This window comes from Kitasatospora sp. GAS204B (assembly GCF_029892155.1).
Lineage (GTDB): Bacteria > Actinomycetota > Actinomycetes > Streptomycetales > Streptomycetaceae > Kitasatospora.
Genome location: NZ_JARZAG010000008.1, coordinates 165,609 through 279,586, shown reverse-complemented (window position 1 = coordinate 279,586; position 113,978 = coordinate 165,609). Strand labels below are relative to the sequence as shown.

Genomic DNA, 113,978 nt, shown 5'->3' with positions numbered 1-113,978 from the left:
GGTGCGCGCGATTCACGGAGAACTCCCTAATCATCCCTGAACGGCCATGAATGATGTACGTTTAGGGAGTGAAGGGGAAGGTCATGGGCACTTCGGGCCGGACCTGGACGGAGCGCGAGGGGACGGCGTGGCGCAACAGCTCTACTACTCGGTGGACCAGGTGGCAGACCTGCTGGGCCTGCACGTCAGGACGGTGCGCAGCTATGTCCGCGACGGACGGCTGAAGGCGACCAGGGTCGGCAAGCAGTACCGGATCACCCGTGAGGACCTGGCGGTGTTCACCGGCGCGCCCGCCCCGGCGTCCGTTGGTCGGGTGCGGCACGCCGAGGTGTCCGCCGTCGTGCAGATCGATGCGATCAGCGCCGAGGAGGCCACCCGCCTGGTCAACACGGTGGTGGCCACCGTCCAGGGCCCTCGCAGCGGGGGAGCCGCTGACCACCTGCGGGTGGAGCACGTCTATGACGAGGAGCGGGCCACCCTCAAAGTCATCGTCCTGGGCGGCCTGGAGGCCACGGCGGAGCTGTTGAAGGTCATCGACGCGCTCAGCGAGCAGCCCGCGTGAAGCCCTTTCCGGACTTCTTATCGACCACTGAAGGAGCGCAGTCCCATGCCTGACACGATCCAGCGCATCGCCGACACCGACGTCCTGGTCTGCGCACCGGACGGCCCTTCGCTGCGCGAGGAGCGCGACGCGATCGACCTGATCGGTGAGGCGCACTACCACGGCGCCCACTGGGTCGCGCTCCCGGCCGCCCGGCTCACCGACGACTTCTTCCGGCTGCGGACCCGGCTCGCGGGGGACATCGTCCAGAAGTTCGCCAACTACCGCCTGGGGCTGGCCGTCATCGGCGACATCTCCCGGCACGTCGACGCCGGCACCGCGCTGCGCGACTTCGTCCGGGAGAGCAACCGGGGGACTCAGCTCTGGTTCCTGCCGGACTCCGACGCGCTGCGGACCCGGCTGGCGAACCGCTGACGGTCGGCGGGCGGCTTCAGCTGGTCGCCGCCGGTGCGAAGCAGCCGACCAGCAGGGTCAGGCGGTGGTCGTGGGCGTCCGCGGCCAGGGCCTCGCGCGCGTCGGTTGCCGTTCGCGCTCCGCTCGTTCGCGCTCTCGGCGCGCCTGGTTCGCCATGACCAGAATTCTAGCACCGCTAGAATCCCTTCCGCTGCTCTGCTAACGTTGCTCCTGTCCCTAGCGCTGCTAGCAAGGAGAAGTGACGTGACCGTCACCGCGTACACCTTGGCCGCCGTCCTCGATCTCTTCGTGCTCTTCATCGGGGCTCGTTTCCTGTTCCAGCCCCGCGCCGCCGCCGCCGGATACGGCGTGCCCGCCAAGCCGGACGGCGACCCGGCCTACCTCACGATCAAGGGGGTGCGGGACGGCACCTTCGGCCTCGTCGGCCTGGCTCTGCTGGCCTTCGCGGGCGCCCGTGCCGAGGCCTGGTTCATGCTTGTCGTGGCGCTGGTGCCGCTCGGTGACATGGTGATCGTGCTGCGGCACGGCGGCGCGAAAGCCGTCGCGTTCGGGATCCACTTCGCCACCGCGATCGTCGTTCTGATCAGTGCCGGCCTGCTCTTCGCACTCTGAACCCGCTCGACCCACCCGATCCGTTCTGCAGGGAGCCCGAAATGTCGCTGATCGTGCCCGACTTCACCTCTTCCGTGCTCGTCCGCTCCGCCGACGCCGAAGTGGTCGGCCGCGTCCCCACCACCATCCGGCTGCTGGCCGACAGCAGCATGACCGGCGGGGCGCTGTCCACCCAACGTGTCACGCTGGCTGACGGCGCCGACGGCGCCCGGCCGCACCGCCACGACAAATCCGCCGAGATGTTCTACCTGCTCGACGGCGCCGCCCGATTCCTCTCCGGCGACCAGGTCGTCCACGCCGAGCGCGGCGACCTGGTCATCGTCCCGCCCGGCCTCCCGCACGCCTTCGCCGCGGCGCCCGGATCCGACGCCGACATCCTGATCGTCATCACTCCCGGCGTCGAACGCTTCGAGTACTTCCGCCACTTGCAGCGCATCGCGCTCGGCGAGGTCACGCCCGAGAGCCTGCTGGAAGTGCAGGAGCGGTACGACACCTACTTCCTGCAGAGCGCCGCCTGGCACGACGAACGCCGCTCGGCTTCAGCGGATGGGCGCGGGTGAGCGGCTGATCCCGCCAACCCGCGTGCCCCGACCCGCGAGTGCGGATCGGGGCACGGTGTAACGCGATCTGACGTACCGTCAGTCGATGCGCCGGGCGAGCGGCATCCGGGACCGGGTGGTGGCCGAGGCCACCAGCGCGGCCAGCAGGGGAAGCGCCACCAGGATCAGCAACAGTTGTGACCACGGGGTGATGATCGGCTCGTGCGGGATGTGCAGTGCCATCTCGTGCGCCTTGCGCAGCGCGACGGCAGGGACGTAGCCGCACAGCGTGCCGAGGGCGGCGCCGAGCAGGGCGATGGTGCCGCACTGGAGACCGCTGAGCACCCGGCGGGTGCGAGGCGGCGCGCCGACGGCGGTCAGCGTGGCCTGGTCGGGGCGGGAGTCGGCGGCGGCCAGGCCGGTGGCGATGCCGGCCGCGCCGAGGACCACCAGGGCCGCGAAGCCGCTCAGGGCGAGGGTGGTCAGGTCGCTCTTGGACTGGTAGCCGCGTTCGACGGCGAGTTCGGCGAAGGAGTCCAGGTGGTTGACGGCGGCCGTGGCCTGCTGCTGGAGCCGGGAGGACGGCGGGGCGGCGGGCAGCCAGACCGAGGCGGTGAGCTGGGTGGCCAGGCCCAGGCGCTGGGCCGTGCCGGGGCTGACCAGGCCAATGCCGTAGTGGGCGGCCACCGGGTTGTCGATCAGTACGGCGGGCACGCTGACGTCCTTGTCACCGGGCTGGGACGCCTGACCCGGCTGGGCGGGGCCGCCGCCGCTCTCCCCCTGCGCATGGAAGGTGGCCTTGCCGTCCTTGACGTAGCGCGAGTCGAAGACCACCGCCTGGCCGGCCGCCAGCGCCGCCTCGGCGGCCGGGTCGTGCAGGCCGAACATGTTGTGCAGCACGGTCGGGTCGCCCGCCAGCACCGGGGCGGACCATTGATAGCCGCCGGTGGCGACGGAGTCGACGAAGTTGACGGTGCTGGCGCAGTTGGGGCAGAAGTGGTACTCGAGCTGGTAGACGTCGGCCCGCGCGCCCAGTCCGGGCAGGTCCGCGGTGATCGCGGCCTGCAACTGCGGCAGCGGGCTGGTCGGGATGACGGTCAGGGTGACCGCGCCGGTCGGTGCGGTGGCGCGGTACTCGCTCCTTGACTCGGCGTCACTGCTGGCGGTGTAGACGGTGATCGCGACGGCGCCGGCCACGGCCGCCAGCACGGCGGCGATCGCGGGAGCGGTGCGGCCGCGCTGGCGGGCGGCGTCGCGCAGGGTGAGCCTGGGGGCGAGCGGCAGGTGGCGGGCGAGCCGGCCGAGCAGGCCGACCAGCAGCGGGGTGCAGGCGAGCATGCCGAGTTCGGCGGTGGCCGAGCCGCCGAGGATGGCCAGGGTCTGCGCGTCGTAGCCGCCGGCCACCGGCATCCCGGGCCGGCCGCTGCCGCCCGCGCCGAGCAGTGCCAGCGTGGTGCCGGTCGCCACCAGCACCGCGCCGAACGCCGCCAGCCGCTTGCTCGGTGCCTTCGCCGTGACCCGGCCGGCGAGCGCGGCGACCACGTCCTGGCGGGCCGCCTGGACGGCGGGGAGCACGGCGGCGACCAGCGCCGTGCCGACGCCGACGGCGCCCACCGCGAGCAGGTCGAGCGGATGCACGCCGAAGTGTCCGAAGCGGCTGCCGGCCGCGGACTCGAGCCACGGGCGGAGCACCGCGACCAGGCCGGTGCCGACCAGGACGCCACCGAGCGCGCCGGCCAGCCCGAGCACCACGCCGCCGCCCAGCACCACCGCGCGCACCTGCGCCCGGTCGCCGCCGCCGGCCGCGAGCAGCGCGAGTTGGCGGCGCGAGCGGCGGGCGCCGACCGCGAAGGCGGGGCCGGCCAGCAACGCGGTCTCCAGCAGCGCCATCCCCGCGATGGTGGCCGCGACCACTGTGCCGGAGCCGCCGATGCCGGTGGCCAGCACGAACTTCTGGCTGCGGTAGTACGGAACGGCCGAGCGGGCGGGCGGGTCGAGCGCGACGGTGCGGGCGGTGAGGGTGTAGCCGTAGCGGTTGAACTCCTGGACCTCGGCCCAGCCGAGGTGGGCGCCGGCGGGCAGCCGCACCAGCCAGCTCGGCGGGTTGGCGGCGGCAGCGTCGGCGGTGGCGGGGTCGGCGCCCGCAGCGTCGGTGTTGGCGCCGGCCGCCGGCAGTGGCTTGTTCTGCTCTGCGGCGACCAGCGGTGCGATCAGCTCACCGGGCCGCCCGATCAGCGCCACCTTCGACAGGTCACCCGGGTACTCCGCCACCGCGGTCAGCGTGAACGGCTTGCCCCCGACACCCTTGACCGTGGTGGTGTCCCCGAGCGCCAGGCCGGACTGGTCCAGGAACGCCTGGGTCACGGCCGCCTCGTAAGGGGCGTGCGGGGCACGGCCCTTGACCACGTCGACCTTCCCCCGCCAGAGCGGGTCGCCGAGGTCGGCCTCGGCGGTGGAGGTGAGCAGCAGGCCGGACCGGGAACTCGCGCTCGCCTCCGGGCCCGGGCGGGCGGAGGTCAGCGTGCTGCCCGGCGGCAGCAGGCCGGCGACCAGCGCGGTGGGGTCGGTGGCGGCGCCCTTGACCTGCTCGGGGGAGGGCTTTTGGCCCTCGGGGTCGGCCAGCACGGTGGTCCCGTCGTCGGCGTTCGGCGCCTGCGCGACCGTGCGCCCCGGCGACAGGGCGCCGACCAGCGCGTCCGAGGTGCCCAGCGAGCGCTCGATCCGTTCCTGCGGGGTGAGTTGGGCACTGCGGTAGGCCACGTCCGCGCCGGCCACGCCGAGTACCGGCAGCGCGATCATGCCGACGATCAGGGCGCTGCGGCCCTTGGCCCGCAGGGCGTCGCGGCGGGCGATGCGCAGCGCCACCCGCCAGGAGGTGAGCTTCACGGGGAGACCTCCAGCCGGGTGGCGATGCCGGCCGCGATGGCCGTCAGGGCCTCGGCGCTCTGGCGTCCGGTCTCGTCCACCAGGCGGCCGTCGCGCAGGAAGACGACCCGGTCGGCCCAGGCGGCGTGGCGGGCCTCGTGGGTGACCATCATGACGGCCGCCCCGGTGTCGCAGCGGGCGCGCAGGACGGCCAGCACGGCCTCGCCGGTGGTGGAGTCGAGCGCGCCGGTGGGCTCGTCGGCCAGCACCAGGCGGCGATCGCCGATCAGCGCCCGGGCGATCGCCACCCGCTGCTGCTGGCCGCCCGACATGTCGTCGGGGAAGCGGTCGGCCAGTTCCTCGATGCCCATCTCGGTCAGCGCCGCCAGCGCCTCGCGCCGTGCGGTGCGCGTCGCCACCCCGTCCAACTCCCTTGGCAGCATGATGTTCTCGGCCGCGGTCAGGGCCGGGATCAGGTTGTAGTCCTGGAAGACGTAGCCGATCGCGCGCCGGCGCACCGCGGCCAGCCGCTTGCGCGACAGCTCGCCCAGCGAGCGTCCCTCGACCACCACCCGCCCTCCGCTGGGACTGTCCAGGCCGCCCGCCAGGGTCAGCAGGGTCGACTTTCCGGATCCGGACGGCCCCATCACCGCGACGAACTCGCCCGGACGGACCTGCAGATCCACCCCGCGCAACGCGTGCACCTCGGCGGCGCCCCGGCCGTGGACACGACTGGTCCCGTCCAGGTGCAGCACCGCGTCCTGCGGGCCGGCGGCCGTGCCGGCGACTGTTTCGACGTACGACAAAGTTCCCCCTCGCTCAAGGGCATGACGCCCGTTCGGGCATCTGCATACCTGGTATGTATACCCGGTATGCACGACGGGCTCAAGCGTCGCGACTCAGGCGTCGTGGCTCAGGGGTAGCGACTCAGGCGTCGCGGCTCAGGCCTCGTGGCGCGGGCGCAGGTGGCTCGGGCGTCGCCGCTCATCGAGCGTCGAACCGCTGTCGATGCCGCTCGCGGATGGTGATGCCTGTCCGGCCGACCCGGCCGGGAACTCGCAACGATGGGAACGACATGAACACTCGCGGCATCAAGCGGATCACCGCGCTGGCCTTCGCCGGTGCGGCCCTGGCCGGCGGGCTCGGCCTGGCGGCCGCAGGCAGCGCCTCGGCGACCTCCGGCGGCGGTTGCGGCGGCCCGGCCTGGGAGCAGGGCTGCGTCAGCGCGACCGCCAGCGGGGCCGTCAACTCGGACGCCTACACCAACCTGCAGTCCAACGCCTGTTCGGTCGACGTGATCCTCTGGGACTACACGACCAACACCCACTGGGACAACTGGTTCGCCTGCGGCTCCGGCTACACGCACTACCAGGGCACGCTGCTCCCCAACCCGAGCTCGGGCCACGACTACAAGAGCGAGCTGCGGGTGTACTGGAACAACGGCAGTGGCTACGACTACCAGACCAGCCCGGACCTGATCTACTGACGGTCCGCGGTCACTGACCGCCTGCCGGTCGGCGGCCCCGCCGCACCGACCGGTTGATCCGAACGTGCAACTCCCTTCAGCAGCGCCCGGCCGAGTCTCCCTGACCGGCCGGGCGCTTCAGCCATGAAAGGCGCTACCGCCCATGAACGACCACGTCCGCACGCGCCGCCCGGTGGCCGGCCGACTCGCGGCCGGCTCCGCGCCGGCCCTGCTGCTGCTCGTCGCCGTGCTCGGCGGCATCCTCGGTGGCACCGGCGCGCCCGGTGGCGCGGCCGGGCCCGGGGCCGGCGCCGGTGCCGGCGTCGCTCCGGTCGGCACCGGGCGCCTGCTGGCGGATTCCTGCTACACCGCGCCGGGTCAACTGGAGAGCGAGTACAACGGCACCGGAGCCTCGTGCGGGCCGGGCTGGGCCCAGATCTGACCGCGGTCGGCGTCCGGCGTGCCCGCCGGTGCACCGGCGGGCACGCGGTCCAGCCGAGCTCGCACCTGGTCCGCCTCGGGCAGCCCGAGGCGGACCAGGATCGCGTGGGCCTCGGTCAGCCGTGCGCGGGCCTCGGCCGGCCGTCCGGCCCCGGCCAGCGCCCCGCCGAGCGCCGCCAGCGCGTAGCCGAGGTTCCGTTCGGCGCCCTCGCCGCTGATCGACACCGCCCGCTCGGCCTCGCGGACCGCCTCGTCGTGGCGGCCCAGGACGCTCAGGGTGTCCGCGAGCCGGGAACAGGCCAGCGACTCCCGGTCCAGCCGGCCGGTCGCCGCCGCGAGCGCCACGCACTCGCGCAGTCGGGCCGCCGCCTCGGCGTGCCGGCCGAGTTGGTGCAGGGCCAGCCCCAGCACGTAGAGCGTGTAGGCGGTCCCGTTGGCGTCACCCAGCTCGCGGGCGACCGGAAGCACCCGCTCGCAGGTCAGCGCCGCCACCCCCGCCTGGCCGCAACGGACCCGGGAGAGCGCCGCGTTGACCGTCCCGGCCACCGCGCCCGAGCGCTGCCCGAGCCGCTCGGCCAGCGCCACCACCTCGTCGAAGCAGCCGATCGCCTCCTCGTTGCGGCCCAGCGCCTGGGCGATCAACCCCAGGTCGTTCAGCGCCTGACGCAGCACCAGGGTGTCCCCGCACTCCCGGGCGGCCCGGGTGGCCAGGCCCGCCTCGGTCCCGGCCTGGTCGAGCCGGGTCATGCCGAGCAGCAGGGTGCCGCAGAGGAAGCGGGCCCGCCCCTCCGCGTACCGGTCCCCACCGGTCACGGCGGCGGCCGCCAGGGCCCGGGCGGCGGCCAGCGCGCTCGAGCCGCCGACCGCCCGGGTCAGCGGGCCGAGGCCGATCAGCAGGTCGGCGGCGGCGCGCAGCTCGGCAGGTGATGGACCGTCAGATTGCTGTTCTCCGAGGAGCGTTGCAGCGCCTACCGGTTCCTCGGCCGTCTCGGCCAGCCGACGGGCCAGGTCGATCGCGCCGGCGGCCTCCACATCGGCCCAGCGCCGGGCCTCGGCCAGCCCGTGGAAGGCCGGCCCGGCGGGCCCGGCCGTGCCGTCGTCGGCCGTGCCCAGCTCGGCGCCCAGGCTCTCGGAGACCGGGTCCCCGGGTACGGCCAGCCGGAACGCCGCCCGGCAGCCGATCAGCAGGTGGCCCAGCAGCCGGTGCCGGGCGCCGGCCGACTCGGCCGGGTCGGTGGCGAGCGAGACCCGCCGGGCGAAGACCCGCAGCAGGTCGTGGTAGCGGTAGCGGCCGGCCGACGGGGAGTCCAGCATCGCCGCGTCCACCAGTGACTCCAGCAGTTCCTCGGCCACCCGCTCCGGCAGGTCGAGCAGTGCCGTCGCCGCGCCCAGGCCGATATCCGGTCCCTCGGCCCAGGAAGCCAGCCGGAAGGCCCGTGCCTGCTCGGCGGTGAGCTGCCGGTAGCCGAGTTCGAACACCGCCTCGACGGTCAGGTCCGCCACCCGCAACTCGTCGATCCGGCGCCGCTCGTCGGCCAGCCGCCGGCTGAGGCTGCGCAGCGTCCAGTGCGGCCGGGCGGCCAGCCGGGTGGCCACGATCCGTACCGCCAGCGGCAGATGGCCGCAGGCCCGGACCAGGTCGAGCGCCGCCGCGGGCTCGGCGGACCGCCGGTGCGCGCCGATCACCTGGTCGAGCAGCTCGGTCGCCTCGGCGTCGGTGAACACCGCGACGTCCAGCCGCAGCAGGGCCGGCAGCCGGCCCACCGCCAGCGTGCGGCCGGTGACCAGTGCCGCGCAGTCCGGGGCGCCCGGCAGCAGCGGTTGGAGCTGCGCGCTGTCCCGGGCGTTGTCCAGCACGACCAGCAGCCGCCGCCCGTCCACTGCGGAGCGGAAGAGCGCCGAGCGTTCCGCCTCACTCTCGGGCACCGCCTCGGGTGACACCCCGAGCGCGGCCAGGAAGCCGGCCAGCACGTCGGCCGGGTCGGCGGGGCGGGCATCGGCGCCGCGCAGGTCCGCGTAGAGCGCACCGCCGGGGAACGCCGCCCGGGCGCGGTGGGCCGCGTGCACGGCGAGGGTGGTCTTTCCCACCCCGCCCATGCCGGCCAGCACCACGATCGGGGGCATCCGCCGTTCGGGTGCGGTCAGCGCCCGGCCGATCCGTTCGATCTGGTCGGCGCGGCCGATGAAGTCCGGTGAGCTGGGCGGAAGTTGGGCCGGCGTAGGGAGGCTGGCGGGCGCCGCCGGGTCGGGGCGTGCCGAGTCGGGCCGCACGGCGGGTCGCGGGTCGGCGGGTGGGTCGGCCGGTGAGTCGGCCGGCAGGTCGGCCGGGGCGCCCGTTCGCAGCGTGGCCGACGGCGCCGGGAAGCCGAAGAGCCGGGTCGGCGGCTCCTGTGCACCGGTGAGGATGTGCCGGTGCAGCGCGGTCAGCTCCGGGCCCGGTTCCACCCCCAGCTCCGCCACCAGCTGCTCGCGTACGGCGCGGTAGACCGCGAGCGCGTCCGCCTGCCGGCCGCTGCGGCGCAGCGCCCACATCAGCAGGCCGTGCGGCCGCTCGCGCAACGGGTGCTCGGCGGTGAGCGCGGTCAACTCGGGCAGGCAGGCGCCCGGGTGGCCGAAGACGACCTCCAGGGCCAGCCGCTCCTCCAGCAGCGCGAGCCGCAGCTCGACCAGCCTGTGGCGCTGCCGCTGCGCGTACGGGCCCGGCACGCCGGTGAGCGGCTCGCCCTGCCAGCGGGCGAGCGCCTGGTCCAGCAGCCGGCGGGCCTCGTCCGGTCGACCCGCACCCGTCGCCGTCCGCGCGGCGGCGGCCGACTGCTCGACCAGCCGTACGTCCACGGCTGTCGGCGGCAACAGCAGCCGGTACCCGGCGCCGGCGGAGACCAGCACCGAGGGTTCGGCCGGCCGCAGCTCCAGCGCCCGCCGCAGCCGGTAGACGTAGGTGCGGATGGTGGTCACCGCGGCCGGCGGCGGCTCGCCGCCCCAGAGCGCGTCGATCAGGTCCTCGGCCCCCGCCGCGCCGTTCGGCCGCAACAGCAGCACGGCCAGCACCCCTTGTTGCTGCGGGCTGCCCAGCGCCACCGGCGCCGCGCCACGGCAGGCGCGCAGCGGACCCAGCAGCGAGAACCCGAGTGGCTCGGTCGGCCGGTCTTCCTGCACACGCGTCCCCTTGCGGCGAGAGTACTGGTTCGATACCGAACCTCTGTCGGCAGGGGATGCTAGGGCGGCGCGTTACACGATCGATAAACGGCGAACCGTGACGTGGCCGGAGCCGAGGATCGAGATGCTGTGCCCAGCGTTGGGTGGGCACAGCATCCCCGGTTCGTGCTCAGGCCTTGGTGAAGGACCAGTGCTGGTTGTTGTCGGTGCCGTTGCACTTGGCGAAGAGGGTGTAGTTAGCGCCGGAGGTGTTCCGGGTGAGGCACTTGTCGGGCGACTGCTTCGACTGGATGTAGAAGGAGCCCTGGCCCGCGAAGACGACCTTGAACTGCTGGTTGGAGTTGTCGCCGCAGTTGTCCAGCATGCCGCCTTCCCCGTACTGGTGCGTGCCGATGATCATGCACTGGCCGTCCCGGGTGCTGGTGCTGCCGGTCTGCTTGAGTTGCCACAGGCCGCCGTTCTTGCTGAGGAGCTGCCAGTTCCCCGTGTAGCCGTCGACGGCGTAGACGGCGTTGAAGTCCCCGTGCGTTCCGACCAGGGAGTCGTTCGAGGCAGTGGTCGGTCGGATCGTGAAGGTGGTCTGGTTGCCCCACGTGTCCAGCGCCGGCGGCTTGACCTCGAGGTCGTCGACGTCGTTGGTGCTGACCCAGAAGTTCTTGCTGCAGCTGGCCGCGAAGGGGCCGAGGCACTTCTTGCCCTTCTTGGGCCAGGTGGCCAGTTCGACCCAGGCGCTGCGGCCGGTGACCCGGCCGTCCTCGTCGGTCTCGGTGACGATCTTGTCCTGGGCGCCGTCCGAGCGTGTGACGCAGGTGCCTGCGGGGATGGCGTACTTGGGGTCGTTGCTGGCGGTGTCGGGTTCGCCGGCCTTCAGAGCCGGGTGCAGCTGGACGTCGTCACCCTCGATCCGGAAGGGGCAGTTCGGCTCCGTCTGGCTCGCGGGATACTGCTCGACGACGCCGAACCCGACGCTCGCGGGGATCTTCAGGGCGTGGAAGTAACCGGTCTTGTAGCAGCCGGCGTTGGGCACGGTGTAGCGCTCGGCGATGCTGTTCGCGGTGTCGCCGACGTAGATCTTGTCGCCCTTGTTGCGCCAGCCGTACCGCCAGGGCAGCGTCTGCACCGCCCACACGTCGGACATGACGCCCATCGCGACACGCTGGGTCATGTCGGAGGTCGGGTTGGTGGCGGTGTCCGACTGGCCTTCGGAGACGGTCTTGTCCTCGCCGTAGCTCCCCGTGATGCTGACCTTGATGCTGGAGACCCACTTGAGTCCGCTGTCGACCTCCGTGGTGGCACTCACCGACCAGTGAGTGGTCTTGGACTCGTCCGAACTGACGGTCGTCGACGAGTTCGGCTGCAGCGTTTTGGTCTTGCCGGTCGCTGTGAACTCGTCCCGTGCGCGCCGCCACTTCTTGTGGGTCGACTCGTCGAACGGATTGATGTTCGGACCGTCGATGCCCGTGCAGGCGTTCTTCGCCTTGTTGTTGCGGTAGACCACTCCGTAGACGCCGTGGGACGTCAGATCGTCTTCGTTGGAGCCGTCGAACTCCAGCACACCCCCCGTGCGGGCGCCGGGTACGCCGACCTGGGTCACGACCAGGGGGTCCTGCTTGGCGGCCTGCGCCGCCGGTGCGGACACGGCGCCCAGTCCGCCGGCCAGGGCCAGTGCGGTGCCGGCTGTCAGCCAGGAGTGTCGTGTTCTTTTCACATCAGCCTCGTTCGGGGGTACGGGAGCCCGCGATCCGCAGGGCTCGACGCGCAAGATGCTACTGTTCGTGATCAGTTGATTACTCATCAACAAGTGATGGTTCATCAAATAGCGTGAGGAATCGGGCTGCTGCCGGTTCCGGTTGATAAGGAAACGGATTGACCACACCACCCGCCTCGCGCCGCACCGCCACGGCGCTGGCCGCGCTCCCGTTGCTCACCGCGGTCACCGCGTTCACCGCGTTCACCGCCGTCGTGCCGACGGGCCAGGCCTGGGCAACGGCCAACCGTTCTGCCGGAGTTGTCGTCACCACGGTCAAGGGCGGTGTGTCGGTCGCTTCCATCGAGGTCTTCCCTGACGGCTCGGCCGGGGTCGTCGCCACCAGCAACGGCAGGATCATCGTGGCGAAGTACACGCCCGGCGGGAAGCTCAACGACACCTGGGGAGAGCACGGCATCGCCACCGTGCCGCTGCCCAAGAGCGCCGGTGCGGCCGGCGCCGCAGCGATCGGCATCAGCGGCACCAAGGTCGTCGTGGCCGGCACCGTGGGCGGTGACGTCGTCGTCGCGCGGTTGACCGCCAACGGCCGTCCTGACACCACGTTCAACGGCACCGGGTACCGCATCACCGACCTCGGCGGCACCGACGACGCGGCCACCGGGCTCACGCTCGGCTCTGCCGGCGAGCCCTACCTGCTGGCCAGCACCCAGGGCCACATCGCCGTGGTCAAGTACTGCTCCGGCAACGAATCCACCTGCAAGGCCGGGCAGTTGGACCACCGCTACGGCAAGAACGGGATCGCCCGGATCGACTTCGGCGGCGCCGAGAGCGGCGCGGCCCTGGCGGTCCGCAGCCTGGGCCGGGTCGACGTCGTCGGCACCACGCGCAAGTCCGGCGCGACCGAAGACAAGTTCGCCATGGCAGGCCTCACCCCTGCGGGCCGTCTCGACAACGCGTTCGGCACCGGCGGGAAGGTCGTCACCAGCGACCGGCGAGCCATCCACACCGGGCCCGTCATGGCCCTCGACTCCAGCGAACGCATCCTGGTCGCCGGCACCGTCGACGGCCACTTCGCCGTCGCCCGCTACACCTCCGCCGGAGCCATCGACCGGACCTTCGCCACCACGGGCGTCGCCACCGCCACGACCAAGGGCACCGCGACCACCATCAACGTCTGGAAGAGCGACATCACCGTCGCGGGAACCACCCCCGACGGCAAGGCCACCGCCCTGCGCTACACCGCCGGCGGCACACCGGCCACCCAGTACGGCACCAACGGCGTCGCGCAGGCAGCCCTCGGCGGCGGCAGCGCGGACACCATCGCGGGCGTCGTGCTGGACGGCGCGGGTCGTGCCATCCTCGCCGGCACGACCGACAACAGGATCGCTCTCCTGCGGTACACCACCAGCGGGGCCCTGGATCACAACTACGGCTGACCTGCGGCCCGCACCTCGCCGACCCGTCGTCCTCCATGAGTCGGCCCCGGAGGCTGCTGCCGGGGTCGGCTCAGTGAGCCCCGGTGCTCAGCCGACCGGGCCCGTCATCGCGTGCGGCCCTACCGCCGGTTCGAGCAGCGACAACGTCCGCTGGCGCGCATCGAGGCCGACGCGAACGCCGACCGGCATCGGCAGATTCGGGCCGGCATGCCCGAACTCGACGTTGCCCAGGACCGGGATGTCACGGTCGCCGAGGACGTCGAGGACGATCTCGCGCAGGGACGGGGACGCGCCGGGCTCGAGTCCGCTGATCTCGCGCGGCACGCCCACGACCATGCCGGAGATCCGGTCGAGGATGCCGCAGTGTCGCATCACCTGCAGATAGCTCCACACGTACGAGGCCAGGCCGCCCATCTCCTCCCAGAACAGCACGGCACCGTCGAACCGGTCGAGCGGCAGCGCGAAGGGCGTCGCCTGCGCCAGCGCGATGCGGTTGATCACCCCGCCGATCAGCCGCCCTTCGGCGCGACCAGGACGCCAGCACTCCCACGATGGGCTCGCGGGCAACGCACCGATCGCCTCGGTACCGGTCAGCAACCTGCAGTAGAGCTTCTCGAGCTCCGCCTGGCGCGCCACGGGCGCAGCCTGCCAAGAGCCGCCGAAGCCGGGGACGGCCATGTCGGCTTGGAACCCGACCAGGCCCGTGCGCGCATGGAGCACCAGATGCAGTAGCGAGATGTCGCTGTAACCGAGGATCGGCTTGGGGTCGGCCCTGATCGCGTCGACGTCGATCAGGTCGAGGTAGCCGAGCGCCGTCTGGCCGCCGTCACTCGCGACGATCGCGCGCACCTCGGGATCACGCAGAAGACCGTTGAGCTCCGCAGCGATCTCGACCGGCGTGGCCGCGCTCCACCAACGGCGCCGTCCTGCTTCGAGCAGCGGAGCCCGCCGCACGCGGAACCCCATCCGCTCGAACAGCTCCACCGTCCGCTGGACGTTGGGCTCGTAGGCGGCTGGCAGCGGGCCGGACAGCGCGGCGATGACCACGAGGTCTCCGGGCCGCAGGGCACGCGGTCGAAGCAGTTGAGGTGGTGCCGAACCGGTCATGGCGTCAGTGTCGCGGGTGCCATTGGTAGGGTCACGCGATTTTCGCCGATCGTCTGCCCCGGCGCGCAGGGTTCCCGAGAGCACCTGGGCCGACGACGCACAGGGAGCCACTGCCCGCCCCTGGCCCCGCGGCGAGCACGACGAGCACCACTGACCAGCGATGAGGACGATCGAAGGGCGCAGCCCGGGCCGGCGATCTGGTGCAGCGCAGCTCGAGTGGTCGCGCCTACCCCGGTGATCGAGCGTGACCGGCTGCACGGAGGGAGGCTGGAGGCCGCGCGGGAGTTGCGGCGCTGCGCGGCGGGCCGAGGCCGTCTGCCAGGTGGTCGGTGATCCCCTGGTGCAGGTGCCGCATGTCGGCGAGCAGCGGGTCGAGCACGGTGGCGTCGGATCCTTGCTTCGCTGCGGCGTCCAACTGGCGGCCGAGGGCCTGCAGTTCGGCGAGCGCCGTGGTCTGGTAGGGCGTCATCGGCTCTTCTCCTCGATCAGTGCGGCAGCGGACTGGCGCCCGAGCCGTTGTTCCAGGTCCTCGGCGATCCGGTGGACGAGGCGCATGGTCAGCCCTGCCAGCCGGATCAGTTGTTCGGCTGCGGTCGTTACCCCGTGCTGTTCCAGTTCGGCGGCGGCGGCGATGACTTGTCGCAGGTCCTGCTTCGCGCTGGACGGCTCGAACGGCTGGTGCAGCGTCCAGCCCGGCGCCGGACCCTCGGGTACTGGCGGCTGAGCGATGCTGTCCGCTCGGTATCTGGAGCTGGTGAGTGTCCAGTTGGTGAGCGCCTGCCCGAACTGGTCGAGTGCCAGCGCGAACCGCAGCGTGACCGGGGAGAGCGGCATCGGGTCTTGGGGGTCGCAGGTGCGAACGTCGGCGCGGATGGCGGTCAGGAGGAACCAGAAGCGCGCTTTCTCGGCCGTCAGTTGCTCCCGCACTCGCTGGCGGGCCTGCTCGGCGGACAGCCCGGTGGTGCGGGCCAGGGCGTCTTGCGCGGTGAAGGTGTCCCCCTGGCGGTTGGCCGTGTCGGCCGCGAGGTCGTTGGTGAGGGTGCCGATCGTCGAGAAGCAGCTGAGGAGGGAGTTGACCGGCAGGCTGTTCCAGTCGGGGGTGACGCACTGCAGGGCGAGTTCGGTCCACATCGCGGCGAGCAGCATGCCGCCGTCGATCGGTCGTAGCGTCAGGTACTCCCGTAGCGTCGGTGTGCGGCGCGGGCGGATGTAGCCTTCCAGCTTGTCGGCCGCCGCGTGGATCCACGCGTCCAACTCGGCCGTGTAGCGCGTCCACCAGTCCTCCGGCATCGCCGCCCGGGTCCGCTGGACCAGCTCGGCGAGGGCCCGCGCGGTGGGGTGATCGGCGGGCTCGGTGGGCTCCCCGTCCAGGACATCGAGCAGCCGGTCGACGAGCACTTCGACCGCCGTCGGCTCCGCGTCGCGCAACTCCGTATCGAGCACGTCATCGAGCCGCCACACCAACAGGCCCCAGCACGCGGCCAGTTCCAGCGGCTCGCCGGTCGAGCCCCGCCACCCGGCCAGGAACAGCTTCACGTAGCCGTGATCCAGGTAGCTCATCGGGTCATGGTGCAGAGTGTGCCGCTCCAGGAAGGCATGGGCAGTGCGGTGAAGGCCCGGGTGCCGGGTGTCGGTCTCGATCACGCCGCTACCCCCGCATGCCCCGAGCGGTGCTTGCACTGGCACGGGGTGCAGCGGCGCACGCGCTCGTCTCGCACCACGCCGGCCGCCACCCGGGTCGTCCGCGATTCGCCGAGGTGCGGGGCCGACTCGGCACCGCAGCCGACACAGCCCGAGCGCTGCTGATCATCAGTCAGGACTCCGTCCACAAGCGGCAGCCCGATAGCGGGCTGCGGCAGGGGCTCTGCAAGATCTGCCATGCCCAGAGCGTCGGGCATTTCCACATCGGCGCCAATGGCAGCCTGGTCGTGAAAGCGGCTGTTGTTCATAAGCTGCTCGTGAAGACTCGCCTGCTGTTCATATGCGTCTGTCCAAACCGGCGACGCCTGGCATCCAGTCGGGTCTACCGTGGTCCCATGTCCCGGATCAATCACAGGCTGGTTGTAGCGCACCTGCGACAGCAGGCGGCAGCTGAGGACTGGTCAGCGTGGCGCCTCGCCGCGAGGATCGCACACGAGTGCCAGGTGAGTCTCCTGCAGGCTCAGAGACTGGCTCGGGGTTGGACGTTACGCCAGGCAACCTCGGCGTACGTCGTGGCCGGGGGTCGACTGACAATGCAGCAGCTCTCCGTGTGGGAAGTCGGCCGGGGCCGACCAGGTGATGTGAATCTGGACGGCCTATGTCGTCTGTACGAGACGCGTCCAGACCGGCTCGGTTACGGCCGGGACTACACCCCAGCAGGGCACCAGGGCGACGGAGAGACACCTTCTGCGGTCCCCAGGCGGTCCTCCACTGGTGACGTTCCGAAGGAGATTTCCGATCGGCGCGCAATACTGCGTGGTCTGTTCGCATCGGCGGGAGTTTCGCTTACCGGAACTGCGCTGGATGCCCTCGGCGACGTGCGCAGGTCGCTGACGGATACCCTCGGTGAGAGCCTCAGTGAGACGATGATGGAGCAGTGGGAGCGCTCAGCGGCCGAGCATGGGCATTCGTACCAGATGAGCCCACCGAACCAGCTCCTCGCCGAGAGCGTGCTTGATTTCGTTGAGATCCAGCACCACCTCGCCCGGCGCCAGTCCACCGAGTATCGCCGACGGCTCTGCCACGTAACTGCACAGCTGGCAGGCACCGCGGGTATGGCGCTTGTCGCGCTCGGCGAGCACCGCGAGGCTCGCGCGTGGTTCCGCACTGCACAGTTGGCCGCCGAGGAGACCGGCGACCGCGCTTTGAGAGCGTGGCTCCTCGCTCGGGAAGCTGTGATCCCGTTCTACTTCGGCTCACCACAGGCCGCTGCTGAACTCGCTGAACGGGCCCGGCTGGTGGCCGGGAGCAGTGCGTGCGCCACTGCCGCGTGGGCCCCGGCTCTTGAGGCGCGCTCGCTCGCACGTGTCGGCCGTACTGACGATGCCCGCCAGGCGATGCACATCGCAGAACGCGCGTTCGCCCGCCTGAGTGATGATCAAAAAGCCGACACGGCCTACGGATACACCGAGCGCCAGCTCCGCTGGCACATCGGCAGCATGCACACGGTGCTCGGCGACACCCGGCGCGCCCAGCACGCGCTGGACCAGGCACTGACGATGTACGCCCCGGTCGAGCACCTCGACCGGGCGCTCATCGCGCTTGATCAAGCAGCGGGGCTCATCCGCGTGGGAGAGGTGGCCACGGCTGCGCAGGTGGGCGTTCACACACTGGAATCCCTCCCGACCGCTCACCGAACCGGCATCGTGATCTCCCGCGCACGCGAGGTCGCAGCAGCGATTCCCGCTCGCGCGGCCCGCATGCCACTGGTTGGCGAACTGCGCGATGCAATCACCAACGCAGCCGTGCCCGCACACGCTGGTTAGGGGCGCCGGGCCAGGAGCTGCAGCAGACCGGTAACGGCGACCCCAGCCACGATGTCCCGCTGGTCGATCATGTTCTGGATCCTGTTGAGCGGAATCCACTCGATCCGGTCGGCCTCGTGCGTGTCGACGGGTGGCGCAACGAACACGGCATCACGGGCCAGGAAGACGTGGTGCTCGGCGTTCGACATGCCGCCGACCGGCTGGTTGTATGCCAGCGGCTCGACCGACGCGACGCGCCATCCTGTTTCCTCCTCGACCTCACGGGCGGCGGCGGCCGCCAGCGTCTCGCCGTCCTCGACGATGCCGGAGGGGATCTCCCAGTTCCATGTGTCGGTGGCGAAGCGGTGGCGCCACATCATGAGCACTTCGCCGCGGTTGTTGAGGACCACGGTGGCGGCGACCGGGGCCCACTTCACCAAGTGGTGCTCGTACCGGGGCTGACCCGGAGGCTCGACATCGACCAGGTCCAGCTCAACCCAGGGGCTGGTGTAGACGGTGCGGCTACCGTAAACGGTCCACTTGCTCAACGTACGCCTCTCGCTTGCAGGGCTGACAGCGCGATCTTGCCATGCTCGACTGCCGCCTCTGCGGGGATAGAGGCCGAGCTGTCTCACGGCGCGGCCGACGAGAGGCCGGGCGGCCATGAACGACAAGCCCGCCCTCTCCTATGGCGTGCAGGACAGGAATGGCGGGAATCTTGAGACCTCGTTCGATCTGGCCCAGGTAGTCGGGGGTGATGCCGACGAGGCCGGCGATGACATCCTGTCGTCGGTTGCCGCGGGTTTGACGGTAGTGCCGGCTTGTAGAGCACGCGCCACTCCTCGTCCGCCCGGACGGAACCCTCCCACCAGTACACAGACTTGATCGGACCGTCGATCTGGGCGCAGGCCGCGACCCGCGCGCTCACACCGGCGCGGGCAAGTTCCTCGGCGCGCGCCGCGCTGTCGGTGGTGGTCAGGACAGTGATGTAGCCGGCCATGATGCTCCCTTTGGGGTGACGTCGTTTGAGAGCGTACCCAGCGGGCAATGAGCAGCCTCGGTGAGCAGTTCCACCGATGCCCGGGGACCTGCGCGACGCCATCGCGGAATCCACTGCGCGAGGCCGACGCCGGCGCGTATCGAGTCGTGATCGATTGGTGGTCCTGGTGAGGACCTTGATCCAGATCACTCTCCCGCAGATGGAGGCCGGCGGGGCTGCTGTCTGGGGTTTCGTCGTATCGGGTGGCGATGCCCAGCGGGACTGGTCTCGGTGTCCTGCCCGTTCCGTTCCTCGGGGCTGTCCCCCCTTGGCCCCGGCTCCCGTGGTGGACCCGCTGGGGTACTGCGGGAGGGTCCCGCTTGGCGATCGTCCCGGTGGGTACTGCCTCACGTGCCGATTCCGACGGCTGCTCTGTCTATCGGTTGTTGATCGGTCGTCTACCGGCAACTGACCTACTGAGAGCAAGCGTTCCAGTCGCGGCCTTGGAGGACCATCGTGCTCAGACGGGTAGTTCGAGTAATAGTCGGTGTGGCGGCCTTGATGCTCGGCATCGCGGCCACGCCGACCTACGCGGGTTCAGCCCCGCACACCGCGGTGGAAGCCGCAGGCCAGGCAACCCCCGAGGCTTGCGGCGGCAGCGCATTGAGCTGCTTCTGACAGGCCGCGGTTCCGGTTTCGAGATCCGGTATTGCCAGGGCAGGGATGGATGACCGAGATCGTGACCCGTCGGCTTCGGCTACGGCGGTTCAGCCGTGACGATGCGCCGGCCCTGGCCCGGTACCGCTCCGACCCCTGTGTCGCCCGTTACCAGTCCTGGTGCTCGCCGATCGATCAAGCGGAGGCAGAGGCGATCGTTGCCGGCTACCTCACGGAGAATCCCGACGTGCCCGGCGTCTTCCAGTACGCGATCGAGCTGTACCGGCGGCCCGGCCTGATCGGTGATCTCGCTGTCGCGACGGAGAGCGGCCGTGGTCAGGCAACGGTGGGCATCACGCTGGCCCCCGACACGCATCACCGGGGCTACGCGACCGAAGCGATGACCGCTGTGGCGGACCGCCTCTTCGCCAGGGGCGTGAAACGGATCGCGGCCACCTGTGACGCCCGCAACACGGCGTCCGCGAAGCTCCTCCGACGAGTGGGCTTCGAACAGCAGGGTCGGGAGAACCAGTACGTGGAGCAGCGTGGCATCCGCGCCGATTTTCTGCTGTTCAGGATGTCGAGTGAGCAACTGCGCCGCCCCCACCCCTCATGAACCTGCCGGGAACCAACCGGGTTTCAGCGGCAATCACCAAGCGCACTCACGCGCATTCAACATAGGAGGACACCATGGTGGATCCAGGTCGCGTATCACCCCGTATCGCGCCGGTCGACAAGACCGAGGTCAGCACCGACTCTGTGGACACACCGAGTCAGCCGAATGAGCTGGACGGTTCGGAGGACTCCACGGAGTCCCGCGCTCAGGGCTGGCCGGGCGATGCCAATGCCTGAGGTGATCCAGGTTTAGCGAGCTCGTCCCGCCGGTTCCCCATGGCCGGCGGGACGTTTTCGTTCCAGAAGAAACCCTCGACTGCGCGGGCGACCTCTACCTCAGCGGACTGGCCATCTGATCAACACCCCTCCACGAACGCTACGGGAGCCGACTCCGCTCCGAACCCGGCACGAGGGGGAGGCGCGCCAGGTGGTACGGAGCAAGCGCGGCTGGACTCCCCGCTTGGGGCGCCCGGGTAGATCAACGAGCGTGACCACTTGGCTCCAACAAGCGTGTCACGTAGTCCGGGAACCGCCAGCTCAGAGGGTGGTCAGAAGTGGGTGGCGATGGCGAAGGCCTGTCGGAGTTGTGTCATGTCGTGACGGTCGCGATCCGCCGGTTCGTAGCCCTGGTGGAAGTAGACCTGCTGTTCGGGTGACAGGCAGCCAACGACGGTCCCCCGGATCTTTCCCGTGACAAGGCACGAGGCGGGATAGGTGAATGGGTGCTCGGCGTCGGTAGAGGCCTGGACCGCGGACCCGTCGGCGGCGAAGACCAGCGGGTGCAGATCGATCTCTCGACCGCTTGGGTCGGTGACCACGAACCGCACCGGCCGCCAATCGAGGGTCTCGGCGAAGCCGGCTTCCGCGAGCGCCGCCATCACCGCTGGCTCCTGGTCCTTCCGGTGCATCAGGTCCAGGTCACGGTGCTGGCGAGTCTGCTCACCAATGAGGGCATCGACGCCCCAGCCACCACCGATCCAGATGTCCACCTCCGCCCGCCGCAGCATGGCGAGGATGGCCAGTACGTCGTCTGCTGTCATCACCCGCGGACGCTAACGCCGATCGCCTGGGCGGGCGAGCGGATTTGCTGCCGCCAGCACCGCCGCTCCAGCCCCACCCGGGCAGACGATCAAGACCACAGACTCCCGCCCACGACCAGCGCGAGCACCTCGGAGAGCTGCCACGCCAGCACCCCCGACCAGCACGTTCGAGGATGGCGAAGCCTCCCTGAACTCGGATCACCGGGCCGGCCGGATGAGGATGCCCGCGACGCGGACCCCGCCTACCGCAGGCCGTCGAGGAACCCGATGACACGCCGGGTGAGCAACTCGGCCGCAGCCTGGTCGTACGACGGCAGCGAGGAGTCTGCGAACAGGTGCTGCTTGCCGGGGTAGAGGAACAGTTCGGCGCGCTCAGTGGCGGCGGTCAGCTCCTTGGCGGCGTCGAGGTCGCCCTCGTCGGCGAAGAACGGGTCACCGTCCATCCCGTGCACCTGCACCGGGACGTCGGCCGGCCAGGCCTCGCCGAACTCGGACACCGGGAGGCAGGAGTGGAACAGCAGAGCACCCTTGGTGCCGGCGCGGGTCTGGGCCAGGCGCTGGGCCGGCATGACGCCGAGGGAGAAGCCCGCATAGACCACCTCGCTGCTGAGCGACGCGGCAGCGGCGAGGCCGCGCTCCATGATGGTGCCGAACCCGGTCCGGCTCGCGTAGCCGATGCCCTGCTCCAGGGTGTCGAAGGTGTGCCCCTCATAGAGGTCCGGGACGTGGACGGTGTGGCCTGCCCGGCGGAGCTCGGCCGCGAAGGCCTCGACTCCGGGGGTCAGCCCCTGAGCGTGGTGGAACAGCACAACCTCGGCCATGGCCTGCCCGCTTTCGACTTCGCTGAACGATCCAAATTTCTCGAACAATCGACGATGCTAGTCTCATTCGACCATGTCGAGCAACACTCCGGACTACGACCTCGATGAGACGATCGAGCTCACCAGCGCCGAACAGGTGCGGGCCATCAGTGACCCGCTGCGCACCACCATCCTCGGCCTGCTGCACGAGCGCGCCGCGACCGTCACCGAGCTCGCCGCCGCGGTCAAGCGGCCGAAGAGCACCGTCGCGCATCACGTCGGGGTCCTGGCCAAGGCCGGTCTGCTGCGCGTGGTGCGGACCCGCCGGGTCCGGGCGATCGAGGAGCGCTACTACGGCCGCACCGCGCGGATGTTCTTCGTCGGCCTCGGCCGGCAGACGACCGGCGGCGCGCTGCCGCCGGACTTCAACGATTTCGAGGTGGCGGCGAAGGAATCGGCTGCGGCGTACGAGCTCGGGCAGCTGCGTCAGTTCATCCGGCGGGCCCGGATCTCCGAGGAGCAGGCGGCCGAGTTCTGGGAGCGCATCGAGCAGGTGATCCACGAGTTCGACAAGCTGCCGCGTTCCGGCGAGACGGTCCACGGGTTCGCCGTCGGCGTGTATCCGATCCCCGACTACCCGACCCTGCCGCCGAGCCCGGAAGCCGGAGAACAGGGCTGACGTGTCGGCTCGTCCGCTCCAGCTCGCCCCGGTCCGCGCACCCTTCCCCGCCGGTCGACGCGGCATGGCGTCTCCGGCAGTTGGTGCATCAGCGCGGTTCGCGAGAGATCGACGCGGCACGGGCCGCTGATGTGATCCGTCCGGCAGCCCGCTCACCGGTTCGGGAACGCCGGGGACCGGCCGCACAGGCGGCCGGTCAGCCCGAGGTCACCAGGGTGACCGGCGGGCTCCCGGCGGAGTCGGCGACGCCGCGGGCGAGAACGGCGCTGAGGCTGATGAGCATGCCCTTCTTGCCGTTGACGGTGTCACGGACGAGGTAGGCGCGTTCGCCGAGGTAGGCGAACGTGGTCTTGTCGAAGATCCACTCGTGGCGTAGGCCCAGGTTGTCGGCCCGGGGGTCAGCGGGAGGCGGTGCCCGACCCGAGCACCTCGCCCGCATCCACCCCCCAGTGCGCAGTGTGCAGGCCGGCGGCGTGCGCGGGCGCGATGTCGTCGGGCGAACGCGGTGGACACGTGACGCCGGCGCCGCAGGATGACAGGCCGTCAACCGGCGTTACCCGCCTCCTGCTACGCCGTTGAACAGATCATGAACGCTCGACGCATGACGACTGCCCTTGGTGCCCTGGTTGCCTCCGCCCTCCTGTCGGTGGCTGTACCCGCCTCCAGCCATGCCGCCACGGCTGGCTCGTCCCCGGTGGTCACGACCGGTGCTCGGGCACTGGCGGAGAACCGGAACCCGAAGACGATCAAGCCGGCCGCCTACAACCAGGCTCGGAGCATCCTGGCCAACGCCGGAAGCCAGACCGCGGCCAAGTCGCACCCTGTCCACGGGAAGGCCGACGTGCCGGTCGGCTACGGAACCAGTCTGCTCGCCGCGGCGCGCGACGAGTTCCGGCAGACCGACCGGAACCTTCCGCCGAAGGACAAGAAGTCCGACATGTCGACTCCGCACTACAACGCCATCCACGACGCGGCGAAGGTGATGGGCATCGACCGGTGGTGACCCCGTAGGCATCAGCCCGCGAAGGGGCTCGCCGCAGCGGGCCCCTTCGCAGGCTCAGCCGGATCGCCCGGGTCAGCGGTTCTTGAACTCCTCGATGGCCGCCCGGGAAGCCTCCCGCATCGCCTCGCCTCCGATGTGTCCTGAGTCTTCGAAGATGCGCAGCCGCGCGTCCGGCCACACCTTCGCCAGCTCCCATGCCGTCTCCACCGGGCTGCCCATGTCGTGCCGGCCGTGGACCAGCACCGCCGGGATTCCGGCCAGCTTGTGGGCGTTGCGCAGTAGTTGGTCCTCCTCCAGCCAGGCACCGTTGCTGAAGAAGTGGGCGCAGATCCGGACGAACGCGATCTGCGCGTCGACGTCGCGATCGCTGTACATGCCGGGCGAGCCATTGGGCTCGTTCGAGATGACCGTGTCCTCCCAGGCGAGCCAGTCGGCGGCGGCCTTCGCCCGGACGGCCCGGTCGGGGTTCTCCATCAGCCGTGCGTAGGCCGCGAGCAGGTCGCCGTCCCGTTCGTCCTCGGGGACGCCGTCGCGGAACCGGTCCCAGGCTTCGGGGTAGAACCGCCCGGCTCCCCGGTAGAGCCAGTAGGTCTCGGCGGGGCGGGTCATCGTCACCGCCTGGATGGCGATCTCGCTGACCCGCTCGGGGTGCTGCTGCGCATAGGCCAGGATGAGCGTCGAGCCCCAGGAGGCGCCGTCCAGCAACCACCGCTCGATGCCGAGGTGTTCGCGCAGCTGCTCCATGTCGTCGATCAGGTGCTGCGTGGTGTTCAGACTCATGTCCGCCGCCGGATCGCTGGCGTGCGGGGTGCTGCGACCGCAGTTGCGCTGGTCGAAGCGGATGACGCGGTAGCGCTCGGGGTCCCAGGCCCTGGTCGGCCGCTGCGGGGCGCCCGCCCCCGGGCCGCCGTGGACGTAGAGGGCGGGCTTGCCTCCGGGGTTGCCGAGCTGTTCGTAGTAGACGCGGTTGCCGTCTCCGGTGTCGATAAATCCATGGTCGTATGGACTGGTGGGAGGGTAGAGATCAACCATAACCGTCGATCCTAGGGCGAGATCGTGGTCGAGTCCCCTGATTTTCTCCCAACCTGACGCCTGGACAAGGGCGTTGAGCCTCAACCGCGCACCAGTCGAAGGGTCACCAGCTGGAACGGGCGTAGCGTCAACTCCACCGCGCCTTCGGCGAGTTCTAGATCCCCCTCGCCGAGCGGGCGTTCCAGCAGATCGCAGGCCCGCACGGCGGAGAGCGGGAACGAGGCGCGCAGCGCGGTCCAGGCCCGGCCGCCGTGCGCCTCGTAGAGCCGCACCACCACGTCGCCGCTCGCGTCGTCGGCCAGCTTGACGGCGCTGACCACCACCGCGTCGTTGTCCACGCCGACCAGCGGCGCGACCTCGGCGTCGCCCGGCAGCCGCCGCTCCGGCAGGTTGATGGCGTACCCCTCCCGCACCGCGTCGCCGATCGTCGCGCCCGGCACCAGGGCGTGCCGGAACCGGTGCAGGCCCTGGTCGGTCTGCGGGTCGGGGAAGCGCGGGGCGCGCAGCAGCGAGACGCGGACCGTGGTGGTGGTGCCGTGGTCCGCCGCGCGCACGGTGCGGGTCACGTCGTGGCCGTAGGTGGAGGCGGTGACCAGCGCCACGCCCCAGCCGGGCTCGGCGAAGTGGGTGAAGCGGTGGTTGCAGGCCTCGAACTTGGCCGCCTCCCAGCTGGTGTTGGTGTGGGTGGCGCGGTACTGGTGGCCGAACTGGGTCTCGGCGGCGTACCGCTCGGTGTGCAGGTCGAGCGGGAAGGCGGCCTTGAGGAACTTCTCCGTCTCGTGCCAGTCCACTTCGGTGTCCAGGTCGAGCCGCTTGGCGCCGGCGGTCAGGGTCAGGGTCTGGGTCACCCGCGAGTCGCCGAACGAGCGGGTCACCCGCACCGCCACCGCCTGCGGCTTGTCGGCGGCGATCGCCAGCTCGTCCAGGTCGGTCAGGTCGGTGACGGTGTTGCGGTAGAACTGGTCGACGTCCCAGGCGTCCCACATGTTCGGGAAGTCCGGGTGCAGTTGCAGCAGGTTGGCGGCGGCGCCGGGGGCGATCGTCTCGCGTCGCCCGGCCAGGTCGTAGGCCGAGACGACCAGCCCGCGCCCGTCCACCTCGACCCGCAGCAGCCCGTTCGACAGCACGAACCCGCCCGCCGGCCGCGCGTGCAGCGAGCAGTCACCCGCGGAGTCGACCACCTCCCGGGCACCGCCGGCCGCGATGCCCGAACGCTCGTGCGGTGTCGCGTTGAAGACGACCTCATGACCTGATACACCGTCACCGGCCAGCGCCCGCTGGGCGACCGTGATGATCCCGGTCAGCTCCTCGGCCACCGCCGCGTAGGTCTGCTCGGCCTCCCGGTGCACCCAGGCGATCGAGGAGCCGGGCAGGATGTCGTGGAACTGGTGCAGCAGCACGGTCTTCCAGATCCGGTCCAACTCCTGGTACGGGTAGGCGAATCCGCACCGCACGGCGGCGGTGGCGGCCCACAGCTCGGCCTCCCGCAGCAGGTTCTCGCTGGCCCGGTTGCCCTGCTTGGTCTTCGCCTGGCTGGTCAGCGTGGCGCGGTGCAGCTCCAGGTAGAGCTCGCCGACCCAGACCGGCGGTTCGGGGTACTCGGCCTGTGCCTTGGCGAAGAACTCGGCCGGCTTCTCCCACCGGACGGTGGCCGAGCCCTCCAGGTCCCGCAGCCGGGCCGCCTTGGCGATCATCTCGCGGGTGGTGCCGCCACCGCCGTCGCCCCAGCCGGTCGGCGCCAGCGAGCGGGTGGCTCGGCCCTTGTCCTTGAAGTTGCGGGCGGCGTGCGCGATCTCGCTGCCCTTCATCGAGCAGTTGTAGGTGTCGATCGGCGGGAAGTGGGTGTAGATCCGGCTCCCGTCGATGCCCTCCCACCAGAAGGTGTGGTGCGGGAAGGAGTTGACCTGGCTCCAGGAGATCTTCTGGGTCAGCAGCCACTTCGAGCCGGCCGCCTTGATGATCTGCGGCAGCCCGCCGGTGAAGCCGAAGGTGTCGGGGAGCCAGGCCTCCTCGTTCTCGACGCCGAACTCCTCCAGGAAGAACCGCTTGCCGTGGACGAACTGACGAGCCATCGCCTCCGAGCCCGGCATGTTGGTGTCCGACTCCACCCACATCCCGCCGGCCGGCACGAACCGTCCCTCGGCCACTGCCTGCTTGACCTTCGCGTAGACCTCGGGCCGGTGCTCCTTGATCCAGGCGTACTGCTGGGCCTGGGACATGGTGTAGACGAAGTCCGGCTCGTCCGTGAGCAGCGCGGTCATGTTGGCGGTGGTCCGCGCCACCTTGCGGACCGTCTCGCGCAGCGGCCAGAGCCAGGCCGAGTCGATGTGCGCGTGGCCGACCGCGCTGATCCGGTGCGCGGACGGCACGGCGGGTGCGGCGAGCACCTCGGCGAGCTGCGAACGGGCCGCCGCAGCAGTCGCGTTGACGTCCTGAAGGTCGATGGCGTCCAGCGCGCGTTCGACGGCCCGCAGCAGCTCCCAGCGCCGGGCGCCGTCCACCGGCAGCTCGGCCATCAGCTCGCCCAGCACCTCCAGATCGAGTGCCAGCTGCCAGACGGTCTCGTCGAAGACCACCAACTCCAGCCGGGCCAGCCGGTACTGCGGCTCGCTGCCGGCGGTGGCCTTGTCTCCCAGGCCGGTGGGCAGGAACGGGTGGTAGTCCAGGACCACCGGGTTGGCCGCCGCCTCGACGTGCAACAGCACCGCCTCACCACCCACGGCGGGCGCGGCGACCCGCACCCACTGGTTGTTCGGGTTCAGCCCCTTCACCGGCGTGCCGTCCGGCCGGTAGACCAGGCCCTCGCACTGGAAGCCGGGCATGTTCTTGTCGAAACCCAGGTCGATGATCGCCTCCACGGTGCGCCCGGCCCAGGCGGTCGGCACCGTGCCCGTGACGGTCAGCCAGCTGGTGCTCCAGGGCGCGCCCCAGCGCTCGCCGGCCGCGATCGGGGTGCGCGGCGCGGCCAGACCCTCGGCGACCGGGACCGGCTCGTCGGGCGCGGTCCAGATGCCGACCTCGAGCGGGACGGACTCCGGATGGACCGCGGGGCGGATGCGCTCGTCGAGCACGCGCTTGAGACGGGACTCGACCAGGCTGCGGTCGTCGTGCATGAGGGCTCCCAGGGAAAGGTCGGCTGACGGTGGGTCAGGAGCGGCCGAGGTCCTCGACCGTGACGATTTCGGTGATACCCCGCGCGGCCAGGTGCACGGGGTCCGCCACGCGCTCGGCCAGCAGCGTGGTGGGCCGGGCGCCGTCGGCGGTCAGCCGCATGAAGGCCTCGAAGAAGGCGCCGCCCGGGGCGCAGGTGGACCGCTTGGGCGCCTCGTCCGGCAGCTCGAGGACCAGCGCGGTGCTCCGGGGTGGCGGCGCGCACCAGCCGGCCCGGGCCTCGGCCACCGCCGCGGCCAGCTCCCGACCGGCGGGTTTGGTCTGCTGATCGGTGGTCAGCAGACCAAGGCTGTACTCCAGTTCGGGGAAGTCGGCGAGCGAGCGGTCCACATCGTGCGAGCACCACCAGGTGACGCCCCACAGGTCCGGGCAGTCCAGCGCGGCCGCCACCGTGGTCCGGGTGAACTCGCCGGCCCGTTCGGCGGCGATGTGCGGGGCGGGGGCGCCGACCTCCTGCAGCCAGACCGGGCGGTGCGGGTCGTCGGCCCAGGCCTTGGCGAGCTCGACCAGGTAGGCGGCGTGCTGCCCGGTCGCCACCGAGTCCGCGCCGTAGCGCTGGGCGGTGCCGTTGAACACCCAGGAGTGCACGGCGGTGGCGGCGCCGATCCGGGCCGCCTGGGCCGGGGTGAACGGATGGTCGTCCTGGTACCAGGCCGCGTCGTACTCGGCGTGCAGGTGCAGCCGGCCCGGGGCGCCCTGCTCGCAGGCGGCCAGCAGCCGGCGCAGCCAGGCGGCGGCCTGGTCGGGGGTGATCCGGTCCGGATCGGGGTGCGGGTCGCCGGCGAACTGGTTGATCTCGTTGCCGATGGTCAGCCCGATGAAGTTGTCCCGCTCGGCCAGCGCCGTGGCCAGCGTGCCCAGGTAGGCCGCCTGTCCCTCGACCACCTCGGGGTCGGTGAAGAGGCTGCGCCGGTGCCAGGTGGCCGTCCACGAGGGCAGGAAGTCGAAGCTGGACAGGTGTCCCTGCAGTCCGTCCACCGCGACGGACAGGCCGCGCTCACCGGCCGCGTCCACCAGGGAGACCAACTGCTCGACGGCGCGCGGGCGGATCAGCGTGCGGTTGGGCTGGAAGAGCGGCCAGAGCGGGAAGACCCGCAGGTGGTCCAGGCCGAGGGCGGCGATCGCGTCCAGATCGGCCCGCACCGCGTCCAGGTCGAAGTCCAGCCAGTGGTGGAACCACCCGCGCGAGGGCGTGTAGTTGACGCCGAACCGGGGTCCGGTCAGCTCGTCGGTCATCAAAGACTCCGGTCGTCGTCGGCCAACAGGCCAGCCTTGCACCGCCACGTCAGCCCTTCACCGCGCCCTCGCCGACGCCGCGGAAGAAGAACCGTTGCAGCGTCACGAAGAGCACCAGGACGGGCAGCAGGGCGATCATCGCGCCGGCCGCGATCGCGCGCGGGTCGGCCACCAGGGCGCCCTGCAGATAGGAGAGTCCGACGGTGAGGGTCAGCTTGTCGGGGCTCTGCAGCACCAGCAGCGGCCACAGGAAGTCGTCCCAGGCGCCGATGAAGGTGAGGATCACGATCACGCTCAGCGTGCCCTTGACGCCGGGCAGGGCGATGTGGCGCAGCCGCTGCCAGACGGTGGCGCCGTCGATCACCGCCGCCTCCTCCAGCTCGGCGGGGATGGACCGGAAGGCGTTGCGCATCAGCAGCACGTTCAACGCGCCGATCATCGCGGGCAGCGCCACGCCGAGCAGCGAGTCGCCGAAGCCGAGCCTGGTCACCGTCTGGTACTGCGAGATGATCGTCACCTCGCCGGGCAGCACCAGGGTGGAGAGGAACAGGCCCAGCAGCAGGCGCCGGCCGCGGAACGGCAGCCGGGCCAGCGCGTAGCCGGCGGCGGTGGCGCCCAGCACGTTGCCGGCCACGTCCAGCACCGCGACGATCACCGAGTTCAGCGCGAAGTGGCCCACCGGGATCAGCCGCGCCACGTGCCCGTAGTTGCCGAAGGTCGGGTGTTGCGGCAGCAGCCGGGGGGTGGCGGTGTAGACGTCCTCGTAGGCGCTCTTCAGCGAGGTGGAGAACTCCCAGAGCATCGGCCCGACCGTGATCGCCAGGATCACCAGCAGGGTCAGGTAGCGGGCGGCCAGGCCCAGCGGGGTCACCGCGTCGAACACCGGCGAGCGCCGGCGACCGCGCCCGGATCGCCCGCGCCCGGATCGCCCGCGCGGCGGCGCGCTCGGGCCGGCCTCGGCGCGGTGTTCGGAGACGGTGGTCATCAGTCGGTCCTCCGGTTCCAGCGGGCGAGCAGCAGCAACGGGCCGACGGTCAGCACGAAGAGCAGCACGCTGAGCGCCGAGGCGTAGCCGATCCGGCCGTCGCTGCCCGAGGCGGCCTGCTGGATCAGCATCACCAACGACACGTCCTGGCCGCCGACACCGCCGGTGCGCCCGCCCAGCACGTACAGCTCGGTGAAGACGCGCATCGCGTTGACCGCGATCAGCACCGAGACCAGCGCCATGGTGCCGCGCACGCCCGGTACGGTCACCGAGCAGAACCGCCGCACGGTGCCCGCGCCGTCCACCGCCGCCGCCTCGTGCAGCTCGCGGCGCACGTTCCCGAGCGCCGACAGGTAGAGCACCATGTAGTACCCCAGGCCCTTCCAGACGGTGAGCGCGATGGCGCTGGAGAGCAGCAGCCAGCGGTCGGTGAGGAAGGGCAGGGTGTGGTGGATCAGGCCCGCCTGCCTGCCCAGCCCGTTGACCAGCCCGCGGTCGTCCAGCAGCCACTGCCAGATCAGCGCGACCACCACGGCGGAGGCGATCACCGGGAAGTAGAAGACGGTCCGGAAGAAGCCCATGAACGGCAGGGTGCGCTGGACCAGCAGGGCCAGCAGCAGCGGCAGGAAGGTCAGCAGCGGGACGCAGACCACCATGAAGATCACGGTGTTCAGGATCGCGTCGCGCAGCTGCGGGTCCTGCCACATCAGCACGTAGTTGCGCACTCCGATGAACTGCCCGCCGCTGAGCGTGTGCACGTTGGTGAAGGAGAGCACCCCCGTGTTGAGCGCGGGCCAGAGGCTGAAGACGGCCAGCCAGATCAGTGCCGGGGCGGTCAACAGCCAAGGGGTGTACCAGCGGTGGGCCTTCATCGAGTCCTCCCTTCGGCGCCCGCGTGGGTCACTGGTCCAGCAGCTGGTCGGCCCGGTTCACGGCGTTGTCCAGCGCCTGCTTCGCCGACTCCTTGCCGGTCATCGCCAGCGCGATCTGCTGGTTGAGCACGGTGTTCATGGCGTCGGTCCAGACCGGCGGGGTGAAGTTCACCGCCTTCTGCATGTCCTGGTACGCGAAGACCGAGGCGTCGCCCTGGGCGGTGCCGTCGCTCTTGCTGTACGCCGGGTTGTTCGCGGACGCGGCGCTGCCGGGCAGGTAACCCGGGGCCAGCTTCACGAAGTTGACCTGGTTGGTGTCGTCGGTGACGAACTCGGCGAAGGCCAGCGCGAGCGGCAGGTTCTTGCTCTTGGCGGCGACCGAGACGCCCTGGACGTAGAGCGGGGCGGTGTCCAGCGCGGGGGAGGGGACGATCAGCGGGGTCAGGCTGGGGTTGGTCTGCTGGGTGCTCTGGATGTAGTTGCCGCCGCCGGTGGTCCAGGCGACCTCCTGCTTGTTGAAGAGCGCCGAGTTGCCCTCGTAGGTGCTGGTCAGCACGTCGGAGGGCAGGTAGCCGGCCGCGTAGGCGGCGGTGTACTTGTCCAGCATGGCGGCTGCGCCCGGGGTGTTGAAGGCGAACTTCTTGCCGTCCGAAGTCATCAGTGCGGTACCGGAATTGACGATGTCGGAGAGTCCGGGCGGGCGGCTCATCAGGTAGTCCTTGCCGCCCGACCGGTCGTGCATGACCTTGGCCTGGGCGAGCAGGTCGTCGAAGGTCTTCGGCAGGTGGGCGGGATCGAGGCCGTCGCGCTGGAGCATCGCCTTGTTCCAGAGGCTGATGTCGGTCCCGAGGTACCAGGGCAGGCCGTAGCTGTCGGCGCCGAGGTCGGCGTAGCCGTAGGCGGCCACGCCGCTGTGCACGTAGTCCTGGGCGAGGGTGGGCACGTTCTTGGTCAGGTCGAGCAGCCCGCCGACCTTGGCGACCGAATGGGCGATGTCCGGCGGCAGGTTGACCACGTCGGGCAGGCTGCCGCTGGTGACCTGGCTGGTCACCTTGTCGGTGTAGCCGTCGCCCGGCTGGTCGATCCAGTTGATCGTGGTGCCCGGGTGCCGGGTCTCGAAGTCCTGGACCAGGCCGGTGAAGTAGGGCGTGAACTTGTCGTTCTTCAGCGACCAGGTCTGGAAGGTGATGGTGCCCTTGAGCGGGGCGTCGGCGGCCACGCTCTGCTTGGCCGCATCGGAGCTGGTGCCGCCGACGCCGCAGCCGCTGAGCGCCACCGTGGTGATCGCCGCGATGGCCGCGACGGCCGCGGGGGTGAAGCCTGCCCGGACTCTTGGCATGGAGCTCTCCTGGGTTCTGCCCGGCCGGTGGGGGAGTCGGCGGGTCGCGGGAACGGGATGAGGGAGCGAATCGAGGGAGTTCCGCGGAAGTTCTGAAGCGGTTTACTAAACCGGTCCAGTAGCTTTTGTGGACTATGCTCCGGCGCAGCAACGGTGTCAAGAGAGGAAACACGACACGTGGGCAGACCGACCATCGCCGACATCGCCCGAGCGGCGGGGGTGTCCAAGGGTGCGGTGTCCTTCGCACTCAACGGGCGTCCCGGGGTCAGCGAGCAGACCCGCAGCCGGATCCTGCGGGTGGCAGAGGAGATGAACTGGCGCCCGCACAGCGCGGCCCGGGCGCTGGGCGGGTCCCGGGTCGGCGCGGTCGGGCTGGTGCTGGCCCGCCCGGCGCGCACGGTGGGGGTGGAGCCGTTCTTCGCGCAGCTGCTCTCGGGGCTGCAGGCGGAGTTCTCGGCGCGCTCCACCGCGCTGCAGCTGCTGGTGGTCGAGGACACCGTCGCCGAGATCGAGATCTACCGGCGCTGGGTCTCGGAGCACCGGGTGGACGGCTTCGTCCTGGTCGACCTCCAGGTGCGCGACCCGCGGATCGAGGTGCTCGAAGAACTCGGCACGCCGACCGTGGTGCTGGGCGGGCCGGGGCGGCACGGCAGCCTGCCCAGCGTCTGGGCGGACGACCGGGAGGCGATGCTGTCGATCGTCGAGTACCTGGCGGCGCTCGGCCATCGCCGGATCGCCCACCTGGCCGGACTGCCGGCCTTCCAGCACACCCAGCGCCGGATCCGCGCGCTGCGGGACGCGGCCAGGCGGCTCGGCCTGAGCGAGACGCTCTCCTTGCCGACGGACTTCAGCGACGCGCAGGGGGCCGCCGCCACCCGGACGCTGCTGGCCCGGCGGGAGCGGCCGACCGCGATCATCTACGACAGCGACGTGATGGCGGTGGCCGGCCTCGGGGTGGCCGGCGAGATGGGGGTGGCGGTGCCCGGCGAGCTGTCCATCGTCTCCTTCGATGATTCGCTGCTGGCCCGGATCGTCCACCCGCCGCTCACCGCGCTCTCCCGGGACACCTTCGCGCTCGGCGAGCAGGTGGCCCGCACGCTGCTCGCGGTGCTGGACGACCCGGCCGCGGCGGTCGACCTCAAGACGCCGACGCCGCGCCTGACGGTCCGGGAGAGCACGGCGGGGCCGCGCGGGTAGGCCGCCGTCGGCGGGTATCTGACGGACAGTCAGATGATGGGACCATTGACGCGCAAGCTAAATCGATTTAGCGTCCGGGGCGAAGCGGCCGCTTTCCGTGTCCACCCGCCCATTCGCCCCCATCCGGAGGTATCCATGACGGGTCGCCTCGCCCGTGCCTGCACGGCCCTGCTGGCCACCGGCGCCCTCGCGCTGTCGGCCGGCACCGCCAGCGCGCACGCGCACGCGCACACCGCCCCCGCCCACCATGTGGTCGCGTACTACCAGACCCAGTACGACAACGGTGCGTACGTCTCACCGCTGCCGCTGAAGAACACCGCCACCGACATCGAGGTGGCTGCCTTCCACCTCAACGCCGGCAGCGGCATCACCCTCAACGACGACCCGCCGTCGGCTGCCAAGTACACCCAGATGTGGCGCGAGCTGGCCACCCTCCAGAAGGCCGGCACCAAGGTCGAGGCGATGCTCGGCGGCGCCGCCCAGGGCAGTTACGCCGACCTGCACAACGCCTTCACCACCTACTACCCGCAGCTGCGCGACACGCTGCGCGCCCACCACCTGAACGGCGTCGACCTCGACATCGAGGAGAGCTTCTCGCTCGCCGACACGGAGCACCTGATCAAGCAGCTGCGCACCGACTTCGGCAGCGGCTTCGTGATCACCCTGGCGCCGGTCGCCACCGACCTGTCGGGCGGCTCCAGCTTCTCCGGCGGCTTCGACTACCGCCAGCTGGAGCAAGCCGTGGGGAGCAGGATCTCCTGGTACAACACCCAGTTCTACTGCGGCTGGGGCGACCTGAGCAACACCTCCGCCTACGACGCGGTGGTCCGCAACGGCTTCGCCCCGTCGCGGGTGGTGGCCGGCACCGTGACCAACGCCGCCAACTGCGACGGCTACGTCGACCCCGCCACGCTGGGCGGCACGCTGCACTCGCTGGTCGGCGAGTACCCGGGTTTCGCGGGGGTCGCGGGTTGGGAGTACTTCAACGCCGTGCCCGTGAACGGGACCGGCCCGGCCTCCTGGTACGCCGCGGCCAAGCAGGCCACGGGCTGACCTGGGCCGGACCGTCCGCCCGCCTGTTCGCCTGCCCGGCCGCCTGCTCGCCCGTTCGTCTGACGCCCAGAGAGGATCGACCCGTGCCGGTCACCATCACCGCCGTCGAATGCACCGACCTGTTCGTCGGCACCGCCGAGGCGCCCCGCCAGGTGCTGCGGGTGGCCGTCGACGGACCGCCCACCCCGATCACCGTGCGGGGACCGGGCGTGCGCGGCGAGGCGACCGGCACGGGTCTGGTCGAGGTCCCGCTGGAGCTGGCGCCGGACGCCGCCGTGGGCACCGAGCTCCCGGTCACCGTCACCGCCGGCGAGGCCGTCGCCGAGGCGGTGGTCACCGTCGCCGAGCCCGGCTGGACCATGTTCCTGGTCTCGCACTTCCACTACGACCCGGTCTGGTGGAACACCCAGGCCGCCTACACCTCCCCCTGGGAGCTGCTGGCCGGTGACGCCACCACCCGGCCGCTGTGGGAGCGCAACGGCTTCGCGCTGGTCGACGCGCACCTCGAACTCGCCCTGCGCGACCCGGTGTACAAGTTCGTGCTGGCAGAAGTCGACTACCTCAAGCCCTACTTCGACCAGCACCCGGAGCGCCGCGCGGAGCTGCGCCGGCTGCTGGAGCGCGGCCAGGTCGAGCTGGTCGGCGGCACCTACAACGAGCCGAACACCAACCTGACCGGTGCCGAGACCACCATCCGCAACCTGGTGCTCGGCATCGGCTACCAGCGCGACATCCTGGGCGGCGACCCGCAGACCGCCTGGCAGCTGGACGTCTTCGGGCATGACCCGCAGTTCCCCGGCTACCTGGCCGACGCCGGACTGACCGGCAGCGCCTGGGCCCGCGGTCCGTTCCACCAGTGGGGCCCGATCCAGAAGAACTTCAGGACGGCCAAGGACGACGCCACCGTCATGCAGTTCCCCAGCGAGTTCGAGTGGCTCGCGCCGTCCGGCCACGGCGTGCTCACCCACTACATGCCGCACCACTACTCGGCCGGCTGGTGGATGGACTCCGCCGCCGACCTGGCCGCCGCCGAGGCCGCCGTGTACGAGTTGTACCGCAAGCTGAAGCCGGTCGGCGCGACCCGGAACCTGCTGCTGCCGGTCGGCACCGACTACACCCCGCCGAACAAGTGGGTCACCGAGATCCACCGCTCCTGGGCCGCCAAGTACCTCTGGCCGCGCTTCGTCTGCGCGATCCCGCGCGACTTCCTGACCGCCGTCCGGGCCGAACTCGCCGCCAGCGGGCGCCGGCCGAGCCCGCAGACCCGCGACATGAATCCGGTCTACACCGGCAAGGACGTCTCCTACATCGACACCAAGCAGGCCCAACGTGCCTGCGAGGTAGCCGCGTTGGACGCCGAGAAGCTCGCCACCCTGGCCGCGCTGCAGGGGCTGGGCCGCTACCCGCAGGCGGCGCTCGACAAGGTCTGGCGCCACCTCGCCTACGGCGCTCACCACGACGCGATCACCGGCTCGGAGTCCGACCAGGTCTACCTCGACCTGCTCGGCGGCTGGCGCGAGGCGCACGACCTGGCCGCCGAGGTGCGGGACACCGCGCTGGACGCGCTGGTCGGACAGATCGACACCGGCGGCGCGGGGCCGGCCGTGGGGTCGGCGGAGGCGGAGGCGGTGGCCGTGGTGGTGGCCAACACTCTCTCCTTCGACCGCTCGGGCACCGTCTCGGTGCGCCTGCCGCAGGGCCGCACCGACGCCCGGGTGGTGGACGACACCGGCGCGCCGGTCGCCTGCGCGGTCGACCGCGGCACCCTGTACTTCCACGCCGACGGCGTCCCCGCGCTGGGCTGGCGCACCTGGCGCGTCCTTGACGGGGCATCAGATCCCCTGTGGCGCCCGGTCGAAGGCCTGACGGCGGAGAATCAGCGGTACCGGGTCACCGCCGACCCGCAGCGCGGCGGCGCGCTGAGCAGCGTCCACGACCGGCTGCACGGACGGGAGTTGATCCAGCCCAGCCAGGTCGGCAACGAGCTGCGGATGTACGAGGAGTACCCGCAGCATCCCGACTTCGGCGAGGGCCCCTGGCACCTGCTGCCCAAGGGGCCGGTGATCGGCGCTGCGCAGAGCGTCGGTACGGTGCAGCGCGAAGTCGGGCCGCTGGGCGAGCGGTTGGTGGTCACCGGCACGGTCGACGGCCTGCGCTACGAGCAGAGCGTCACGCTCTGGCACGGCGTCGACCGGGTCGACTGCCGTACCCGGGTGCTCGACCACCGCGCCGCCGACCGGCTGCTGCGGCTGCGCTTCCCGCTCGACCTGCCCGGCACGCTGCCGGTCAGCGAGGTGGCCGAGGCCGTGGTCGGCCGCGGCTTCGCGCTGCCCGAGGTGGACGTGGCCGAGGCGCCGTGGACCCTGGACAACCCGGCCAACACCTGGTTCGGCCTGAGCGCCACCGCCCGGATCACGCTCACCGACCCGGCAGGGCTCCCGCTCGGCGAGCGCGCCCTGGGTGTCGCCGAGGTGGTGGTCCCCGCCGAGGAGGCCGCCGCCGAGGCCCGCGAGCTGGTGGTGGCACTGGCCCGGGCCGGCGTCACCGCGACCACCGCGAGCGCCGACCGGTCCCGGTACGGCTGGCTCGACGTGGACTCCAACCTGCCGGACTTCCGGATCGTGGTCGGCGGCCCCGAGCGCAACGCGGCCGCCCGGGAGCTGCTGGAGCGGGCCGGCGGCGAGTACGCGGCGGTGCTGGCGGCGCACGGGCGGGTCTGGGTGCCGGCCGGGAAGGCGCTGACCGAGGTCTGGCAGCCGGGCGCCGACCTGCGCGACCTGCGCGCGCTGCCGGCCCTGGTGGTCGCCGACCCGGCCGCGCTGGCCGAGGACCTGGGCGACGCCTTGATCGGCGCCAGCTGCCCCGGTCAACTCCCCGCCGCCGAACGCCTCACCGACCACACCGCCGCGCTGCTCACCTACGGCCTGCCCGGCTTCGCCGTCGACCCCACCGGCGCGCTGCACCTCTCACTGCTGCGCTCCTGCACCGGGTGGCCCTCCGGCGTCTGGATCGACCCGCCGCGGCGCACCGCGGTGGACGGCTCCTCCTTCCAACTCCAGCACTGGACACACGACTTCCACTACGCCCTGGTCTCCGGCGAGGGTGACTGGCGGGCCCTGACGCTGCCCGCGCAGGGGCAGGAGTTCAACCACCCGCTGCTCACCCGGCTGGCGCCCGCGCACGGCGGACCGCTGCCGGCCACCCACTGCTGGCTGCGGGTGGAGCCGGCGCGCGAGGTGCGGCTGAGCGCGCTCAAGCCGACCGGGAACCCGATCGCCGCCGGATCGGCGGCCGAGCTGGACCCGGCCGCCGGGGTCACCCTGCGGCTGGTCGAGTCCACCGGGCTCGGGCGCACGGCGCGGCTGAGCGGGGCGCTGACGCTGGACGGCGTGCACCGGGCGGATCTGCTGGAGCGGCCGCAGGAACCGCTGGAGCGGCTCGACCTGACGGGAGCTCAGGTGCTCACGCTGACCGCGCGACCCGGCGCTTCGGCCTCCTCGGGTGGCCGCCCGCTCGGCCCGGTCGCCGAACTCGCCCAACCCGTGCACGCCCGCTACTGGTTGCACAACCGCGGCCCGGCGCCGCTGGGCTACCTGCCCGTCTCGGTCGGCGTCAGCCCGGGACTGCTGACGGCGCACGGGGGCGGGAGTACGGGCGCGGGCGGGGGCGCAGGGGAGGGCGAGGGCGAGGGCGCGGCGCTCGAACTCTCCGTCGTCCTCGCCTCGCAGCTGCGGGACGCGGCGGTCGAGGGCACCGTCGAGCTGATCGCCCCGGACGGCTGGCAGGTGAGCCCGCGCCGCCGCCCCTACCGGCTCGACCCCGCCGGGCAGGTGCGCTTTTCGGCCACCGTGACGCCGCCTGCTGACGCATTGTCAGGACTGTACTTCGTCGCCGTCCGCACCGAGTACGGCGGGCAGCAGATCGAGGACGTGACCACCGTCGCGGTCGGCGAGCTGCCCGACCTGCTGCCGGCCCCCGGAGAGTTGCCCGACGGCTGGGGACAGGCCCAGGGCACCAAGGCGGCGACCGGGCGGGACACCGGCCTGTCGGTCGAGGTCGGCGCGGAGTCGGTGCGAGTGGCGCCCGGCGGCCGCGGCCTGCTGGAGGTGGTGCTGACCAACCGCACCCGCGGTGAGATCCGCGGCGAGTTGCAGGCCGTGTCGCCCTGGGGCAGCTGGCCGGCCCTCGGCGCCCCGGTGCGCGGCTTCGCGCTGGCCCCGGGGGAGCGGCGCGCCGTCGGCTTCGAGGTCGCGCCGCCCCTGGACACCGACCCGGGCGCGTACTGGGCGGTCTGCAAGGTGATGTGGTTCGGGCGCTGCCAGTACGCGCCCACCGTCGAGCTGGTGGTGGCCCCGTGAGCACCGACGCCGCTCCCGCCCTGCTCGGCTATCTGGACGGCCGCCCGCTGCCGCGCACCGAACTCGACTGCAGGCTGGCCGCGTTGCGCGGCGGTCCGCGGTCCTCGGCACTGCCCGCTGCAGGCAGCGCCGAGGACCGCCAGCTGACCCGGTGGGTCGCCCAGGTGCTGCTGACCGAGGAGTTGTGCCGGGCGGAGGCGACGGCGCGCCGACTGGACTGCACCACCGCACCGTTGGCCCGCCTCGATCAGCGGGCGGCGGTCGAGCTCGGTTCGATCGCGGCAGCCGCCTTCGAAGGCAGTGCGGCCGTCCGCGCCGTGTTCGCGGCGGTGACCGACGGGGTCGAGGCCGGCGAGGACGAACGCGCCGCCTACCGGGCTGCTGTCGCCTCGGCGGCCGGGCCCGCCGGTGCCGCCGCCGTTCGCTGGCAACTCTCGAGCCCGGACGGTGAGTTCGAGGCCGACCCGGCCACCCTCCCGACCGCCCTGGCCGCCGCCCTGCGCGCGGCGCCGCCCGGCGAGCCGGTGACGGTCGGCGGCTGGACGGCGGCGCTGACCGGCGAGGTCACGCCGGAGCGCGATGTTGGCAGCGCCGACGTCGCGGGCCGGCTGCGCGCCTGTGCGCAGCGCATCGCCTTCGTCCGCTGGCTCGACCGGGCCCGAGCCGAGCGCCTGACTCTGGTCCCGGGCCTGGAGCACCCGGGCGACCCGGCGCAGCCGGACAACCACCATCGCCACTGAGGCCACCGGGACTGCTGAGAGGTCCGCCCAGCCCAGAAGTTGGCCGGAAATCAGCCCAACCACTGAGGGCCGCAACCTTGTTGCGGTCCTCAGTGGCGCCCATCCTGAAGTCGCTTGGCAGGGTCATCGCAATCCCGTCGACGCCTCAGGAGTCCCCCACATGAGAACCAAGTCCGTGCTCTCGCGCGCCTCGATCGCGCTCGCCGGCGGCCTGGCCGCCGTCGGCCTGCTCGCCCCCATCGCCTCGGCCGCCGACAACCCGGTCGCGTTCGCCTGCCAGGCGACGCCGCCGATCGGCTCCGCGCAGACCTTCAGCCTGGGTGCCGGCGTCAACGCCACGGCGCCGTCCAGCGTGGCGGCGGGCAGCCAGTTCACCGTCACCCTGGCGCCCGACGCGCTCACCGTCCCCACCACGGTGAGCGGTTACAGCATCCAGTCGATCAGCAACATCCAGCTGACCATCCCGGTGCCCGCGGGTGCCACGTTGGTCGGCGAGTCGCTGGCCGGCGGGTCCGGCATCCCGGACGGCAGCGGGAGCGTCGCCGTCAGCGGCTCCAACCTGGTGATCACCGTGAACGCCTCGGTGGCGGGCGGCGGCACCTTCACGCTGCCCGCGCTCAGCCTGACCCTGCAGGCCGGAGCCTCCGGCAGCACCATCACGACCTCGGTGGCCGGCACCAGTTACGCCGACCCGGGCCTGACCTTCGACGCCACCGTCCCGGTCGCGTTCTTCACCGTCAACGTGCCCACCACCTGCTACCCGGCCACGGCCCAGACGCTCAGCACGACAACGGTCAGCTGATCGGCGGCGGTTGAGTACGGCTACTCAGGCCCTGCGCCCCGGGATCCGGCAGGATGGCGAGCATCGCCCACCTGCCACCACCAGGCCAGAAGGACCGTGCCATGCTCAGCCGCCTCGCCACCACCCTCGTCCCCCTCTTCGGCGCGCTGACCATCAGCTCGGAGACCGGCGCCGAACCCGCCCCCGGCAGCATCATCGCCGCCAACCACACCTCGCTCGCCGACCCGGCGATCGTGCTGGCCGCCCTCCACCGGCTCGGCGCCCGCCCGGTCGTGCTGGCCACCGCCGGCCTCTGGCGGATACCGGGCCTGGGCCGCGCGCTCACCCGCGAGGGACACATCCCCGTCCACCGCGGCACCGAGCACGCGGCCCAGGCGCTGGACGGTGCCACCGCCGCACTCGCCGACGGCCGCTGCGTGCTGATCTACGGCGAGGGCGGCCTGCCCCGCCGCCGCGACTCCGGGGAGGCGGCCCCCGGCACCTTCCGCAGCGGCCTGGCCCGGCTCGCCCTCGCCACCGGCGCCCCCGTGGTCCCGCTCGGCCAGGCGGGCGCCCGCCGGCTCAGCTCCGGCAGCGCCACCAAGCAACTCGCGGGCGTGCTCACCGCCCCGCTGCGCCGCCCCGGCTACCACGTCCACCTGGGCGCCCCCGTGCGGGCGGTGGGCGGCATCCCCGAGAGCGGCGCGGTGCTGCGCGAGGCGGTGACGGGGGCCTGGCAGGAGGCGGCGGATCGGCTGCTGCGGCAGTGAAGGTGCGCCACCGTCATTCAGAAGCCCGGCTCGCTGGTCCAGGAGCCCGGCCTGCTGGTCACCCTGGGGAGCGCGACAGTGCGTGGGCCAGCCCCTGGGACAGCTCGACGGGGTGGGGCGTGGCGTCGAAGTCGGCCACCCAGATGACCCGGCTGCCGGCCGCGAGTTCGAGCAGGATGGTGTAGGCGATGCGGAAGGGCAGTTCCAGCGGATCCTGGTCGCGGAAGGCGAAGAACTGCTCGGCCGGCCAGTAGTCGAGCGCGACCTCCTCCCCTGCCACCCGGACGGTGAGGTCGTGGACGTCGACCTCACCGGCCGGACCGGACACCCTCGAGCCGGGCCAGTGACCGGCGACGGTCCGGCTGAGCTGCTCCGGGCCGAACGTCCAGGCGGCGCCGCTCTCCTGGTCGGGCATGATGTAGTACGTGCCGGTCACGGCGGGGGTCTCCTGAAGATCGGAACCAGGGTTCGGGACGGGGCTGGAGGCGGGACGGGGCCGAGGCGGGACGGGACGGAGCCGGTCGACAAGACGCGGCCCTAGCGGCGCTTGCGCTTCTTCTTGCTCCGATTGTCGGCGCTCGGCCTGGCCCCGCTCGGCCCGCCGGGCGCCTTCGGGTTCGCCGCGGCCTCGCGCAGGCCGACCCGGCGGGTCTGCCAGACGGTCAGCTCCCAGAGGCCGATCGCGACGCCGACGCTCGCGATGCCGACGGGGAGGGAGCTGAAGTCGGTGTCGACGGGCTGCGGGTCCAGCCAGCCGCTCGGGTCCACCAGCAGGTCCTCGGTGGTGCCCGCGTCCTGTGTGCCGTTGCAGCCCATGCCGATGATCTCGGCGTGGGCCAGCGGCTTGCCGTCGGTGCGCTTCAGCTTGCAGTGGTAGATCGGGCCGGTCTTGCCCCTGGTGTGGTACACCGAGGTGATCAGCACCTCGGTGCGTTCCCCGTGGCTCTGCATCAGCCAGGCCTGGAAGACCAGCCCGGAGCCGAACGTGACGGCCAGACCGATGAGCAGCCCGGCGAAGAACACCCACCCCTTCGTCGCGTTCGCCATCAGTACCGCGATCGCGAGGACCACGGTCAGCGCACCGAGGAACAGCGCCGCGATGAACCAGTCCGGGCTGGTGCCGAGCACCCCGATCCCCACCATCAGCAGGGGAGCGAGCGCGGCTATCCGGGCGAGCCGCCGCACCACGTGCGGGGGCCAGGCTACGTTTTTCTGAGACACGGCCGTCAGTCTGGCGAACGCGGGCCGCACGCGGAAGGGCGGGGTCCGGATCAGCCGTGCGAGGCCTGCTCGAACCGGCGCAGCCCGAGCCGCCGGCGTGGGCGATCCGCAGGACTCAGCGCGCCAGGTATCCGCCGTCCACCGGGAGTACCGTGCCGGTGATGAACGAGGCGGCGTCCGAGGCCAGGAACGCGATCGCCCTGGCCACCTCCGCCGGCTCCCCGAGTCGCCCGATGGGGTGCGCCCGGGCCATCTCGTCGAGGTACTCCGGTCCACCGGGTTCGTTCTGGAGCGCCTGGACCCGTTCGGTGGTGATGGTGCCCGGCGCCACCGCGTTGACCCGGATGCCGCGGTGCGCCCACTCGACCGCCAGGTGCATCGTCAACCCGGAGGCGACGAACTTGGCCGGACCGTACGCGGCTTGGCGAGCCTGGCCGGCCAGACCGGAGACGGACGAGACGCAGACGATCGCCCCGCCGTGCGGCAGCATCGCCTCGATCGCGTACTTGCAGGTCAGGAACATGCCCTTGCCGTCGACCGCCATCACCCTGTCCCACTCCTCGGGGCTGGTCTCCAGCACGTCGGAGAGCGGCAGCACCCCGGCGTTGGCCACCGCGACGTCCAGCTCTCCGTAACGCCTGACGGCCTCCTCCACCATCCGCTGAACGTCCTGAGGAACCGTCACATCGCCGACCACAGCGGCGACTTCTCCCTCACCGAGCAAGCGATCGGTCAGTCGGAACAGCCCGTCCGCGTTGACGTCGGCAGCCACCACCCGGGCCCCGAGCCGCGCCAGCAGCTCGACCGTCGCCCGCCCGATCCCGCTCGCCGCACCGGTCACCAGGCAGGACCTGCCCGCCAGATCCACCAGAGGCTCCGTCATGTCGTCTGCTCCCTTCGCCGATTCCGTCCGAGAACCACCCCGCCGCACACCGACCTGAACGAGGCGCCGACACTGGTGGTCACGCGTGCACCCCAGACACCCGCTCGCGCAGCGGTGTGGACCGCGTGCTCGCGGCTCGGCACGCGGCCCATCATGCGGACGGGCATTGACGCTCGGTAGGCGGTGCGGCTAGCTTCCCCGGCATGCGGCAGCACTCCATCTTCCTGACGACCCGAGGTCACATCGACCTGCTTCGGGTCTGTTCCGCTGCCTGTCGCTCCTGTTGAGCGTCCTCACCTCGCGACAGTCCCGCTGCGCCTGACCGGCTGACGTCATCCGCCGGTAGCGCTGCGCGTCGCGACCTCCGCTGGCCTGCCAGCAGGCTTCCCGCATCCGCAACTCGCCATGACTGGCGATGAGTTGTGCGTGCCTCCGGACATCTTCCGCCCTCCGCCCGTTCGGGCTGCCAGAAGGATCACCATGCGAACGAACACCCTGACCCGCCGTGCCCTCGCCCTGGCCGCGACCACGGCGATCGTCGGCACCCTCGCCACGACCGGCGCCTCGGCGGCGCCGACGGCCGGCCTGCCGCTCCCGTTGCCGCCGCTGACCGTGCTGACCGACCGGACCACCGACACCGGCGGCGATCTCTTCCTCGCACCCTCCTCCCAGTCGAGCCGGTACGCCAGCGGCGTGGAGATCCTGAGCCCGAACGGCAAGAACGTCCTCTGGTCGCACCCGCTGCCCGCCGGCCAGTCGGCCGCCGACTTCCGCAAGCAGACGTACCACGGCAAGCCGGTGCTGACCTGGTGGCAGGGCAGCGGCCTCGGCGGGCTCTCGGACGGCGTCGACGTCATCTACAACGACCGCTACCAGAAGATCGGCGAGGTCAAGGCCGGGAACGGCTACGCCGCCGACGGCCACGAGTTCCTGATCACCCCGCAGAACACGGCGCTGGTCATCTCCTACACCGAGGCCACCGCCGACCTCACCGCCATCGGCGGCCCGGCCGACCAGAAGGTGATCGACGGGATCGTGCAGGAGGTCGACATCCGCACCGGAAAGGTGCTGTTCCAGTGGAACAGCGCTGATCACGTGCCGTACGCAGAGAGCGAGCAGCCGCTGCCGGCCTCGGCGAGCACGCCGTGGGACTGGTTCCACCTCAACGCCGTCAAGCTGGACGGCAACGGGAGCCTGCTGGTCGACGCGCGCAACACCTGGACCACGTACGAGGTTTCGCGGCACACCGGGCAGATCCGCTGGCAACTCGGCGGCAAGGAAAGCTCGTTCAAGGTCGCGGCGGCGCCCGGCCAGGTGCTGAACAGTGCCGGGCAGCTCTTCTCCTGGCAGCACGACCCGCAGCCGCTGGGGAACGGGCTCTACACCCTCTTCGACAACGAGTCCGCGGGCGTGGCGAACACCGGGAGCGGAGCGATCAGCGAGCTGCCGTACAGCCGGGTGGTCACCGTGCGCCTCGACTTCCGTACGCACCAGGCGACTCTGGTCCGCTCCGTCGACCAGCCGGCGGGGCTCAGCGCCTCCTCGCAGGGCAACGCGCAGCCGCTGCGCGACGGTGGCCAGGTGGTCGGCTGGGGATCGCTGCCCTACATCTCGGAGTTCGACCGGTCCGGTGAGCTGGTCTTCAATGCCGAGTTCCCCGCGGGCGTGAACACCTATCGGGCGTACCGGTTCGCCTGGACGTAGTCCCGGCCCTCGCCCGGCCGATAAATCAGTTGCGCGCCGACCGGCAGCCGATAGCATTCTGGCGTTCCTGCAACAGGTGAGAGGGGAGGTGCCTTTCGATGACTGCCGCCGTGACGCGGCGCGCCTTCGCCTGCGCGCCCTACGCCCCCTCTCACCACCTGCCTACCGGCTGACGACACGTGCGCTGACGCACCCTCCGGTGGGCCCATCCGCAGGAGATCACCGCAGTGCGTGACAGCTTCGCCGATCAAGAGTCCTTCACCCGCATCCGTTCCAAGGGCGGCAAGGGCGCCGGCCGCCGCAATCCGGACCATGACTTCGAGGCCTACGAGCCGTACTTCGAGGCCTACCAGGGCGCCCCGGACGACCAGGACGATCAGCAGGACCATCCCACCGACTCCCACGCCCCCGACGGCCCGCCGACGGGCGACCGCTGGTCCACCTGGGACCAGTCCACCCCGACCGAGAAGGGGCCCGAGCCGCGCCCCGACTGGGTGGTGACCGAACTGGCGGCCGTCGACACCGAGTTCGGCATCGTCAAGACCGGCAAGGAGGCCGACGTCTTCCTGCTGGAGCGCGCCGTGCCGGAGACCGGACGCCGCACCCTGATGGCCGCCAAGCGGTACCGCGACGGCCAGCACCGGATGTTCCACCGGGACTCCGGCTACCTGGAGGGCCGCGCCCACAAGGAGTCCCGGGTCAGCCGTGCGATGGCCAAGCGGTCCGACTTCGGCAAGCAGGCCATCGCCGGTCAGTGGGCCGCCGCCGAGTTCACCGCGCTCTCCCGGCTCTGGTCGGCGGGCGTGGCCGTGCCCTACCCCGTGCAGATCCTCGGCACCGAGATCCTGATGGAGTTCATCGGTGACCCGACCGGCGCCGCCGCCCCGCGCCTGGCCCAACTACGTGCCGAGGAGAGCGATGTGGACGATCTCTGGGACCAGCTCGGCGCCAGCCTGGCGGTGCTCGCCCGGGACGGCTACGCGCACGGCGACCTGTCCGCCTACAACATCCTGGTGCACCAGGGCCGCCTGGTGATCATCGACGTCCCGCAGATCGTCGACGTCATCGCCAACCCGCGCGGCCGCTCCTTCCTGGAGCGCGACGTGCGCAACGTGGGTGCCTGGTTCGTCTCCCGGGGGCTGGCGGAGCACCGGGTCGACGAGCTGGCAAGGGAGTTGGCGTTCGAGGCGCGGCTCGACTGACGTCGTGTCAACGTCCTTGATCAGTAGTCCCATGGACCTGTGGCGCCCGGCGACCGGCCGGGCGCCGCAGGTCCTGCGGTGAGCCGCTCGGCCGGTCAGGAGAGCGTGGTCCACGCCTGCCCGGCGGCGCTGGCGTTGGGGGAGTTGGTCACCACGGTGGCGCCGGCCGTGGTGCCGGAGGTGTCCAGGGTCAGGCCGTTGCCGACGTTGGTGATGGTCAGCGCGCCGGTGCTGGTGTTCTGCTGCGCCCGCCATTCCTGCCAGGGGTTGCCGGGGGAGTAGTTGAGCAGGTAGGCGCTGTTGCCCGCGCCGGTGCCGGCGGCGAGGACGGTGTGGACCTGGGTGCCGGTGGCGCAGTTGTCGCTGATCCGAACCGTGCCGTCGGGGTTGGTGGTGAAGGTCCACTGCTCGGAGGTATGGGTGCTCCACCAGGTGTTGATGTCGGCGCTGCCGCCCACGGCGGAGCTGCAGGTGCCGGCGACCTCCAGGGCCTGGCCGCCGGTGCCGGCGGGGCTGATCGCGTGGTATTTGCCGTCACCGACGATCGCGGCGGGGGCGGTGGTCGGCAGCGGGGTCAGGCGGTAGTACGCGACGGCGTGCGGGGCGAGGACGTTGCCGATGGTGCTGGTGCTGGTGAAGTCGCCGGTGGCGCCGGTCCACAGCTCCTGGTAGGAGTAGCCGGCGCCGGTCAGGCCGAGCGCGCTGAGGCTGGTGGAGACGGTCTGGCTGTTGTTCGGATCCTGGTTGACCAGCAGCACGGCGGTGTCGCCGTTGGCCAGTTGGCGCTTCAGGACGACCGGGGCGGTCGAGGAGGTGGGCGGGCTGCCGACCAGGGTGGCGGGCTTGGCGAGGCTGTCCTGGTCGATGGCGATCATGCCGGGGTTCTTCAGGATCGCCAGCGAGTCGGCGTTGATGCCGGTGGACCAGGTGTTGCCGCTCTGGTCGGTGTGCTGGGACTGCGCGGCGGTGCGCAGATCGGCGCCGGAGATCAGCGGGGCCGCCATCATCGAGAGGATCGAGGTCTCGGTGCGCGACTCGTCGTCGGTGAACGGCTTGTGGCAGGTGCAGGTGTCGTCGACGCCGTAGTCGCCGTAGACGTCGTTCCAGCCGGTGAACATCATGTCCATGTCGTTCCAGCTGCCCGGACGGACGTTGCCCGGGTACTGCAGCGCGGTCTGCAACTGGCCCTGGTAGAGCACGCCGTTCAGCTCGCTGTCGCGGTCGCCGCCGATCCGGCAGAGGTTGGCGACCTGTCCGCACCAGACACCGGTGGGCGAGTAGCCGGGGGCGTCGTACTGCGGGGTGCCGGCGGCCAGGATGACCGGGTCGGTGCGCGCCGGGTCGTTGGCGTTCAGCAGGTAGGGCAGGCCGGAGTGGACGGGCTGCGCGGAGACGCTCAGGGTGACCTTCGGCCTGCCCTGGGCGGCGGAGGCCGAGTCCAGCGCCTTCTGGAAGGTCTGCACCCGGGCGTACATGGACTCGGTGAGTTCCTTGCCCTCGCCCTGGGTGCCGTAGTTGTGGCCGTCCGGACCGGTGATCGGCGGGCCGTAGGGACAGTCGTCGTACTTGACGTAGTCGACGCCCCAGGAGACGAAGTCGGTGGCGTCGGTGCTCTCGTGGCCCAGGCTCCCGGGGTGGCCCTGGCAGGTGGTGTAGGTGTCGGTGGCGTACAGGCCGAACTTCATGCCCTTGCTGTGCGCGTACCAGGCGACGTACTGGATCCCGTTCAGGGTCTGCCCGTTGACCACCTGTGATGGGAAGTTGTTCGGGTCGGGGACCAGGTCGCCCGAGGTCGGGTCGTTGCCGGTGCCGTCGGTGCCGAGCACGGGGTTGCCGTTGTTGTCGTACAACTGCATGGCGCCGTAGGAGTTCTTCACCAGGTCAGTGCTCTGGTTGCTGCGGTGGGAGAGCGACCAGCCGTCGTCGATGGTGACGGTGTTGTAGCCGGCCGTCACCAGGCCGTTGGCCGACATGAAGTCGATGGTGTCGAGCACCGACTGCTCGTTGACGCCGGTGCCCAGGCTGTTCCAGGCGTTCCAGCCCATCGGCGGCGTGAGGGCATTGCCGTTGCCGAGCGCGGCGGCCGGGGGTGCGGTGGTGAGGGCCAGGGCGCCGAGGCCGGGGGTGGCGAGGGCCAGCGTCAGCAGCAGGCTGGGCAGGCGGGTGGTGCGTCGTGGTCTTACGCGCATGGGTGCGGCTCCAGAAGGGCGCGTGGAAGTGGGGGAGGCGGGGGACGCGGGGGAGCGAACAGAAAAGCACAAGCGCCTCGGCGGATGCCGAGGCGCGGGCCCACCGTGGCGGCAGCGGTGACGAGCTGGGGAGGCTATCGCTGCCGTCTGTGGGAGTGTAATTGCACATACGACATGTCAACAGTCCTCGTGCGTGAGTTTGTTGACATGTGATCGATTGCGTGCGGTGGGTGAGTGGGTGGCCGATCTGTCAGACCTTCAGCCCGTTGCGGGTGACGTACCAGAAGTGGAAGCCGAACAGCCCGCCCAGGACCACCAGCCACTGCAGCGAGTTGACCAGTGGCACCGCCCCGATCGGCAGGGTGCAGGCGAACAGCACCCGGATCCCGGCGTCCAGCAGGAAGCCGGCGCCCCAGACCGCCGTGAGCAGTCGGATCTGGTGCCGGAACGTCGGCTCGGTGTCCCAGCGGTCCAGCCACGCCTGGGCGCCCGCCTCACCGATCTTCGCAGCGACGATGGAGCGTGCGGCGGTGAGCATGAACGGCCGCCGGGTCGCCAGGGTGCCCAGCACCCAGAGGCCGATCACCCCGAAGAACCAGCTGTCCCGGATCAGCAGCACCCGCGGGCTGCCGGTGACCAGCGACATCAGCGCGCCGGCCGTGAGCAGCACCAGGGTGAAGACCGGCATCACCTCGACCCGGCCGCGCCTGACCATCCCGTACACCAGCCAGGGCGCCACCAGCAGACCGCTGATCACCAGGGCCGCCCACTGGCTCATGCCCAGGCCGGCCAGCAGGTAGTAACCGCCAAGCGGTAGCGCCAGTTCGAAGGCCAGCGACTGGATCAGCTGCCGGCGGCCGGCGGCGGCCCGGGCCTTGACCCAGGCGGTGTCGGGCGCCTGCGCGGTCGCCGCCGCGGTCGCGGTCGCGGTCGTCGTCGTTGTCGCGGGCGTAGGTGCTGCCGCGGCCGTCGGTGCCGGGTGCTCGACGAGGTTCCCCATGACTGTCTCTCCCCCTGCTGATTGATCGGTGTGTGCTGTCGCCCCGGGCGCCGGGTCGGTGTCGTCCATCACGGCTCCCGCCGGGTCGCCCGGTCGAAGAGGTCCGCCAACTCGGTTGCCAGCCGGGCCACATCGAGATCCGGTTCGGTGTGCCAGCGGGTCACCACGGCGTCGATGGCGCCGCGCACCGCGGTGATCATCACCCAGGTGTCGAACTCGCGGAACTCGCCGAGCGCCTGCGCCTGTGCCATCCGCTGCTGCAGGACGTCCATCACCGAGCGCATCGACTCGTGGTACCCGGCCCAGGACGGGTCGTCCCCGCGCATGTTGGGCAGCACCTCCAGCAGGGCTGCCAGGTGCTTGGGGTAGACGGCGAGCAGTTCGATGTTGGACTCGATGTACGCCCGCAGCCGGCCGCGAAATCCCTCGGCCTGCTCGATCCGGGGCAGCATGTAGGCCTGCGACACCCGCATCACCTCGCCGGCGACCTCGCGCATCAGGTCGTCCTTGCCCGCGAAGTGGTACGAGATCATCCCGGTGCTGCTCAGCCCCGCCTGCTTCGCGATCTTGGCGAACGAGGTCTTCGCGTACCCCACCTCCGCGAGCGCCTCGATCGCACCCTGCACGATCTGGGCCCGCCGCGCGGACTCGGTGAAGGTTCGGCCCATCTCTGCCCCGCTCCTAGCTTGCTCAAGCTGTTTCTTGCTTGCCTGAGCAAAACTGTAGGCGGACCTGCTCAAGCAAGCAAGGCCTTGGAGAGCCGTGATCGGCGGAAGACGACTCAGCCCGGATCGGCGGGCGATCCGGGCTGACTGGTCTTTAGTTGGGCGGCTACGCCTCGGCGAAGCCGGCGGGCTCGGGCCCGGTCCAGCCGCAGGTGCCCACGCACGCCTCGTTGCCCTCGGGGTCGGCGAGCACCCAGAAGGACGGCGCGGACTCGGCGGAGACCAGGCGGCCACCGGCGGCGATGGCGGCCGCGATCCGTGCCTCGGCCTGGTCCTGCGGCAGCCAGACGTCGACGTGGAGCCGGTTGCGCTGCGGGCGTGGCTCGTCCATCTGCTGGAAGTACCACGGCCCGTTGCGCCACCGCGGGTCGACCAGGTCCTCGGGGCTGCTGCCGCGGAACTCGTAGCCGAGCAGGGCACGCCAGAACGGCACCACGTCCTCGAGGACCAGCGCGTCGACGGTCACCTGGACGCACTGCAGCGCCGACGGGTCGGCGGCCAGCCCCAACGCGCGCGCCGCCGCCGAGATCTGCCGGGCCAGCTCGACCTCCCGGGTGCCGAGCCCGTAGTGCTCGGGCGTGCAGGTGACCAGCCGCACCGTCACGCCCTCGAACCGCAGGTCGACGTCGGGGTGACGCTCCGCCAGCCCGGCCAGCTCGCTGATCGCCTGCACCAGCCGGGCGCCGGCCGCGAACGAACCGGTGCGGAAGTACGCGCACGCCCCGTCGCCCAGCACGCGCCAGTCCTCGACGCCGGGGGTCAGCTGGAACCGGCGCGGGGTGATGCGCTCGATGCTCTGTTCAAGTTCGGTCATCCGCTCACCGTAGCGAACGGCGCCGACAGTCGCTCCGGCGGAGGCTGACCCGGTCCACGCACGGGAGTTGGGTGCCTCAGGCCCGGCGGGCGTCGGTGATCTGGGTGGGCTCGGTGCCCAGCCACCAGGTGGGGTTGGCGGTGCCGTCGGTGGTGCGGCCGTCGCTGTGGACGTAGTGGCGCACGTCGCGGCCCGGCTCGGCGAGCTCGCCGTTCAGGGCGCGCTCGACCCACTCGGCGCCGAACCGGAAGACCTCGGCGGCGGCGCCGCCCAGCGGGTGGAACTCGTTCTCGTAGACGCGCATCTCCTTGGGGGCGCGGACTCGCTCGTAGTTGGCCATGGCCTGCTCCAGCACGGTGAGTTCGTCGAACTCGCCGATGCCGTAGAGGACCGGGCAGGTGATCTCCTGGACCAGGTCGCCCAGCGGCATGCGGGCGACCAGCTCGCGGTCGAAGGCGTCCTCGTCGGTGTAGCCGGCCATGAACATGTAGTTGTTCTTGAAGGTGGGCTGGGCGCGCTCGAAGATGGTGGTGAAGTCGCCGGTGACGGCCTCGAAGGCGGCCAGTGCGGCCAGGCGGGGGTCGGTGGCGGCGGCGCGCGAGCCCCAGTAGCCGCTCATCGAGATGCCGAACATGCCGATCCGCTCTGCGTCGACCTCCGGCAGCGAGGCCAGGTGGTCGATGTAACGGCTGATCGCGCGCTCGTAGTTGGTGAGGTCGACGGTGAGCCCGTTCGCCCGGCTCTCGCCCTGGCCCGGGCCCTCGATGGACAGGGCCACGATGCCGCGCGAGGTGTAGTAGCGCTCGGCCGCGTAGATGTAGTCCTCCTTGATCATGTCCATCCCGGGGCCGAGGATCACCGCGGGGGCGTTGCCGACCTGGCCGGCCGGCAGGTGCAGCAGGGCGAAGATCTGCTGGCCCTCGAAGTCGAGGACGACCCGGCGCACCCGGCCCTCGCGCAGCGCGCCCAGCCGCTCCACGCAGTGGTTGGCGTGCTCGCGGAAGGCGAGCTTGCGGGGGTCGGTGGCGTCGAAGATCGAGTACTGGGCGCGGCCCCACATCACGGAGGCCCGCACGTACAGGTCGGCGGCGGTCTGCGCGAAGCCGCCGCGCTCGTGGTGGGCGGCGCGCTCCTCGGCCTGTCCGGCCACGGTGGCCCACGCCTTGGGCAGCATCACGCCGCTCTGCACCAGGTCGAAGACCTTGTCGAAGTCGGTGTGGTCGTGGCCCAGCTGCTCCAGGGTGCCCTTGGCCTGGGGGTGCAGGGCGTCGAAGCCGCCCTGGGCGAGTGCGATGTCCAGGGCCCAGCTCTGGCCGGTCGAACGGATGGTCATGGGGTGGTCCTTCCTGGTTGCCTAAGTACTTAGTGAGTAAGTACTTAGCTATTAAGTACTCAAGCTAGATTCCTTGTCAAACGGCACCTGTCGACCTGGGAGTCCTCGCCATGACCGAACCCGCACCGAGCTCCGCCCGGGAGCAGGCCCTCGACCAGCTCGCCCGCGCCGCCTACCGTCTCAGCGCCGCCGACTCCCGCCTGCGCGGCCGGGCCACCCGCACCGTCGGCGCACTCTCCCTCACCCACGCCCGCGCCCTGCGGGTCCTCGCCGACCAGGGCCCGCTGACGATCAGTCAACTCGCCGCCGGCACCGAGACCACGGGCGCCGCCGCCACTCAGCTGGTCAACGGGCTCGTCGCGGCCGGGTACGTGACGCGCGAGCGCCCGCCGGAGGACAAGCGCTCGGTCCTGGTCAGCCTGACCGAGACCGGCCGCCGCCGGCATGAGGAGCGGCAGACGGCCCTGGCCACGGCGCTACAGGGGGCGCTGGCGCACCACGGGGTGGCGGAGTTGGCGGCGGCGAGCGATGTGCTGGGGCGGCTGGCGGACATCTACGACGAGCTGTGACGGGGGCGGGTGAACCTCCTTGGAACAGCTGTGCCGTGGCGTTCCCAGCTGCGGGCCCGACCACACGCTCAACCCCCGAAGGAATTCGAAACGCGACCCCTGAGTCGCGCACTGTCTCGGCCCGGGGGCGTCCCGAACGTCTTGCGGTATTCGCGACTGAACTGGGACGGGCTCTCGTAGCCGACGAGATAGCCGATTTCTGCGACGTCCGCCGGTCGGGTCATGAGGAGGGCGCGCGCCTCCTGGAGGCGAATCTGCTTCTGGAACTGGATCGGCGTCATCGATGTCGCGGAGCGGAAGTGGCGGTGGAAGGACGAGGCGCTCATGCCGGACAGGTCGGCGAGGTCCGCGATGAGCAGGGGCTCGTTGTAGTGCTGACGGATCCAGCGGATCGTGCGGGAGATGTGCGCGAGGCTGCCGTCGGCGAGACCGATCTGACGGACGAGGGCGCCCTGATCGCCGGTGATGAGACGCCAGAGGATCTCCCTCTCGAATCCGGGTGCGAGCACGCGGAGGTCGTCGGGGCGGTCGACGAGGCGAAGCAGTCGAACGATCGGATCGAGCAGCTCAGGGGTCGCCGCGCTGACTGCGAGGCCGGTGAAGGCGGGCGGTTTCGCGCTGTTGGTCATCTCAAGCAGCAACGGCGCGATCGCCGTTGGTTTCAGCGCCATGCTGAAACAGACGAACGGCTCGTCCGAGCTGGCCTTGAGGGCCTGGCCGGTCACCGGGAGGTCGACGGACACGACGAGATACTGGCCGGCACGGTAGTCGTATGGCGTGCCGTTCAGCACCGTGCGCTTGACGCCCTGACCGATGATCGCAAGGGACGGCTCCGACATCACGGCGACCGGGAGCGTCGCTTCGTCTACGCAGGTGATGGAAACGCCGTCCAGGATCTGCTTCTTCTGCTGTCCGCCGGCGCCGGCGTGCCGCACGATCAGCATCTGAAGCTCGTTGAGGGGGTCCATGTCCTGAGCCAAGCATTCGGCTGGTGAGAGCGCCAGGCTGCCCGGCTTGATCCGGGCAATGTTGACAGGATCGTGCAGGCCGGCGGCAGGATCTGTCTATCGGTCGTGCGGTCCGGCGTGGTGCCATTGAGGGGTGACCGTACGACCGAAGCATCCGGAAGGCACAGAATAGAATGAAGCGCAGGACTCTCGGGGCAACCGGAATTTCCGTAAGCGAGTTCGCGCTCGGCGCCATGATGTTCGGAAGCCTGGGCAATCCGGATCACGGGGACTCGATCCGTGTCATCCACAGCGCGCTCGATGCCGGGATGAATTTCATCGACACGGCCGACGTCTACTCCAAGGGCGAGTCCGAGGAGATCGTCGGCAAGGCCCTCAAGGCCCGCCGGGATGATGTCGTCATTGCGACCAAGTTCGGGCGGCCGATGGAGGAGGACCCGAACCAGCGGGGTGGCTCGCGAAGGTGGATCGTGCGCGAAGTTGAAAACAGCCTTCGCCGACTCGACACTGATTACATCGACCTTTATCAGATCCACCGTCCCGACTACGAGACGGAGATCGGCGAGACGGTCTCAGCGTTGTCCGACCTGGTCCGCGTTGGCAAGATCCGTGCATTCGGCTCGTCCATGTTCCCGGCGGAGATGATCGTCGAGGCACAGTGGGCGGCGGAACGCCAGGGTTCCTACCGATTCCTGACCGAGCAGCCGATGTACTCCGTCTTCACGCGCAAGCCCGAGGCTGCGGTACTCCCGACGGCGCAGCGCTACGGGCTTGGCGTGCTCACCTTCAGCCCCCTGAACGGCGGCTGGCTCTCCGGGCGGCCGGACCTCGCATCGAGCCATCGGGCCGTGCTGACGTCCTCGGCTTTGCCGTCGCACTACGACGCGTCGACTCCGACCGGCACGTTGAAGGCCGCCGCACTCGCCAAGCTCGCCGTACTCGCTCGCGAGGCGGGGATGACGCTGCCGCAGCTCGCGGTCGCTTTCGTCCGTGCGCATCCGGCCGTCACCTCCGTGTTGATCGGGCCGCGCACGCAGGAACAGCTCGACGGGCTTCTGTCCGGTGTCGATATCGAGCTGTCGAACGAAATCCTCGACCGCATCGACGAGATCGTCCCACCGGGAGTCGACCTCGACCCTGCGGACAACTATGCGGCAGAACCGCTCGCGATCGAGAAGGCGAGGCTTCGCCGTCGGTGATGGATCGGTGGCCGGCTCGGCGGTTCGCCTGTCGGATCGCCCAGCCGGTCACGGGCCGAGCGTAGCGGCTGACAGTCCGTCAGCTCCGTTGCTCCAGGGCCTTCAGCATGCCACGCTCCGCCTGGTCGCCCGCACTTCCCGGGTCGCCGTGAAGCGGCAGACCTCAGGCCTCCCGGGCCACCGCCGTGTGCGACATGTCCGCGTAGCGGTCGCCCGCCACCCGGCCGGCGATCGGCTCCAACAGGGCCAGTTCTTCGGCGGTCAGCGTGATCCGGGTGGCCGCGGCGTTCTCCAGCAGGCGGCTGCGCTTGCGGGTCCCGGGGATCGGTACCACGGTCAGGCCGTGCGCCTGTGCCCGCTGCTGCACCCAGGCCAGGGCGATCTGCGCCGTGCTGGCGCCGTGGTCGGCCGCGATCGTGCGCAGGGGTGCCAGGAGAGCGGCGTTCGCCTCGGCGTTGTCGCCGGAGAAGCGCGGCAGCAACTGCCGGAAGTCGCTGCCGGAGAGCTCCTTGCTCGCGTCGGTGAAGGCACCGGTCAGAAAGCCCCTGCCGAGCGGCGAGTACGGCACGAAGGCGACCCCGAGCGCGGCGGCCGCGCCCACCGCGCTTTGCTCGACGTCCCGGCTGAAGACCGACCACTCCGACTGCACGGCGGTGATCGGGTGCACGGCGTGCGCCTCGTGCAGCTCGGCGCCGGTGACCTCGCTCAGGCCGAGGCGCTTGACCTTGCCCTCCCGCACCAGTTCGGCCATGGCGCCGACGGACTCGGCGAGCGGGACGGCGGCGTCGCGGCGGTGCATGTAGTAGAGGTCGATGGCCTCGACGTTCAGGCGTCGCAGGCTCCCCTCGGCCGCCTTCCTGATATAGGCGGGATCGTTGCTGATGCCCCGGTAACTCGACTCACCGGCGCGGAACTCGAAGCCGAACTTGGTGGCCAGGGTGATCTCGTCGCGGTGCGCTGCGACGAACGGCGCGAGGAACTCCTCGTTCGCACCGAAGCCGTACATGTCGGCGGTGTCGATGAGGGTGACACCTGCCTCCAGGGTCGCCTCCAGGGTGTCGCGGGCCGCCGCGCCGTCCGTCTCTCCGTAGGCGGCGCTGATGCCCATGGCGCCGAAGCCCTGGACACCGACGAGGGGGCCGCCGGTGCCCAGCTCGACCTTGCGGATCTGTTCGACGGCGTTGCTCATGGCGTTGCTCATGGTGGCGTTCAGGCCCTTTCCGGCGCCAGGCGGGCGCTCGCATAGAAGGCGATCTTGTAGTCGAGTGCGGCAAGGGTGTTCTGTAGCTCCGCGACGCGCGCGACGACCTCGCGCCGGGTCTGCTCCAGCACCTCCTGCCGTTCGTCGAAGGTGTCTTCGCCCTGGCGTACCAGCTCCGCGAAGCGAACCATGGCGGCGACCGGCATCCCGGTCAGCCGCAGTGTGCCCACGAAGGCGAGCCAGTCCAGGTCCCTGTTGTCGAAGAGGCGCTGGCCGGCGTGCGACCGCTGCACGTGCGGCATCAGACCGATCTGCTCGTACCAGCGCAGGGTGTGCGCGCTGAGCCCGGTGAACGCCGCGACCTCGCTGATCGTGTAGCGGTCCTGGCCGTCGGGTCGCGGATGAGCCGGCCCCGCGGACACACAGGCGCCCACGGGTGGGGACTTCACGGGGGTGCTGTCGATCACCGTCATGTGGACCACGCTAGAACCTTCGAGTGCGCTCGAAGCAACTGCGTCTGGGGCCCACGCGGTGGCACTACCGCCCGACGGCGTGCAGGATGCGGTCGCCACCAGGTCCGGTCGGTCGGTCTGCAACGCCTGGCCGGCGCCGGGCACGATCTCCACCCGGGCCGACGGACGGCCATCCTGCCGGGTGCGGTGGCGAGCGATGGAGAATCTGAGCGACGAGGACCAGCGCGGCCTGACCGCGCTGTTCTGGTCCGACGTCAACCCGCACGGTACCTTCCGCCTGGACATGGACATGGACATGGACAAGCGGCTCGCGCTGGGGCTGACCGCTGCCGTGCCCCGTCCCCGCACTCCGGTGGACACCGCCGACCGATCGAGTACGGGGACATGATGAAGGGCCTCGCTGAGGTGCTGTCCTGGCCGAAGGACGGCCGGTGCGGTCAGACGCCGCCGGTGTCGGTCGGTGTCGCCCCGCCGAGCATGGCGAGGGTCAGCACGTTGCCGGAGATGCCCCAGCCGCCGTCGGCGACCTCCTCGACCAGAACCATGGTGGTGTTGCGGGCGCGCTCGCCGTAGATCTCGACATACAGCTCGGTGGTGCGGGTGACGATCTCCTCCTTCTGCTTCGGGGTGAGGGTCTTCTCGGGGACCTTGAAGTTCGCGAAAGGCATGGCTGGTTGTTCCTTCTCTCAGTGGGGCGTTACAGCGGTCGGGCCGCGGCCTTGCCGTTGCTCTGCCGCGTCCTCCACGATCGGCCCGTCCCCCATCCCCAGCCAGGGCTGCGTCTACCCAGGGGATGCCACCCCCTGGCTGCGCTCCGGCATACGAGCGACCATGGAGGGGTGAACCTTCCAGAACTCGGTGCCTTCCTCAGGACACGCCGCGACCGCATCCGCCCCGCCGAGATCGGTCTCCCGCAAGGCCCGCGCCGGCGCGTCCCCGGGCTGCGCCGCGAGGAAGTCGCGCAGCTGGCAGGGCTGTCAGCCGACTACTACACCGAGCTGGAACGCGGCAGCGCGAAGAACGGCGTGCAGCCCTCGACCCAGACCCTCGCCGCCCTCGCCCGAGCCCTGCGCCTGAACGGCGACGAGCGCGACCACCTGTTTCACCTGGCCGAGCGGCCGGTCCCCCCGTCGGCACACGGACCATCGGCACACGTGCAGCCCGCGCTCCTCGGACTCCTGGACCGGCTGTCCAACACCCCCGCGCGCGTCATCACCGACCTGCACGAAACCCTGGTGGAAAACGACCTGGCCCTGACCCTGCTCGGCAAGTCCCCGGCACAGCGGGGCCCGGCGGCGAGCCTCGTGTACCGCTGGTTCACCGACCCGCAGGCGCGCGAGATCTACCCGCCCGAGGACCACCCGCACCACTCCCGGGTGTTCGTGGCCGACCTCCAAGCAGCGGCCGCCCGGCGAGGCCGGGACGCGGAGGTCACGAAGATGGTCGCCGTGCTACGCCGCCGCAGCGAGGAGTTCGCAGCCCTCTGGGACACCCACGACGTCGCGGTGCGCCGCATGGACCACAAGAGGATCGTCCACCCCATGCTCGGCGTCATCGAACTCGACTGCTACAACCTCCTCAGCGAGGACGGACGGCAACGCCTGCTGTGGTTCACCGCCCCACCCGGAAGCCCGGGAGCAGAGCAGCTGGAACTCCTGTCTGTCATAGGGACCCAGGAGCTGAGCGGCACGGCGGGCCTGGCACCGGACAGGTTGTCCGCGGCGGCCACGGCAGCGAACGCATGATCACCCCGCTACTTTGCGGCTGGAGTCTGAACTAGGGCGCCGGGGCCCGGCTGTGGCGTCCGGACAGGTTCCGCCGGCGGTGCGCCGTAGACGGGCCGTCCTTGCAGGATGCGCTGGACCAGGAAGCCGGCGCCCACGGTGACCAGGCCGCCGACCGCGTCCAGGACGTAGTGGTTGGCCGTCGCGATGATGACCGTGAAGGTCGCCACCGGGTACAGGATGCCCAGGATCTTCACCCACTTGCGTTTGGCCAGGTGGGCGATCGCCAGGGCACACCAGACCGCCCAGCCGATGTGGAGGGACGGCATCGCGGCGAACTCGTTCGTCATCGAGCCGGACAGGCCCGCCACTCCGCTGCACGTCTGCTCGCCCCAGGTGTGGTGGACGCAGAACGTGTCGATGAACCGGGTCGGGTCGAGCAAGCGCGGCGGGGCGACGGCATAGAGGTAGAAGCCGATCAGGGCCACGCCGTTGATCGCGAACATCACGGTGCGGATCGCGCGGTAGCGGTCAGGGAACTTGACGTAGACCCAGATGAAGACGGCTATCGTCACGATGAAGTGGAGCGTCGCGTAGTAGTAGTTCATCCCCACGATCAGCCAGTCGATCCTGGCGATCGTGTGGTTGAGCCAATGCTCGATGTCGAGGTGGAGCGCGTGCTCCAGGCTGAGGATGTCCCGGCCCCGGTGGTACGGAGCCTCGCGGCCGGTGCGCGCCGCGTTCTGCGTCACGCGGTAGCAGTAGTAGCCGATGCTGATGAGCGCGATCTCGATCCACATGGTGGGGCGGTTCACCGGTCGCAGCCGGGCCGGCAGGATCGGGCCGATCTTCGAGAACCCGCGATTCGCGCGCGTCCCGGCGTCGGTCGCTGCGCCGTTCGTCCCGTTCTCGGTGCCAGTGCCGCGTCTTGTGGACTCGGATTGTTGGTCGAGCAGTCGTGTCGGCGTCATGAAATCATCCCCATGGCCGGCCAGTCTGCCAGGCCGCCGTGGCCACGCTCGCACGGTCCCGGTGTGGGGGCCCGTCAATGAGGAGTTGACGCGACGCGCACCACTGCGGGATACCTGGACCGGCTGAACCGATCCGGCGAACGGCGGCGAAGGCGCCGCCACGCGAGCGGTGGTGGCGCCTCGTCGGTGCGTGCCGGTGATCAGGTCAGCGGGATCTCGTCCTTGTGCTCGTGCAGCCACTCCTTCAGCGGCTTGAGCCGCGGGTTGATCTCCCGTGCGAGGTCGAGGTTCCGGACGGTGGTGAAGTACGCGTCGGCCTCCGCGTAGAACTGGTACATGTTGGCGACCTCGTCGGCGCCGGGCGCCCCGGACGCGCGGACCTCGTCGTGGCTGAGGGGCCGGTAGGCGACGGGCTCGCCGAGCGCCTCCGTGAACAGTTCGGCGAGCTCGGCGCCGGTGGCGTGCGTGCCGGCGAGACCGACGGTACGGCTGATGTACGTGGGGCCGGCGCGGAAGATGCCGTACGCGGTCCGGCCGATGTCCTCCGCGGCCACGAGCGCCATGACGCTGTCGCCCATCGGGTTGGTCAGGACGAGCTCGCCGTTCTCGTCGCGGTGCGGGCCCTGCCCGACCAGGAGCGACTCGTAGTAGAAGGTCGTCAGCAGGAACGTGGTGGGGATGCCGAGTTGGGTGAAGTAGGCGTTCGCCTCGCCCTTGGCGTCGAAGTGCGGCACCTTGTAGACGTCCAGCAGGGTCGGCAGCCGGCTGCCGAGGTGCTCGAAGTGCGGCCGGGTGTCCTCCAGCGTGGACCAGACGACGTGCTTGAGACCTGCCGCCTTCGCGGCGCGGGCAGCGGTCGCGGCCTGGTCCAGTTCCATCTGCGCCCGGGTCCGGGCGGCTTCCTCCTCCGGGGTCCGCTGCGCCCAGAAGTTCGTGACGACGAAGGCGCCGTACGCGCCGTCGAACGCCGCGCGCAGGCCCGCCTCGTCGTCCAGATCGGCCTCGACGACCTCGGCCCCCCGCGCGGCCAGCTCCTTCGTCTTCGGCGAGCCGGCGCTGCGGGTCAGCACGCGCAGCGCGAACGGCCCGTCCGGGTCGTCGAGAATGGCCCGTGCCAGGCCGCCGCCCTGCGATCCGGTCGCGCCGACGACTGCGATGATCTTCTTCTCGGCCATCAGTTGTCCCTCTTCCCTGAGGAGTTGACGAGTCGAACACGTCCTCAATGAGATTGGACCCCAGGGGCACTCGCGTGCCTCACCACGTCGTGGGTACCCATGGCAGGGGATGGCGGGAACCGGTGCGGGGGAGGACGATCGTGACCATGAGTGAGCAGCGGAACACCGCCCTCGGGGACTTCCTGCGCTCCCGCCGGGCGGCCCTGTCGCCGGTGGACGTCGGCGTCCCGACCTACGGCACGCCGCGCCGGGTGCCCGGCCTGCGGCGCGAGGAGGTCGCGCAACTCGCCGGGATGAGCGTGAACTACTACACCCGGATCGAGCAGGGCGAGAGCCATCAGCTGTCCGACTCGGTGATGGAGGCGATCGCGAGCGCGCTGCGCCTGGACGAAGGCGAGCGGCTGCACCTGCTGCGTCTGGCGTGGCCCGCGCAGGTCGCGCGGCGGGATGCCGGGCCGGAGCGGGTGCGGGACTCGGTGCTCGCGCTGGCCGGGAGCAACACCGAGCAGGCCGTCCTCGTCGTCGGCCGCCGGATGGACCTGCTCGGCGGCAACCGGCTGGGGTTCGCGCTGCACGGCCTGAGCCCGGAGCAGCGGCCGAACATGGCGAAGCAGATGTTCCTCGAACGGACGATGCGCGACCTGATCGTCGGCTGGGAGCGGGAGGCGCGCAACACGGCGGCCTACCTGCGGATGGCCACGGGCGACCAGCCCGACGACCCGCTGCTCGCCGAACTGATCGGGGAACTGAGCATCAAGAGCCCGGAGTTCGCCCGGATCTGGGCCACTCACCCGGTGGCCGAGTGTCTGCACTCGGTGCGCCAGTACGACCACCCGCTGGTCGGACGCCTGACGCTGAACGAGGAGTCGCTGCGCCTGCCCGACGACCCCGGCCAGCGGATGCTCTTCCTCGGCGCCGCCCCCGACTCCGACTCCGCCGAGCGGCTGCGGCTGCTGGACTCGCTGGTGTCGTGACGGCTGCCTGAACGGTGCCGGGACGGTGCCGGGCTGGGGCCCGCCCAGGACAGAAGATCACGACGACATGGGAGCGATCCGACATGACGAAGATACAGAGCGGCCGCGTCGCGCTGGTCACCGGTGGCTCGCGCGGGGTCGGGGCCGCGACAGTGCGCCGCCTCGCCCAGGACGGCGCCGACGTCGCCTTCAGCTACGTCAGTTCCGAGCACGAGGCCGGGAAGCTCGCCAAGGAGGCGAGCGCGTCGGGGGTGCGGGTCGAGGCAGTGCGCGCCGACGCGGCCAGTGCCGAGGAGATGACGCGCCTGGTCCAGGACACCGTCGCGGGGTTCGGACGGCTGGACATCCTGGTGCACAACGCGGGGCTGTTCCTCACCGGCCCGCTCGCCGACCCGGACCGGGACGAGGAGGCCATGGCCCGCCAGTTCCGGATCAACCTCCACGGCGTGGTGGCCGCGACCCGCGCGGCCGCCCCGCATCTGCCGGAAGGCGGTCGGATCGTCCTGATCAGCTCGGGCGGGGCGGACCGCAGCGCGGGCCTCCTGGCCGGCGACTACGCCGCCACCAAGGCCGGGATGGAAGCCTACGGCCGGGCCTGGGCACACGAGTTCGGGCCGCGCGGGATCACCGTGAACAGCCTGCGGTTGGGCGCGATCGACACCGACATGCTGGACCGCGCCGCCGGAGCGGCCCTCCTGCCGTCGATCGCGATGCGCCGCCTGGGCCGCCCGGAGGACGTCGCCGACGCCGTGGCCTACCTCGCCGGCCCCGGCGCGAGCTACGTCACCGGCGCGACCCTGCGCGTGGACGGCGGCCTGCACGCCTAGCGGGCCTGGCCGGCGGATCTTTTCCGTTCGCATGCAACTGGCATCTCGTCGGAGCGCGTCCCGATGTGTGGCGACGTCAGAAGTCGTTGCCTGCCATGGCCATACGAGGTCGAACCGTGTGGCCGAGAGGATCAGGAGCCGTTCCATGTCGGACGAGATCACGGTGCACCCCGTCGCCTGGCCGCCTGCCCCGATCAGGACCGAGCGGCTCGTGCTCCGCGAGTCCGAGGCTCGGGACCGCGCGGCGATCATCGAGCTGTTCGCCTCGCCGGAGGTGAACGCCTACCTGGGCGGCCCGCAGGCGCGTGATGAGCTCGAGCGCGCGTTGCCCGAGACGCCCGAGAAGCGCCCCGGCCTCTTCGTGGTCGAGCTGGACGGAGCGATGATCGGCACCGTCGAGCTCAAGCAGCCTGACGCGGAGCAGCGGAGTCAGGTCAGTCGGGATGCGGGGGAGGCCGAGCTCGGCTACCTGTTCCTGCCACAGGCGTGGGGACGCGGGTACGCCGCCGAGGCGTGCGCGGCGGTGCTCGGCTGGTTCGCCGACGCGCGACCCGGCGAGCCGGTGGTGCTCGCCACCCAGACCGCCAACGACCGTGGGATGCGCCTCGCGGCGAAGCTGGGGTTCACCGAGGTGAAGCTGTTCGAGGCGTGGGGCGCCGAGCAGTGGATGGGCGTGTGGTCCTCGGAGGCCTCCGCTCGGTCGTCGGCCGCGCTCTAGCGGAGAGCCCCGAGCCGCGCAAGCCCGGAGACCCCGACCGGCGGCTTCCGGTCGGGGCCCCCGGGCATCACCCATGCGTCGCGGGGATGGTAGGCGATCGAAGGAACTCCGCTCTCGACGGCCTGCCTTCCGGATGCCCTGGTCTAGCCGGCGGACTCCAGGATCCAGGTCCGCTCGAAGCAGTAGCCGAGGAAGGCGGGAGAGTTGGGGTTGTCGACGGTCACACAGCCGTCGCGGTCGGCATTGCGGATGGTAGTGGGGATTCTGGGACCGGGGGCCTGGATCACCCAGCGCTGGTAGGGGAGTCGATCACAGGCGCCCACGACCACATCGGGCGGGAAGCTGGCGAGACAGCGGCTCGAGTTGCCGGGCTTGGCGATCTGGACGGTACCGTCGCCCCGGTTGGTCACCTTCCACGGGGTGCAGTCCCCGAGCGCGGCCGGGGTGATCGCATCGTCGTCGGCGGGGGCCAGGCACCTGCCGGTGTTGAGGTCGCGGATGAGGTAGCTGCCGTTGTCGACGGCTTGGGCGGGCGAGGTCAGTGCCACGACCGCAACAGCGGACCCGGCAAGGCACAGCAGAGAACGGACACGCTTCACAGCGGACTCCAGTTTCTGGGGGACAGGGGTGACCGGGCCGTACCGGCCCGACGGACAGGACGATCACACGCCCAGGACACCCGGTTTGCTGTGCCCCGCCATAACCGCCAGTGCTTCACCCGGACGGGTGCGGGGTTCAACCGGCCCAACCGGTCGCCGGTCCTCATATCGGCCTGGTCCCCTCTCGTGGCAGCTTCGTCCGCTCACGACCGAATCATCAGGTCGCCCGTGACGTCGTCCCGGCAGATGGCCGACGACCCGTCAGCCGGGATGCTGGGGTGGATCCCGAGGGCCTCGTGGTCGCGGCGTGCGACGAGTGCTGTGCCCAGGCACTCCCAGCACTTTCCGTTGGCCGGGCTTGACGGTTGGTGTCAGGGACATTGCCAGCTCATGTCATGGAGTTCATCCTTTTGACAGGCCATGGACAACCCCCACCCGTCCACGGCCCCTACGCTCGTGCCCCGCACCTCCTCCGTGAGCCGGCCAACCGGGCCGGGCTCGTGCTGTTCCGGAATTCCTGGAGTCCCCATGCGTTCGAGGTCGCGTCTCGCCGGACTGTGCGCCGCCGCTCTGACGGCTGCCGTCTCGCTCTCCGCCGCCCTCTCCACCGGCAGCTCCGCCGTCGCCGCCCCGGCAGCGGCCGGTACCGTCCCCACCCCCGCGCACGTGGTGGTCGTGGTGGAGGAGAACCACTCCTACGACGACATCATCGGCGACACCGCCGATGCCCCCTACATCAACTCGCTGGCCGGTCAGGGCGCCCTGATGACCTCCTCGTTCGGCGTCTCGCACCCCAGCGAGCCGAACTACATGGCGCTCTTCGGCGGCAGCACCTTCGGCCTCAGCTCCGACGCCTGCCCGGTCAAGGAGGGCAACGCGGACAACCTGGGCTCCGAACTGCTGGCCGCCGGCCAGACCTTCACGGGCTACTCGGAGGACCTGCCCTCGGTCGGCTCCACCAAGTGCACCTCGGGCGGTTACGCCCGCAAGCACGCGCCGTGGGCCAACTTCGGCAACATCCCCACCGCCGACCAGCAGCCGTTCTCCGCCTTCCCGAGCGACTACAGCACGTTGCCCACCGTGTCGTTCGTGATCCCGAACCTGAACGACGACATGCACGACGGCAGCATCGCGCAGGGCGACAGCTGGCTGCAGAGCAACCTGTCGAGCTACGCGACTTGGGCGCAACAGAACAACAGCCTGCTGATCGTCACCTGGGACGAGGACGACTACACCGAGAGCAACCAGATTCCCACCATCGTGGTCGGCGCGGGCGTCACGCCGGGCCAGTACAGCGAGACCATCAACCACTACAACCTGCTCGCCACCCTGGAGCAGATGTACGGGCTGAACAAGGTCGGCAGCAGCGCCACCGCCGCGCCGATCACCGACATCTGGAGCTGACGACCCGTCAGAATCCGCACCAGCAGGAAACTCTCGCAGCCCCGGTCGCGCGCACCCGCGCGTGCGCGCGACCGGGAGGCAGTCGATCCGACCGGAAGGAGCGCTCCCGCCATGCCGCAGCCCGCCGGCCAGCAGCCCGCCGTGCAGCAGTCCGCCGTCCCGCCGGAGCCGAGACCGCGCGCGGGAGCCGTTCGTCGACGGCCGCTGCGCACCGCTTCGGTCGGCCTGCTGGTCCTGGCCGCCGCCGCCCTGATCGGCTCCGCGCCGTCCGCCGGTGCCCCGGCGGCCCCGCCCGGCGGCACGCTGCGGATCGACACCGCCGGCTGCGGCAGGCCTCCCGGTCAACTGCCGGCGGGGCGCGTCTCGTTCACCGTCGCCAACGCCTCCAACGTGTACGCGACGGTCTACCTCACCTCCGCCGACGCGGGCCTGGCCTACGCCGAGATCCCCTGGCTCGGCCCGGGCAAGACGCTGCCGCTGGCCACCACGCTGACCGGTGGCCGGTACGCCATCCGGTGCGTCTTCTCCAGCGGTCCGGTGCGGACCACGACCCCGATCCAGGTCAACGGCACGGCGAGCGGCGCGGTGGCCGGCTATCTGCCGATGAACGACAAGGAGTTGACCGCGCCGGTCAACGCCTACCGCTCCTACGTCGAGGCGGCGCTGCCGAAACTCCTGGCCGCCGCCCAGGCCCTGGACGCCGACCTGGCCCACGGTGACCTCGCGGCGGCGCGCACCGACTGGCTCGCCGCACACCTGGACTACGAGCGGCTCGGCGCCGCCTACCACTCCTTCGGCGACTACGACGACTCGCTCAACGGTCTGGCCAACGGCCTGCCGCAGGGGGTCGACATGCCGAGTTGGACCGGCTTCTTCGCCCTGGAGCGGGGCCTGTGGCACGGCCGCAGTGCCGATCAACTACGGCCGCTCAGCCAGCAGTTGGTGAGCGATGCCAGTAGTCTGATCGACGACTTCCCCAGCGAGGACACCGATCCGGGTGACCTGCCGCTGCGCGCCCACGAGATCCTGGAAAACGCGCTGCAGTCGCAGCTGACCGGCATCGCCGACTACGGCAGCGGCACCACCCTGGCCACGCTGGACGCCAACATCCAGGGCACCGAGGAGGTGCTCAGCGTGCTCGCTCCGGTGATCCAGCCGCGCGACCCGAGTCTGCTGGCGCAGCTGACCAGGGAACTCCCGGCTTTCGACGCCGAGGTGACGGCCGCCAGGGCCGCGAACGGCTCCTGGACGCCCGTCACCGCCCTCACTGCCGCTCAACGTCTGCACCTGGACGGCGATCTCGGCGCACTCCTCGAACAACTGGCCGTCCTGCCGAACCTGCTGACCCCGAGGAACCACGCATGATCCGGCCTGACACCAACCCCGCTCCCGACGCCGGCCAGTGCCCCATGACGGCGGCCGCCCCCGCGCTGCGCCGCCGCGCCTTCCTGCGCGGCGCCACCGTCGGCGCCGCGCTCGGCGCGGGCGCGCTGGCCGGCGCCTACGCGGCCAGCGCCGACGACACGACCGCCACCGCGCCCGGGCCGTCGGGCCGGGCCATCGCCTTCCACGGGCCGCACCAGGCGGGCATCACCACCCCGCCGCAGGCTGCGGCCAGTTTCGTCTCGTGCACCGTGATCGCGCCCGACCGGGCCGGGCTGCAGCAGTTGCTGCGCACCCTGACCGAGCGGATCCGCACGCTGACCGCGGGCGGCCCGGTCCCCGCCACCGACCTCGCCTCGCCGCCCACCGACAGCGCCACGCTGGGCCCGGTGCTGCCCCGCGACGGCCTGACCATCACGGTCGGCGTCGGCGCCTCGCTCTTCGACGCCCGCTACGGGCTGGCCGACCGCAAGCCCGCCCAGCTGGTGGAGATGCCGGCCTTCCCCGACGACAACCTGCTCGGCTCCAAGGAGTTGCACGGCGACCTGTCACTGCAGATCTGCGCCGACTCGCGGGACACCGTGATGCACGCGCTGCGCGACCTCACCCGGCACACCCGCGGCCTGCTGCAGCCGAGTTGGAAGGTCGACGGGTTCCACGCCGCCCCGCGCCCGAGCGGCACGCCGCGCAACCAGCTGGGGTTCAAGGACGGCATCGCCAACCCCGACACCACCGACCCGAAGGTCACCGATGCCGTGCTGTGGACCCATGGCGGTGCGAACGGCGAGCCGGCCTGGGTCGAGGGCGGCTCCTACCAGGTGATCCGGATCATCCGGATGCTGGTCGAGTTCTGGGACCGGGTCTCGCTGCACGAGCAGGAGACGATGATCGGGCGCCGCCGCGACTCCGGGGCGCCGCTGGACGGCACGGCCGAGTCCGACCCGCCGAACTACCAGGCGGATCCGCAGGGTCTGATCATCCCGATGACCGCGCACATCCGGCTGGCCAACCCGCGCACCGCCGCCACCGCCGACCAGCTGATCCTGCGCCGCGGCTACAACTACGAGCGGGGGCTGGACCTGGACGGCAACCTGGACGTCGGGCTGGTCTTCTGCTGCTACCAGCAGGACGTGGCCAGGCAGTTCCAGGCCGTGCAGCAGCGGCTGGCCGGGGAGCCGCTGGTCGACTACATCTCGCCGACCGGCGGCGGCTACTTCTTCGCGCTGCCGGGCGTCAAGGGCCCGGACGACCAGTTCGGCGCGGGCCTGCTCACCTGACGCGCAGCACGAGTTGACGCCGCGTCACACCATGGGTACGCAAAGTTTCGGTGCGGACAAGGTGTGTCGAAAATCTAGCGAAGATTTTGACTGTACGTCATCATGAGCGAGTCGCCGTTCTCCACGGCGGCTCGCTGCGGGCGTTCGCCGCGTCCGCTCTGAAGAACCGTGCAACGGACGGGTCGTGGCTCCTGCCAGCCCGTCCGCCTTTCGACCCCCATGCGACAGCACGGAAGGAATCCCCACAGGATGTCACGCTTCATCGGTGCCCTCTCCTCACGTCCCGCCAAGGCCGCGGCCGTCGCCGCGGTCTCCTCGTTCGCCCTGGTCGGCGGGGTGTTCGCGGGCAGCGGGCTGGCCCAGGCGCAGACCGCCCCGGCGGTGGCCTCGCACGCCTACCGTCACGGCGCGGTGCCCAAGCTCGACCCCGCCACCGGCCACGCGGTCACGGCACCGGACGCCGCCGCCACCAACGCCAACAACCTCAACTACGGTGGCGCGATCGACGGCATCGGTGTCACCACCGGTGCCCCCAAGGTCTACGTGATCTACTGGGGCTCCCAGTGGGGCAAGGCCTCGACGGACAGCCACGGCCTGGTGCACCTGGCCGGTGACAAGTCCGGGATGGCGCCCGACCAGCAGGGCTTCTTCAAGGGCCTGGGCAGCAGCACCGACGCCTGGTCCGGCGTCATGACCCAGTACTGCCAGGGCATCGCGACCGGCGCCCAGAGCTGCCCGGCGGGGGCCGCGCACGTGGGTCACCCGGGCAGCACGGGCGCGCTGGCCGGCGTCTGGGAGGACACCAGCGCGGTTCCGAGCGCCGCCAACGGCCACCAGATCGCCCTGGAGGCGATCAAGGCCGCCAAGCACTTCGGCAACACCACCGCCGCCAAGAACCGCAACGTCCAGTACGTGATCACCTTCCCGTCCGGCACCAACCCGGACAACTACCAGTCCCAGGGCTTCTGCGCCTGGCACGACTACAACGGCGACACCACCCTCTCCGGCGGCGCCGCCACCTCGCCCTACGGTGACATCGCGTTCACCAACATGCCCTACCTCCCGGACGCGGGCCAGAGCTGCGGCCAGGGCTTCGTCAACTCGCCCGGGGCGCTGGACGGTGTGACCATCGTCGGCGGCCACGAGTACGCCGAGACCATCACCGACCAGAACCCGGCGGGCGGTTGGACCGACTCGTCGGGCGCCGAGAACGGCGACAAGTGCGCCTGGATCTCCTCCGGCCAGGGCGCCTCGCAGAACATCACCCTGAGCACCGGCAAGTTCGCGGTCCAGTCGACCTGGGGCAACGACGGCAACGGTGGCGCGGGTGGCTGCGAGGTCTCGCACGCGACCGTGAAGTGACCGGCTGAGCGATACGCCGACCGGCCCGTCCCGCAGTCCGCTGCGGGGCGGGCCGGTTCACGTCGAATCGGCGCTTCCCACCAGGCCGTTGCGGGCAGGGCCGGGCAGGGCCGGACCAGGCCAGGCCGGGCCGATTCGCTACGCGCCGGCCAGGGCCTCGGGTACCTGTGGCTGCACCAGGTGGGTCGAGATGCGCAGGTCACCGCGGCGCACTTCGAGCACCTGGCGGTAGGGCAGCACCGACCAGCCGTCGTCCGCCGGCTGTGGGCCGATCCCGCTGGAGGCGACCACCACCCGGTCGGCCCGCGCCTGGTAGCGCAGCCGGAAGAAGTCGGGACCGCGCCGGCGGCTCACCTCCGACTCCGGGTTCTCGTCGGCGTACGCGTACAGCGCCCGCTCGGTGAGCAACAGGCAGTTGAGGCTGGCGAACCGGGCCCGCTCGCGGATCTCGGCGGCGGCCCGGGCCAGCGCGTCGACCGGGTCCTCGGTGCGCAGCCGGGCGAGGACCCGCAGGAAGTAGCGCTCGGAGTCGGTGTCGCCGTGCGCGCCGGCCAGCAGTTCGGGGTCGATCAGCTCGTCGACGGCGTCGACCGGCGTGAAGTAGCCGTTGTGGGCGAAGGCGATCGTGCCGGCGCTGAACGGGTGGGTGTTGCGGGCCTCGGTGGGCAGGCCGGGGCTGGCCATCCGGATGTGCAGCAGCGCGGCGTCGGTGACCGACTCGGCCAGTGTCCTGGGGAACGCCTCGCTGGCGTGCGCGGGCAACACCTCCTTGGCGACCGCCAGTTCACCGTCGGCCCGCCAGGCCGCGACACCCCAGCCGTCGCGGTGTTCGCGCGACAGCCCGGTGAACGATTCGGTCAGATCGGTCAGCGAGTCGGCCAACCGCATCGGGGCACGGGTGACCACGCCGAGCAGGCGGCACATGCCGGATCCTTTCAGCTGCCATGGAAAATAGGAGAGTTGACCGGTCAGCTCGGCCGGCGACGGTCCAGCGCGGTGGCCACCCGGGACAGTCCGGCGTTGATCAGCACGTAGCAGGTGGCGCCGATCAGGTAGCTGGAGAGCACGGTGTGGTAGTACTCGCCCAACACCTGGGTCTGGTGCAGCAGTTCCACATAGCTGACCACGTAGCCCAGCGAGGAGTCCTTGAGCAGTCGCACCAACTGGCTCACCAGCGCGGGCAGCAGCTTGCGCACCGCCTGCGGGACCACCACCAGGCGCATCGCCTGCCAGTACGTCATGCCCAGGCTGTACGCCGCCTCGGTCTGTCCGCGCGGCTCGGCCAGCACCCCGGCCCGGAAGATCTCCGCGACCACCGGGACGTTGCTCAGCACGATCGGCAGCACCAGCTGCCAGAAGACCGGGAAGGTCACCCCGGCTCTGGGCAGCGCGAACAGGAAGACGTAGAGCAACAGGAGCAGCGGAACGGCCCGGAACAGCTCCACGTAGCCACGGGCCAGCGCGCGCGGCACCCTGGCCCGGCTGAGCCGCACCAGCGCCACCGGCGCGGCCAGCGGGAAGGCGATCGCCGCCGCGACGACGGTCACCAGCAGCGTCTTGCCGATGCCGTCCAGCAGGAATCTGATGATCGGCCACTGCCCGTACATCGACCACTGGTCGGCCGACAGCTGCCCGTGCACCGCGAACTGACGGATCATCAGTCCGAGCAGGCCGGCGATCACCAGCAGCGAGAGGCCGGTCGCGATCCTGATCCGGCGCCGGGCGCGGGGGCCCGGCTCGTCGAAGAGCAGACGGGTCTCCTCGTTCACTCCTGTACCTCGCTCATCGGTGGATCGCCACCCTCTTCTCGATCCGCCCGGCGACCAGCCCGGAGGTCAGCGTGATCAGCACGTAGACCACCGTGGTCGCGGCGAAGCCGGTCAGCGGCTGGTCGTACTTGAGCGTGGTGAACTGGGCCTGCCCGGTCATCTCGGCCACGCCGACCGCGGCGGCCAGCGAGGTGCTCAGGGCGAGGCCGATGAAGACGCCGGCCAGCGGCTGCACCATCGAGCGCAGCGCCTGCGGCAGGATGATGTGGCGGATGCTCTGACCGGCCGTCAGGCCGAGCGCGCGGGCCGCCTCGGCCTGGCCGAACGGCACCGTCCGGATGCCCGCGCGCAGCACCTCGCAGACGAAGGCCGCCCAGTACAGCGCCATCGTCAGGGTGACGGTGGCGAAGAGCGAGAAGAGCAGGCCGACATCCGGCAGGCCGAAGACGAACAGCACCAGCAGCACCAGCAGCGGGACGTTGCGGAAGACCGTGACGTACCCGGTGCCCAGCACCCGCAGCGGCGGCACCGGGCTGATCCGGCAGACGGCCAGCAGCACGCCCAGCACCAGCGCGCCCGCGAAGGCCAGCCCGGTCATGGCCAGCGTCAGCACCAGGCCGTGGCCGAGTGGGCCGAGGACCTCACGTATACCCTCTGGCACGGCCGTCAGCTGCCCTGCACGGAGCCGATCGCCGGCGGGGTCGGCGCGTCACCGCTGAGCACGCTGCCGATCGTCGCCTGCCACAGCTTGGCCCACTCGCCGTCGGCCTGGATCTGCTTCAGCCACTCGTCCACGAAGGTCTTCATCTCGGGGGAGTTGAGCGGCAGGCCGATCCCGTACGGCTCGGTGGTGAACGGCTGGCCGACCACCTTGACCTGCGGGTCCCGGTACTGGTCGCCGAGCAGCAGCGCCTGGTCCAGCACGTAGGCATCGGCCCGGCCCTGCTCGACCGCCTGCTGGCACTCGGCGTTGGTCTGGAAGAGGATCACGTGGGCCGTCGGGGCGTACTGCTTCAGGTCGTTGGCCGCGGTCGAACTGGACTCGGTGCAGACCGTCTTGCCGGCCAGGTCGGCCACCTTGGTGATGGCGGTGTTCCCCTTGGCGACCAGGATCGCGTCACCGGAGGAGTAGTAGGGGCCGGCGAAGGCCACCTTCTGCGCGCGGGCCGGGGTGATCGTGTAGGTCGCGAAGACGCTGTCGACGGTGCCGTTCTGCAGCAGCGTCTCGCGGGTGTCGGCGGTGACCAGCACCAGGTTCTCGTTCGGCTTGCCGGTGATGTACTTGGCGAGCATCTGGGCCAGTCCGGCGTCGAAGCCGGTGAGCTTGCTGGTGACCGGGTCCTTCAGCGAGAAGAGCGCCGAGGTGTCGGTGCCACCGACGTTGAGCGTGCCGCGGGCCTTGATCTTCGCCATCAGGCTGCCGTCCGGTATCGCCGAGGCGGGGGCCACCGGAGCGCCGTCGATCACCTGCTGGAAGGTCGGCGCGGCGGCGCCGCCGGAGCTCTTCGGCGCGGGCAGCGAGCCGCCCGAACTGCCGCACGCCGCGAGGGACACGGCGAGGGCGGCGGTGAGTGCGGCGGTGACCAGGGGAGTGCGTGACCTGGCGTGCACGGACGGGGTCCCTTCGTTAGTGACCGTTGGGTTGATGACCGTTGGTGACCGGTGCTGAGCGTCAGTGGCTGAGGATCTTGGAGAGGAAGTCGCGGGCCCGCTCGGTGCGCGGCGCCTCGAAGAACTCCTGCGGCGTGCCGGTCTCCAGGATCCGGCCCTGGTCCAGGAAGACGATCCGGTCGGCGGCCCGGCGGGCGAAGCCCATCTCATGGGTGACCACGAGCATGGTCATCCCCTCGGCGGCCAGCTCGACCATGACGTCGAGCACCTCTTTGATCATCTCCGGGTCGAGTGCCGAGGTCGGCTCGTCGAAGAGCAGCAGCCGCGGGTCCATCGCCAGTGCCCGGGCGATCGCCACCCGTTGTTGCTGCCCGCCGGAGAGCTGGGCCGGGTAGGCGTCGGCTTTGTCCGCCAGCCCGACCCGGGCGAGCAGCTCGCGGGCGCGCTCGGTGGCCTGCTGCCGGGGCACGCCGGCCACCCGGACCGGCGCGAGGGTGAGGTTCTCCAGCACCTTCAGGTGGCCGAACAGGTTGAAGGACTGGAAGACCATCCCCACCTGGGCGCGCAGCTTGGCCAGTTCACGTCCCTCGGCGGGCAGCGGGACACCGTCGACGGTGATCGTGCCGGAGTCGATCGTCTCCAGCCGGTTCACGCAGCGGCAGATCGTCGACTTCCCGGAGCCGGAGGCGCCGAGCAGCACCACGACCTCGCCGCTGTGCACCTCGAGATCGATGTCGTGCAGCACCTGCTGGTCGCCGAAGGACTTGTTGACCTTGTCGAGGCGGACCAGCGCCGACTTGCCGGACTGGCTCATCGCGGACCGTCACCTCCTAGCTGCTCACTGTGGTTCGGACAGCATGGCGGCGGTGAAACTCATATGTCCAGTAGAGGTTTTGAGGTAAGGCGATAAACAACCTTTATCTTTGACCAGTGTTCGATCTGCGCCAACTCCAGATGCTCGCCGAGGTCGCCCGCACCGGGACCTACACGGCGGCCGCCGACGCTCTCGGCTACAGCCAGCCCGCGGTCAGCTACCAGATGCGGATGCTGGAGCGGACCGTCGGCGCCGCGCTGGTCACCAGGAGCGGCCGCGGCATCCGGCTCACCGAGGTCGGACAGACCCTGGCCCGGCACGCCGAGACGGTGCTCGCCGCGCTGCGCACCGCACAGGACGAGGTCGCCACCCTCACCTCGAGCGGCGGCGGCCAGGTCCGGCTGGCCGCGATGCAGAGCGGCTGCGTCGCGCTGGTCCCGGCGGCCCTGGGCGCGCTGCGGCGCAGCCACCCCGAGCTGGAGGTGGTGGTGACCCAGACCGAGTGCCCCGTCTCGCACGGCCTGGTCCTGGGCGGCGAGGTGGAACTGGCGATGATGTGCGACCTGGAACTCGACCAGCTGGACGGGCAGAGCGTGTCGCCCGATCCGCGCCTGCTGCGCCTGCCGCTGCTCTCCGACCGCCGCTGCGTCCTGCTGCCCGCCGACCATCCGCTGGCCGCCGCGCCGACCGTGGCGCTGGACGAACTCGCGGGCGAGCGCTGGGTGCTGGAGAGCGGCCGGGAGCGCTTCCTGGCCGCCTGCCAGGAGGCCGGCTTCACGCCGAAGGTCGCCGCCACCTCCGACGACCAGTTGACCATCCACTGCCTGGTGGCCAACCGGATCGGGGTGGCGATCATGAACGAGCTCGGCGTCGGCGCCCACAGCGACCCGCGCGTGGTGGCCCGCCCGCTGCGCGACTGGCCGTCCCGCCGGATCTTCGCGCTGCTCTGGCCGGACATGGCCCGGGTCGCCCCGGTGGCGGCGCTGCTCGACTCGCTGCGCGCGGCGGCCCAGGCGCATCAGCGGCGGTCGGTGGCGGGCGGTGTGCGCGTGGGAGTCTGAGGCCCGGCGTCCGTGAGGGCGCGGGCGGACGTTGCCCTGCTTAGGGTGGAGATGTCCGACCCGGCCTGGCAGGGGACTGGTGGTGGGCAAGGTGATCCGCAGCGTCCACCTGGAGTCGCAGTGGCGCAAGGAGGCGCTGCGCACGAACCTGTGGGTGGTGCCGACGCTGGAAGTGCTGCTCGCCGTCGCGCTCTTCCTCGGCACCTGGGAAGTGGACCGCGCCGCATACCGCGGTGCGATCACCCTGCCGACCTGGGTGATCAGCGGCACCGCCGACGCCGCCCGGCAGATCCTCGCCGCCATCGCGGCGGCCCTGATCACCGTCGTCGGCGTGGTCTTCTCGATCATGATCGTGACCCTGACGCTGGCCTCCACCCAGTTCGGGCCACGGATGCTGCGCAACTTCATCCGCGACCTCACCACCCAGCTGACCCTGGGCACCTTCGTCGCGACCTTCGTCTTCGCGATGCTCTCGCTGATCTCCATCGGCCCCGCCTCGCACGGCGACTTCGTGCCACACCTGTCGATCACGGTCTGCATGGTGTTGGTCCTGCTGGACCTCGCGGTGCTGATCCACTTCATCCACCACATCGCCACCTCGATCCAACTGCCGCACGTGATCGCCTCCATCGCCGCCGAACTCTCCACCGCCATCGAGGTCGGCGCGGGTGAGCCGGAGTGGGCGGGCGGGGTGAAGCACGGGCCGTCGGTCGCCGAGTTGAACGCCCGCCTGGACGCCACCGGCGCCACCGTGCCCGCACCGGCCAGCGGCTACCTGCAGTTCGTCCGGCACCGCACGCTGGTGCGGATCGCCAGCGAGCTCGACGCGGTGATCCGGCTGGACCACCGCCCGGGTCACTTCCTGGTGCAGGGCCACCAACTGGCCACCGTCTGGCCGCCCGAGGCCGCCCCCGAGGTGGCCCGCAGCTTCGCCCGGGCCCACATCACCGGCCCGTCGCGCACCCTGGCGCAGGACATCGCCTTCGCCGTCGACCAGCTGGTGGAGATCGCGATTCGCGCCCTGTCCACCGCGGTCAACGACACCTTCACCGCCCTGACCTGCATCGACTGGCTGGGCGAGGGACTGTGCCGGATCGCCGCCGGCTGGCAACCCAACCCCGTGCACCGCGACTCCGACGGCCGCATCCGGGTGATCGCCGTCCCGGTCAGCTACGACCGGCTGGTGCAGCGCGCTTTCGAGAAGATCCGCCAGGCGGCCCACGGCATGCCCGCCGTGCTGATCCGCCAGCTCGACGCGCTCACCGAGATCATGGTGGAGGCCGGCAGCGAGGAGCAGTGCAAGGTGCTGCTGGACCAGGCCGACATGATCGACCGGCTCGCCGCCGAGACGGTCCCCGAGCCGGCCGACCGCGAGGACGTGCACCGCCGCTACCTGGCAGTGCTCGAGGCGCACGCGAACCGGCCCGGTCCGGCGGTGTGAGGAGCCGGCCGACGGTGCCCGGCCCGGGTTCGGTCGAGCGCCCGCACCAGCCTGTCATACGAGTGCCGATGCCTCGCCAGGTGTTCGGCGTCGTCGGACGCGTCGTCGCTCAGCCAGTTCGGGATCCGTTTCGACGTGTGACCCAGCTAACATATGACACGACACATATGTCGCGTAATATGTTCTCATGAACACTGTGAACGCTGCGAACACCGCAGAGAAGAACCCGACCCTCGTCTTCATCCCCTGCCTCTCCGGCGCCCCGTGGAGTGTCGAACAGCTCGCCCCCTACGGCGAGGCGCCCAAGCGCACGCTGCGCCTGCCCGAAGGCATCAATGACATCGAGCGCTACGCCGACCACGTCGAAAACGCGATCGCGGATCTCGACGACTACGTGCTGGTCGGCGACTCGTTCGGCGCGAACATCGCGCTCGCCCTCGCCACCCGCCGCCCGCAGGGCCTGCGCGCCCTGGTCCTGTCCGGCGGATTCGCGGCCAACCCGATCGACTCGAAGCCGTTGAAGGCGCTGGCGCAGGTGATGGGCAAGGCGCCCGGCCCGCTCTACCGGCAGCTGACGCTGCGAGCCCACGCCCACCGCCTCGCCTCCCCGTTCGACGGTGAGGGCCAAGTGCCCTGGAGCGAGGCGCGCAGCCGCGAACTGTTCCTCGCCAGCACCCCGGCTGCCTCCTACGGTGCGCGCGTGTCAGCGATCTTCACGGCCGACTACGTTGACGTGCTCGGCCAGGTCCAGGTCCCGACCCTGATCCTGACCCCCTCGCACGACGTGCTGATCGGCGAGAACGCCTCCAGGATCATGCTCGCGGGCATCCCCGACGCCCGAGAGGTCGTGCTGCCGCGCACCGGGCACATGTTCCGCTTCTCCCACCCAGCCACCTACGCCGCCGCGGTCAAGAACTTCATCGCCGCCCTGCCGACCACCCGACAGGGCGCCGATGCGTAAGGCCGAACACCTGCGGTTCGCGATCCTGGCAGCCCAACGCGAAGGCAACCGGCTGCTGACCCAGGCCCTCAAACCCCTCGGCATCACCCCGTCGCAGGCCGAGGTGCTGCGCCTGCTCCAGCAGCACGGCACCTTGAGCCTCAACGGGCTCGGACAGCTCCTGGTGTGCGAGAGCGGCACCAACCCCAGCCGGCTGGTCGAACGCGCCGTCGCGGCCGGGCTGGTCGAGCGCCGCACCGACGCCGAAGACCGCCGCTACCTCCAACTCAGCCTCACCCCTGAGGGTGAACGCCTGGCCACCGCGGTCGCCGGGATCGAAGAGGCCATCTACACCTCGATCGACACCGCCTCCGACGGCCTGGAGACCGACGCGCTGCTCGACTTCCTCCACAAGCTCATCGACACCCTGCCCGCGGGCGAGGCCCTCAACAAACGCCTCAGCCTCGACTAGGGCCTGTACGGCGGATCTTTCCGGGCCCGCGACGCCGGGCATCCCGGCTGGACGCACGCCCGAATGGCCCAAGTACGTCCAGTACGAGGACGACTCGGGCGCACGCCCAGCCGGGCGCCCAACGCCGCGGGCTCATCCGAAAAGATCCGCCGTACAGGCCCTAGGGAGCATCTGTCGTCCAGTCAGGAGGGCGCGCACCGGCGGAACGTTCCAGGTGGGAAACCGGAGGCTGAATTCGGAGGATCATCGTCCGAATACACTGCTCGCCATGCCCTGGATCGACGCCCTCCGCGACACCGCGCGCACCGGGCTGCACTTGGACCGGACCCTGACCAACCCCAAGCGGGCAGCGCGCGGCGCACTCGCGGTGGCGCTGGTGCTCTTCCCGACCCTCGCGCTGGGCGGACCACGGCTGGCCACCTCGGCCGCGATGGGCGCGTTCATCGCCGGCACCGCCACCTTCCAGCGCAGCTTCCGGCCGCGCCCCTCGCTCGCCGTGGCGGCCGGGATCGGCCTGGGCATCAGCACCTTCACCGGCTACCTGTCCGTCTCGGTGCCCGGACTCTTCCCGGTGGTGCTGGCCGCCTGGGCGCTGCTCGCGGGCCTCGCCTGGTCGGTCGGACCCACCGGTGGCGTGGTCGCGGCCACCACGGTCTCGGTGATGCTGGTGGTGGTCCAACTGCCGGTCAGCGTGCCGACCGCGCTCGGCCACGCGCTGCTCTGCGCGCTCGGCGGCGTGGTGCAGGCGGCGGTGATCACGCTCTGGCCGATCGACAGTTGGCGGGCCCAGCGCGACGCGCTCGCCGACGCGTACCGCTCGCTGGCCGACTACGCGCGCCAGTTGCGCGAGGACCCGACCACCCCCGTCGACCCGGCGGCGCTGATCACCGCCCGCAGCGCCTCCGAGCTGACCCCGTGGCAGGACCGCCACCGCCCGCCCGAGTTGCGCGGCCTGCGGGGCCTGGCCGAGTCGATGCGTCCGGCGCTGACCGCGCTCGCCGACCCGCGCGGCGGGGCCCCGGAGAGCGGCGCCGAACGCGCCCGGGTCTGCGAGCTGCTGGCCGCCGCGGCCGAGACGCTCGACGCGCTCGCCCTGGCGATCCGCACCGGCGAACCGCTCGACCTGCCGCGAGCCGCGACGGCGCTGGTCTCGCAGCAGCATGGCGTCCCGCCGCTCCCGGGCCCCGCGCGGGCCGCCGCGCGGCAAGTGGCCGCGCTGCTCGGCCGGGCCGTCGACACCCTCGACCACGGCGCCCACGACGGCCACGACACCGTCGCCGCCCCGACATCCGTCGCCGGCGGCGCGCTGCTGCGCCCCTCCCTGTTCGGCATGGTGCCGCTGGTGCTGCGCGCCGTCCGACGCCAGCTCGACCCCGGATCGCCGGTGCTGCGGCACGCGGTGCGGCTGGCGACAGTGGTCACGGTGGCCCACCTGGTCGCCGAAATGGCCGGCCTGCACCGCGCCTACTGGGCGCCGCTGACCGCCGCGATGGTGATCCGCCCCGACTTCGGCCAGACCTTCAGCCGCGGCGTCGCCCGGCTGGCGGGGACCGCGGTCGGCGTCGCGGTCAGCACGGTCCTCGTCGAACTGCTGCACCCGGGCCCCTGGTGGTCGGCCGCCCTCGCGGTGCTCTGCATCGGCGGCGCCTACCTGACCAACCGGACCGGCTACGCGCTGATGACCGCCTGCGTCTCCGCCTACGTGGTGCTGCTGCTCGGCCTGCAGGGCGGCCGACCGCTCACCATCGCCGGCGAGCGGATCGGCCTCACCCTGCTCGGTGGCGCGGTCGCCCTGTTGATCTTCGCGTTCTTCCCCAGCTGGGCCTCGGCCCGGCTCGCCGACCGCCTCGCCGACTGGATCACCGCCAGCGGGCGCTACTGCGCCACCGTGCTGACCGTCTTCGGCGACCCGCCCGCGCACTCGCGTCAGGAGGTCCGCGCCGCCCTGCTGGACGCCCGTGCCGCCCGGGCCGAACTCGTCCAGGCCGTCGAGCGCGCCGAGGCCGAACCCGTCCGGGACGTGCTCTGCCACGCGCTGCCCGCCAACCAGTTGGAGAAGGCCCGCGCGGCGGTCGGCCTGGTCGCCCGCACCGGCCTGCTGCTGGAGGCCCACCTACCGGCGCCGGACGCCCGCCCTGTCCCCGGCGCCGAGCGGTTCGCCGCGGCCCTGGTGGACGCCACGGCGGTGGCCGCCACCGCTGTGGCGGCCGGGCACCCGGTGGACTTCAGCCGGCTGCGGGAGGCGCAGCGGGCCTGGGAAGAGGAACTGCGCGCGGCGGCCACGCCCGACACCGGGGCCCCGGACCACCTCGACCACCACGACCGGCTTGACCTGCTGTGCGCCGCTTCCCGGCTGCTCGCCCAGGCGGTCGGCGACCTGGAACGCGCGATGCACCGGGGCAAGACGGCTCCGCGTCCGAGGGCCGCAGCCGCGACGGGAGCCTTGGAGCCCGCTCGCGCCGGTGCGGCAGGCGGCGAGGCACCGAGCGGCTAACGGCAATGCCCCGGCTCCCGGCGCGCCGCGACGCCCCGGCGACCGGTGACTGCGCAGGATGGCGACCGTAGCCGGAACGAGGGGGGCTGAGAGGAGCGCCCCGTCCGATGAGCTGGTGCGATGTGCCGACCCCTGCCGCCCGCTGCTCCGGCGCCGCCGCGTGACGGGCCGGTGCGGGATTCCCGGGCTGGGGGCCGCGCTCTGTCACGGTCCGTGGCTGGCCGGGGCCACCGCGCTGGCGGTGACGCCAGGCGCGCTGTGGGCGCTGGCGCTGCTGCTGGAGCGACGGCGACCGCGGCCGAAGGAAGAGTTCCTGGCGATCACCCTGGGCGACCCGCTGCTCGCCGTCGCCGTGGGGCTCGGGGCCGGCCGGCTGCACGGCGCGCCGCCGACCGGGCCGGCCGCGGCGCCGTATGCGGCCGTCTTCGCGGCCGGCTGCCTCGGCTACGGGCTGTTGCAGTGGCGGGCGGAGCTGCGCAGCGGGTTCTTCACGCGCGAGCAGGCGCTCGCCCCGACCAAGATCTGGCACCAGCTGGTGGTCTACCCGGCGCTCGGCGGCTGGCTCTGGACCGGGGTGCTCGGCGCGCTGACCACTCCGGCCCGCGGGCCCGCCGACCATGCCGTCGACGCCCTGATGGTGCTCTGCGTGCTCAGCTGGGCGGCCAGCAACTGCTACGACCGCCGCCGCCCCAAGCTCGGCCACCCGCCGTACGACTGGCGGCGGCTGCGCCCGCACCGCCGCCCTTGGCCGACCGCCTCCACCACGCTGCGCGCCTACCAGCAGCAGTCGAATGGCCGTACCGCCGTCAAGGTGTCGTGAAGGAAGGCGGGTTACGCGTAGCCCGCGCGTCAAGAGGGGGTGCGGCGACCGTCTGTCCGGGCTCCACTTGAGGCGGGCCAAGATCTCCGCTGGGCCCGTGCCGCGAGTGGAAGGAAGCGTCCGCATGCTCAAAACCCAGGTCGCCACCAGCCGGTCCGCCACCGCCTCGCCCACGGGCACGTCCACCGCCTCGCCCGCCGGCACCGTCACGGCCACCCGCGTGGCGCAGCCGTCGCCCGAGCCGCAGTCGCAGCCGCTCGGCAGCCCCTGGCCCGCCTCCGCCCGCCCGGGCCCCGGCGGCGAGGTGCTGGTGGGCGGTGTCGGTCTGGACGAGGCCGCCGACCGCTTCGGCACCCCGCTCTACGTCCTCGACGAGGGCGAGGTCCGGGCGCGTGCCCGGGCCTACCGCGAGGCCTTGCCGCACGCCGAAGTCCTGTATGCGGCAAAGGCGTTCCTGTGCAGCGCGATGGCCGACTGGGTGGCCGAGGAGGGCCTGGGCCTGGACGTCTGCTCGGCGGGCGAGTTGCGGCTGGCCACCGCCGCCGGCTTTCCGCCCCAGCGGATCCTGCTGCACGGCAACGCCAAGACCCCCGAGGAACTGCGGCTGGCCCGACGGCTGCGGGTGGGGCGGATCGTGATCGACGGCCTGGCCGAGATCCCCCGGCTGGCCGCGCTGGCGATCGCCGACATTCCGCAGCGGGTGCTGATCCGGGTGGTGCCCGGGGTCGCCGCCGGGCACCACAGCTCGGTGCGCACGGGGATCGACGGGCAGAAGTTCGGCTTCCGGATCGCCGGCGGCGACGCGGCCGAGGCGATCAGCCGCACCCTGGGCCAGGGCAGCCTCCAACTGGTCGGGCTGCACTGCCACTTGGGATCACAGATCACCGAGATCGAGCCCTATCTGGCGGCGCTGGACCGGCTGGTGGAGCTGCTGGCCGAGGTCCGCGACCGGCATGGCGTCGAACTGCCCGAACTCGACCTCGGCGGTGGCCACGGCGTCCGCTACCTGCCGCAGGACCGCGAGTTGGACCCGGCCGAGTTCGCCGCCGCGGTGAGCGAGCGCCTCGCCACCCGGTGCGTCGAGCACGGTCTGGCCGTGCCGCGGCTGCTGATCGAGCCGGGCCGGGCGATCGCCGCCCCGGCCGGGGTGGCGCTCTACCGGGTGCTGTCGGTCAAGCACACCGCCGACGGTCGCACCTTCGCCGCCGTCGACGGGGGCATGAGCGACAACCCGCGTCCGGCGCTCTACGGGTCGGCGTACGACGTCCGGCTGGTCGGCCGTTCCTCGGACGCGCCGCCCGCCGTGGTCGACGTGGTCGGCCGCCACTGCGAGGCGGGCGACGTCCTGGTCCGCGACGCGCGGCTCCCGGCCGACCTGCACCCCGGCGATCTGCTGGCCGTCCCCGCCGCCGGTGCCTACCAGCTCTCCATGGCCTCCGGCTACAACATGGTCGGCCGCCCCGCCGTCGTCGCCGTCCGCGACGGCCTCGCCCGCCTGCTGATCCGCCGGGAGACGGTCGAGGACTTCCGCGCACGGGAGGTGGGTCGCTGACCGAGGCCGTCCGCTTCGGCCGCCGGCGCACGAGGCCGCTGAGGTTCTCGTGCCGTCACAGCGACGGCAGCTCCTCTCGTGCCGTCACCGCGACGGCACCTCCTCGACCAGTCGCAACTGCGCCGGCTGCTCCTGGTGTTGGTGGAGCCGCTCGCCCTCGATGTCCAGGTCCGGCAGCAGGCGGGCCAGCCAGCGGGGCAGCCACCAGGCGGCGTGCTTGGTGAGCGCGAGGACCGCGGGGACGAAGGTCATCCGGATCACGAACGCGTCCAGCAGCACACCGACCGCCAGAGCGAAGGCGATCTGCTTGAGGATCTGGCTCTCGGTGCCGAGGAAGGCGGCGAACACCGCGATCATGATCAACGCCGCCGAGGTGACCACCCGGGCGCTGTGCCGGCCGCCGCTGTGCACGGCGTCGAGCGGCCGGCGGGTGCGGACGTAGGCCTCGCGCTTGCGGGAGACCAGGAAGACCTCGTAGTCCATGGCGAGTCCGAAGAGCACGGCCAGCAGGATGATCGGCAGGAAGCTGCTCACCGGCCCGGCCCGGTCGACGCCGATCAGGTGCGCCAGGTGGCCGTTCTGGAAAACGCTCACCACGGTCCCCAGGGTCGCGGCGACGGACAGCAGGAAGCCGACCGCGGCCTTGAGCGGGACCACGAGCGAGCGGAAGACCAGCAGCAGCAGGAGCAGCGACAGGCCCACCACGACGGCGGCGAACGGGATCATCGCGCTGTTGAGTTTCGCCGACACGTCGATCCCCACCGCTGTGCTGCCGGTGACGCCGATGGTCGCTCCGGTCTGCTGCCGCAGCGCGTCCGCGTCCCCACGAATAGCGCTCACCAGCGTCCTGGTCGTCTGGTCGCTGGGCGCGCTGGCGGGGATCACCTGGATCAGCGTGGTGTGGGTCGCCGGGTTGGCCACCGGGTGGCTGACGGCCGTGACGTCGGGCAACGCGCGGATGGTGGCCGCGATCCGGTCGGCCGCCGCGGTCGGGTCGGCGCTCTGCGCGGTGTCGGCCAGGACCAGCAGCGGGCCGTTGAAGCCGGGGCCGAACTCCTTGCTGACCTGGTCGTAGGCGACCCGCTGCGAGGTGGCGGCCGGCGCGGTGCTGTTGTCCGGCAGGGCCAGGCGCATGCTGTGCGCGGGCCAGGCGAGCGCGCCGACGGCGACCAGCACCGCGAGCACGGTGAGCAGCGGGCGGCGGGTGACCAGCCGGAACCAGCGCTCCCCGGCGTTCGCGGCGGTGCTCTTGGCGGCGGCGTCGCCGGCACCCCCCACCGCCAACTCGCGTCGCAGCGCCCGGGAGCCGGGCTTGGGCCGCAGCCGCGCGCCGGCGAAGCCGAGCAGCGCGGGCAGCAGCGTGGTCGCGACGAGCACCGCGATCAGTACGGCGCCGGCGGCGCTCAGGCCCATCACGGTCAGGAACGGGATCCCGACCACGGACAGCCCCGCCATCGCGATCACCACCGTCAGCCCGGCGAACACCACGGCGCTGCCGGCCGTGCCGACCGCGAGCGCGGCCGACTCCTCGGGTTCCAACCCCTGGGCGAGCCCGGCCCGGTGGCGGCTGACGATGAAGAGCGCGTAGTCGATGCCGACCGCCAGGCCGATCATCAGGGCCAGGCTCTGCGCGGTCGACGAGATCGCCGTCACCCCGGTGAGCGAGAGCACCCCGGCGATCGCGGCGACCACCCCGGCGATCGCGCTGAGCAGCGGCAGGCCGGCCGCCAGCAGCGAGCCGAAGGTCAGCGCCAGGATGACGACCGCGACGCCGACTCCGATCACGTCCTCGGCACCGGGCTTCGAGGCGCCGGCGCCGAACGCGGCGCCGCCGACCTGCACGTCCATCCCGGGCAGTTGCTGCCCGCCGACGCTGACGGCCGTCTTCAGCGCGTCCAACGAGCCGGGCTGGAGCGCGCTCTGCACCACCTCGTACTGCACCTGCGCGATGGCGGTGCTGCCGTCGGCCGACACGGTCTGTGCGGTGACCGGGTCGATCACCTTGGCCACCTGCGGCGCGGACTTGGCCTGGGCCAGCGCGGCACGGATCGCGGCCAGGTCGCCGGGGTCGGTCACCTTCTGTCCGGCGGGGGCGGTGAAGACGACCTGGGCGCTGGTGCCGGAGGAGGAGGGGAAGTCGGTCTTCATCCGGTCCAGCGCCACCTGCGATTCCGAGCCCGGTATCGAGAAGGTGTCATCCAGCTTGCCGGGGCCGCCGAACGCGACCATGCAGCCGACGACCGCGGCGATGACCGCGAGCCAGAGCGCCAGGACGCGCCGTCGGTGCCGGAAGGCGAAGCGCCCCAGGCGGTGGAGAAGGGTGGGCATGACGGACTCCGAGTCTGACGATCCTGCGCGGGAAAACTGGCAGTTCTGCCACGTTAGCAAATATGGCAGAACTGCCAAATTTCCCGGAGTGGGCTCAGGCGGGCCGGGCGGGTGTTCGGGAGCGCGGCGCCGAGCTGAGATGATCCAGGGGTGAACGACGCAGGACCGGGACGCCGGGAAGAGAACAAGCGGCGCACTCACCACGCCCTGGTGCGGGAGGCGACCCGCCTCTTCCGCGAGCAGGGCTACGAGGCGACCACGGTGCGGGACATCGCCCGGGCGGCGGGGGTGGGGGAGCGCACCTTCTTCCGTTACTTCCCGTCGAAGGAGAGCCTGATCCTGCAGCAGGTCCGGGACCTCATCCCGAAGCTGGTGGCGGAGATCCGGATCCGCCCGGCGGCCGAGCCGCCGCTGGCGGCGCTGCGCGAGGCGATCCTGGAGCTGGCCCGGCGCTACGACGCCCTCCCGGCGATCCTGCTCGTCGGGCCCTACCCGCTGACCGCCGACCCGACCAGTCGCGGGGACAGGTTGCTGCTGCTCGATCTGGAGGAGGCGATCTCCGCCGCCTTCCTGGATCGGCTGGCCCTGGCGCAGTCCGACCCGGACACCGGGGCGGTGCTGCGCGCCGCCGTGCTGGCGCGCGCGGGGGTGGGCGTGCTGCGCGTCGTGCGGCTCACCTACCACGAGATGTCGGACGCGCAGCGCGAGGGCCTCAACCTCGCCGACCTGCTCCACCGGGCCTTCGCCGCGCTGGCGCCGGACGTGCGTTAGGGCTCAGGGGCTCAGGGGCTCAGGGGCTCAGGGGCTCAGGGGCTCAGGACCTCAGGGCCTCGGGGTCTCAGGGTCGCGGCGCCGTGAGCGCCGTCAACAGCGGTGCCAGGAAGCGGCGTTCGAGCTGCCCGGGCGGCAACTGGTCGGGCTCGACGTAGCTCTGGGCCAGGCCGCCCTCGCGGATCGCGATCAGCAGGCGGGCGAGTTCGTCGGCGTCCACGGTGAGCGTGCGGCCGGCGCGGGCGAGGTGGTCGGTCAGGCCGCGGGCGAGTTCCGCACGCAGGCGGGCGTCGTGCTGGGCGAGGACCCAGGCGGCCTGGCGGTCGCGGATCGCGTGCAGGGTGAACTCGGTGGTGACGAGGTACCAGTCGCGTTCGGCCGGCTCGATGTCGGAGAGCAGGTCCACCAGGCCCTGCAGCGTGAGGTGCTCGGCGTCGATCGAGTCCACCAGGGTGGCGATCCGGGCGATGACCCGCTCGCTGTGCGCGTCGAAGAGCGCGAGGAAGAGCTCCTCCTTGCTGCTGAAGTTCGAGTAGAAGGCGCCGCGGGTGTAGCCGGCGCGCTCGCAGATCTGCTCGATCGAGGTCGCGTGGAAACCGCTTTCCGCGAAGGTCGCGAGCGCCGCGTCCAGCAGCGCCGCGCGGGTGAGGGGGCGGCGCTTGGTCACACCCTTGGGCATCGGGCACTCTCCCTGGATCGGCCGCTGCGGCGAGATCGGATGCATTGGCGTATCGGATACACGAGTGTATCTTCTGGCTGTCCGCACTGTCGCCGACGTCCTGGAGCCCGCTGTGCGCAACTCCGTCAGCAGCACCGTCAGCAGCACCGACAACAACACCCTCACCGCCTCGCCGGCTGCTCCGCTGCCCGCCGCGCTGGCCGGCGTGGTCGGTCCGGTCCCGGCGGGCGTCACCCTGCCGATGCCGCCCAGCTTCGAGACGGTCGAGGCCGAGCGTCAGTACCGCAGGGAGCAACTGGCGGCCGGGTTCCGGCTGTTCGGCCGTTTCGGGTTCTCCGAGGGGGTGGCGGGCCACATCACCGTGCGCGACCCGGAGAACCCGCAGTGGTTCTGGGTGAACCCGTTCGGGATGAGCTTCAACCAGATCAAGGCCTCCGATCTGATCCTGGTCGACCACGAGGGCACGCTGCTGCACGGCAACCGGCCGGTGAACCGGGCGGCCTTCGTGATCCACTCCCAGGTGCACGCCGCCCGCCCGGACGCGATCGCCGCCGCGCACTCGCACTCGCTCTACGGGAAGGCGTTCTCCAGCCTCGGCGTCCGGCTGGACCCGATCACCCAGGACGCCTGCGCCTTCTTCGAGGACCACGGCCTCTACAGCGACTACCGCGGCGTGGTCAACGAGACCGAGGAGGGGCGCCGGATAGCGGCGGCGCTCGGCGACTTCAAGGCGGTGATCCTGCAGAACCACGGCCTGCTGACGGTCGGTCACTCGGTGGCCGAGGCGGTCTGGTGGTTCATCACCATGGAGCGCTCCTGTCAGGCGCAGCTGCTGGCGATGGCCGCCGGCACCCCCAAGCTGATCGACCGGGAGACCGCGCTGATCACCCGGGGACAGCTCGGCTCGCACCTGGCCGGCTGGTTCCAGGCCCGCCCGCTGTGGGACCAGATCACGGCCTCGGACCCCGACCTCTTCGACTGAGGAGCACCTGTGCCCACCGACCCCGCCGCCCTCACCGCCCCGCCGCCGCGGATCGCCGTACTCGGCGCCGGTAGCATCGGCTGCCACCTGGGCGGCCGGCTCGCCGCCGTTCCCGGGGTCGCCGAGGTCACCCTGATCGGCCGCCCGAGCGCGATGGCGGCCATCGAGCGCGACGGGCTGACGCTGACCGGGCCGGGCCCCGACGCCGCCCGGCCCGCGATCCGCACCCTGCGGCCGGCCACCGGCGCGAGCGCGGCGGCCGGTGCCGACTACGTCCTGGTGACCGTCAAATCCGCCGACACCGCCGGTGCCGCCCGCGAGCTCGCAGCGCACCTCGCCCCGCACACCGTGGTGATCAGCTTCCAGAACGGGCTGCACAACCCCGAACTGCTCAGCGCCGAACTCCCCGATCACCCGGTGCTGGCCGGCATGGTCCCCTACAACGTGGTGCGCACCGGCAGCGCCGCCTTCCACCAGGGCACCGCAGGCCAGTTGATGCTCGCGGACACCCCGCACAGCGCCGCCTTCGCGGCGGCGGCCCGCTTCGCCGGACTCCCGCTGGCGCTGCGTCAGGACATGCCCGCCGTCCAGGCGGCCAAGCTGCTGATGAACCTGAACAACGCCGTGAACGCGCTTTCCGGCCTGCCGCTGCGCGAGCAGTTGGGCCAGCGCGCCTACCGGGCCTGCCTGGCGCGCTGCCAGCGGGAAGCGCTTACCGCGTTCCGGGCCGAGGGCATCACCCCCGCCCGCCTCGGGCCGGTTCCCCCCACCTGGACACCCCGGGTACTCCGGCTGCCCGACACGCTCTTCCAGCGGCTGGCCGGCGCTACCCTGCGGATCGACGCCCAGGCCCGCTCCTCGATGTGGGAGGACCTCCAACGGGGGCGCCCCACCGAAGTCGACACGCTACAGGGCGAGATCACCGCCCTCGCCACCCGCCACGGGCTCACCGCTCCCGCCAACGCCCGCCTGATCGCCCTGGTCCACGAGGCCGAGGCAGCCGGGGCCGGCGCCGCGAAGGCATGGGGCGGCCCGGAGTTGCTCGCCCAACTGGACTGACCACGCCGGACCCGGGCGTCGCGCAGACAGGCGAGCCTACGACGGACAAGCTCCGCAGACAGCACTGAACCCCCGCGCGGCCCGTAGCGCTGCACAGGGGGTTCCGGTGCGGGAGCCGTCAGACAGTGCCGAAGTCGCCGTCCTTGACCCCTGCCACGAACGCGGCGAACGCGCCAGGAGGGAAGACCAGGGAGCCGCCCTCGGGGTCCTTGGAGTCCCGGACGGGGATCACGCCAGGAATATTGGGGGCTACCTCAATGCAGTTTCCGCCGTTGCTGCTGTAGCTGGACTTGAACCATGCGGGGTCGATCACTGGAGTTCCTTTCGTACCTGCTGGATCACGGCCACTGACGCAGTCTGCGACAGCGCTTCAGCCTGTAGCTGATGGTAGGCCGTCAGCACCGGCACCACGGCGTCACTCCCTCGCTCAAGATGACCCTGTAGGGCGGACTCCGCGTAGGCCACCAGCGATCGGTCAGGCAGGGTGAGGATGTTCACCGGCAGATCGAATGAGCGGCGTTCTTCTATGTCGTACGGGGCCACCTGGAGGACCGTATGCGGCAGTTCGGCGAAGGCGATCAGCTGATCCAGCTGGGCAGCCATCACCGCCGGGCCGCCGACCGGCCGTCGGATGCAGCTTTCATCCAGCACCGCGTGAATCAGCGGGGCCGGGTGCCGCACAAGGCGCGCCTGTCGCTCCGCAATGAACGTCAGACGTTCGTCGGCCTGTTCCTGGGTGATGTTGCCCCGGCGAACAGCTCCCATGGTCACCGCCGCCGCGTACTCCGGCGTCTGCAACAGCCCAGGGATGATGCCGAGTTCGAAGAGCCGAATCTCCACCGCCCGCGCCTCGTGGGCCACGTAGTCCGGGAAGCCTTCGAGGAGCGAGGTTCTTCTGATGTCCCGGAACATGTCCAGAAACAAGGTCCCCGTACCGAACACAACGTCAGCTCTCCTGGCCAAACGAAGTGTTGGGGGCTTCCGCCCGGTTTCTACGGCTGACACATGCGTCCCCGAGTACTCCAGCCGTTCACCCAGCTCGTCCTGGGTCCAGCCGTTCTCCTCGCGTGAGGTGCGCAGTTGCGCGCCGAAGGCCGCGCGCGGGGATGAGTGGGGATCCAACTCCAGACGGTTCAAGATCCAGTCTTCCTTCCGATCTGACACGTTGAAGACGTTCTGAGCGTAGAGGACAGTGAGTCGTCCTGGTAGTGGATTCACTACGGAGAGGAGTCGTTTGATGTCTACGAACAGAGAGCCCTCACGGCCCTTGTACGTACCCCGCAAAGGTGAGCTGGTCCGGGACGAGCAGCACCAGTGCGACGGGGTGTTCATGGGGCGCAACGGCCAGAATCTCGTCAGCCTTCGACCGGAAGCCGGCGGCATCGAGTGGGACACTCCCGCGAGTGCCATCCAACCCCTGCCGGGTGAACCGAAGTTGATCCCGGTCATCCGAGCCGGCACACCTCGGGATGCCACTCAGGTGCGACTGTCGGGCGAGCGCGCCTGATGAGCACCAGCCCCGAGCCTGCCGAGTCGGTTGCCCTGCCGCCGCGCCACATGTGGCGATTCGGGTGGTGCGTCTGCTGCGACCGGCAGACCTGGGTCGCCCCCGGTCCCCACATTTCCCTTGGTAACGCCCAGTTGGTCATATTGCCGTACTGCCAAGAGGGCTACGAGCGAGCATCGCGCTACGTCCACCGTGTGAGGATGCGCGCGACACCGCCCCCTGGCCAGGGGGCCGAGTGAACCCCCGCTCGCCTGCCCCAATCACGTCGGAGCAGCCCTTCGACCGTCTCGAAGCGCTGGCCGAGCTGCGGCGCCTCGGAGAGACTCTCGATGGTCAGGCCAAGTCGGGGGTGCCCGAGGCGGAGCTGGACTCGACGCTCCGATTGATGCGTGGTGTGCACTCGCGCATCACCGACGAGTTGGCGAGGGGGTTTGCAACTCGGTCCTAGCCCGCGGCGAGCAGCCGGCGGGCCAGGGTGCGCAGTTCATCGTCCGGGTGGCTGTCTCCGGAGTGCGGCGAATCGGTGAGCAGGCGGCGCGGGGAGGAGGCGAAGGTCTCCAGGGTGGGGCGGAGTTCGTCGGGGAGGCGGCCGATCGTGGCGAGCGTGTCCAGGGCCTTCAGGCCGACCCGGGTCGGGCCGACCAGTTCGGTGAGGATCGGGAGGGCGCGGTCGGGCGAGCCGGTGATCCACAGGTGGGCCTCGGCGGCGGACATCCGGATCCACTCGTACTCGGCGGTCAGGAACGGTTCGACCAGCGGGAGCAGCGGGGCGGCGGCGCTGCCCAGCGGCTCCAGGCGGGACATGAACCAGTGCACCTCGCCCTGGCCCGTGAGCAGTTGCTCGAAGGTGCCGACGGCCAGGTCGGCGTCGCCGGTCACGCGGTAGTGGGCCACGGCCGCCGCGGACCGCAGCGAGGTGTCGGAGCTCCCGGCGGCCTCCCGCAGCAGCTCGACGACCTCCGCCGTGGCCGGCCCGTTCGCGCCGAGCTGTTCGGCGGCGACGATGGCGGCGCGCCGGGTGCGCAGGCAGTCGACGAGTTCGGGCTGCGCCTGCCGGGCGGCGGCACCCAGCGGTGCCAGCGCCAGCACCAGGGCGATCCCCTCGTTGCCGGCGGCGCCGGCGGCGAGCTGACGCCGGATCACGGGTGTCAACTGCTCGGCCGCCGTCGGGAAGTGGCGCGCCGCCGCCGCGAGCAGCCGCGCGCTGGGCCGCCGCACCACCAGCTCCACGGCCCGCGGGTCGCGGGAGCGCACCAGGGCGTGCAGGGCCCGCTCCGCGACCTCGTCGTCCGCACCGGTCGCGTACCCGTGCAGCACGTCCCGCAGGTCGCCGCTCGGCTCGGGCACCAGCTCGACCCAGTGGCCGACCGCGAGCAGCGGACCGGTCAGCGCATCGGCGTCCGGCTGCTGGGGCAGGGCGGTCAGCAGCAGGTCCAGCACCTGCGGTTCCCGGTCCCGCCAGGTATCGGCGATCTGCCGGGCCAGCCAGGAGCCGCGCGCGTCGAGGTCGCCCGCCGCGATCCAGCCGGCGGCCACGGCCAGGCCCGCGTCGGGGTCCTCGCTGAGCAGCTGGGCCAGCCGCTCCTCCTGGGTGCTGCCGCCCCACGGGAGCGCATCGGCCCTCGGCGCGGGTACGGCGCCGTCGGCGGCGAGGACGGCGACCAGCTCGGCCGGGTACGGCGGCTCGCAGCGTTCGGCCGTGAGCAGGGCTGCCGCCAGCCGGATCTCGGGCAGCGGGCCGTCCAACCCCGCGACCTCGCGCCCGAACCGGCCCAACGCCACCATCGCGTCGGCCCGCACCGCCGGCACGGGGTCGCCGTCGTACAGCCCCGCGACGCGCGCCTCGGCCTCCTCCCGCGGCCCGGCCGGCAGCACCTCGGCCAGGGCCGCCGCCACCCGCAGGGCCGCCCGGCGCACGGTGCCGTCGGCGTCCGCCAGGCAGGGCAGCAGGTCCGGCAGCACCCGGCCCAGCTCGGCGCAGACCGCGGCGACGGAACTCCCCGCCCAGTGCGGCGAGTCGACGTCCTCGGGTTCGTGGGCGGCGAGCGTGGCGAGCAGCATCAGCAGCTCGGCGCGCCTGCCCGGGACGTGCACGGCGGCGTGCGCGAGGAACGGCACGGCGGGAGCGGAGGCCTGATACACCGTGCCCTGGTGGTGGATGTTGCCGTACAGCTCGTAGATCGCCTCCTCGACCTCCTCCTGGTCCTCCTCGTACAGCGCCCTGATCAGCACGGGCACGTCCTCGGCGGAACCGTAGGCATGGGTCAGGTCGTGCCACTGGACGCGGTCCAGCTCGGCCGGAGATCTCATCGGTCGGGCGCTCCTCAGCTGATCAGGTGGTCCGACCCTATCGACCTCCGCCGACACCCCGTCAGCAGGCGTCGGCGTACTTCTGGTGGCCCGCCGTAGTCGATGGCGGCAGGGACGCCGGATTGCCCTGGACCAGGCAGTCCACTTCAAGGGCACGGCGCGTTCGACCGTTCGGGGCCCTGGAAAATCAGGGCGGATGAGCGCGGGAGCGCCGGTGCCGATTGTTCGGCCGGCGCTCCCGCGGTACCCGGTCGTTCTGCTGGCATGAGCTGAACTGGCATGCCCAGCAGAACTACTGATGCTGCGTCAGCCGAGTGCGGCGATCGTCGGCACGAACTTGGCCACGTCCACCGTGCCCCAGCCGGTCGCCATGTCGTAGCCCGGGGTGACGGGCCAGCCGGGGACGTTGTTGTAGGTGTTGGAGCCGCCCACGACGTCGTTGATCCCGGTCCACTTGGCGCCGGCCTGCTGCGCCGCACCCAGCGCGTAGAGGCCGTAGTTCAGGTTCCCGAGGCGGTGCCCGGCGACCTGGTCGGCCAGTGCCACCACGCCGGAGAAGACCGGGCTGGCCACGCTGGTGCCGCCCCACAGCTCCCAGCCGTCGTCCTGCGGCCCGAAGCTGTTGTAGGTCCAGACGCCGGTGTTCGGGTCGCCGACCATGCTGATGTCCGGCACGCCACGGGAGTTGCCCACGGTGCTCTGCACGCCGAGCTGGAACAGCGGGCGGCTGAAGACCTTGGACTTGCCGCCCCCGGAGGCGCCGCCGCCGGTCGACGGGTCGTCCCAGACGGAGTCCGGGCTCAGCCGGTTGCCGTTGTCGTCCAGCTTCACCGTGGTGCCGCCGACGCCGGTCACCAGCGGGTCGGAGGGCGGCCAGGAGGTCACCGGGTACGGGTAGAGGGTGCTGCCGTCCGACTCGGCGTCGGTGACGCCGTTGTCGCCCGAGGAGGCGAGCACGGTGACGCCGTGCGCGGCCGCGTCCTTGTAGGCGTAGCGCAGGTTGAGCAGGCTGGAGTAGTCGCCCTGGTCGAAGCCCGGGAAGGTGTTCTCGGTGGCGCCGAAGCTCTGCGTGATGACGTCACCGACGCCCTGCTTGATCAGCGAGTCCTCGGCGGCCATCATCTCGGGGAACCCGGTGGTCCCCTCCTGCTCCGAGACGCCGGTCTCGACCAGCACGATCTTCGCGCCGGGGGCCATGGCGTGCGCCATGTCGACGTCGATCGTGGTCTCCTCGGCCCAGCCGGTCATGTCCGAGTTGCCCGGGTCGAAGGGCGGCACGGTGCCCCACTTCACGACCTGGACGTTGGTGCTGGGGATGCCGTACTGGGCGCTGTAGACGTCCAGGTCGTGCTGGATGGTCGGCGATCCGAAGGAGTCGACGATCACGATGGTGCGGCCGGCCCCGTTGATCCCCCGGTCGAGGAGCGGGTGCTCGTCGTAGCCCTGCTCGAGCTGGGTGGCTCCGTAGCAGGAGGCCTGGAACTGGGCCTGGCACTGGCTGGGCGTGAGGGGAGTGGGGAACTGGCCGGACACCATCCGATGTCCGATCGCGGCCGGTATCGGCGCCGGTGCGGCCGATGCGCTCAGTGCGGCGGTGGCCGGCACGGCGCCGGTGAGGGCGGTCGTGGCGAACATGGCGAGGGTGCCGACAGCCGCTGCGGTGGCACGGCTGAGGGTGGTACGTCGCATGGGTGTCCCTGAGGGGTGGTAGGTCCCGTCGACGACGGCGTGGGCGACATCGCACTCCTGTCCGGGTGGGTCTGTCCGCAGCTTGTGTGATCCATGGGGAAGTCTTTGACATGTCTGTACCTGCGTCAGCTCCGTCAGGCCCACGGGTACGGGTGAGCAGGTCGTTGCCGAGCTGGGGATTTCCGAGCTGGGGCCTGCCGAGCTGGGGCCTGTCGGCACTCTCGCGAGGCTGCTGCCCGTCGATGGCAGATCGTGGCCGGTTGATAACTCCCAGTGGCTGAAAGCTGATCCACTTCGCCGAGAGGGGGTCCAGCGGTCAAGAATTGGTAATGATTATCACCTCATAGGCGCCTGGCCTGGATGTGAAAACCATTTCTAACTAGGCTCTACCGTGTCCAGTACAACCGGATCCCGCAGCTCGGGACCCGAAGGCCCCCGGGAGAGTCCGTCCATGCCCCACGCCAGGTCCGGCGTCGGTCCCCGTCGCATCACCGCCGCTGCCCTCGGTGTCGTCGCTGTCGCCGTACTCGCCGGCACCAGCGCGTGCTCGACGGCCCCGAAGACCAGCACCTCGGCGGGCGAGGGTTCGAAGACGATCCAGGTGGTGGCCGCGGAGAACTTCTGGGGCAGCATCGCCACCCAGCTCGGCGGCAGCCACGTCAAGGTGCAGAGCATCATCACCAACCCGAACACCGACCCGCACTCCTACGAGCCCACCACGGGCGACGGCCGGGCGGTGGCGTCGGCGGACTACGTGATCACCAACGGCATCGGCTACGACGCCTGGTCGGACAAGCTGCTCGCCGCCAACCCGTCCTCCGGCCGCACCGCCCTCAAGGTCGGCGACCTGCTGGGCAAGAAGGCGGGCGACAACCCGCACCAGTGGTACTCGGCGGACAGCGTCCACCAGGTGATCGACCGGATCACCGCCGACTACAAGAAGATCGACCCGGCCGACGCGGCCTACTTCGACGCCCAGAAGCAGACCTTCCTGACCCAGACGCTCGCCCCGTACGACCAGCTGGAAAACGCTGTCAAGGCGACGTACGCGGGCACCCCGATCGGCGCCTCGGAGTCCATCGTGACGCCGCTGGCCGAGTCGCTCGGCCTGAAGCTGATCACCCCCGAGAGCTTCCTGGACGCGATGAGCGAGGGCAACGACCCGACCGCCGCCGACAAGGCGACCATCGACAAGCAGATCTCCGGCAAGCAGATCAAGATCTACGTCTTCAACACCCAGAACTCCGACCCCGACGTGATGGCCCAGGTGAACGCGGCCAAGGCGCAGGGCATCCCGGTCGCCCAGGTCACCGAGACCCTGGCGCCCGCCGGAACCGCTTTCCAGGACTGGCAGGTACAGGAACTGCAAGGCATCGAGGACGCGTTGAAGCAGGCGGTCGGCAAATGAGCATCCAGCACGACGAGATGGCCACCCAGGAGACGAGCAAGCGCGCGAGCGGCGGGCGGGTGCCCGCTCAGCAGCAGCGGTCGGCGGTGGCCGCCGAGCCCGTCCTGTCGCTGCGCGGCGCGGCCGTCCGGGTCGGCGGGCGGACCCTCTGGTCGGGGGTCGATCTGACCGTCGGCGCAGGGGAGTTCACCGCTGTCCTGGGCCCCAACGGGGTCGGCAAGTCCACCCTGGTGAAGGTGCTGCTCGGGGTGCTGCCGCCCGCCGCCGGCGAGGTGACGGTGCTCGGCGGCGCGCCAGGTGCGCACAGCGCGGGCGTCGGCTACCTGCCGCAGCGCCGCAACTTCGATGCCAGCGTGCGGATCCGCGGGATCGACGTGGTGCGCCTGGGCCTGGACGGGGACAAGTGGGGGATCCCGATTCCGGGCCTGGGCCGCGCCGAACGCCGTGCGGCGCGTGAACGCGTCGCCGAGGTCATCGAGTTGGTGGGTGCCTCCGAGTACGCGCACCGGCCGATCGGGCAGTGTTCCGGCGGTGAGCAGCAGCGGCTGCTGATCGCCCAGGCGCTGGTCCGCCGTCCGTCCGTGCTGCTGCTCGACGAGCCGTTGGACAGCCTGGACCTGCCCAACCAGAGCGCGATCGCGGCGCTGCTCGGCCGGATCTGCCACCAGGAGGGGGTGTCGGTGGTGATGGTCGCGCACGACGTGAACCCGATCCTGCACCACCTCGACCGGGTGGTCTACCTCGCCGAGGGCGGCGCGATGGCCGGCACGCCGACCGAGGTGATCACCTCCGAGACGCTGACCCGCCTCTACCGCACGCCGGTCGAGGTGCTGCGCACCAGCGACGGCCGCCTGGTGGTGGTCGGCCAGCCGGAAGCCCCGGCCCGGCACGTCGACCGGCACGCGGCCACCGTCGCCGCGAGCGCTGGCGGCGTCACCGCTGGTGCCGCAGCCGGAGGTGATGATCGTGCAGCTGGCTGACGTGGCGTCACCGGTGTTCTCCTGGAACCTGGTTGCCGATTTCCAGGACATGTGGTCCTACGCCTTCATGGTGAACGCTTTCCGAGCCGGCCTGGTCGTCTCGGTGGTCTGCGCGGTGGTGGGCTGGTTCATGGTGCTGCGCCGCCAGACCTTTGCCGGGCACACCCTGTCGGTGGCCGCCTTCCCGGGCGCCTCGCTGGCGGTCCTGGCGGGCTTCAGTACCTCGCTCGGCTACTTCGGCTTCTGCATCGCGGCGGCCCTGGTGATCGCGGCGCTCGGCCGCAAGGGCCAGGGGAGCGGCGCGGAGGAGTCCGCGGTCACCGGGACCGTCCAAGCCTTCGCGCTGGCCTGCGGGTTCCTCTTCATCAGCCTCTACAAGGGCCTGCTGGAAGGGCCGACCGCGCTGCTCTTCGGCAGCTTCCTGGGCATCACCACCAGCCAGGTGACGGTGCTGGCGGTGGTCGGCGCCGTGGTGCTGGCCGTGCTCGCCGTGATCGGCCGACCGCTGCTCTTCGCCTCGGTCGACCCGCAGGTGGCGGCCGGGCGCGGTGTGCCGGTGCGGCTGCTCGGCACCCTCTTCCTGGTGCTGCTGGGCGCGGCGACCGCCGAGGCCAGCCAGATCACCGGCACCCTGCTGGTCTTCGCGCTGATGGTGATCCCGGCGGCCACCGCCGGACAGTTGACCGCCCGGCCCGGGCTGAGCCTGCTGCTCTCGGTGCTGCTCGGCCTCGGCGTCTGCTGGGCGGGCCTGATCGCCGCGTACTACCAGCCCTACCCGCTGGGCTTCTTCGTGACCACCTTCGCCTTCGCCGGCTACGTGCTGGCGCTGCTGCTGCGGCTGGGCCGCGAAGCCTGGGGCCGCGCCCACGAGGGCGGCCAGGGGCGCGGCCATGGCGGCCATGGCGGCCATGGTCACGGCCCGGCGGCGCTCGGCGCAGGGGGTGCGGCATGACCTCGGTGCTCTCCCAGGCGTTCTTCCAGCACGCGCTGCTGGCCGGCACGTTCATCGCGCTGGCCTGCGGCCTGGTCGGCTACTTCCTGGTGCTGCGGGCCCAGTTGTTCACCGGTGACGCGCTCAGCCACGTCGCGTTCACCGGCGCGATGGCGGCCCTGGCCGGCGGCTACGACCTGCGCCTGGGCCTGTTCGCCGCGACCATCGGCGTCGGCCTGCTGCTCGGCGGCCTCGGCCGGCGCGGCCGGCCCGACGACGTGGTGATCGGCAACGTCTTCGCCTGGATCCTCGGGCTCGGCGCGTTCTTCCTGACCGTCTACACCACCTCGCGCAGCGGCTCGGGCAACGGCGGCGCGGGCACCAGCGTGCTCTTCGGCTCGATCTTCGGGCTGAGCAGCTCGCAGACCACGCTGGCCGTCGTCATCGCGGGCGCGATCTGCCTGCTCACCCTGCTGATCGGCCGGCCGCTGCTCTTCGCCACGGTGGACGAGGCGGTCGCGGCGGCGCGCGGAGTGCCGGTGCGCCTGCTCGGCTTCGGCTTCCTGGTGCTGGTCGGCGCCTGCGCGGCGGAGGCGACCCAGGCGGTCGGCTCGCTGCTGCTGCTCGGCCTGCTGGCGGCCCCCGCAGGCGCGGCGATCCGGCTGACGGACCGTCCGTTCCACGCGCTGGCGCTCTCCGCCGGCCTCGCGGTCGGCGAGATGTGGGGCGGCCTGCTGCTCAGTGCCGAGCTGCCGAAGCTGCCGCCGAGCTTCACGATCATGGCCACGGCGAGCGCGGTGTACGCGGCGACGTTCCTGGTCAAGCCCGGGCGGGGGCGGCGTCCGGCCACGCGGCGGGTGGGCGCGGCGGCCTGACGCGCGCGGTAGCTGGGAACGGAGGGCGGCGTGCTGGTGGCCGCCCTCCGTCGCTGTCTGCGGCAGGTGTCCTGCGGCCCGGCGCGGCGGGCCACCGCGTCCGATCGGGGGACGAAGTGTCAAGGTGACGTCAAGGACGGGGCCGCGCGCGTAATCCGCGCGTCAAGGCCGGGTGCGATGCGGAGGTGACGGGGCTCCACTGGAGCTGCGCCCGGGATCACCCAGGATCCCGGCGCGAACGGCCCCGGAAGGAAGCGAACCCATGACTGCAACGCAGGCCCCCAGCTCCGTCCCGCTACCGGTCGAGCCCTCCGAGCTGCCGCTGCCCCGCTCGATGGCGGACGCGGTGCTGCGCGGGCTGCTGTCGGGGACGGCCTTCGCCGTGGACCGGACGTCGGCGGCGAGCGCGACGGGCGAGCCGAGCCGGCCGAGCGGACGGTACGGGCTGAGCGGGTCGAGCGGGTCGACCGAGCCGAGCGAGTCGGGTGAGCCGGCTGAGGCCGAGCCGCTCGCCCGGGTGGCGGACCGGGAGCGCACGGCCCCCGCGCACTGCCGCTTCGGGATGCAGTACCTCGACTGAGCAGTGCATCACCTTCGGAGGAACGCCGTGACCACCGCACACCGCCTGCCCGCGTCGCCTGCGCTGCCCGTACCGTCCACGCCGCTCGTGTCGCCCGGTCGGCCTGAGCCGTCCGGTGCTCCCGAGGACCTCGCCGTCCGCCACGTCCCGGTCCGTATCGTCGGTGGCACCCAGCTGCTGCGGCTCTTCCGGCAGCGCGACGGCAGCCGGTGCGCCGTCGCCTTCAGCTCCCTCGCGGCCCTGCGCGCCCTGCTGGGCCCCGAGCAGGCGTCGGCCGAGCTGACCGAGCCGGCGCTGCGCGAGCTGACCGAGCCGCTGGGCGTGTACGACCTCGTCCTGGACCCCAGGCTGGTCGCCCCGCCCGCCCCGCCCGCCCCGCCGGCGCCGTCCGTCCCGTTCGTCCGGCCGAGCGGTCATCGAGCGGCCTGAGGTCGGATCAGCCCTCGCCCGCACCGAAGCGCGCCCGGAAGGCCGCCCGGTTCACCGACTCCGGCGAGCGGTCCCAGATCGCGAACACCACCTTGCCGAACGCCGCGCCGTGGCAGGAAAGCGCTTGCTCGAAGGCCTCGGCCACCACGTCCGGGTCGTTGCGGAACACCCCGCAACCCCACGCCCCGAGCACCAACTCCCGGACGCCGTACAGCGCGGCGACCGCACCGCAGTGCTGTCCTCGTCCTCCCGGCCGGCCCGGACGGCGGCGTCGGCGGGGGCGAGGATCGCGGCGAACTCTGCGGGTATGCGGGAGCCGGTCCACCCAGAAGTCAAAGAGACCCTTGACATCTCCATATCCCAAAGTAGTCTTTGGGATATGCGAATCAGCGACCCCACGGCGATCCGGGCCTTGGCCCACCCGCTCCGCCTCGACCTGATGGAGCTGCTGGCCGCGACCGGGCCGGCGACGGCGGCGCAGTGCGGACGTGTCCTCGGTGTGCCGCAGGCGAACTGCTCGTTCCATCTCCGTCAGCTCGCCAAGTACGGCTACGTGGAGGACGCCGGTCCGGGACGCGACCGTCGCGAGCGGCAGTGGCGGGTGGCCGAGTCGCAGCCGACCGTGCGGATCGCCTCAGGCGGTGACGCGGTCGTCACGCGGCAGCTCGAACGTCTGGTGGTGGAACGGGAGATGCAGGCGATCCTCGACCACCTGGCTCACAAGGACCGCCCCGCACAAGGCGATCAGCCCCCACAGGGCGATGAGCACGGCACCCCGAAGGCAGCCATCACCGCCGCGATCGCCGTGCTGTCCGCCGACGAGGCCGCAGAGCTCCAAGAGCAGTGGCTGGCGCTGCTCCAGCCCTACCTCGCCAGGAGCGCGGCGGACGGTCGGCAGCTGCGACCCGGACGGCAGCGCGTCCGGTACTTCATGGCGGCGACGCCGCTACCAGACTTCGAAGCGGGGGAGAACGAGAATGACTCCGATGACTGACAGCCTGATCGACTTCGTGAGCGCGGCGCCCACCGCCGGCTCGCTGGAGGTCAGTTGGATCCACGGTGTGCCCGGCAAGCGCTCGGACGGCGAGCCGAAGATCCAGGTGCACCACTACGACGAGCACACCGTCATCCTGCGCCAGAGCAAGTCGGTCAACTACGAGGCGCCGTTCATCTTCCTGCTCTTCGGCAACGACCGGGCCCTGCTGCTGGACACCGGCGCGACGGCCGACCCCGACCACTTCCCCTTGCGCACGACGGTCGACCGGCTGATCGGCGAGTGGCTCGACCAGCACCCTGGCGAGCAGGGCGAACGCCGCGCGCGGTACGAGCTGGTGATCGCGCACACGCACGGGCACGGCGACCACGTGGCCGCGGACGCCCAGTTCGCCGACCGTCCCGCGACCACTGTGGTCGCCCGGGAGGCCGACGCCGTCCGTTCCTTCTTCGGGTTGGGCGCTGGATTCGGGTCCGGCTCGGTCTCCGGCTCGAGCGACTCCCAGCCGCTCGAAAACGTCACCTTCGACCTCGGCGGCCGAGTCCTGGAGGTCCTCGCCTCTCCGGGGCACCACCAAGCGGCGATCACCATCTACGACCCGTGGACCGCGGTCCTGCTCACCGGTGACACCGTGCTGCCGGGCCGCCTCTACGTGGCCGACTCCGCCGCGTTCCTGGCGACCATGGAGCGGCTGGTCGACTTCGCGGGCACCCGACCGATCACCCATGTGTTGGGCTGCCACGTCGAGATGACCACCCGTCCGGGCGTCGACTACCCGATCGGCGCCGCGTACCAGCCCGATGAGCGGGCACTCCAGATGAGCGTGGCGCAGCTGGTGGCGATCCGCGACGCGGCCGTCGCCGTCGCCGGTCGGCGGGGTGTGCACCGCTTCGACGACTTCCTGATCTACAACGAGCCGCGCAAGGTCGACATGGTCAAGCTGATCGCCCGTGGCCTGACGCACAAGCTGGTGACCCGACTCAAGAAGGCGTAGCGAGAAGTGCGGCCCCGCCGTCAGTCCTGGTGCGGCACCTGCGGCACCCGCCGGACGTGCGGGATGTGTGGCAGCTGCGGCATCGGGTCCAGCAGGGCGGCCACGTCGGGGTCGAGCAGCTGGTAGCGGACCACCCGGCCGTCCTTCGCCGCCGTCACGGTGCCCGAGGCGCGCAGCAGGCGCAGCGTCTGGGAGACGGCGGTCTCGCTGATGCCGGTGGCGAGGGCGAGGTCGGTGACGGCGATCGGGCCGGCGCGGTGGATGGCCAGCAGCAGGGCCAGGCGGCTCGGTTCGGCGAGCAGCGAGAAGCGGGCGGCCCAGGCGCGGACGCTCTCCGGCGCGCCGATGCCGGCGATGGCGTCGCAGACGGTGTGCTCGTCGATCGCGCGCCGGTGTGCGCGGTCCTCCGGTACCAGGTGCATGGGAGTCATCTTCGCCACCGTGCGCCGGTGATGTCCACCACAGCTGAACACCTGCGGAAGTATGCAGGCTTGTGGCCGAGCGGGCCGGGCCCTAGGTTGTTCACCGCCGTGGTGTTCGGGAAGACCGGTGCACTGTGCCTTGTCACAGGAGTCCGGAGCGGCCCTCGCCACTGTTATCGGGAAGTTCTCGCACCACTCTCGCCCGCGACGGCGGGAGGTCACTGGATGCCTTGGCGTCTGGGAAGGCCGGGTGCGGGGACGTTCGACTCTCCGCGCCCTTCGGGAGGTCGGTACCCCAAAGCCAGGAGACCGGCCACGGCACCGCACGACGAACTGTCCACGAGGTGCTGGAGAGGCTGCCCTGAGATGACCATGCCCGAAACCGCTTCCGCGAGCGCGTCCGCCCTGTCCGCGGGCGCCGCAACCCCCTCCCTCAGCTGGGAGAGACGGGACTGGATCCGTACCGGCGGCCTGCTGGCGGTGATCCTGGCCATGCACGTGGTCGCCTTCTTCGTCCTGATCACGATGGTCGCCCCGCACCGCTACACCGTCGGCAACCAGGTCTTCGGTCTGGGCCTGGGCGTCACGGCCTACACCTTGGGCATGCGCCACGCCTTCGACGCCGACCACATAGCGGCGATCGACAACACCACGCGCAAGTTGATGGCCGACGGCAAGCGGCCGATCTCGGTCGGCTTCTGGTTCGCGCTCGGCCACTCCACCATCGTGGTGGTGCTGGCGGGCCTGGTCGCGGCCGGTGCCCAGGTGGTCGGCACCCTGACCGACGACAACTCGGGTGCCCACAAGATGCTCGGCCTGGTCTCCACCAGCGTCTCGGGCGGGTTCCTCTACCTGATCGCGGCGCTCAACCTGGTCTCGCTGGCCGGGATCCACCGGGTGTTCAAGGCGATGCGGGCGGGCCAGTTCGACGAGCACGAGCTGGAGAAGCACCTGGACAACCGCGGCTTCATGAACCGCATCCTGGGCCGGCTGACCAAGTCGATCACCCGCCCCGGCCAGATGTACCCGATCGGGCTGCTGTTCGGCATCGGGTTCGACACCGCGACCGAGGTCACGCTGATGGTGATGGCCGGCTCCGGCGCGGCCGCCGGCCTGCCCTGGTACGCGATCCTCTGCCTGCCGTTGCTCTTCGCCTCCGGCATGAGCCTGTTCGACACCCTCGACGGCACCTTCATGAACTTCGCCTACCACTGGGCGTTCTCCAACCCGACCCGCAAGGTCTACTACAACCTCACCATCACGGGGCTGTCGATCGCCGTCGCCTTCCTGATCGGCACCATCGAGCTGGTCGGCGTGCTGCACGACCAACTCGGCCTGACCGACCCGGTCACCGGCTGGGTCTCCGGCGTCGACCTGAACAACGTCGGCTTCGTCATCGTCGGACTCTTCGTGGTGGTCTGGGCCGGCGCGCTGACGTACTGGCGGCTGGCGAAGGTCGAGCAGCGCTGGCCGGGTGCCGAACGGAGCTGAACCGGCAGTAGCTGGACCGACTCTGACGATCCGTCAGGTCCGAGGGTGGCACGGCGCGCGGCGGGTCTGTCAGTCCGGGATCGGGAGCCGCAGGCGCAGGCGGCAGATGACCGCGTCGGTGTGCTGGCGGATCGCGCGGTCGAGGAGGACGCCGCGCTGGTTCTGCAGCAGCCGCTGCCAGGGGTGCGGCAGGTGCAGCTCGGGGATCAGCACCACCAGCCGGTCGTGCTCGTCGGCCGCCGCCAGCTCGCGCAGGTGGTCCACGATCGGCCGGGCCAACGAGCGCGAGCGGCTGGCCAGCACGGTCAGTGGCACCCGCGGGTGCCACTGGTTCCAGGCCTCCAGGAGCTGCTCCGCGCTCGGCCCGTCCTCGTCCTCGGGGTGCACCACGGTCACCGCGCGCACCTCGTCGCCCAGCGACAGCGCGATGCCGAGCGCCTCCTGGGTCAGCCGGTTGACCGCGCCGACCGGCACGATCACCAGCGAGCGCAGCTGCTGCGGCGGTTCGGGCACCTCACCGACGTGCAGGGCCAGGCCGATCCGCGCGTAGCTGCGGTGGATCGACTCGAAGAGCGTGACCAGCACGGCCACCGCCAGGAAGACCAGCCAGCCGCCCTTGTCGAACTTGGCGATCAGCTCGATCACGGTCGCCGCCGCCGTGAGCACCGCGCCGATCCCGTTGAGCAGTGCCCGGCCGTGCCAGCCGGGACCGCGCTCCAGGCGCCAGTGCCGCACCATGCCGATCTGGGAGATGGTGAAGCCGATGAAGACGCCGATCGCGAAGACCGGGACCAGCGCCTGGGTGTTGCCCTGTGCGCCGATCAGCAGCACCAGCGCCGCGCCCGCCAGCACCAGCACCCCGTGCCGGTAGACCTGCCGGTCGGCGCGCAGTGCGAAGACGTGCGGCACGTGGTGGTCGCGGGCCAGCAGCGAGGTGAGCACCGGCATCCCGCCGAACGAGGTGTTCGCCGCCAGGGCCAGCAGGGCGGTGGTGCTGAACTGGACGACGTAGAAAGCCACGTTGTGGCCGAGCGCGGCTTCGGTGAGCTGGGCGAGCAAGGTCTTGGTCGGGTTCGGCGCGACCTGGAAGTGACGGATCAGCAGCGAGAGGCCGATCAGCATGCTGCCGAGCAGCCCGCCGAGTGCGATCTCGGTGCGCTGCGCGCGCTGCACCCGGGGCTTGCGGAAGGTCGGCACGGCGTTGGCGATCGCCTCCACCCCGGTCAGCGCCGCGCAGCCGGAGGCGAAGGCCTTGAGCAGCAGCAGGACGCCGACGCTCTCGGTGGCCGCCGCCGCGTGGGTGGGCTCGGTCACCGGGTTGGTACGCAGCAGGCCGACCAGGATCACCGTGAAGATCGCCACCACGAAGACCACCGTCGGCAGGATCAGGATCTTGGCCGACTCGGCGACGCCGTACAGGTTGACCGCGGTGATCACGGCCAGCACCACCACGCAGAGCACCACCCGGTCGGCGTAGAGGGAGGGGAACGCGGACGTCAGCGCGGCCACGCCGGCCGAGACCGAGACCGCGACGTTCAGTACGTAGTCGATGATCAGCGAGGCGGCGGCGACCAGGCTGACCCGCCGGCCCAAGTGTGCCTTGGCCACCGCGTAGGCGCCGCCGCCGTTCGGGAAGGCGGCGATCACCTGGCGGTAGGAGAAGGTCAGCGCGGCCAGCAGCACGACAATCGCCAGGGTCACCGGCAGGGTGTAGTTCAGCCCCTGGCTGCCGGCCACGGCCAGCACGAGCACGATCGCCTCGGGCCCGTACGCGACGGAGGCCAGCGCGTCGAGGGAGAGCGCGGCCAGGCCCTGCGGAACCGTCAGCCGATCGCGTTCGCTGCTCGCCTCGGGCATCTCCACCACCTCGTGTCGTCACTGCGTCCAGGGTGACGCTAGTGGCGGGGTGCTGAGCGAGGCCGATCTGACGCGCGGTCAGTGGGCCGGTCGGGGGCTCGCGTGACGGTGCGCCCGCCGATCGGCACCCACGGCCGTGCTCAGTACCACTGCGCTCGGCGCCTCGGCTCGCAGCACGCCGGCGATCAGCACCCCTGGATCTGCCTCGCGGAGACCCTGGCACTGAGCCGTCCGCCACCCGATGATGGGGGAATGACCACTCATCAGGTTCCCTCGGCGGCCTCGACGCTGCCGTCAGCGGTGGACGAGCGGGCCCTGCTCGCGCTCGCCGCCGGCCACCACACCCGCACCATCCGGCCGTTCGCCACTCGGGAGGCCGGCGGCCACCTGCTGAAGGTGTACGCGATCGAGGCACCGGGGCGCGCCCTGACCGAGCTCGACCTGGCGCCGTTGGTGGACCTCGCCGCCGGGCACCTGGCGGGCGGCGCGGCCCGGGGCTCGCTGGGGCTCGCCGTGCTGATCGCGCACGCGGGCGCGGACGGCGACTACATCCTGGTGCACAGCTGGATCGAGGGGCACATGTCCGACCTGGCGATCTTCATCGGTCCGGCCGGGAAGCCCGAGCAACTCCGGCCCGGGCGAGCTGGGTTGGCGCCGTGCGTCTGGGAGGCCGCAGTACTGGCGCACGAGCGGGAGGCGTTCGTCCGGCAGGTGCTGGACGGCACCGGGACAGCGGCGGAGCGGCTGACGGTGTGGGGTGCGGACCTGCTGGCGGGGGAGTCGCGCTGACTTCCGCTCGCCGGCGCTGACTTGCGGCCCCGTGGCGCCGACAGCACGCCCGCGATGCCGACTTGCGACCGCGCGGCGGCGGTGGACGGGTGCCGCGTCGGTCGCCTAGCGTTCGATCATGACAGAGCGACGTGCGATCCTCAGCGGTTCCACCTTCGAGGAGCAGATCGGCTATGCCCGGGCCGTGGTCGACGGCGACTGGGTGCATGTGTCGGGTACCACCGGCTTCGACTACACGACGATGACCATCTCGGACGACGTGGTGGAGCAGGCCGAGCAGTGCCTGCGCAACATCGGGGCCGCACTGGAGGAGGCCGGATGCGGCTTCGCCGATGTGGTGCGGGTGCGCTACCTGCTGCCTGAGCGCGCGGACTTCGAGCCGTGCTGGCCGGTGCTGCGGCGCTGCTTCGGCGAGGTCAGGCCGGCCGCGACGATGCTGGTGTGCGGCCTCGCGGATGTCCGGATGAAGATCGAGATCGAGGTCTACGCCCGCCGGGCGACGGCGTAGCCGCCCGGCCGGCCGCAGCCCCACCCCCGGCGGACTGTGGCCATCCCTCCGGGGGGCAGCACCTTGGACGAGGTCAGCGCACCCAGTTCTGGCGGTGCCCCTTGACAGCATCTCGTAAGGAAGCTTTCCTAACTATCGCCCAACTCCGCCCCCCACGAAGGAGTTCCGCGTGCGAACCCACTGGAAGACCCCGCTCGCCTCCGTGCTGACGGGATGCCTGATCGGGCTCTCGCTCACCGCGCTGGCCGCGGCGCCCGCCCAGGCCGCCGCCACCCCCACCCACCCGTTCCCGACTCACGTGACCTACCAGGTCGGCGTCCTGCCCTCGGCTTCCCAGGCCACCCGCGACGCCGCCGTGGAGAAGCAGTACAGCGCGTGGAAGTCCAGCTACCTGGTGCACGGTTGCGCGAGCAACGAGTACTACGTGTCCACCAAGGGCGACGGCGACGCGACCAACAACGGCCCGGTCTCCGAGGGCCAGGGCTACGGCATGAACATCGTGCCGCTGATGGCCGGCTACGACGCCGGCGCGCAGGCCGAGTTCAACGGCCTGTGGCAGCTGGTCAAGGACCACGAGGACCAGTACGGCCTGATGCAGTGGCAGTTGGACGGCAAGACCTGCAAGTACTACAGCAGTGGTACCCCGGACGCGGCCACCGACGGCGACCTGGACATCGGCTACGGCCTGATCCTGGCCGATCAGCAGTGGGGCGGCTACACCGCTGACGCCAAGGCCTGGCTGGCCTCCTTCTACGCCCATGACGTGGCGCCCGACGGGCACTTGAAGTGCGAGGACGACGGTCCGAACACCGACACCCGCCCCTCCGACCAGATGCTCGACCACCTGCGGGCGTTCGCGGCCTACGACACCTCGCACGACTGGAACAAGGTGATCCAGCGCACCGAGGCGCTGGACCGCGCTTTCACCGCCGCCTACTCCTCCAACGCGGGCCTGCTGTCCGACTTCGTGGTCAACGCCGACACCAGCAGCCCGAAGCCGGCGCCGGCCAACTACCAGGAGAACCAGCCGGACAACATCGTCGGCTACAACTCGATCCGGGTGCCCTGGCACATGGGCACCGACGCGCTGCTCAACGGGAGCTCGACGGCCGCGACGGAGTACGCGCTCGCCACCAAGGAGAGCGCTTGCCTGAAGGGCGAGTCGGGTGGCAACCCGCAGAACGTCTACCCGCACACGAACCTGAACTGCACCCCGTACAGCACCTCCGACCAGGCGGAGGAGGCGGGGGACGCGGTCGGTCCGGCGGCGATGGCCTCGGGTGACCAGGCGTGGACCGACACGATCTGGAACTACCTGTCGACCAACCCGTTCGGCGACGGCTACTACGGCGAGACGATCAAGACGCTGGTGGACATCGTGATGGCGGGCGACTACTGGAGCCCGGCGAGCGGCGGCACCTCGGCCAACGACTTCTCGCTCTCGGCCTCCCCGGCCGCCGGCTCGGTGGCGGCGGGCTCGGGCGCGAGCGTGACCGTCGGCACGGCGGTCACCTCCGGCAGCGCGCAGTCGGTGGCGCTGACCGCCTCGGGCCTGCCGGCCGGCGCGAGCGCCTCGTTCAGCCCGGCCTCGGTGACCACGGGCTCGTCCGCCACCCTGAGCCTCGCCACCAGCACCACGACTCCATCCGGTAGTTACCCCATCACCATCACCGGAACGGCCGCCTCCGGAACCCACACCGCGACCTACACCCTCACCGTGACCGGGTCGAGCGGTGGCGGCTGCACCGCGGCGCAGCTGCTGGGCAACCCGGGCTTCGAGAACGGCACCAACGGCGCACCCTGGAGCCAGAGTTCCACGCTCGGCTCGGCGCCGATCAACAACGACACCGCCGACGAGCCCACCCACTCGGGCAGTTGGGACGCCTGGCTGAACGGTGACGGCAAGGCCGACACCGACACCGTCGCGCAGACCGTCACCATCCCGGCCGGCTGCACCGCGACCCTCTCCTACTGGCTGCACATCGACACCACCGAGAGCACCAGCAGCGCCAAGCCTGACACCCTCAACGTCCAACTGCTGAACAGTGGCGGCACGGTGCTCAGCACGGTGGCGAGCTACTCCAACCTGAACAAGAACAGCGGCTACAGCCAGCACACCGCGGACGTGTCCGCCTACGCAGGCCAGAGCGTCACGCTCAAGTTCACCGGCACCGAGACCGACGCCAATGGCGGCACCACCGGCTTCGTCATCGACGACACCGCCCTCAACGTCGGCTGAGTCGCCGGACCTGGCTGCTGGACCAGCCCGCCTGGTCAAGCTACCGGTGCAGCCTGGAAGTTCGCTGAACCCTGCTGGCCGCCAGATGAATATCTGCCCCCGAATCCGCCATATTCCACCCCACTACCCCCTCACTCACTCCATGCTGTGCTGGCTGGCCGTCAGGTCGGCGCAAACCCGTACCGACATGGGGTGGGAAGACCGTGTTCAAACGAGGGGCTAAGTGGTTCGCCGCGGGGGTGGCAGCGGTAACGCTGCTGGCGACCGCACAGGCGGGGGTGTCGGCCGCAGCGGCGACACCCCCGCAACTGGATCTGAAGGTCCTGCTGATCGGCGGTGGGGCGGGCGACCCCACCACCGTCGCCTGGCAGAACGCGCTGAGCACCGAGGGCGTCCCGTACACCGTGGTGACCGCCACCGGCTCGATCGGCAGCGAGACGGTGTCGCTGCCCGCGCTCTCCAGCGGAACGCACGCCTACTACAACGGCGTTGTGGTGGCGGACTCGCCGACCTTCTTCGCCGCCGGCCAGCTCAGCGGCCTGGACAGCTACGAGTCGAGCTTCGGCGTGCGCCAGCTCGACGGCTACATGTACCCGTCGCCCTCGCTGGGCCTGACCGCCGCGAGCTCCGGCGCGGTGACCGGGACCGCGCAGCTGACCACCGCCGCGCTGGCCCAACTGCCCGAGCTGAAGGGCCCGGTGCCGTTCGAGAGCGGCTCCTACGGCTACCCGGCCACGCCCGTCGTCGGCGCCCCGGTCACCCCGTGGCTGCAGAACTCCGCGGGCCAGACGCTGGCCGCCGTCTACCAGCACCCGAGCACCGACCCGCAGGCCGGCGTCTCGGAGCTGTCGCTCACCTTCGACTACAACTCGACCATGCTGCCCTGGCTGCTGCTGTCGCCCGGGCTGATCAACTGGGTCACCCAGAACACCCATCTCGGCCTGTACCGGAACTACTTCGGCCAGGACGTCGACGACCTCTTCATCGCGGACAACGAGTGGAGCCGGCAGTACCAGTGCACGCCGGGCGCCACCAACCCGAACGACGTGCTCTGCCCGGCCGGCATCGGCGGCAACGCGGCCGCCGGCCCGCCGGACGAGCAGATGAGCGCCGCCGACGTGGACTACGTCGCCAACTGGGAGAAGCAGACCGGCATCAAGCTGGAGCTGGCCTTCAACGCGATCGGCGCCTGCACCGCGCCGAGCACCACCACCACGTCCAGCGCCAACTGCTCCGGCAGCACCACGGTGAACGGCCAGACCTTCACCGACCCGGGCCAGACGGTGGACAGCGGCTACCCGAACGACTCCGGCTTCGTCAACGAACTGCTCAAGCAGCAGGCCTCGTTCGACTGGATCACGCACACCTGGTCGCACATGTACCTGGGGTGCACGGTCGCCGCCCCGCTGCCGACCAACGCGCCTACCGCGGGCGCCGGCGGCTCGCTGGCCGCCGGCGGCTACAGCTACGAGGTCACCGCCGCCACCGCCTACGGCGAGTCGGAGCCCTCGACCCCGGCGCAGGTCACCGTGGCCGCGAACGGTTCGGTCTCGCTGAGCTGGCCGGACGCCGCCAACGGTGACGGTCCCTCGCTCGCCAAGTTGGAGTCGGAGTACTCCGGCGGCACCGGCTTCTGGGGCTACGACGTCTACCGCGCCCCGGCCGGCTCCACCAGCTTCGGCCTGGTCGGCCAGGTGAAGGAGGACCCGACCGGCGCGACCACCGGGTACTCCTTCACCGACACCGGCGCCACCTCCTCGGGCGGCGGCCCGGGCAGCACTGCCAGCTACCCGACCGCGACCGACCCCGGCATCGGCTGCGCCTCGCGCGCGGGCTGGCTGCCGGCCACCAGCGCCAACCCGGACTCCAGCATCGAGCAGGAGATCGGTCTGGACGACGCGTTCGCCGTCAACAACGGCCTGACCAACTACACCACCAGCAGCCTGGTCACCGGTGAGCACTCCGGCCTGGAGAACCCCAACATGCCGCAGGCGATGGCGGACCTGGGGATCAAGGTCTTCGGCACCGACGCCTCGCGCCAGCCGCAGAGCTACACCATCGCGGGCAACTCGGCCGGCGGCGTGAGCAACACCGCCGTCTCCGCGCCGCGTTACCCGAGCAACATCTACTACAACACGGGCAACTGGCCCGACGAGCTGAGCGAGTACAACACCTTCTACGTGGGCAGCAACTCCTCGATGGGTGACCCGCTGTACCCGAACGAGACCGGCAAGTGCGTCGACACCCCGTCGACCACCTGCACCAGCACCCCGGCCACCGAGGCCACCGTGCTCGCCAACGAGTCGCGGATCATGCTCGGCCACGTGCTGGCCGACGACCCGCGGATGAACTACGCGCACCAGACCAACCTGATCGGTCCGGCCACCCAGACGGTCAACGGCGTGACCTCCGACTACGGTTACACGTTGCTCACCCTGATCAACAACATGCTGTCGCAGTACAACAGTTGGTACACCGCGCCGCTGACCCAGACGAACGACGCGCAGACCGCGCAGACCCTCGGCCAGTCGGCGGCCTGGGCCTCGGCCGAGCAGGCCGGCACGGTCACCGCCTCGGTGCAGAACGGCGCCGTGGTGATCACCAACTCCGGTGGCGGCTCGGTCGACGTGCCGGTCACCGTCCCGGCCGGCACCACGGTCAACGGCGCGGCCTTCGGCGCGTCCTACGGCGGCACGCTCTCCGCGTGGACCCCGGTCGGCGCGGGCTCGTCCAGCACCCTGATCATCAACGTCGCGCCGCTGATCACCAGTTCGGCCACCGCCGCGGCCGGCGTCGGCACCGCCTTCAGCGTCACCGTGACCAGCACCGGCTCCCCGCTGCCCGCGCTCAAGGAGAGCGGCAACCTGCCCGGCGGTGTGACCTTCACTGACAACGGCGACGGCACCGCCACCCTGGCGGGCACCCCGGCAGCCGGTAGCGGCGGCAGCTACCCGCTCACCATCACCGCGAGCAACGCCGCCGGCTCGGTCGTCCAGAACCTGACCCTGGGCGTCGCCCAGGCGCCCGCCGTGACCAGCGCCACCACGGCGGCCTTCACCACCGGCACCGCGGGCACCTTCGCGGTGACCACCAGCGGCTACCCGGCCCCCGCGCTCTCCGAGAGCGGGACCCTGCCGAGCGGCCTGACCTTCAAGGACAACGGCGACGGCACCGGCAGCCTGGCCGGCACCGCCGCTTCGGGCACCGGCGGCGGCTACCCGGTGACCATCACGGCGACCAGCAGCGCGGGCACCGCCACCGCCCAGGTGACCGTCACGGTCACCCAGTCCACCGGCCCGGCGGTGACCAGCGCGAGCACGGCCACGCTGACCACGGGCAGCGCGGGCAGCTTCGCGGTGACCGCCACCGGAGTCCCGGCCCCGAAGCTGACCGCGACCGGCACGCTGCCCGCGGGCGTGACCTTCAAGGACAGCGGCAACGGCTCGGCGACGCTGGCGGGCACCCCGGCCGCCGGCAGCGGCGGGGTCTACCCGCTGACGGTCACGGCCGCCAACGCGGCCGGCACGGCCACCCAGGCGCTCGCCGTCACGGTGAACCAGCCGCCGGCGATCACCAGCAAGCCCTCGGCAACCGCTTTCCTGCTGATCCCGTTCAACTACACGATCACCACCACCGGCTTCCCGGCCGCGGTGCTGAGCTTGAGCGGCACGCTGCCGGGCGGGATCACCTTCACCCCGGGCAGTAACGGCACCGCCACCCTCTCCGGCACCGAGCTGGCGCTGGGCAGCTTCCACCTGACCATCACGGCCAGGAGCGCGGCGGGCACGGTGACCCAGCCGTTCACCCTCAATGCCACCCTCTGACGCGCCGACCTTCTGATCTGCTGACCCGCTGATGGCCGCTCCGGACCCACCGGTCCGGGGCGGCCGTCATGGTCAAGTGCGACCGGTTCTCCTCCGGCGGTTCGCCCCGGGGTTGGTATCGGCTAGGGTCGGTCACGGGATATCTTGATATCAAGACGTTGTAGCCGTGAAGCGGAGCACCGATGACTGACTCGACCATCATCTATACGCACACTGACGAGGCCCCGGCCCTGGCGACGTATTCGTTCCTGCCGGTGGTCCAGGCGTACGCCTCGACGGCGGGCGTCAAGGTGGAGACTCGCGACATCTCTCTGGCCGGGCGCATCATCGCCAGCTTCCCGGAGCGTCTCCAGGAGGGCCAGCGGATCCACGACGCCCTCCACGAGCTCGGTGAGCTGGCCAAGACGCCCGAGGCCAACATCATCAAGCTGCCGAACATCTCGGCCTCGATCCCGCAGCTCAAGGCCGCGATCGCCGAGCTGCAGGCCCAGGGCTACGCGCTGCCGGACTACCCGGACGACCCGAAGACGGACGAGGACCGCGAGGTCCGCGTCCGCTACGACAAGGTCAAGGGCAGCGCCGTCAACCCGGTCCTGCGCGAGGGCAACTCCGACCGCCGGGCGCCCGCCTCGGTCAAGAAGTACGCCAAGAAGCACCCGCACCGGATGGGCGCCTGGAGCTCGGACTCCAAGACCAACGTCGCCACCATGGGCGTCAGCGACTTCCGCCACTCCGAGAAGTCCGCGGTGATCGGCGAGGCCGGCTCGCTGCGGATCGAGCTGCTGGCCGCCGACGGCAGCACCGCCGTGCTGCGCGAGTCGGTGCCGGTGCTCGCGGGCGAGGTCGTCGACGCCTCGGTGATGCACGTCGCCGCGCTGCGCACCTTCCTCACCGCCCAGATCGCCCGGGCCAAGGCCGAGGGCGTGCTCTTCTCGGTGCACCTGAAGGCCACCATGATGAAGGTCTCCGACCCGATCATCTTCGGCCACGTGGTGCGCGCCTTCTTCCCGAAGACCTTCGAGCAGTTCGGCGCCGACCTCGCCGCCGCCGGCCTGACCCCGAACGACGGCCTGGGCGCGATCCTGGCGGGCCTGTCCGCGCTGCCGAACGGCGAGCAGATCAAGGCCTCCTTCGACGCCGAGCTGGCCGAGGGCCCGGCGCTGGCGATGGTCGACTCCGACCGCGGCATCACCAACCTGCACGTGCCCAGCGACGTCATCGTCGACGCCTCGATGCCGGCCATGATCCGCACCTCCGGCCACATGTGGGGCCCGGACGGCAAGGAGGCCGACACCCTGGCCGTGCTGCCGGACAGCAGCTACGCGGGCGTCTACCAGGTCGTCATCGACAACTGCCGCGAGCACGGCGCCTTCGACCCGGCCACTATGGGCTCGGTGCCGAACGTCGGCCTGATGGCGCAGGCGGCCGAGGAGTACGGCAGCCACGACAAGACCTTCGAGATCCCGGCCGACGGCACCGTCCGCCTGGTCGACGCGGCCGGCAACGTGGTCATCGAGCAGCCGGTCGGCGCCGGCGACGTGTTCCGCGCCTGCCAGACCAAGGACGTGCCGATCCGCGACTGGGTCAAGCTGGCCGTCAACCGCGCCCGCGCCACCGGCAGCCCGGCCGTCTTCTGGCTGGACGAGGACCGCGCGCACGACGCCAACCTGATCGCCAAGGTCAAGGAGTACCTGCCCGAGCACGACACCGAGGGTCTGCAGATCGAGATCCTCTCGCCGGAGCAGGCGACCGCCTTCTCGCTGGAGCGCATCCGCCGTGGCGAGGACACCATCTCGGTCACCGGCAACGTGCTGCGCGACTACCTGACCGACCTGTTCCCGATCCTGGAGCTGGGCACCAGCGCCAAGATGCTCTCGGTCGTCCCGCTGATCAACGGCGGTGGCCTCTTCGAGACGGGCGCCGGCGGCTCCGCCCCCAAGCACGTCCAGCAGCTGCTCAAGGAGAACTACCTGCGCTGGGACAGCCTGGGCGAGTTCTTCGCGCTGGCGGCCAGCTTCGAGCACCTGGCGCAGACCACCGGCAACGCCCGCGCCCAGGTGCTGGCCGACACCCTGGACCGCGCCACCGGCACCTTCCTGGAGGAGGACAAGTCGCCGAGCCGCCGCCTGGGCGGTATCGACAACCGCGGCAGCCACTTCTACCTGGCCACGTACTGGGCCCAGGAGCTGGCCAAGCAGACCGCGGACGCCGAACTGGCCGAGGCCTTCGGCCCGCTGGCCAAGACGCTGACCGAGCAGGAGCAGGCGATCGTCGCCGAGCTGATCGCCGTCCAGGGTCAGCCGGTCGAGATCGGCGGCTACTACCAGCCGGACGCCGCCAAGGCCGAGGCCGTGATGCGTCCGTCGGCGATCCTCAACGAGGCGCTGGCCACGCTGGGCTGACGT

General features: G+C 71.2%; 102 protein-coding genes, 1 pseudogene and 1 riboswitch (1 of these 104 only partly in view). Of the genes and pseudogenes, 55 read left to right on the top strand and 48 right to left on the bottom strand.

All coding sequences use genetic code 11. The features are described 5' to 3' along the window. From P3T41_RS14190 to P3T41_RS14170, 5 genes are all read left to right on the top strand, one after another. Positions 1-40, top strand: the 3' end of a protein-coding gene (locus P3T41_RS14190; protein WP_280690168.1) for a hypothetical protein. The gene continues 389 nt to the left of window position 1, outside the view; 40 of the gene's 429 nt are visible here — the last part of the coding sequence; its start codon lies off the left edge, out of view; it ends in the stop codon at positions 38-40. A gap of 87 nt (positions 41-127) precedes the next feature. Next, on the top strand, positions 128-562 hold the full coding sequence (locus P3T41_RS14185; protein WP_280690167.1) for a helix-turn-helix domain-containing protein: 435 nt from the start codon (positions 128-130) through the stop codon (positions 560-562). A 45-nt stretch (positions 563-607) separates the two neighbouring features. Continuing rightward, positions 608-976 carry a DUF4180 domain-containing protein gene (locus tag P3T41_RS14180; RefSeq protein ID WP_280690166.1) on the top strand — a complete coding sequence of 123 codons (369 nt, stop codon included), beginning with the start codon at positions 608-610 and terminating at the stop codon, positions 974-976. A gap of 243 nt (positions 977-1,219) precedes the next feature. After that, a complete protein-coding gene (locus P3T41_RS14175; protein ID WP_280690165.1) occupies positions 1,220-1,588 on the top strand; it encodes a DUF4267 domain-containing protein in 369 nt (122 codons plus the stop codon). A gap of 41 nt (positions 1,589-1,629) precedes the next feature. Then, positions 1,630-2,148 carry a cupin domain-containing protein gene (locus P3T41_RS14170; protein WP_280690164.1) on the top strand — a complete coding sequence of 173 codons (519 nt, stop codon included), beginning with the start codon at positions 1,630-1,632 and terminating at the stop codon, positions 2,146-2,148. Positions 2,149-2,226: 78 nt separating this feature from the next. Here the strand turns inward: P3T41_RS14170 and P3T41_RS14165 are convergent, their stop codons facing one another. Together P3T41_RS14165 and P3T41_RS14160 are read right to left on the bottom strand one after the other, a co-directional pair. Continuing rightward, positions 2,227-5,013 carry an FtsX-like permease family protein gene (locus P3T41_RS14165; protein ID WP_280690163.1) on the bottom strand — a complete coding sequence of 929 codons (2,787 nt, stop codon included), beginning with the start codon at positions 5,011-5,013 and terminating at the stop codon, positions 2,227-2,229. After that, positions 5,010-5,747 carry an ABC transporter ATP-binding protein gene (locus tag P3T41_RS14160; RefSeq protein ID WP_280690202.1) on the bottom strand — a complete coding sequence of 246 codons (738 nt, stop codon included), beginning with the start codon at positions 5,745-5,747 and terminating at the stop codon, positions 5,010-5,012. Before P3T41_RS14160 ends, P3T41_RS14165 begins: the two co-directional genes overlap by 4 nt. Positions 5,748-6,067: 320 nt before the next feature. Here P3T41_RS14160 and P3T41_RS14155 point away from each other — a divergent pair, with 320 nt between their 5' ends. Beyond that, the gene (locus P3T41_RS14155) at positions 6,068-6,478 is read left to right on the top strand and encodes a hypothetical protein (protein WP_280690162.1); all 411 of its coding nucleotides are present in this window, start codon (positions 6,068-6,070) and stop codon (positions 6,476-6,478) included. Positions 6,479-6,620: 142 nt separating this feature from the next. Then, the gene (locus P3T41_RS14150; RefSeq protein WP_280690161.1) at positions 6,621-6,899 is read left to right on the top strand and encodes a hypothetical protein; all 279 of its coding nucleotides are present in this window, start codon (positions 6,621-6,623) and stop codon (positions 6,897-6,899) included. Here the strand turns inward: P3T41_RS14150 and P3T41_RS14145 are convergent. Then, entirely contained in the window at positions 6,836-10,054 is a 3,219-nt protein-coding gene (locus P3T41_RS14145; RefSeq protein WP_280690160.1) for an AfsR/SARP family transcriptional regulator, read from the bottom strand. The two genes, P3T41_RS14150 and P3T41_RS14145, sit on opposite strands and share 64 nt — an antisense overlap. Before the next feature lie 169 nt (positions 10,055-10,223). Further along, the gene (locus P3T41_RS14140; RefSeq protein ID WP_280690159.1) at positions 10,224-11,762 is read right to left on the bottom strand and encodes a hypothetical protein; all 1,539 of its coding nucleotides are present in this window, start codon (positions 11,760-11,762) and stop codon (positions 10,224-10,226) included. A gap of 158 nt (positions 11,763-11,920) precedes the next feature. Between P3T41_RS14140 and P3T41_RS14135 the strand changes: the two genes are divergently transcribed. Next, positions 11,921-13,198, top strand: coding sequence for a hypothetical protein (locus tag P3T41_RS14135; protein WP_280690158.1), 1,278 nt, complete (start codon positions 11,921-11,923; stop codon positions 13,196-13,198). Positions 13,199-13,285: 87 nt separating this feature from the next. Here the strand turns inward: P3T41_RS14135 and P3T41_RS14130 are convergent, their stop codons facing one another. From P3T41_RS14130 to P3T41_RS14115, 4 genes are all read right to left on the bottom strand, one after another. Further along, complete coding sequence (locus tag P3T41_RS14130) at positions 13,286-14,305, bottom strand: LD-carboxypeptidase (protein ID WP_280690157.1); 1,020 nt, start codon at positions 14,303-14,305, stop codon at positions 13,286-13,288. A 226-nt stretch (positions 14,306-14,531) separates the two neighbouring features. Beyond that, positions 14,532-14,774: a hypothetical protein gene (locus P3T41_RS14125; protein ID WP_280690156.1), complete on the bottom strand. Its 243-nt coding sequence runs from the start codon at positions 14,772-14,774 to the stop codon at positions 14,532-14,534. Beyond that, the gene (locus P3T41_RS14120; RefSeq protein WP_280690155.1) at positions 14,771-15,865 is read right to left on the bottom strand and encodes a terpene synthase family protein; all 1,095 of its coding nucleotides are present in this window, start codon (positions 15,863-15,865) and stop codon (positions 14,771-14,773) included. The genes P3T41_RS14125 and P3T41_RS14120 overlap by 4 nt, the downstream gene beginning before the upstream one ends. 80 nt (positions 15,866-15,945) lie before the next feature. Beyond that, positions 15,946-16,254, bottom strand: coding sequence for a hypothetical protein (locus P3T41_RS14115; protein ID WP_280690154.1), 309 nt, complete (start codon positions 16,252-16,254; stop codon positions 15,946-15,948). A gap of 570 nt (positions 16,255-16,824) precedes the next feature. On the opposite strand from P3T41_RS14115, the gene P3T41_RS14110 reads away from it, so the two are divergent. Continuing rightward, positions 16,825-17,772 carry a hypothetical protein gene (locus tag P3T41_RS14110; RefSeq protein WP_280690153.1) on the top strand — a complete coding sequence of 316 codons (948 nt, stop codon included), beginning with the start codon at positions 16,825-16,827 and terminating at the stop codon, positions 17,770-17,772. Here the strand turns inward: P3T41_RS14110 and P3T41_RS14105 are convergent. Together P3T41_RS14105 and cutA are read right to left on the bottom strand one after the other, a co-directional pair. Beyond that, complete coding sequence (locus tag P3T41_RS14105; RefSeq protein ID WP_280690152.1) at positions 17,769-18,299, bottom strand: NUDIX domain-containing protein; 531 nt, start codon at positions 18,297-18,299, stop codon at positions 17,769-17,771. The two genes, P3T41_RS14110 and P3T41_RS14105, sit on opposite strands and share 4 nt — an antisense overlap. A gap of 83 nt (positions 18,300-18,382) precedes the next feature. Beyond that, positions 18,383-18,751, bottom strand: a complete 369-nt coding sequence (gene cutA, locus P3T41_RS14100) for a divalent cation tolerance protein CutA (protein WP_280690151.1) — start codon at positions 18,749-18,751, stop codon at positions 18,383-18,385. A gap of 706 nt (positions 18,752-19,457) precedes the next feature. Between cutA and P3T41_RS14095 the strand changes: the two genes are divergently transcribed. Continuing rightward, positions 19,458-20,003 (top strand): GNAT family N-acetyltransferase, encoded by a 546-nt coding sequence (locus tag P3T41_RS14095; RefSeq protein WP_280690150.1) that lies wholly within the window; start codon positions 19,458-19,460, stop codon positions 20,001-20,003. A 547-nt stretch (positions 20,004-20,550) separates the two neighbouring features. Here P3T41_RS14095 and P3T41_RS14090 read toward each other — a convergent pair. Then, positions 20,551-21,042, bottom strand: a complete 492-nt coding sequence (locus tag P3T41_RS14090) for an amino acid transporter (protein WP_280690201.1) — start codon at positions 21,040-21,042, stop codon at positions 20,551-20,553. 242 nt (positions 21,043-21,284) lie between these two features. After that, positions 21,285-21,863, bottom strand: a complete 579-nt coding sequence (locus P3T41_RS14085) for a dienelactone hydrolase family protein (RefSeq protein WP_280690149.1) — start codon at positions 21,861-21,863, stop codon at positions 21,285-21,287. A gap of 73 nt (positions 21,864-21,936) precedes the next feature. Here P3T41_RS14085 and P3T41_RS14080 point away from each other — a divergent pair, with 73 nt between their 5' ends. Further along, on the top strand, positions 21,937-22,521 hold the full coding sequence (locus tag P3T41_RS14080; protein WP_280690148.1) for a winged helix-turn-helix domain-containing protein: 585 nt from the start codon (positions 21,937-21,939) through the stop codon (positions 22,519-22,521). A 196-nt stretch (positions 22,522-22,717) separates the two neighbouring features. Here P3T41_RS14080 and P3T41_RS14075 read toward each other — a convergent pair whose 3' ends face one another. Further along, positions 22,718-22,960, bottom strand: a complete 243-nt coding sequence (locus P3T41_RS14075; RefSeq protein ID WP_280690147.1) for a hypothetical protein — start codon at positions 22,958-22,960, stop codon at positions 22,718-22,720. Between the two features lie 162 nt (positions 22,961-23,122). On the opposite strand from P3T41_RS14075, the gene P3T41_RS14070 reads away from it, so the two are divergent. Next, positions 23,123-23,524, top strand: coding sequence for a hypothetical protein (locus P3T41_RS14070; protein ID WP_280690146.1), 402 nt, complete (start codon positions 23,123-23,125; stop codon positions 23,522-23,524). Positions 23,525-23,596: 72 nt separating this feature from the next. Here P3T41_RS14070 and pip read toward each other — a convergent pair whose 3' ends face one another. From pip to P3T41_RS14040, 6 genes are all read right to left on the bottom strand, one after another. Next, positions 23,597-24,556, bottom strand: a complete 960-nt coding sequence (pip, locus tag P3T41_RS14065; RefSeq protein ID WP_280690145.1) for a prolyl aminopeptidase — start codon at positions 24,554-24,556, stop codon at positions 23,597-23,599. A gap of 80 nt (positions 24,557-24,636) precedes the next feature. After that, positions 24,637-27,669: a glycoside hydrolase family 38 C-terminal domain-containing protein gene (locus P3T41_RS14060; RefSeq protein WP_280690144.1), complete on the bottom strand. Its 3,033-nt coding sequence runs from the start codon at positions 27,667-27,669 to the stop codon at positions 24,637-24,639. Positions 27,670-27,703: 34 nt separating this feature from the next. Then, the gene (locus tag P3T41_RS14055) at positions 27,704-28,963 is read right to left on the bottom strand and encodes a glycosyl hydrolase (RefSeq protein WP_280690143.1); all 1,260 of its coding nucleotides are present in this window, start codon (positions 28,961-28,963) and stop codon (positions 27,704-27,706) included. A 49-nt stretch (positions 28,964-29,012) separates the two neighbouring features. Next, complete coding sequence (locus tag P3T41_RS14050) at positions 29,013-29,948, bottom strand: carbohydrate ABC transporter permease (protein ID WP_280690142.1); 936 nt, start codon at positions 29,946-29,948, stop codon at positions 29,013-29,015. Further along, complete coding sequence (locus P3T41_RS14045) at positions 29,948-30,820, bottom strand: sugar ABC transporter permease (RefSeq protein WP_280690141.1); 873 nt, start codon at positions 30,818-30,820, stop codon at positions 29,948-29,950. The genes P3T41_RS14050 and P3T41_RS14045 overlap by 1 nt, the downstream gene beginning before the upstream one ends. A 28-nt stretch (positions 30,821-30,848) precedes the next feature. Continuing rightward, positions 30,849-32,159 (bottom strand): extracellular solute-binding protein, encoded by a 1,311-nt coding sequence (locus tag P3T41_RS14040; protein WP_280690140.1) that lies wholly within the window; start codon positions 32,157-32,159, stop codon positions 30,849-30,851. 177 nt (positions 32,160-32,336) lie between these two features. Here P3T41_RS14040 and P3T41_RS14035 point away from each other — a divergent pair, with 177 nt between their 5' ends. The 6 genes from P3T41_RS14035 to P3T41_RS14010 all read left to right on the top strand — a co-directional run bounded on the left by P3T41_RS14035 (position 32,337) and on the right by P3T41_RS14010 (position 41,058). Beyond that, complete coding sequence (locus P3T41_RS14035; protein WP_280690139.1) at positions 32,337-33,356, top strand: LacI family DNA-binding transcriptional regulator; 1,020 nt, start codon at positions 32,337-32,339, stop codon at positions 33,354-33,356. A gap of 135 nt (positions 33,357-33,491) precedes the next feature. After that, the gene (locus P3T41_RS14030) at positions 33,492-34,409 is read left to right on the top strand and encodes a glycosyl hydrolase family 18 protein (RefSeq protein WP_280690138.1); all 918 of its coding nucleotides are present in this window, start codon (positions 33,492-33,494) and stop codon (positions 34,407-34,409) included. An 83-nt stretch (positions 34,410-34,492) separates the two neighbouring features. Further along, the gene (locus P3T41_RS14025) at positions 34,493-38,767 is read left to right on the top strand and encodes an NEW3 domain-containing protein (RefSeq protein ID WP_280690137.1); all 4,275 of its coding nucleotides are present in this window, start codon (positions 34,493-34,495) and stop codon (positions 38,765-38,767) included. After that, positions 38,764-39,507 (top strand): hypothetical protein, encoded by a 744-nt coding sequence (locus tag P3T41_RS14020; protein WP_280690136.1) that lies wholly within the window; start codon positions 38,764-38,766, stop codon positions 39,505-39,507. Before P3T41_RS14025 ends, P3T41_RS14020 begins: the two co-directional genes overlap by 4 nt. A 160-nt stretch (positions 39,508-39,667) precedes the next feature. After that, positions 39,668-40,309 (top strand): hypothetical protein, encoded by a 642-nt coding sequence (locus P3T41_RS14015; protein ID WP_280690135.1) that lies wholly within the window; start codon positions 39,668-39,670, stop codon positions 40,307-40,309. A gap of 101 nt (positions 40,310-40,410) precedes the next feature. Beyond that, positions 40,411-41,058, top strand: coding sequence for a lysophospholipid acyltransferase family protein (locus tag P3T41_RS14010; protein ID WP_280690134.1), 648 nt, complete (start codon positions 40,411-40,413; stop codon positions 41,056-41,058). A 58-nt stretch (positions 41,059-41,116) separates the two neighbouring features. Here the strand turns inward: P3T41_RS14010 and P3T41_RS14005 are convergent, their stop codons facing one another. The 3 genes from P3T41_RS14005 to P3T41_RS13995 form a co-directional block, all read right to left on the bottom strand. Next, entirely contained in the window at positions 41,117-41,494 is a 378-nt protein-coding gene (locus P3T41_RS14005; protein WP_280690133.1) for a hypothetical protein, read from the bottom strand. 101 nt (positions 41,495-41,595) lie between these two features. Further along, entirely contained in the window at positions 41,596-42,279 is a 684-nt protein-coding gene (locus P3T41_RS14000; protein ID WP_280690132.1) for a hypothetical protein, read from the bottom strand. Positions 42,280-42,394: 115 nt separating this feature from the next. After that, entirely contained in the window at positions 42,395-43,162 is a 768-nt protein-coding gene (locus tag P3T41_RS13995) for an SDR family NAD(P)-dependent oxidoreductase (protein WP_280690131.1), read from the bottom strand. Between the two features lie 480 nt (positions 43,163-43,642). Here P3T41_RS13995 and P3T41_RS13990 point away from each other — a divergent pair, with 480 nt between their 5' ends. Together P3T41_RS13990 and P3T41_RS13985 are read left to right on the top strand one after the other, a co-directional pair. Then, entirely contained in the window at positions 43,643-44,866 is a 1,224-nt protein-coding gene (locus P3T41_RS13990) for an arylsulfotransferase family protein (RefSeq protein WP_280690130.1), read from the top strand. A gap of 227 nt (positions 44,867-45,093) precedes the next feature. Then, complete coding sequence (locus P3T41_RS13985; protein WP_280690129.1) at positions 45,094-46,068, top strand: RIO1 family regulatory kinase/ATPase; 975 nt, start codon at positions 45,094-45,096, stop codon at positions 46,066-46,068. 95 nt (positions 46,069-46,163) lie between these two features. On the opposite strand, the gene P3T41_RS13980 is transcribed toward P3T41_RS13985, so the two are convergent. The 5 genes from P3T41_RS13980 to P3T41_RS13960 form a co-directional block, all read right to left on the bottom strand. Then, positions 46,164-48,257: an alpha-galactosidase gene (locus P3T41_RS13980; protein WP_280690128.1), complete on the bottom strand. Its 2,094-nt coding sequence runs from the start codon at positions 48,255-48,257 to the stop codon at positions 46,164-46,166. Between the two features lie 250 nt (positions 48,258-48,507). Continuing rightward, entirely contained in the window at positions 48,508-49,257 is a 750-nt protein-coding gene (locus P3T41_RS13975; RefSeq protein WP_280690127.1) for a VC0807 family protein, read from the bottom strand. Positions 49,258-49,325: 68 nt separating this feature from the next. Beyond that, a complete protein-coding gene (locus tag P3T41_RS13970; RefSeq protein ID WP_280690126.1) occupies positions 49,326-49,925 on the bottom strand; it encodes a TetR/AcrR family transcriptional regulator in 600 nt (199 codons plus the stop codon). Between the two features lie 163 nt (positions 49,926-50,088). Further along, a complete protein-coding gene (locus P3T41_RS13965; RefSeq protein WP_280690125.1) occupies positions 50,089-50,796 on the bottom strand; it encodes a VOC family protein in 708 nt (235 codons plus the stop codon). A gap of 76 nt (positions 50,797-50,872) precedes the next feature. Then, the gene (locus P3T41_RS13960) at positions 50,873-52,129 is read right to left on the bottom strand and encodes an alpha/beta hydrolase (RefSeq protein WP_280690124.1); all 1,257 of its coding nucleotides are present in this window, start codon (positions 52,127-52,129) and stop codon (positions 50,873-50,875) included. Between the two features lie 110 nt (positions 52,130-52,239). Between P3T41_RS13960 and P3T41_RS13955 the strand changes: the two genes are divergently transcribed. Beyond that, complete coding sequence (locus P3T41_RS13955; RefSeq protein WP_280690123.1) at positions 52,240-52,698, top strand: MarR family transcriptional regulator; 459 nt, start codon at positions 52,240-52,242, stop codon at positions 52,696-52,698. A 68-nt stretch (positions 52,699-52,766) separates the two neighbouring features. Here the strand turns inward: P3T41_RS13955 and P3T41_RS13950 are convergent, their stop codons facing one another. Continuing rightward, positions 52,767-53,666: an AraC family transcriptional regulator gene (locus P3T41_RS13950; RefSeq protein ID WP_280690122.1), complete on the bottom strand. Its 900-nt coding sequence runs from the start codon at positions 53,664-53,666 to the stop codon at positions 52,767-52,769. A gap of 173 nt (positions 53,667-53,839) precedes the next feature. Between P3T41_RS13950 and P3T41_RS13945 the strand changes: the two genes are divergently transcribed. Beyond that, positions 53,840-54,865 (top strand): aldo/keto reductase, encoded by a 1,026-nt coding sequence (locus tag P3T41_RS13945; RefSeq protein ID WP_280690121.1) that lies wholly within the window; start codon positions 53,840-53,842, stop codon positions 54,863-54,865. 163 nt (positions 54,866-55,028) lie between these two features. Here the strand turns inward: P3T41_RS13945 and P3T41_RS13940 are convergent, their stop codons facing one another. Together P3T41_RS13940 and P3T41_RS13935 are read right to left on the bottom strand one after the other, a co-directional pair. Continuing rightward, entirely contained in the window at positions 55,029-56,054 is a 1,026-nt protein-coding gene (locus P3T41_RS13940; protein ID WP_280690120.1) for an aldo/keto reductase, read from the bottom strand. A 20-nt stretch (positions 56,055-56,074) separates the two neighbouring features. Beyond that, positions 56,075-56,539: a MerR family transcriptional regulator gene (locus P3T41_RS13935; protein WP_280690119.1), complete on the bottom strand. Its 465-nt coding sequence runs from the start codon at positions 56,537-56,539 to the stop codon at positions 56,075-56,077. 196 nt (positions 56,540-56,735) lie between these two features. Here P3T41_RS13935 and P3T41_RS13930 point away from each other — a divergent pair, with 196 nt between their 5' ends. Continuing rightward, on the top strand, positions 56,736-56,927 hold the full coding sequence (locus tag P3T41_RS13930; RefSeq protein ID WP_280690118.1) for a hypothetical protein: 192 nt from the start codon (positions 56,736-56,738) through the stop codon (positions 56,925-56,927). Positions 56,928-56,976: 49 nt separating this feature from the next. On the opposite strand, the gene P3T41_RS13925 is transcribed toward P3T41_RS13930, so the two are convergent. After that, positions 56,977-57,207 carry a 4-oxalocrotonate tautomerase family protein gene (locus tag P3T41_RS13925; RefSeq protein WP_280690117.1) on the bottom strand — a complete coding sequence of 77 codons (231 nt, stop codon included), beginning with the start codon at positions 57,205-57,207 and terminating at the stop codon, positions 56,977-56,979. A gap of 171 nt (positions 57,208-57,378) precedes the next feature. Between P3T41_RS13925 and P3T41_RS13920 the strand changes: the two genes are divergently transcribed. Further along, on the top strand, positions 57,379-58,284 hold the full coding sequence (locus P3T41_RS13920) for a helix-turn-helix transcriptional regulator (protein ID WP_280690116.1): 906 nt from the start codon (positions 57,379-57,381) through the stop codon (positions 58,282-58,284). Positions 58,285-58,292: 8 nt separating this feature from the next. Here the strand turns inward: P3T41_RS13920 and P3T41_RS13915 are convergent, their stop codons facing one another. Next, positions 58,293-59,234: a phosphatase PAP2 family protein gene (locus tag P3T41_RS13915; protein ID WP_280690115.1), complete on the bottom strand. Its 942-nt coding sequence runs from the start codon at positions 59,232-59,234 to the stop codon at positions 58,293-58,295. 200 nt (positions 59,235-59,434) lie between these two features. Then, positions 59,435-60,409 (bottom strand): NmrA/HSCARG family protein, encoded by a 975-nt coding sequence (locus P3T41_RS13910; RefSeq protein WP_280690114.1) that lies wholly within the window; start codon positions 60,407-60,409, stop codon positions 59,435-59,437. A 146-nt stretch (positions 60,410-60,555) separates the two neighbouring features. Between P3T41_RS13910 and P3T41_RS13905 the strand changes: the two genes are divergently transcribed. The 3 genes from P3T41_RS13905 (at position 60,556) to P3T41_RS13895 (ending at position 62,928) form a co-directional block, all read left to right on the top strand. Beyond that, on the top strand, positions 60,556-61,383 hold the full coding sequence (locus P3T41_RS13905) for a helix-turn-helix transcriptional regulator (RefSeq protein ID WP_280690113.1): 828 nt from the start codon (positions 60,556-60,558) through the stop codon (positions 61,381-61,383). Between the two features lie 83 nt (positions 61,384-61,466). Continuing rightward, on the top strand, positions 61,467-62,210 hold the full coding sequence (locus tag P3T41_RS13900) for an SDR family oxidoreductase (protein ID WP_280690112.1): 744 nt from the start codon (positions 61,467-61,469) through the stop codon (positions 62,208-62,210). A gap of 145 nt (positions 62,211-62,355) precedes the next feature. Next, the gene (locus tag P3T41_RS13895; RefSeq protein ID WP_280690111.1) at positions 62,356-62,928 is read left to right on the top strand and encodes a GNAT family N-acetyltransferase; all 573 of its coding nucleotides are present in this window, start codon (positions 62,356-62,358) and stop codon (positions 62,926-62,928) included. A 143-nt stretch (positions 62,929-63,071) separates the two neighbouring features. Here P3T41_RS13895 and P3T41_RS13890 read toward each other — a convergent pair whose 3' ends face one another. Next, on the bottom strand, positions 63,072-63,476 hold the full coding sequence (locus tag P3T41_RS13890) for an RICIN domain-containing protein (RefSeq protein ID WP_280690110.1): 405 nt from the start codon (positions 63,474-63,476) through the stop codon (positions 63,072-63,074). A 579-nt stretch (positions 63,477-64,055) separates the two neighbouring features. Between P3T41_RS13890 and P3T41_RS13885 the strand changes: the two genes are divergently transcribed. The 4 genes from P3T41_RS13885 (at position 64,056) to P3T41_RS13870 (ending at position 68,953) form a co-directional block, all read left to right on the top strand. Then, positions 64,056-64,931: an alkaline phosphatase family protein gene (locus tag P3T41_RS13885; protein WP_280690109.1), complete on the top strand. Its 876-nt coding sequence runs from the start codon at positions 64,056-64,058 to the stop codon at positions 64,929-64,931. 111 nt (positions 64,932-65,042) lie between these two features. Continuing rightward, on the top strand, positions 65,043-66,296 hold the full coding sequence (locus P3T41_RS13880; protein ID WP_280690108.1) for an EfeM/EfeO family lipoprotein: 1,254 nt from the start codon (positions 65,043-65,045) through the stop codon (positions 66,294-66,296). Further along, positions 66,293-67,591 carry an iron uptake transporter deferrochelatase/peroxidase subunit gene (gene efeB, locus P3T41_RS13875; RefSeq protein ID WP_280690107.1) on the top strand — a complete coding sequence of 433 codons (1,299 nt, stop codon included), beginning with the start codon at positions 66,293-66,295 and terminating at the stop codon, positions 67,589-67,591. The genes P3T41_RS13880 and efeB overlap by 4 nt, the downstream gene beginning before the upstream one ends. 249 nt (positions 67,592-67,840) lie before the next feature. Next, positions 67,841-68,953: a hypothetical protein gene (locus P3T41_RS13870; protein ID WP_280690106.1), complete on the top strand. Its 1,113-nt coding sequence runs from the start codon at positions 67,841-67,843 to the stop codon at positions 68,951-68,953. Between the two features lie 138 nt (positions 68,954-69,091). Here P3T41_RS13870 and P3T41_RS13865 read toward each other — a convergent pair whose 3' ends face one another. The 5 genes from P3T41_RS13865 to P3T41_RS13845 all read right to left on the bottom strand — a co-directional run bounded on the left by P3T41_RS13865 (position 69,092) and on the right by P3T41_RS13845 (position 73,147). After that, positions 69,092-69,877: a class II glutamine amidotransferase gene (locus tag P3T41_RS13865; RefSeq protein ID WP_280690105.1), complete on the bottom strand. Its 786-nt coding sequence runs from the start codon at positions 69,875-69,877 to the stop codon at positions 69,092-69,094. Positions 69,878-69,921: 44 nt separating this feature from the next. Further along, a complete protein-coding gene (locus tag P3T41_RS13860; protein WP_280690104.1) occupies positions 69,922-70,722 on the bottom strand; it encodes an amino acid ABC transporter permease in 801 nt (266 codons plus the stop codon). Between the two features lie 13 nt (positions 70,723-70,735). Further along, positions 70,736-71,383, bottom strand: a complete 648-nt coding sequence (locus P3T41_RS13855; RefSeq protein WP_280690103.1) for an amino acid ABC transporter permease — start codon at positions 71,381-71,383, stop codon at positions 70,736-70,738. A 5-nt stretch (positions 71,384-71,388) separates the two neighbouring features. Beyond that, complete coding sequence (locus tag P3T41_RS13850) at positions 71,389-72,333, bottom strand: glutamate ABC transporter substrate-binding protein (protein ID WP_280690102.1); 945 nt, start codon at positions 72,331-72,333, stop codon at positions 71,389-71,391. A 61-nt stretch (positions 72,334-72,394) separates the two neighbouring features. Next, positions 72,395-73,147, bottom strand: a complete 753-nt coding sequence (locus P3T41_RS13845; protein ID WP_280690101.1) for an amino acid ABC transporter ATP-binding protein — start codon at positions 73,145-73,147, stop codon at positions 72,395-72,397. Positions 73,148-73,263: 116 nt separating this feature from the next. On the opposite strand from P3T41_RS13845, the gene P3T41_RS13840 reads away from it, so the two are divergent. The 7 genes from P3T41_RS13840 to lysA all read left to right on the top strand — a co-directional run bounded on the left by P3T41_RS13840 (position 73,264) and on the right by lysA (position 81,927). Beyond that, entirely contained in the window at positions 73,264-74,208 is a 945-nt protein-coding gene (locus P3T41_RS13840) for a LysR family transcriptional regulator (RefSeq protein ID WP_280690100.1), read from the top strand. An 82-nt stretch (positions 74,209-74,290) separates the two neighbouring features. Then, positions 74,291-75,649 carry a DUF2254 domain-containing protein gene (locus P3T41_RS13835; RefSeq protein WP_280690099.1) on the top strand — a complete coding sequence of 453 codons (1,359 nt, stop codon included), beginning with the start codon at positions 74,291-74,293 and terminating at the stop codon, positions 75,647-75,649. Positions 75,650-75,836: 187 nt separating this feature from the next. Then, positions 75,837-76,610, top strand: a complete 774-nt coding sequence (locus P3T41_RS13830) for an alpha/beta hydrolase (RefSeq protein WP_280690098.1) — start codon at positions 75,837-75,839, stop codon at positions 76,608-76,610. Next, positions 76,603-77,061, top strand: a complete 459-nt coding sequence (locus P3T41_RS13825; RefSeq protein WP_280690097.1) for a MarR family transcriptional regulator — start codon at positions 76,603-76,605, stop codon at positions 77,059-77,061. The genes P3T41_RS13830 and P3T41_RS13825 overlap by 8 nt, the downstream gene beginning before the upstream one ends. Positions 77,062-77,329: 268 nt before the next feature. Continuing rightward, the gene (locus P3T41_RS13820) at positions 77,330-79,555 is read left to right on the top strand and encodes an FUSC family protein (protein ID WP_280690096.1); all 2,226 of its coding nucleotides are present in this window, start codon (positions 77,330-77,332) and stop codon (positions 79,553-79,555) included. Positions 79,556-79,796: 241 nt separating this feature from the next. Next, positions 79,797-80,375, top strand: a complete 579-nt coding sequence (locus tag P3T41_RS13815) for a hypothetical protein (RefSeq protein WP_280690095.1) — start codon at positions 79,797-79,799, stop codon at positions 80,373-80,375. Between the two features lie 124 nt (positions 80,376-80,499). Then, positions 80,500-81,927, top strand: coding sequence for a diaminopimelate decarboxylase (gene lysA, locus P3T41_RS13810; protein ID WP_280690094.1), 1,428 nt, complete (start codon positions 80,500-80,502; stop codon positions 81,925-81,927). An 84-nt stretch (positions 81,928-82,011) separates the two neighbouring features. Here lysA and P3T41_RS13805 read toward each other — a convergent pair whose 3' ends face one another. Beyond that, on the bottom strand, positions 82,012-84,255 hold the full coding sequence (locus P3T41_RS13805; protein WP_280690093.1) for an MMPL family transporter: 2,244 nt from the start codon (positions 84,253-84,255) through the stop codon (positions 82,012-82,014). Positions 84,256-84,405: 150 nt separating this feature from the next. On the opposite strand from P3T41_RS13805, the gene P3T41_RS13800 reads away from it, so the two are divergent. Beyond that, a complete protein-coding gene (locus tag P3T41_RS13800; protein WP_280690092.1) occupies positions 84,406-85,026 on the top strand; it encodes a TetR/AcrR family transcriptional regulator in 621 nt (206 codons plus the stop codon). A 67-nt stretch (positions 85,027-85,093) separates the two neighbouring features. On the opposite strand, the gene P3T41_RS13795 is transcribed toward P3T41_RS13800, so the two are convergent. Further along, entirely contained in the window at positions 85,094-85,705 is a 612-nt protein-coding gene (locus P3T41_RS13795) for a TetR/AcrR family transcriptional regulator (RefSeq protein ID WP_280690091.1), read from the bottom strand. 196 nt (positions 85,706-85,901) lie between these two features. Between P3T41_RS13795 and P3T41_RS13790 the strand changes: the two genes are divergently transcribed. Continuing rightward, positions 85,902-86,687, top strand: coding sequence for a class II aldolase/adducin family protein (locus P3T41_RS13790; RefSeq protein WP_280690200.1), 786 nt, complete (start codon positions 85,902-85,904; stop codon positions 86,685-86,687). A gap of 9 nt (positions 86,688-86,696) precedes the next feature. Next, a complete protein-coding gene (locus P3T41_RS13785; RefSeq protein ID WP_280690090.1) occupies positions 86,697-87,746 on the top strand; it encodes a 2-dehydropantoate 2-reductase in 1,050 nt (349 codons plus the stop codon). A 118-nt stretch (positions 87,747-87,864) separates the two neighbouring features. Here P3T41_RS13785 and P3T41_RS13780 read toward each other — a convergent pair whose 3' ends face one another. The 4 genes from P3T41_RS13780 to P3T41_RS13765 all read right to left on the bottom strand — a co-directional run bounded on the left by P3T41_RS13780 (position 87,865) and on the right by P3T41_RS13765 (position 93,252). Continuing rightward, positions 87,865-88,059: a DUF397 domain-containing protein gene (locus tag P3T41_RS13780; protein WP_280690089.1), complete on the bottom strand. Its 195-nt coding sequence runs from the start codon at positions 88,057-88,059 to the stop codon at positions 87,865-87,867. Continuing rightward, positions 88,056-88,883, bottom strand: coding sequence for a helix-turn-helix transcriptional regulator (locus P3T41_RS13775; RefSeq protein ID WP_280690088.1), 828 nt, complete (start codon positions 88,881-88,883; stop codon positions 88,056-88,058). The genes P3T41_RS13780 and P3T41_RS13775 overlap by 4 nt, the downstream gene beginning before the upstream one ends. A gap of 814 nt (positions 88,884-89,697) precedes the next feature. Further along, positions 89,698-91,563 carry a hypothetical protein gene (locus tag P3T41_RS13770; RefSeq protein WP_280690087.1) on the bottom strand — a complete coding sequence of 622 codons (1,866 nt, stop codon included), beginning with the start codon at positions 91,561-91,563 and terminating at the stop codon, positions 89,698-89,700. Positions 91,564-91,869: 306 nt separating this feature from the next. Further along, on the bottom strand, positions 91,870-93,252 hold the full coding sequence (locus tag P3T41_RS13765) for a S53 family peptidase (RefSeq protein WP_280690086.1): 1,383 nt from the start codon (positions 93,250-93,252) through the stop codon (positions 91,870-91,872). A gap of 451 nt (positions 93,253-93,703) precedes the next feature. On the opposite strand from P3T41_RS13765, the gene P3T41_RS13760 reads away from it, so the two are divergent. From P3T41_RS13760 to P3T41_RS13735, 6 genes are all read left to right on the top strand, one after another. Continuing rightward, entirely contained in the window at positions 93,704-94,660 is a 957-nt protein-coding gene (locus P3T41_RS13760) for a zinc ABC transporter substrate-binding protein (protein ID WP_280690085.1), read from the top strand. After that, complete coding sequence (locus P3T41_RS13755; protein WP_280690084.1) at positions 94,657-95,640, top strand: ATP-binding cassette domain-containing protein; 984 nt, start codon at positions 94,657-94,659, stop codon at positions 95,638-95,640. The genes P3T41_RS13760 and P3T41_RS13755 overlap by 4 nt, the downstream gene beginning before the upstream one ends. Next, positions 95,621-96,592: a metal ABC transporter permease gene (locus P3T41_RS13750; protein WP_280690083.1), complete on the top strand. Its 972-nt coding sequence runs from the start codon at positions 95,621-95,623 to the stop codon at positions 96,590-96,592. Before P3T41_RS13755 ends, P3T41_RS13750 begins: the two co-directional genes overlap by 20 nt. Next, positions 96,589-97,446 (top strand): metal ABC transporter permease, encoded by an 858-nt coding sequence (locus tag P3T41_RS13745; RefSeq protein WP_280690082.1) that lies wholly within the window; start codon positions 96,589-96,591, stop codon positions 97,444-97,446. Before P3T41_RS13750 ends, P3T41_RS13745 begins: the two co-directional genes overlap by 4 nt. Positions 97,447-97,708: 262 nt before the next feature. Then, entirely contained in the window at positions 97,709-98,026 is a 318-nt protein-coding gene (locus tag P3T41_RS13740) for a hypothetical protein (protein ID WP_280690081.1), read from the top strand. A 27-nt stretch (positions 98,027-98,053) separates the two neighbouring features. Further along, complete coding sequence (locus tag P3T41_RS13735; protein ID WP_280690080.1) at positions 98,054-98,455, top strand: SAV_915 family protein; 402 nt, start codon at positions 98,054-98,056, stop codon at positions 98,453-98,455. Positions 98,456-98,462: 7 nt separating this feature from the next. Here P3T41_RS13735 and P3T41_RS13730 read toward each other — a convergent pair. Continuing rightward, positions 98,463-98,678 (bottom strand): annotated as a pseudogene (locus P3T41_RS13730) (TIGR02452 family protein); the annotation flags it as partial. A gap of 156 nt (positions 98,679-98,834) precedes the next feature. Here P3T41_RS13730 and P3T41_RS13725 point away from each other — a divergent pair. Then, on the top strand, positions 98,835-99,449 hold the full coding sequence (locus tag P3T41_RS13725) for a helix-turn-helix domain-containing protein (protein WP_280690079.1): 615 nt from the start codon (positions 98,835-98,837) through the stop codon (positions 99,447-99,449). Next, positions 99,442-100,443: an MBL fold metallo-hydrolase gene (locus P3T41_RS13720; RefSeq protein WP_280690078.1), complete on the top strand. Its 1,002-nt coding sequence runs from the start codon at positions 99,442-99,444 to the stop codon at positions 100,441-100,443. The genes P3T41_RS13725 and P3T41_RS13720 overlap by 8 nt, the downstream gene beginning before the upstream one ends. Positions 100,444-100,463: 20 nt before the next feature. Here the strand turns inward: P3T41_RS13720 and P3T41_RS13715 are convergent, their stop codons facing one another. Beyond that, on the bottom strand, positions 100,464-100,874 hold the full coding sequence (locus P3T41_RS13715) for a metalloregulator ArsR/SmtB family transcription factor (protein WP_348533652.1): 411 nt from the start codon (positions 100,872-100,874) through the stop codon (positions 100,464-100,466). An 83-nt stretch (positions 100,875-100,957) separates the two neighbouring features. Continuing rightward, positions 100,958-101,198, top strand: a riboswitch (cobalamin riboswitch). A gap of 33 nt (positions 101,199-101,231) precedes the next feature. Between P3T41_RS13715 and P3T41_RS13710 the strand changes: the two genes are divergently transcribed. Then, the gene (locus P3T41_RS13710) at positions 101,232-102,356 is read left to right on the top strand and encodes a HoxN/HupN/NixA family nickel/cobalt transporter (RefSeq protein ID WP_280690077.1); all 1,125 of its coding nucleotides are present in this window, start codon (positions 101,232-101,234) and stop codon (positions 102,354-102,356) included. A gap of 69 nt (positions 102,357-102,425) precedes the next feature. Here P3T41_RS13710 and P3T41_RS13705 read toward each other — a convergent pair whose 3' ends face one another. Beyond that, positions 102,426-104,213, bottom strand: coding sequence for an APC family permease (locus tag P3T41_RS13705; protein ID WP_280690076.1), 1,788 nt, complete (start codon positions 104,211-104,213; stop codon positions 102,426-102,428). A gap of 252 nt (positions 104,214-104,465) precedes the next feature. Between P3T41_RS13705 and P3T41_RS13700 the strand changes: the two genes are divergently transcribed. The 5 genes from P3T41_RS13700 (at position 104,466) to P3T41_RS13680 (ending at position 113,975) form a co-directional block, all read left to right on the top strand. Then, on the top strand, positions 104,466-105,002 hold the full coding sequence (locus tag P3T41_RS13700) for a hypothetical protein (RefSeq protein WP_280690075.1): 537 nt from the start codon (positions 104,466-104,468) through the stop codon (positions 105,000-105,002). Between the two features lie 118 nt (positions 105,003-105,120). Further along, positions 105,121-105,510 (top strand): RidA family protein, encoded by a 390-nt coding sequence (locus P3T41_RS13695; protein WP_280690074.1) that lies wholly within the window; start codon positions 105,121-105,123, stop codon positions 105,508-105,510. A 169-nt stretch (positions 105,511-105,679) separates the two neighbouring features. After that, positions 105,680-107,749, top strand: coding sequence for a glycosyl hydrolase family 8 (locus P3T41_RS13690; RefSeq protein WP_280690073.1), 2,070 nt, complete (start codon positions 105,680-105,682; stop codon positions 107,747-107,749). A gap of 239 nt (positions 107,750-107,988) precedes the next feature. Then, the gene (locus P3T41_RS13685; protein ID WP_280690072.1) at positions 107,989-111,573 is read left to right on the top strand and encodes a putative Ig domain-containing protein; all 3,585 of its coding nucleotides are present in this window, start codon (positions 107,989-107,991) and stop codon (positions 111,571-111,573) included. Positions 111,574-111,755: 182 nt separating this feature from the next. Then, complete coding sequence (locus tag P3T41_RS13680; protein ID WP_280690071.1) at positions 111,756-113,975, top strand: NADP-dependent isocitrate dehydrogenase; 2,220 nt, start codon at positions 111,756-111,758, stop codon at positions 113,973-113,975. Positions 113,976-113,978 lie beyond the last annotated feature (3 nt).

Excerpts from the sequence above, each read along its gene's own strand:
- P3T41_RS14180 (WP_280690166.1), top strand. The coding sequence starts at position 608 with ATGCCTGACACGATCCAGCGCATCGCCGACACCGACGTCCTGGTCTGC.
- P3T41_RS14170 (WP_280690164.1), top strand. The coding sequence starts at position 1,630 with ATGTCGCTGATCGTGCCCGACTTCACCTCTTCCGTGCTCGTCCGCTCC.
- P3T41_RS14155 (WP_280690162.1), top strand. The coding sequence starts at position 6,068 with ATGAACACTCGCGGCATCAAGCGGATCACCGCGCTGGCCTTCGCCGGT.
- P3T41_RS14150 (WP_280690161.1), top strand. The coding sequence starts at position 6,621 with ATGAACGACCACGTCCGCACGCGCCGCCCGGTGGCCGGCCGACTCGCG.
- P3T41_RS14130 (WP_280690157.1), bottom strand. The coding sequence starts at position 14,305 with ATGACCGGTTCGGCACCACCTCAACTGCTTCGACCGCGTGCCCTGCGG.
- P3T41_RS14125 (WP_280690156.1), bottom strand. The coding sequence starts at position 14,774 with ATGACGCCCTACCAGACCACGGCGCTCGCCGAACTGCAGGCCCTCGGC.
- P3T41_RS14120 (WP_280690155.1), bottom strand. The coding sequence starts at position 15,865 with ATGAGCTACCTGGATCACGGCTACGTGAAGCTGTTCCTGGCCGGGTGG.
- P3T41_RS14115 (WP_280690154.1), bottom strand. The coding sequence starts at position 16,254 with ATGAACAACAGCCGCTTTCACGACCAGGCTGCCATTGGCGCCGATGTG.
- cutA (WP_280690151.1), bottom strand. The coding sequence starts at position 18,751 with ATGGCCGGCTACATCACTGTCCTGACCACCACCGACAGCGCGGCGCGC.
- P3T41_RS14095 (WP_280690150.1), top strand. The coding sequence starts at position 19,458 with ATGACCGAGATCGTGACCCGTCGGCTTCGGCTACGGCGGTTCAGCCGT.
- P3T41_RS14090 (WP_280690201.1), bottom strand. The coding sequence starts at position 21,042 with ATGACAGCAGACGACGTACTGGCCATCCTCGCCATGCTGCGGCGGGCG.
- P3T41_RS14085 (WP_280690149.1), bottom strand. The coding sequence starts at position 21,863 with ATGGCCGAGGTTGTGCTGTTCCACCACGCTCAGGGGCTGACCCCCGGA.
- P3T41_RS14080 (WP_280690148.1), top strand. The coding sequence starts at position 21,937 with ATGTCGAGCAACACTCCGGACTACGACCTCGATGAGACGATCGAGCTC.
- P3T41_RS14075 (WP_280690147.1), bottom strand. The coding sequence starts at position 22,960 with ATGCGGGCGAGGTGCTCGGGTCGGGCACCGCCTCCCGCTGACCCCCGG.
- P3T41_RS14070 (WP_280690146.1), top strand. The coding sequence starts at position 23,123 with ATGACGACTGCCCTTGGTGCCCTGGTTGCCTCCGCCCTCCTGTCGGTG.
- pip (WP_280690145.1), bottom strand. The coding sequence starts at position 24,556 with ATGGTTGATCTCTACCCTCCCACCAGTCCATACGACCATGGATTTATC.
- P3T41_RS14060 (WP_280690144.1), bottom strand. The coding sequence starts at position 27,669 with ATGCACGACGACCGCAGCCTGGTCGAGTCCCGTCTCAAGCGCGTGCTC.
- P3T41_RS14055 (WP_280690143.1), bottom strand. The coding sequence starts at position 28,963 with ATGACCGACGAGCTGACCGGACCCCGGTTCGGCGTCAACTACACGCCC.
- P3T41_RS14050 (WP_280690142.1), bottom strand. The coding sequence starts at position 29,948 with ATGACCACCGTCTCCGAACACCGCGCCGAGGCCGGCCCGAGCGCGCCG.
- P3T41_RS14045 (WP_280690141.1), bottom strand. The coding sequence starts at position 30,820 with ATGAAGGCCCACCGCTGGTACACCCCTTGGCTGTTGACCGCCCCGGCA.
- P3T41_RS14040 (WP_280690140.1), bottom strand. The coding sequence starts at position 32,159 with ATGCCAAGAGTCCGGGCAGGCTTCACCCCCGCGGCCGTCGCGGCCATC.
- P3T41_RS14030 (WP_280690138.1), top strand. The coding sequence starts at position 33,492 with ATGACGGGTCGCCTCGCCCGTGCCTGCACGGCCCTGCTGGCCACCGGC.
- P3T41_RS14015 (WP_280690135.1), top strand. The coding sequence starts at position 39,668 with ATGAGAACCAAGTCCGTGCTCTCGCGCGCCTCGATCGCGCTCGCCGGC.
- P3T41_RS14010 (WP_280690134.1), top strand. The coding sequence starts at position 40,411 with ATGCTCAGCCGCCTCGCCACCACCCTCGTCCCCCTCTTCGGCGCGCTG.
- P3T41_RS13995 (WP_280690131.1), bottom strand. The coding sequence starts at position 43,162 with ATGACGGAGCCTCTGGTGGATCTGGCGGGCAGGTCCTGCCTGGTGACC.
- P3T41_RS13990 (WP_280690130.1), top strand. The coding sequence starts at position 43,643 with ATGCGAACGAACACCCTGACCCGCCGTGCCCTCGCCCTGGCCGCGACC.
- P3T41_RS13980 (WP_280690128.1), bottom strand. The coding sequence starts at position 48,257 with ATGCGCGTAAGACCACGACGCACCACCCGCCTGCCCAGCCTGCTGCTG.
- P3T41_RS13975 (WP_280690127.1), bottom strand. The coding sequence starts at position 49,257 with ATGGGGAACCTCGTCGAGCACCCGGCACCGACGGCCGCGGCAGCACCT.
- P3T41_RS13970 (WP_280690126.1), bottom strand. The coding sequence starts at position 49,925 with ATGGGCCGAACCTTCACCGAGTCCGCGCGGCGGGCCCAGATCGTGCAG.
- P3T41_RS13965 (WP_280690125.1), bottom strand. The coding sequence starts at position 50,796 with ATGACCGAACTTGAACAGAGCATCGAGCGCATCACCCCGCGCCGGTTC.
- P3T41_RS13960 (WP_280690124.1), bottom strand. The coding sequence starts at position 52,129 with ATGACCATCCGTTCGACCGGCCAGAGCTGGGCCCTGGACATCGCACTC.
- P3T41_RS13955 (WP_280690123.1), top strand. The coding sequence starts at position 52,240 with ATGACCGAACCCGCACCGAGCTCCGCCCGGGAGCAGGCCCTCGACCAG.
- P3T41_RS13950 (WP_280690122.1), bottom strand. The coding sequence starts at position 53,666 with ATGGACCCCCTCAACGAGCTTCAGATGCTGATCGTGCGGCACGCCGGC.
- P3T41_RS13945 (WP_280690121.1), top strand. The coding sequence starts at position 53,840 with ATGAAGCGCAGGACTCTCGGGGCAACCGGAATTTCCGTAAGCGAGTTC.
- P3T41_RS13940 (WP_280690120.1), bottom strand. The coding sequence starts at position 56,054 with ATGAGCAACGCCGTCGAACAGATCCGCAAGGTCGAGCTGGGCACCGGC.
- P3T41_RS13935 (WP_280690119.1), bottom strand. The coding sequence starts at position 56,539 with ATGACGGTGATCGACAGCACCCCCGTGAAGTCCCCACCCGTGGGCGCC.
- P3T41_RS13930 (WP_280690118.1), top strand. The coding sequence starts at position 56,736 with ATGGAGAATCTGAGCGACGAGGACCAGCGCGGCCTGACCGCGCTGTTC.
- P3T41_RS13925 (WP_280690117.1), bottom strand. The coding sequence starts at position 57,207 with ATGCCTTTCGCGAACTTCAAGGTCCCCGAGAAGACCCTCACCCCGAAG.
- P3T41_RS13915 (WP_280690115.1), bottom strand. The coding sequence starts at position 59,234 with ATGACGCCGACACGACTGCTCGACCAACAATCCGAGTCCACAAGACGC.
- P3T41_RS13910 (WP_280690114.1), bottom strand. The coding sequence starts at position 60,409 with ATGGCCGAGAAGAAGATCATCGCAGTCGTCGGCGCGACCGGATCGCAG.
- P3T41_RS13905 (WP_280690113.1), top strand. The coding sequence starts at position 60,556 with ATGAGTGAGCAGCGGAACACCGCCCTCGGGGACTTCCTGCGCTCCCGC.
- P3T41_RS13900 (WP_280690112.1), top strand. The coding sequence starts at position 61,467 with ATGACGAAGATACAGAGCGGCCGCGTCGCGCTGGTCACCGGTGGCTCG.
- P3T41_RS13895 (WP_280690111.1), top strand. The coding sequence starts at position 62,356 with ATGTCGGACGAGATCACGGTGCACCCCGTCGCCTGGCCGCCTGCCCCG.
- P3T41_RS13885 (WP_280690109.1), top strand. The coding sequence starts at position 64,056 with ATGCGTTCGAGGTCGCGTCTCGCCGGACTGTGCGCCGCCGCTCTGACG.
- P3T41_RS13880 (WP_280690108.1), top strand. The coding sequence starts at position 65,043 with ATGCCGCAGCCCGCCGGCCAGCAGCCCGCCGTGCAGCAGTCCGCCGTC.
- efeB (WP_280690107.1), top strand. The coding sequence starts at position 66,293 with ATGATCCGGCCTGACACCAACCCCGCTCCCGACGCCGGCCAGTGCCCC.
- P3T41_RS13870 (WP_280690106.1), top strand. The coding sequence starts at position 67,841 with ATGTCACGCTTCATCGGTGCCCTCTCCTCACGTCCCGCCAAGGCCGCG.
- P3T41_RS13865 (WP_280690105.1), bottom strand. The coding sequence starts at position 69,877 with ATGTGCCGCCTGCTCGGCGTGGTCACCCGTGCCCCGATGCGGTTGGCC.
- P3T41_RS13845 (WP_280690101.1), bottom strand. The coding sequence starts at position 73,147 with ATGAGCCAGTCCGGCAAGTCGGCGCTGGTCCGCCTCGACAAGGTCAAC.
- P3T41_RS13830 (WP_280690098.1), top strand. The coding sequence starts at position 75,837 with ATGAACACTGTGAACGCTGCGAACACCGCAGAGAAGAACCCGACCCTC.
- P3T41_RS13825 (WP_280690097.1), top strand. The coding sequence starts at position 76,603 with ATGCGTAAGGCCGAACACCTGCGGTTCGCGATCCTGGCAGCCCAACGC.
- P3T41_RS13820 (WP_280690096.1), top strand. The coding sequence starts at position 77,330 with ATGCCCTGGATCGACGCCCTCCGCGACACCGCGCGCACCGGGCTGCAC.
- lysA (WP_280690094.1), top strand. The coding sequence starts at position 80,500 with ATGCTCAAAACCCAGGTCGCCACCAGCCGGTCCGCCACCGCCTCGCCC.
- P3T41_RS13805 (WP_280690093.1), bottom strand. The coding sequence starts at position 84,255 with ATGCCCACCCTTCTCCACCGCCTGGGGCGCTTCGCCTTCCGGCACCGA.
- P3T41_RS13795 (WP_280690091.1), bottom strand. The coding sequence starts at position 85,705 with ATGCCCAAGGGTGTGACCAAGCGCCGCCCCCTCACCCGCGCGGCGCTG.
- P3T41_RS13770 (WP_280690087.1), bottom strand. The coding sequence starts at position 91,563 with ATGAGATCTCCGGCCGAGCTGGACCGCGTCCAGTGGCACGACCTGACC.
- P3T41_RS13765 (WP_280690086.1), bottom strand. The coding sequence starts at position 93,252 with ATGCGACGTACCACCCTCAGCCGTGCCACCGCAGCGGCTGTCGGCACC.
- P3T41_RS13760 (WP_280690085.1), top strand. The coding sequence starts at position 93,704 with ATGCCCCACGCCAGGTCCGGCGTCGGTCCCCGTCGCATCACCGCCGCT.
- P3T41_RS13755 (WP_280690084.1), top strand. The coding sequence starts at position 94,657 with ATGAGCATCCAGCACGACGAGATGGCCACCCAGGAGACGAGCAAGCGC.
- P3T41_RS13750 (WP_280690083.1), top strand. The coding sequence starts at position 95,621 with ATGATCGTGCAGCTGGCTGACGTGGCGTCACCGGTGTTCTCCTGGAAC.
- P3T41_RS13745 (WP_280690082.1), top strand. The coding sequence starts at position 96,589 with ATGACCTCGGTGCTCTCCCAGGCGTTCTTCCAGCACGCGCTGCTGGCC.
- P3T41_RS13740 (WP_280690081.1), top strand. The coding sequence starts at position 97,709 with ATGACTGCAACGCAGGCCCCCAGCTCCGTCCCGCTACCGGTCGAGCCC.
- P3T41_RS13725 (WP_280690079.1), top strand. The coding sequence starts at position 98,835 with ATGCGAATCAGCGACCCCACGGCGATCCGGGCCTTGGCCCACCCGCTC.
- P3T41_RS13720 (WP_280690078.1), top strand. The coding sequence starts at position 99,442 with ATGACTGACAGCCTGATCGACTTCGTGAGCGCGGCGCCCACCGCCGGC.
- P3T41_RS13715 (WP_348533652.1), bottom strand. The coding sequence starts at position 100,874 with ATGACTCCCATGCACCTGGTACCGGAGGACCGCGCACACCGGCGCGCG.
- P3T41_RS13710 (WP_280690077.1), top strand. The coding sequence starts at position 101,232 with ATGACCATGCCCGAAACCGCTTCCGCGAGCGCGTCCGCCCTGTCCGCG.
- P3T41_RS13705 (WP_280690076.1), bottom strand. The coding sequence starts at position 104,213 with ATGCCCGAGGCGAGCAGCGAACGCGATCGGCTGACGGTTCCGCAGGGC.
- P3T41_RS13700 (WP_280690075.1), top strand. The coding sequence starts at position 104,466 with ATGACCACTCATCAGGTTCCCTCGGCGGCCTCGACGCTGCCGTCAGCG.
- P3T41_RS13695 (WP_280690074.1), top strand. The coding sequence starts at position 105,121 with ATGACAGAGCGACGTGCGATCCTCAGCGGTTCCACCTTCGAGGAGCAG.
- P3T41_RS13680 (WP_280690071.1), top strand. The coding sequence starts at position 111,756 with ATGACTGACTCGACCATCATCTATACGCACACTGACGAGGCCCCGGCC.